We start from the raw sequence: 105,293 nt of genomic DNA on the forward strand, positions 1-105,293 counted from the left end.
CGCGAGGGCGGCCGCACCGTCGGCGCCGGCGTCGTCGCCAAGATCACCAAGTAACAGCGTTCGGCTCCCCGCGGGCAGCGATCCTGCCCGCGGGGGCGGCCGTCAGGCGATGGCCGTGCGCGCCTCGTAGAGTTCCGGGAAGAAGCGCTTTTCCACTGCGCCTTTCAGATAGGACACGCCGGCCGAGCCGCCGGTGCCGCGGCGGTGGCCGATGATCCGCTCCACCGTCCGCATGTGGCGGAAGCGCCAGGTTCCGAAGCCGTCCTCCAGGTCGACGAGTTCTTCGGCCAGTTCGTACAGCTCCATCTCCTTCTCGCCGGCGCCGTAGATGGCGGCCCAGGCGGCGACCACGGCCGGGTGCGACTCGTGCGGCTTCGACAGGTCGCGTTCCAGCACCTCGGCGGGGATCGGGTGACCGCGGCGCGCCAGCAGCCGCAGCGCCTCGTCGTAGATGGAGGGCGCCTCCAGCGCCGCTCGCAGCGCCGCGTGCGCTTCCGGCCGGTGGGCGTGCGGCTTCATTATGAACGGGTCCTTGGCGCCCATCCGGAATTCCAGCAGCCGGTACTGGAGGGACTGGAAGCCGGAGGAGGCGCCGAGCGACTCGCGGAAGGCCAGGTAGTCGTGCGGCGTCATCGTGGTCAGCACGTCCCAGGCCTCGATCATCTGGCGCTGGATGCGGCCGATCCGCGCGGTGGCCTTGAAGGCCGGGCGCAACTCGTCGCGGCGGATGCAGTCCATCGCCAGGTCCATCTCGTGCAGCATCAGCTTGAGCCACAGCTCCTGCACCTGGTGGATGGTGATGAACAGCAGCTCGTCGTGCTGGCCGGTCAAGGGGTTTTGCGCGGAGAGGAGCCGGTCGAGCCCCAGGTAGTCGGCGTAGGACATGCGCCGGCTGAAATCGGTGGTGATGCCCTCGCCCATCGCCCGGATCGCTCCATACTCGGGCCCATGTTGGACCTCCGCGCAGATTTTTCCCACTTCCTCGGGGCCGAGCCGGACCGGCTGCACTTCGCCGCCCACAGCCACCACCCCTGGCCGGACGCCACGCGGGCGGCGCAGGCGGAGGCCTGGGACGCGGCGGCCCGCTTGCAGGACGGCAAGTGGGAGCTGGTGCTCGGCCCCTTGTGGGACGAGGCGCGGCGGCGCGTGGCGGGCGTGCTGGGCCTGCCCGACCCGGCGACGCTGTGCTTCGCGCCGAACACCCACGAGTTCGCGCTCCGCATCCTTTCCGCGCTGCCGGAGCGGCCGCGCATCCTGACCACCACCGGCGAATTCCACTCCTTCACCCGCCAGGTGGCGCGGTTGGAGGAGGAGGGGTTGGCGCGGGTGGTGCGCGTCCCTGCCGAGCTGGGCGCCGAGGTGCCGGCGCGGCTGGCGGAGGCGGCGCGGGCGGGGTTCGACCTGGTCTGGGTGTCGCAGGTCTTCTTCAACTCGGGTTTCGCGGTCGGGGTGGATGACCTCGCGGCCGCGGCGGGCGACGGCGCCGCTCTGGTGATCGACGGCTACCACGGCTTCATGGCGGTGCCGACGAGCCTGGCGACCGTGGCGGACCGGGCCTTCTACCTCGCGGGCGGGTACAAGTACGCCATGGCGGGCGAGGGCGCCTGCTTCCTGCACGCGCCGCCCGGGTGGCTGCCGCGCCCGCGGAACACCGGCTGGTTCGCGGCCTTCGGTGACCTTTCGGGGCCGCAATCCGGCGTGCCCTTCGCGCGGGACGGGATGCGCTTCATGGGCGCGACCTTCGACCCTTCCGGCCTGTTCCGGCTGGTGGCGGCGCTGCGTTGGCTGGAAGGGCGAGGCGTGTCCGTTCCGGACATCCACGCGCACGCGCACGCCTTGCAGGCGCACTTCGTTGCGGGGCTGGCGGGCACGGGGCTGGACCCGGCGCGCTTGGTCGTGCCGCTCGCGGAGCCGCGGCGCGGCAATTTCCTCTGCTTCGACCTGCCGGACGCCGAAGCCTGGTCGGCGAAGCTGGAGGCGCAGAGGGTGGTGACGGACCGGCGCGGGTCGCGGCTGCGCTTCGGCTTCGGCCCTTACCAGACGGCGGCGGAGGTGGGCGCGCTGCTCCGGCGGTTGCGGTGAGGCCGGCCGGTTGGCGGAGCCCTCGACTTCCCCCGCCCGCTGACCTATACGCCGCTACCCACGCGCCCCGTGTCGGGCCGCGGAGGGGCGTAGCTCAATTGGCTAGAGCGCCGGTCTCCAAAACCGGAGGTTGGGGGTTCGAGACCCTCCGCCCCTGCCAATCCACCGCCGCCCGGCGGCTCAGCAGGGCGGCAGAGGTTCCATCGGGGCGGCATCCCGGGAGGGTGCTGCCCATTCGTCGTGTTCGGGAAGTCGAGGTTAGCTGAGGTGGCCAAGCTGGATCCGGCGCAGTTCGTCCGGGACGTTCGGACCGAGGTGTCGAGGGTCACGTGGCCGTCGCGCCGCGAGACGCTGATCACCACGGGGCTGGTGCTGGCGATGTCGGCGCTGGCGGCGGTGTTCTTCCTGATCACCGACCAGGTGATCGCGTTCGCCATGCGCCGCTTCCTCGGCTTGGGTTGAGGGAGGAACGCGGCTGATGGCCGAGAAGCGCTGGTACGTCGTCCACGTCTACTCCGGGTTCGAGAAGAAGATCGCGCAGCAGATCCGCGAGCAGGCGGAGCAAAAGGGCCTCGCCGACGCGTTCGACGAGATCCTGGTGCCCTCCGAGGAGGTCACGGAGGTGCGGCGCGGGCAGAAGATCAACTCGGAGCGCAAGTTCTTCCCCGGCTACGTGCTGGTGAAGATGGCGATGAGCGACGAGGCGTGGCACCTCGTCAAAGACACGCCCAAGGTCACGGGCTTCCTCGGCGCGCGCAACAAGCCCGCGCCGATCACCGAGGCCGAGGCGCAGCGTATCGTCAACCAGGTGCAGGAAGGCGTGGACAAGCCGCGCCGTCCTTCGATCACCTTCGAGGTGGGCGAGCAGGTGCGCGTGGCGGACGGGCCGTTCACCTCGTTCAACGGCACCGTCGAGGAGGTGGACGAGGAGCGCGGCCGGGTGAAGGTCTCGGTCAGCATCTTCGGCCGCTCCACGCCGGTGGAGTTGGAGTACGGGCAGGTCGAGAAGGCCTGACGCGGCGCGGGCGGCGGTGGACGGAGCCCCCGAGCCGCCGCGCGTGCCCGAGGCCGGGCTGGTCCATCCCACGGCCAAGCTGCGCGAGAGCCGCATCGGGCGCTGGTGCGAGTTGTCCGAGGGTTCGGGCCTCGCCTACAGCACGCTTGGCGATTGGTCCTACCTGATGGAGGGCGCGCAGGCGGCGCACGCGGCGATCGGCAAGTTCTGCGCAATCGCCGCCGGGGCGCGGATCAACGCGCCCAACCACCCGATGGAGCGCGCGAGCCTACACCGCTTCACCTACGTGCCGGAGTACTACTTCGCCGGCGAAGAGCGCGACCGCGGCTTCTTCGCGGCGCGGGCGACGGCGCGCGTCGCGGTCGGCAACGACGTGTGGATCGGGCACGGCGTGACGGTGCTGCCCGGCGTTTCGGTCGGCGACGGGGCGGTGCTCGCGGCCGGGGCGGTGGTGACGCGCGACGTGGCGCCCTACGCGGTGGTGGCCGGCGTGCCGGCGCGCTTCCTGCGCTGGCGCTTCCCGCCGGAGGTGGCGGGGCGGCTGGCGGCTTTGGCGTGGTGGGACTGGCCGGAGGAGCGGCTGCGCTCGGCGTTGGGCGACTTCCGCGATCTGCCGGTGGAGGCGTTCCTGGCTCGGCACGGGGGTTAGGGCCGGGAGGCCACGGCGGGGGCGGGCTTTGATCCTCCCGCCTCACCAAATTTGCGATCTTGTTTTCTTGCCGACGTCGCGCGGGCTTATCGGACGAGTCGGTCGCTTCCAGGGCTTCCGCTCCGCGGGCACCGGGCGCACCACGTCTATTGACGAGCGACTTGTGCTTTTTGTTCCTGGGCGGCAAGTGTTTTCGCGCCCCATCCAAGCGCGGCCGCGCCGCTCCTGTCGCTGCGCGGGACAGCCGGCAAAGGGCGTGTGCGAGCGCCGCGGCTTACCGAAATGTCACAAGCGCGTCATATGCGCTTTGCAAGCATGTCTCTCGCCCGTAGCAACAAACCCTGGCGGTCTCGCGCGCTTTTCTCCCGCGGTGACGGTCGCGCGCACGGTGCGCGTTGGGGGTGGCCGCGATGGACGTGTTGCTGGTCGAGGACGAACCGCTGATCCGCGAGACGCTGGTGGAGGACTTGACGGGCGCGGGATTGGACGTGACCGAGGCGCCCGACGCCGAGACCGCGTTGGGCGCCGCCGGAGAAGCGCCCCAGCCGCCCTATGTCCTCGTGACCGATGTCAACCTGGGCGGCGGGATGGACGGGTTCGCGTTGGTCGAGGAGGTGCGGCGGCGCTGGCCCGGTGTGGGCGTCGTCGTCATCACGGGCAAGCCGTCCAACCTGGGCGGACGCCGCCACGACCCGCGCGAGATCTGCCTGCTCAAACCCTTCGGGACGCCGCGGCTGGCTGCGGCCGTGCATGAGTTGATGGGCTGGTCCCGCCGCTGAAGCAGTTTGGCCGGGACTTGTAGGGGAAGGCCCCTCAGCTCGCGGCGAGGTCCGGCAAGGCCGCCTTCAACTCCTCCAACCTAGCCAGCGTCCACCCGGCCAACGCATCGGCCATCGCCTCCGCCTCGGCGGGGAGTTCGCGCAACGGGAGCGCCGCCGCGAGGAAGGCCGCTTCGCCTTCCAGCGCGGACCAGCCGGGGAGGAGGCCGCGCCGCGCGTGCGGCAGCGCGCGGGGCCTGCGCCTCGGTTCGCCCGCGGCCCCGGCTGCGACGACGGCGTGCGGGCCGCGCGGCAGCGGCGGCTCGGCGCCATCCCAGCCGGCGCCGCCGTCCGGGAAGCGGAGGCCCCAGGCCACGAACCATTCGGCCTCCGCCGGCGCGTAGGGCGGCCGCAGGAAGGCGTGGCCCCACACCGCGCCGTGCTCCGGGTCCGTAGCGTAGGTGGTGCGGCCCGTCGCCCGCATGGCGCGCAGCAGCGGCGCGACCGCTTCTTCGACGCGGCCGAAGGTGCCGGCGAGGCGCGCTTCGGCGGCCAGGAAGCGCTCTGCCGCGAGGAGGTCGTGGATGTCCGCGGTCGTGCGCCGCATGGTGGGTGGCCTCCGGGTGACGTGGTCCGTCGCGCGCGGCGCGGGCGGGCGGCGCGGCTGGCTGGAAGGGATCGGGTTCTCGACCGCTCCTTTAGCAAGCGGGGGCGTGCCGGCCAAAGGCGGCCGGGGCGCAGACGGGGAGTCGGGCCGCCGCCGATCGCCCACGCCGGTGCGCTGCGTTCGGCACGGCGGGCCGCGTTGGCCATCCCTCGCGCGGTCTCGCCCACACCGGCGCCCTCCGCGCCGCTCCGGGGTGTGGAGGCGGCGGTGGCGGCCTCCGCGGCGCCGGTTATCGTGCCGTTCCGGGCCGCCGCGCCGGCCTCAACCGCGGCTTGATGGAGCAGCGACACCATGGCCCAGCCCGAACCCGGCTCCACCCTGATCCGCGGCGCGCTCCTGGCCGACCCCGCGAAGCGCCGGGCGGAACCGGCGGACGTGCTGGTGGAGGACGGCGTCGTCCGCGGGGTGGGTCGCGGACTTTCCGCGCCGGAGGGCGCGCGCGTGGTGGAGGCGGCGGGCCACCTGATCCACCCCGGGCTCATCAACGCCCACATGCACGGCCAGGGCGGCCTGTCGCGCGGGCAGGGCGACAAATGGACGCTGGAGCTGCTGCTGGCTGCCTCGCCCTGGATCGGCGGCGGGCGGTCCTTGCAGGACAAGAAGCTCACCACGCTGATCTGCGCGGCGGAGATGGCCCTGAAAGGCTGCACCGCCGCTTACGACCTTTACGCGGAGTTCCCGCTGCCGACGCGCGACGGCTTGGACGCGGTCGCCGAGGCCTATGCGGAAATCGGGATGCGCGCGGTGGTCGCGCCCATGGTCGCCGACCGGACGGTGTACGAGGCCATCCCCGGCCTGCGCGACGCCTTGCCGGACGACCTGCAAGCGGCGGTGGAGCGCACGCGCCTGCGGCCCGGGGAGGAGACGCTGGCCGCCATCGCCGAGGCGCTGCGGCATTGGCGTTGGGACTCGCACGACATCCGTGCGGCGGTCGCGCCCACCATCCCGCACCACTGCGCCGACGCCTTCCTGTGCGGCTGCGCCCGCCTCGCGCGCGAGCACGGCGTGGCGCTGCACAGCCATGTCGGCGAGAGCAAGGTGCAGGCGGTGGCCGGCCTCAAGCTCTACGGCAAGACGCTGCTGGCGCACATGGACGGCCTCGGGCTGGTGGGGCCGGACTTCACCGCGGCCCACGCCATCTGGATGGACGACGACGACCTGCGGCGGATGGCGGATCGCGGGGCGTCCATCGCCCACAACCCGGGCAGCAACATGAAGCTCGGCAACGGGATGTTCCCGTTGCGGCGGGCGCTCGACCTCGGCGTGAACGTCGGCCTGGGCACGGACGGCGCCAGCTCCTCCGACAACCAGAACATGTACGAGGCGATGCGCTACGCCTCCCTGGTCTCCAAGGTGCAGACGCCCGACCCGCGCGACTGGGCCGGCGTGGAGGAGGTGTACCGCGCCGCCACGGTGGGCTCCGCCAAGGCGCTCGGCTTCCGCGACATCGGGGCGATCGCGCCGGGGATGAAGGCGGACATCGTGTTCCTGGACCTCTCGGCCATCAATTGGGTGCCGCACAACTGGTCGGTGAACCAGCTCGTCCACGTGGAGGACGGTACCTCGGTGCGGCACGTGATGGTGGGCGGGCGCTTCATCGTGCGGGACAGGCAGCTGTTGACGCTCGACGTGGCGAAGCTGGCGGTCGAGGCGGAGGCGGCGCGGGACCGGCTGGAGGCGCTGAACGCGGAGTGGAAGGGGCTGTACGAGCGCCTGGAGCCGGTGGTCGCATCCTTCTGCCCGGCCTTGGCCGCGCGGCCCTATCACGTCCGGCGATACCTCTGCGACGCGCCGGGGTGAGAAGCCCTTGCGGGCGCCGTGCCGCGGCGCGAGGCTGGCATGCGGTTTGCAAACCGGGAGCATCGCTAGGGCAACGACACGGCGCCGATCCGCTCCCAGGGCGGATCGGGGGCGCCGGCAACGGCGGGAGACCGAGATGGCCACCGAACGACGCCGCCTCCTCAAGCTCGCACCCGCCACCGCGCTGGCGGCCCCCGTCGTCATGGCACGGGCGGCGCTCGGCAACGACCCGATCAAGGTGGTCGGCATCCACGACACCTCGGGCGGCCTCGACATCTACGGGCAGCCGATGGTCGCCTGCCTGGACTACGCCGTTGCCGAACTGAACGAGGCCGGCGGGTTGCTCGGGCGCCCGGTGCAGCTCATCAACTACGACCCGCAGAGCAACATCCAACTCTACACCCAATTCGCCACGCAGGCGGCGACGCGGGACCGGGCGGCGGTGGTCCACGCCGGCATCACCTCGGCCTCGCGCGAGGCGATCCGCCCGGTGCTGCGGCGGTACAACACGCTCTATTTCTACAACACGCAGTACGAGGGCGGGGTGTGCGACCGCAACGCCTTCTGCACCGGCTCCACGCCGGCGCAGAACGTGAACAAGCTGGTGCCGCACGTGCTCTCCACCTGGGGCAAGCGGCTCTACGTCGTCGCGGCGGACTACAATTACGGCCAGATCACCAGCAAGTGGATCACGAAGTACGCCCGCGAGGGCGGCGGCGAGGTGCTGGCCGTGGACTTCTTCCCGCTCGACGTCACCGACTTCGGCGCGGCGATCAAGAAGATCCAGGCGGCGCGGCCGGACGCGGTGGTCTCCGCACTCGTCGGCGGCAACCACGTGGGCTTCTACCGGCAATGGGCGGCGGCGGGGCTCAAGTCGGCCATCCCGATGGCCTCCACGACGCTCGGCGGCGGCAACGAGAGCCTGCTGCTGACGCCGGAGGAGGGCAACGGCATCGTCTGCGCCTTCTCCTACTTCCAGGAGGTGGACACGCCCGCCAACAAGGCGTTCCTCCAGCGCTTCCGCGCCAAGTTCGGCGCCCGGACGCCGTACCTCGGCGGGGAGTTGGCCATGCGGACCTACACCGGGTTCCAGCTCTGGGCCGAGGGCGTCCGCCGCGCCAGGACGACCGACCGCATGAAGGTCATCGAGGCCCTGGAAAGCGGCGTTTCCCACGACGGGCCCGCCGGGCGCACCGTCCTCGACCCGAAGACGCACCACGCGACCGTCGACGTGCACCTGGCGCAGGTGGCCGACCGCGGCTTCAAGGTGCTCCAGACCTTCCCGCAGCAACCGCCCAGCGACACGGCATCGGTGTGCGACCTTGCCGCCAATCCGGGCAGCAACACGCAGCACGTGGTGGACGTCAGGATCTAGCGCCGTGGACCTCGCGCTCGCCGTCGGGCTTCAGGTGCTCACCGGCGTCGCCATGCTCGTCATCGTTTCGCTCGGCTTGGCCGTGGTGTTCGGGATGATGCGGGTCATCAACCTGGCGCATGGCGAGTTCATGATGCTGGGCGCCTTCGCGGCGGTGCTGGCCTCGGGCGCGGGGCTCTCCCTGTGGGTGGCGATGCTGGTGGTGGCGCCGGTCGCGGTGGGGCTGTTCGGGCTGGTGGTGGAGCGGCTGCTGATCCGCCGGCTCTACGGCCGCATGGTGGACACCATGCTGGCGACCTGGGGGCTGTCGCTGGCGCTGGTCGGCGGCATGACCATGCTGGTGGGCAACTCCGTGTCCGGCGTCTCGGCGCCGCTGGGCAGCGTGGCCATCGGCGGCTTCCGCACCTCGGGGTACGACCTGTTCCTGATCGGCGCCGCCGTGGCGCTGTCGCTGGGCGTGTGGGCGGCGCTGCGCTTCACGCGCTGGGGCTTGGTGGCGCGGGGCACGATGCAGGACGCCGAGACCGCTTCGGCGTTAGGCGTGGCGCCGGACCGGGTCTACGCGGCGACCTTCGTGGCCGGCGCGGCGCTGTCGGGGCTCGCGGGAGCGCTGCTCGCGCCGCTCTCCGGCGTGGTGCCGACGATGGGCGCGGCCTACATCGCGCGGGCCTTCATCACCGTCATCACCGGGGGCGCCGCCATCCTGGCGGGGACGCTCTCGGCCTCCGGGCTGCTCGGCACGGTGAGCACCCTGGGCACCTTCCTCAGCACGCCGGTGCTGGGCGAGGTGGCGATGCTGGCGGTCGCCATCGTGCTGCTGCGGCTGCTGCCGCGCGGCATCACCGGCCGCGTCTTCCGGCGGGCGCTGTGACGGCGGCGGGGCGCGCAGCGTTGCACATCGGCGCGGCGGCGGCGCTGGCAGCGGCGGCGGTCACGGTGCTGCCCGGGGCGCTGGAGCTGTTCGCGCTCATCAACGCCACGGTCTGGGCGGCGATGGCGCTGCTGGCGCTGTCCTTGGCCTTCGCCTGGGGCGCGGGCGGCATCCTGTGCTTCGGGCAGACGGCGTTCTTCGGCCTGGGCGGCTACGCCTACGCGGTGGCGGGCATCAATTTCGGCGACGGCGCGCTGGCGGTGCCGGTGGCGCTGGCGGTGGCGACGCTGGCGGCGGCGGCGCTGGGATGGCTGATGTTCTACGGGCGGGTAGGCGACGTCTACATGGGCGTCATCACCCTCACCGTGACGCTGATCCTGTTCAAGTTCGCCAACTCCACCGCGGGGGAGCAGTGGCGCATCGGCGCCGCGCCGCTCGGCGGGTTCAACGGCATCCCGCAGACGCCGCCGCTGAACTGGCCGGGCGAGCCGGACAACGCGCTGACGCCGGAGCAGGTCTTCGTCTTCGCCGTGCTCTGCCTCTTCGGGTGCTATGCCGCGGTGAAGCTGGTGCTGTTGACCCGCTTCGGCCGCGTCGCCGTCGCCATCAAGGAGAATGAGCTGCGGGCGGAGCTGCTGGGTTACGACGTGCGGGCGCACCGCCTGGGGGTGTTCACCATCGGCGGGGCGATGGCCGGGCTGGCGGGCGTGCTGTTCGCCAACTGCGTGTTCGTCAGCCCGACCATGTTCTCGCTGGCCTATGCCGGGCAGGTGGTGATCTGGGTGCTTGTCGGCGGGGTCGGCACCTTTGCCGGGCCCATGGCGGCCTGCGTGGCCTTGCAGGCGTTGACGGCCTGGGCGGGCACCGTGCCGGGCTTCGATCCCAACCTGTTGCTGGGCGGCGTGCTGCTGCTGGCGGTGGTCGCCGTGCCGCGGGGGCTGCTGCCGACGGCGCAGAGCCTGCTCGTCCGTCTCCGTCCACGGCCGCGGCGGCGCGGGGCCGAAGAACGGCCGATGGCGCCCGCCGAATGACCGCGCCGCCCCCTCTGCTCGCCACTGAGGAGCTGACCATGCGCTTCGGCGGCGTGGTCGCGGTGGACCGGGTCAGCGTCTCCATCGCCGAAGGCGAGCTGCGCTGCCTCATCGGGCCGAACGGCGCGGGCAAGAGCACCTTCTTCCGCTGCCTCACCGGCCAGTACCGGCCCACATCGGGGCGCGTGCTGTGGCGCGGGCGGGACGTGACCGGCTTCGACCCGTTCCGGATGGCGCGCTTGGGCATCGGCATCAAGACGCAGGTGCCGGCGCTGTTCGACGGGCTGCCGGTGGTGGAGGGCGTGCGCCTCGCCGCGCGGCGGCTGCACGGGGAGCGCGAATCCCGGCGCTTGGCCGACGCGGCGCTGGACCGCCTCGGCATCGCCCACCTCGCGGACCGGCCGGCGGGGCTGCTCGCGCACGGGCAGCGGCAGCTCGCGGAGCTGGCGACGGTGGTGGCGCCGGGGCCGGACCTCGTCATCCTGGACGAGCCGACGGCGGGCATGGGCGCGGAGGAGACGGCGCGCACCGCCGGGCTGATCCGCGAGCTGAACCGGGACCACGCCGTGGTGGTGGTGGAACACGACATGCAGTTCATCCGCGCCATCGCGCGCACGGTCACGGTGTTCCACCAGGGCCGGGTGCTGGTGCAGGACAGCGCCGACCGCGTTTTGACCGACCCGCGGGTGCGCGACGTCTACCTGGGGCGCGCCGCCGCATGATGGAGGCGGAGGGCCTCTACGCCGGCTACGGGCGCATCGGCGTGCTCGACGGGGTTTCGCTCCGGGTGGGCGCGGGCGAGTGCGTCGGCATCCTCGGGCACAACGGCACCGGCAAGACGACCTTGCTCAAGACGCTCATGGGCTTGCTGCCGGCGGCGCGCGGCTCCATCCGGCTGGACGGCGAGGCGATCGAGCGCCTGCCCGCGCACCGCCGCGCCCGCGCCGGGCTGGGCTACGTGCCGCAGGGCCGGCGCATCTTCCCGGCGCTGTCCGTGCGGGACAACCTGCGCTTCGCGGCGGCCGCCGCAGGACTGGGCGAGGAGGCAGCGGAGGCCGTGCTGGCCGACTTCCCGGAGCTGCTGCGGCTGCTCGACCGGCTTGGCGGCGCGCTTTCGGGCGGCGAGCAGCAGATTCTCGCACTCGCCCGCGCGCTGGTGGCGCGGCCGCGCCTGCTGCTGCTCGACGAGCCGACGGAGGGCATCCAGCCCAGCATCGTGCAGGCGATGGCCGAGCGCATCGGGGGCCTGCGTGCCGCGCGGGGCCTTTCCGTGCTGCTGGTGGAGCAGAACCTCGACTTCATCCGCGCCCTGTCCGACCGCGTGCTGCTGATCCACCGCGGCCGGATCGTGCGCGAGCTGCCCGCCGCCGGGATGGAAGACCCGGCGCTGGAACACGAGTTCATCGGCTGACCCCGGGAGGAACCGCCATGTCGCTGTTCACGGTCAAGACCCCCACCCTGGAGACGATGCGCGAGGTCGCGCAGGAGCTGGGCTTCGACAACATGGGCGACGACGACCTGCGCCTGCACATGAAGATGCTGGAAGGCAACTTCGCGGCCTACAACATCGTGGACCAGATGCCGGACGAGGTGCCGGAGGTGCGCTACCCGCGCACGCCCGGCCGCAGGCCGGCGCCGGATGAGAACCCGCACAACGCCTGGTACGTGAAGACCAGGGTGGAGGGCGCCGCCTCCGGCAAGCTCAAGGGCAAGGAGGTCGCGCTCAAGGACAACATCTGCCTCGCCGGCGTGCCGATGATGAACGGCGCCTCGACGCTGGAGGGCTACGTGCCGGACGTGGACGCGACGGTGGCGACGCGCATCCTGGACGCTGGCGGCACCATCGTCGGCAAGACGGTGTGCGAGTACTTCTGCTTCTCCGGCGGCAGCCACACCAGCAGCACGGGGCCGGTGCACAACCCGCACCGGCGCGGGTACTCCGCCGGCGGCTCGTCGTCGGGCAGCGGCGCCGTGGTGGCGGCGGGCGAGGTGCCGATGGCGCTCGGCGGCGACCAGGGCGGCTCCATCCGGATGCCGGCCTCCTTCTGCGGCATCTACGGCATGAAGCCGACGCACGGGCTGGTACCCTACACCGGGATCATGCCGATCGAGCTGACCATCGACCACACCGGGCCGATGACGGCGACCGTCGAGGACAACGCGCTGCTCCTGGAGGTGCTGGCCGGGCCGGACGGGCTGGACCCGAGGCAGTACGGCGCCGCGTCGAAGCCCTACCGCGACGCCATGGGCCGCGGCGCCGGGGGCTTGCGCATCGGCGTGGTGAAGGAGGGCTTTGGCTGGCCGCAAAGCATGGAGAAGTCGGACGCGGTGGTGCGCGAGGCCGCCGACCGCTTCCGCGGCCTCGGCGCCACGGTGGAGGAAGTGGAACTGCCGATGCACCGCAACGGAAGCGCGATCTGGCTGCCCGTGGCGGCCGAGGGCGCCACCATGCAGATGATGCACGGCAACGGTTTCGGCTTCAATTGGCAGGGGCTGTACGTCACCAGCCTGCTGGACGCCCACAGCAACTGGCGCGAGCGGGCGGACGAGCTGTCAGACTCGCTCAAGAACACGATGCTGATCGGCCACTACATGCTGACGCGCCACCGCGGCCGGTACTACGCCAAGGCGCAGAACCTGGTCCGGCGGCTGCGCGCGGCCTACGACGCGGCGCTCGCGCGGTACGACCTGCTGCTGATGCCGACCCTGCCGATGACCGCCAGCAAGCTGCCGGCGGCGGACGCGCCGGTGGACGAGGTCGTCGCGCGCGCCTTCGAGATCCTGCCGAACACCGCGCCCTTCGACTGCACCCACCACCCCGCCATGAGCCTGCCCTGCGGCACGGCGGACGGCCTGCCGGTGGGGATGATGCTCGTGGGGCGCATGTTCGACGAGGAGACGATCTACCGGGGCGCGGCGGCGTTCGAGAAGGGGGTGGATTGGAAGTCGATCAAGGCGTGACCGCGGCTTGGCCCACTTGCGCCTCCGATGAAGGGCAGTAACGTTCGCCCGCGAATGGCGGGCCGGCAGGACGGCTCGTAAGGAGGCCGAGGCATGAGCATCCGGAACCCTTCCCGCCGCGCCTTGGTGGGCGGGCTCGCGGCGGCGCCCTTGGCCCTCGCCGGAGCCTCCGGTACCCGCGCACAGGGCGCCGGGCCGATCCGGATCGGCGAGCTCAACTCCTACAGCCGCATGGCGGCGTTCGCGGTGCCGTACCGCAACGCCATGCAGATGGGGGTGGAAGAGATCAACAAGGCCGGCGGCGTCCGGGCCATGGGTGGGCGCCCCTTGGAGATGGTCTTCCGCGACGACGGCTCGACGCCGGGCGACGCGGTGCGGGTGGCCGAGGAGCTGCTCACCCGCGAGAACGTCTCCTTCCTGGCCGGCACCTTCCTGTCGAACGTCGGCCTCGCGGTCTCCGACTTCGCCAACCAGCGCAAGGTGCTGTTCCTGGCGACCGAGCCGCTGACCGACGCACTGACCATGGCAAACGGCAACCGCTACACCTTCCGCGTGCGGCCGAACACCTACATGCAGACCAGGATGCTGGTCGAAGCCGTGAAGGCGAAGGGCGTCAAGCGCTGGGCGATCGTGGCGCCGAACTACGAGTACGGCCAGTCGGCGGCGGCGAACTTCAAGAAGCTCATGGCCGCGGCGGTGCCGGGCTTCGAGGTGGTGGTCGAGCAGTTCCCGGCGCTGGGGCGGATCGACGCCGGCGCCACGGTCGGCGCGCTCGGCCGGGCGCGGCCGGACGGCATCTTCAACGTGCTCTTCGGCGCCGACCTGACGACCTTCGTGCGCGAGGGCAACACGCGCGGCCTGTTCGAGCGGCGGCTGGTGGCGAGCCTGCTGACCGGGGAGCCCGAGTACATGATCCCGCTCGGCGAGGAGACGCCGGAGGGCTGGATCACCACCGGCTACCCTTGGGACAAGATCGAGGAGCCGAAGCACAAGGCTTTCGTGCAGGCGTACCGCGCCGCGTTCAACGACACGCCGCGGCTCGGCTCTTTCCTCGGCTACGTGGTCGCCTACCTCATGCGCGACATGCTGGAAAAGGCGAAGTCCGCGGACACGGAGGCGATGGTCGCCGCGCTGGAGGACCTGCGTTTCGACACCATCGTCGGGCCGGCGGTGATGCGCGGCATCGACAACCAAGCGACGCTCGGCGCCTGGGTCGGCGAGACGGCGCTGAACGGACGCCAGGGCACCATGCGGAACTTCCGCTACGAGGACGGCGCCAACCACATGCACCCGGAGGAGGAGGCGCGCGCGGCGCGCAAGGATTGAGGCCCTTCTCCTGAGATGGATTTCTCCTTCGCCGCGACGCAGGCGCTCTCTGGGCTCGCCAGCGCGTCCTCGCTGTTCCTGATCGCCTCCGGGCTCACCATCGTCTTCGGCGTCACCCGCATCGTGAACTTCGCCCACGGCTCCCTCTACATGCTGGGGGCCTACCTGGCGGTGACGATCGTGCCGCGGCTCCTCGACGCGGCGTACTCGCCTTGGATGTTCTTCCTCGGCGTGCTCGCTTCGGCCGTGGCGGTCGGGCTGATCGGCGTGGCGATCGAGGTCCTGCTTCTGCGGCGCATCTACAAGGCGCCGGAGTTGTTCCAGCTCCTCGCCACTTTCGGCGTAGTGCTCATCGTCCAGGATTTGGTGCTGAAGGTCTGGGGGCCGGTGGACCTGCCGGGGCCGCGCGCACCTGGCCTCCGCCACGGCGTCGAAATCCTGGGCCAGCGCTTCCCGGCCTACGAGCTGTTCCTGATCGCCGTCGGGCCGGCGGTGCTGGGGCTGCTCTGGCTGCTGATGCAGCGTACGCGCTTCGGGGTGCTGATCCGCGCCGCGACGCAGGACCGCGAGATGGTGGGCGCGCTCGGCGTGAACCAGGCGCTGCTGTTCACGGGGACGCTCTTCCTCGGCGCGTTCCTGGCGGGGCTGGGCGGCGCGTTGCAGATCCCGCGCGTGCCGGCGAGCGCGCAGATGGACACCTCCGTCATCACCGAGGCCTTCGTGGTCACGGTGGTCGGCGGAATGGGGTCGGTGCCGGGGGCGTTCCTGGCGGCGCTCATCATCGGGCAGCTCCAGGCCTTCGGCATCCTGGTGTTCCCGAAGATCACGCTGGTGCTCGTTTTCCTGCTGATGGCGGCGGTGCTGGTGGTGAAACCCTGGGGCCTGCTCGGCAGGCCGGCCGCCGCTGGGCAGTCCGGCACGCCGGAGGGCATCCTCTCGCTCTCGCGCCCGGGGCGGTCCGAAACGCTGCTGGCCGCCTTCGCGGCCGTGGCGCTGCTGGCTGTCCCGCTGGTGGGCGACGCCTACACCACCAAGGTCGCCATCGAGGTGATGGTGTTCGCGCTGGCGGCCTTCTCGCTCCAGTTCCTGATGGGCGTGGGCGGGCTCGTCTCCTTCGGGCACGCCGCCTATTTCGGGATGGGCGCCTACGCGGCCGGGCTGCTGGCGACTGGGCCGTTGAAACTGCCGATGGAGGCGGCGCTGCCGCTGGCGCCGATCTTCGCGGGCGCGGGCGCGGCCTTGTTCGGCTTCTTCGTTGTGCGCCTGTCGGGCATCTACCTCGCCATGCTCACCCTGGCCTTCGCGCAGATCGTCTATGCGGTCTGCTTCCAGTGGGTGGAGGTGACGGGGGGAGACAACGGCGTCGTGGGCGTCTGGCCCTCGGCTTGGGCCGGCAGCCGGGAGGTGTACTTCTACGTGGTGGCGGTCCTGACCCTCGCGGCCATCCTGGCGCTGCGGCGGGCGATCCACGCGCCGTTCGGCTACACGCTCCGCGCCGCCCGCGATTCTGAAATGCGCGCCGACGCCATCGGCATCGACGTGCGGACGCACCGCTGGCTCGGCTTCGTGCTGGCCGGCGCGGCGGCGGGGTTGGCCGGGGGACTCTACGCCTTCTCCAAGGGCTCGATAGACCCGACCATGATCTCCATCCCGATGTCGGTGGACTTCCTCGTCATGGTCCTGGTCGGCGGCATCCGCACGGTGGCGGGGCCGCTCGTGGGCGCGGCGTCCTTCCACGCGCTGAGGGACTTCTTCATGCCGCTCACCGATTTCTGGCGGCTGTTCCTGGGCGCCTCCATCATCGCCCTGGTGCTGCTGTTCCCGCGCGGCATCGTGGGGGCGGCCGAGGGGCTGCGGGGCTTCCTGGCGCGCCGGCGAACGGTGGAGGCGCGGCCGGCGTGAGCCTGCTCGTCGTCGATCGGCTCAACAAGCGCTTCGGCGGCGTTTCGGCCGCCAAGGACGTCTCGTTCTCGCTGGCAGCGGGCGAGTTGCTCGCCGTCATCGGCCCGAACGGGGCCGGCAAGTCCACCACCTTCGGCATGGTCGGGGGGCAGTTGGCGCCGGACTCCGGGACGGTGGCGCTGGCGGGCGAGGCGATCACCGGGCTGCCGCCGCGGGAGATCTGGCGGAAGGGCGTCGGGCGGACCTTCCAGGTCGCGCAGACCTTCGTCTCGATGACGGTGGCCGAGAACGTGCAGATGGCGCTGGTGTCCCGCAACGGGCGCACCCGGAACCTCGTCGCGGACACGCGGGCGCTCCACCGCGAGGAGGCGCTGGCGCTGCTCGACGGCGTCGGGATGCGCGCCGACGCGGACCGGCCGGTGTCGGAGCTGGCCTATGGCGACGTGAAGCGCGTCGAACTCGCCATAGCGCTGGCCGCCGAGCCGAAGCTCCTGCTCATGGACGAGCCCACCGCCGGCATGGCCCCGAAGGAGCGCGCGGGCTTGATGGGGCTGGCGGCCCGCTTGGCCCGCGAGCGCGGGATCGGCGTGCTGTTCACGGAGCACGACATGGACGCGGTGTTCGCCCACGCGGACCGCATCCTGGTGCTGGTGCGGGGCGAGGTCATCGCGGCCGGGACGCCGGAGGAGGTGCGCGGCGACGAACGGGTGAAGCGGGTCTATCTCGGCGAAACCGGCGTCAAGGCGGCGCTGCGCGCCCGCAGGGAAGCGGTGGCGCCTTGAGCGCGGGGGGCGGTGCCGTCGTCCTGTCGGTGGAGGGCCTCCGCGCCGCCTACGGCCGGGCGCAGATCCTGTTCGGCGTGGACCTCGCCTTGCGCCGGGGCGAGGTCGCGGCGCTGATGGGCCGCAACGGCGCCGGCAAGACCACGACGCTGAAGGCCGTCATGGGCCTCGTCCCCCCGACGGGCGGCACGGTGGTGTTCGAGGGTCGGGACGTCACGGGGTGGGAGCCGTTCCGCATCGCCCGCCTGGGCCTCGGCTACGTGCCGGAGGAACGGCGCATCTTCACCGACCTGACCGTCTTCGAGAACCTGGAGGTGGGGCGCCGGCCCCTGGCCGACGGGCAGGCGCCGTGGACGCCGGAGCGGCTGTTCTCGATCTTCCCGAACCTCGCCGAAATGAGGGCGCGGCGCGCTTCGGCCATGTCTGGCGGCGAGCAGCAGATGCTGACCATCGCGCGCACCCTGATGGGCAACCCGCGTGCCGTGCTGCTGGACGAGCCCTCCGAGGGCTTGGCCCCGGTGATCGTGGAGCAGATGGCGGAGGCGGTGCTGCGGATGAAAGGGGAGGGCATCGCGGTGCTGCTGTCCGAGCAGAATCTGAGTTTCGCCTCCGCCGTAGCCGACCGGGCCTACGTGATCGAAAAGGGCGCGGTCCGCTACGAGGGCACGACCGCCGAGTTGGAGGTGCGGAGCGAGGTGCGGGAAGCGTACCTGACGGTCTGACGGCACCACCCTTGGCAAAGGGGCGGTTCCCGGGAAGACTGTTCGTTGGCGAACGAAAGGGGTCCTGCGTGCGGCGGCTGGCCGGCATCGACGTGGGCGGCACCTTCACCGACCTGATCCTGGCGGAGACGGGCGCGGATGGCGGCGTTTCCGTGCGGCTGGCGAAGGTGCCGACCACCGAGAACCAGGCCGACGGCGTGCTCGCGGCGGTGGAAGCGGCGGGGATCGATCCGGCCGGGCTAGACCTCGTCGTCCACGGCACCACCGCCACCACCAACGCGGTGCTGGAGCGCAAGACGGCGCGCGTCGGGCTCATCACCACAGAGGGGTTCCGGGACGTCCTGGAACTGGGCCGGCGCACGCGGCCCAAGCCCTACGGGCTGTTCGGCTCCTTCGAGCCGCTGATCCCGCGCGAGCTGCGCCGCGAGGTGCCGGAGCGCGTCATGGCGGACGGGCGTGTGCGCACGCCCCTCGACGAGGGCGCGGTGCGGGCGGCGGCGCGGGCGCTGGTGGAGGCCGGGTGCGAGGCCCTCGTCATCCACTTCCTTCACGCCTACGCCAACCCCGAGCACGAGCTGCGCGCCGGCGCGATCGCTCGCGGGGTGTGGCCCAACGAGTACGTCACGCTCGGGCACGAGCTGCTGTCCGAGTTCCGCGAGTACGAGCGCGGCACCACCGCTTCGGTGAACGCCGCCGTGCAGCCGATCCTCGGCCGCTACCTGGGTCGCCTGCGGGAGGAGTTGCGCGCCAGGGGCTTCGCCAGGGACCTGCTGGTGATGAGCGGCAACGGCGGCATGGTGTCGGCGGCCCGCGCCGCGGAGGAGGCGGCGAAGACCGTCATGTCCGGCCCGGCCTCCGGGGTGATGGCGGCGGCGGCGACCTTGGCGCAATCGGGCCTCACGGACGCCATCACCTACGACATGGGCGGCACCTCCACCGACGTCGCGCTGATCGCGGGCGGCGTGCCGGAGGTCTCGGCCGAACTGACGCTGGACTACGGCCTGCCCATCCACCTGCCGATGGTGGACGTGCGGACGGTGGGCGCCGGCGGCGGCTCCATCGCCAGCGTCAACCGGGCGGGCATGCTCCAGGTGGGTCCGGAGAGCGCGGGGTCGCAACCGGGGCCGATCGGCTACGGGCGGGGTGGCGAGCGCCCGACCATCACCGACGCCAACCTCATCCTCGGGCGACTCGACCCGGGCCGCCTCACCGCCGTGCGCTCGGGCGTCGCGCTCGGCGACATACGCGCGGCCTTCGCGCGGGAGCTGGCGGGGCCGCTCGGGATGGGCGTCGAGGAAACGGCCGAAGCGGTGATACGGCTCGGCAACGTGCATATGACGGGGGCGATCCGCATGGTATCGCTGTCGCGCGGCCACGACCCGCGCGGCTTCGTGCTGTTCGCCTTCGGCGGCGCGGGGCCGCTCCACGCGGTCGCGCTCGCCCGGGAGCTCGGCATCCCGGAAGTGGTGGTGCCGGCGCGGCCGGGCCTCACCAACGCGCTCGGCTGTCTGGTGGCGGATTTGCGCCAGGACCGGGTGAACACGCTCAACCGGCCGCTGGACTGGCTCGACATGGCGGAGGTGCAGGCGGTCCTCGAAGCGCAGCGGGACGGCGCGATCGACGCCATCGCCGCCGAGGGGACCGAGGTGGAGGGGGTGGCGGCGCTGCACGGGGCCGACATGCAGTTCCGCGGTCAAACCCACCTCATCCGCGTGCCGCTGCCGCGCACCGACGTGTCCAGGGAGGAAGTGCAGGCGCTGTTCGAGGCGGCGTACTTCAAGCGTTTCCAGGTGCGGTTGCCGGAGATCCGGGCCGTGGTCGTCAACCTCGTCACCTCCGCCATCGGGCGCCGCAAACCCTTCCCGCTCTCCTCGCTCCTCGACCGCTCGGCCCGCCGCGCCACCTTGGACGAGGCCCGCATCGGCCGGCGCCCCTTCTACGCCGAAGGGGGCTGGCGCGAGGCCACGGTGTACGCGCGGGACGCCTTGCCGGCCGAGGCGCGCATCGACGGGCCGGCGGTGGTCCAGCAGATGGACGCCACGACCGTCATCGAACCCGGCGCGGTCGCAATCGTGGACCACATCGGCAACTTGAGGATCAGGGCATGAGCGCGTTGGACGCCCTGACCCTCGCGGTGGTGCAGGCGGGCTTGCAGCAGGTCTGCAACGAGATGGATGTCGCCTTCTCGCGTTCGGCCTTCTCGCCCGTGATCGCCGAAGCGGACGACCGGTCGGACGGCATCTACGCGGCCGACACCGGCGCGCTCATCGCGCAGGGGGAATACGGCCTGCCGGTCTTCGTCGGCACCATGCAGCACTCCGCGGAGGAGCTGATCCGGCTCATCAAGGAGGGCGAGGCGGGCGCGCCGGAGCCGGGCGACATCTACGTCGTCAACGACCCGTACCTCGGCGGCACGCACCTGATGGACGTGCGCTTCGCCAAGCCCGTCTTCGTGGACGGGGAGCTGTTCTGCTGGCTCCAGAACACCGGGCACTGGCCGGACATCGGCGGCATGGTGCCAGGCGGCTTCTCGGCCCACGCGACGGAGGTGGAGCAGGAGGGCCTGCGCCTGCCGCCGGTGAAGCTGTTCAAGCGCGGGCAGATGGACCGCGAGATCTTCGCCATCATCTCCTCCAACATCCGCGTGGCGGACCAGCGCATCGGCGACATCAAGGCGCAGGAGGCGGCGCTCATGGTGGGCGAGGCCCAGCTCATGGACCTCGTCGCCAAGCACGGGCGCGCCACGTTGGAGGAGGCGATCGCAGAGATCCGGGCGCGCTCGGCCGAGCGGATGAGCGCGGAGATACGGCGCATCCCGGACGGCGTCTACCGCAGCGAAGCCTTCGTCGATTCGGACGGCGTGGTGGACGAGCCGCTCAGGATCGCGCTTGCCGTCACCAAGGCGGGCGACGGCCTCCTCTTCGACTTCTCCGGCTCGTCGCCGCCCTGCCGCGGGCCGATGAACTCGGTGATCGCCACCACCCGCTCGGCGGTCTATCTGGCGGTCAAGCACGTCTTCCCCGACGTGCCGATCAACGCCGGCACCTTCGAGCCGCTCACGGTGCTCCGCCCCGAGGGCACCTTCCTCGATGCGCGCTACCCGCGCCCCGTCTCCGGCTGCGCGGCGGAGGTGAGCCAGCGCATCGCCGAAGCCGTGTTCCTGGCGCTGGTCCAAGCGATCCCTAACCGGGTGACGGCGGCGCCGGCAGGCACCTCGGGCAACTTCGCGCTCGGCGGCTTCGACCCGGTGAAGGGGGCAGGGTACGTGATGTACCAGATCACCGGCGGCGGCTACGGCGGCAACGCGGAGCACGACGGGCTGACCAACGGCTGCTCGACCATCGGCATCTCGAAGACCGCGCCCGTGGAGGTCATGGAGCAGTACTACCCCGTGCTGTTCCGCCGCTTCGCGCTGCGCGAGGGCTCGGGCGGCGCGGGCGAGCACCGGGGCGGGTTCGGCGTGCATTACGAGGTGGAACTGCTGCGCGGCGAGGCGCGGGCTTCCTTCGTGATGGACCACGGGCGTTTCGGCCCGCCCGGCGTGCTGGGCGGCCGCGACGGGGCGCCGAACGTGGTGCGGATACACCGGGGCGGCGAGAGCTTCACCCCGCTGCATCTTTCCAAGGACCAGGACATCGCCATCCGGCCCGGCGACCGCGTCGAGGTGATGACGCCGGGCGGCGGCGGCTACGGCGACCCGGCGCGCCGCGACCCGGCCCTCATCCGCCGCGACGTCCGGCGGGGCTACTACACGCCAGAGCAGGCCGAGGCCTTGTGGGGCAGGAGCGGCTGATGCGCTATTTCCGGCCGGCCACGCTCACGGAAGCGCTCGACATCCGCCGCAGCGAGGACGTGGCCATCATCGCCGGCGGCACCGACATCTATCCCGCGCACGCCACCCGCCGCGCCTGGGGCGACCCTGGCCACAAGGACCTGCTCGACATCTCCGGCATCGCCGAGCTGCGCGGCATCGAGGACCGGGGCGACCACGTCCGCATCGGCGCGCTGGCGGCCTGGACCGATCTGGTCCGCGCCGACCGCCTGCCGCCGCTGTTCGACGGCATGAAGGAGGCGGCGCGCCAAATCGGCGGGATGCAGGTGCAGAACCGCGGCACGGTCGTCGGCAACGCCTGCACCGCCTCGCCCGCGGGCGACGGAATCCCGAACCTGCTGGCGCTCGACGCCGTTTTCGAGATCGCGGGCCAGGAGCCGTTCCGCGTGCCGGCGAGCGCTTTTTTCACCGGCTACCGCGCGACGGCTTGCGCCCCGCGGTGCATCGTGACCGGCATCCTGGTGCCGAAGCTGGGCGGCCGCGGGCGCTTCGTGAAGCTCGGCGCCCGGCGTCACCTCGTGATCTCGATCGCCATGGTCGCGGCCGTCGTCGAGGCCGATGGCGCCGGCCGCATCGTGGCGGCCAGGGTCGCGGTGGGCGCCTGTTCCGCGGTCGCGCGGCGCCTTCCCGAGCTTGAAGCGGAGCTCGCGGGCGTCCCGGTCGCGGACGCCGCCCGCTTGGCCGAGCCCCGGCATCTGGCGGGGCTTTCGCCGATCGACGACGTGCGGGCCAGCGCCGCCTACCGGATGACGGCGGCGCGGGCGCTCGTGGCCGATTGCCTGGCCGGCTTCGCCCATCCCGCCGCCCAGCGGAGGGCCGCTTGACGGCCGGGACCTTCACCTTCGTCGTCAACGGCGAGGGCCGCACGGTGCAGGCGCTGCCCTTCGCCTCGCTCGCCGACACCCTGCGCGAGCGCCTCGGCCTGACGGGCACCAAGGTCGGCTGCGAGGCGGGCGATTGCGGCGCCTGCACCGTGCTCCTCGACGGGGAGCAGGTCTGCGCCTGCTTGGTGCCGACGGCACAGGCGGAGGGCCGCGCCGTCACCACCATCGAGGGCTCTTCGGCGCTGGTGGAACGCCTGCGCGACGCGTTCCTCGCCCACGGCGCCGCCCAATGCGGCATCTGCACCCCCGGCATGATCATGGCCGCGGCCGACGCGCTGGCCCGCGACCCGCAGGCCGGCCGCGCCGCCGTGGAGGACGCGCTCGGCGGCGTGCTGTGCCGCTGCACGGGGTACGCGAAGATCGTGGAAGCGGTGATGGACGTGGCGCGCGGCGCCAACGCCCTCGTCCCCGCCGCGCCCGTTCCCGGCGGGGCGGTGGGCGCGCGCATCGCGCGCGTGGACGGGCGGCCGAAGGTGGACGGGACGGACCGGTTCGGCGCCGACCACCAACCGCCGGACGCCTTGTGGCTCCGCTTGGTCCGTTCGCCCCACGCGAGCGCGCGCTTCGCAATCGGCGACCTCGCGCCCGTGCTGGCCCGCCACCCCGGGCTGGCGCGCATCCTGACCGCTGGGGATGTCCCTGGCGCGAACTCTTTCGGCGTCTTCCCCGACACCAAGGATCAACCGGTGCTCGCGGACGGGGTCGTCCGGATGCGCGGCGACCCCGTGGCCGCCCTCATCGGCAGCCGCGACGCCGTGGAGGGCGTTCCCGATGCCGACCTGCCCGTAGCCTACGAGGTCTTGCCGGCGCTTTCCGGCCTGGCGGCGGCCCTGGCCGGAGGCGCGCCGGCCGTCCACGCCGGCATCCCGGATAACGTGCTGACGCGTGGCAACCTGGAGCGCGGCGACGTCGCGGAGGGCCACGCCCGTGCCGCCTCCACCGCGTCCGGCGCCTTCAGGACGTCCTTCGTCGAGCACGCTTACATAGAGCCCGAAGCGGGCTTCGCCCGGCGCGTGGGCGACCGAATCGAAGTGACCGCCTGCACGCAAGCCCCGGTGATGGACCAGGAGGAGGTCGCGCGGGTGCTCGGGCTGCCCATGGAAGCGGTGCGGATCGTCCCCACTGCTTGCGGCGGCGGCTTTGGCGGCAAGCTCGACGTTTCGGTGCAGCCGATCCTCGCGGTGGGCGCTTGGGTGACGGGACGTCCAGTGCGCGTCGTGTACTCGCGTACCGAGAGCATGGTGTCCTCCACGAAGCGCCACCCGGCCTCCATCCGCGCGCGCATGTCGGCGGACGCGGGAGGCCGCTTCACAGCCTTCGAGATGGACGCCGATTTCAACACCGGCGCTTACGCCTCCTGGGGGCCGACGGTGGCGAACCGCGTCCCGGTCCACGCCACCGGCCCCTACAAGGTCCCGCACGTCAGGAACCGCACCCGCGCCGTCCACACCAACGACCCGACCGCGGGTGCCTTCCGCGGCTTCGGCGTGCCGCAAGCGGCGATCGCGGGCGAGGCGCTGGTGGACGACCTCGCCGCGGCGCTCGGGATCGACCGTTGGACCATCCGGCGCCGCAACGCGCTCGGCCGGGGCGACGAAACGCCGTCCGGGCAGGTCTTGCGCGCCTCGGCCGGCCTGCCCGAATGCCTGGACGCGGTGCGGGAAGACTTCTTCGCCCTGGTGGCCCAGGCCGAGGCGGCCAACGCCCGGGGCCCGCGGGTGAAGCGCGGCGTCGGCATCGCCTGCATGTGGTACGGCTGCGGCAACACCTCGCTGCCCAATCCGTCCCGCATGCGGATCGCGCTCTCGGCCGAGGGCGGACTCACCTTCTTCAACGGCGCCGTGGACATAGGCCAGGGCTCGACCACGGTGCTGCTCCAGATCGCGGCGGACGCGCTGGGCCTGCCGCCGGACCGGTTCCGCAGCGTCGTCGGCGACACCGACATGACCCTCGACGCCGGCAAGACCTCCGCCTCGCGCCAGACCTTCGTGTCGGGCAACGCCGCGCGGCTCGCGGGCGAGGACCTGCGCCGCCGCGTCCTCGCGCTCGCCAACGCCGGGCCGGACGCCCGCCTTTCCCTGGACGGCGCGCGGCTCCGCATCGAGGACGGGCCGGCGAGCCGCGTCGTAGACCTGGCGTCGCTCGCCCCGGACGACACCGGCGCCGTGCTCGCCGGCGAGGGCCGCTACGACCCGCCGACCACCGCGCTCGACGCCAAGGGGCAGGGCGTCCCCTACGCGACCTACGGCTTCGCCGCCCAGGTCGCGGAAGTGGAGGTGGACACCGTCCTCGGCACGGTGAAGGTCCGCCGTGTCGTGGCCGCGCACGACGTCGGGCGCGCGGTGAACCCGACGCTGGTCGAAGGCCAGATCCACGGCGGCATAGCGCAGGGCCTGGGCTTGGCGCTGATGGAGGAGTACGTGCCCGGCCGCACGGAGAACCTGCACGACTACCTGATCCCCACCGTCGGCGACATGCCCGAGATCGCCGTGAAGCTGATCGAGGACCGCGAGCCGGAGGGGCCGTTCGGCGCCAAGGGCGTCGGCGAACCCGCGCTGGTCGCCACCGCGCCCGCCATCCTCGGCGCGATCCGCCACGCCACGGGCGTGCGCGTCACCCGCGTCCCCGTGCTGCCGCACCGGCTGCACGAAGCGCTCCAGACGCGGGTGGCGGCGGAATGAGCGCCGGTCCCCTTTCCCCGGAAGCGCGCTCAGACAAGTTCGGCGCGGCTGAAGAGGGTGGCATCGTCCGCTGCGACGCCTGCCCCGTTCTCTGCCGCATCCGCCCCGGTCGCGCCGGCGCGTGCTCCCGCTACGCCAACGAGGACGGGCGGCTCGTCCGCACCGATCCCGTCGTGCTGCTGCACAAGGCGGTCGACGAGGGCGGCAAGCTCGTGGCGTTCGAAACCGGCGAGTGGGACGGCGCGCCTCTCGACCCGGCGCGCACCTTCGTCACCGGCATCGGCTCCGGCACCACCTACCCGGACTACAAGCCCGCGCCCTTCATCGTCTCCGCCGAGCACGAGGGCGTGGACACCGTCACCGTGGTGACGGAGGGCATCTTCAGCTACTGCGGCGTCAAGGTGAAGATCGACACCGACCGGCACCTCGGCCCGGAGCGCGCGGCGGTGCGCGTCGGGGGCGAGGAGGTCGGGCACGTCACCACCGCCGAGTACGGCTCGCAGATGCTCTCGGTCGGCGGCGTGCGCCACCTCACCGGCGGCTCCAAGAAGGAAGGCAACACGACCTGCGATGCGCTGCTCCGCCTCTGCTCCGGCGAGGCGGTCGCCATGTCCATCGACGGCGGCCACGAGGTCGTGGTGCAGGCGGGCCGGGCCCCCGTCGTGGACGGCAAGCCGGAGAGCCGGATGCGCGTCGGTTGCGGCTCGGCGACGGTCGGCATCTTCGCCAAGCAGTGGCTCGGCCAAGCCGACGAGGTGGTCGTGGTGGACGACCACATCACCGGCGTCCTCACCGAGCACCAGGCCGGCCGCGTGCTCGGGATGCGCCCCGCCGGCGTCCGCGTGCGCGGGCGGAGGTCCACGCCCGGCCGCTACTTCCAGGTGGCGAACCCCGGCGTCGGCTGGGGCGGCACGGACATCGAGGACCCGCTCTCGGTCATCGAGAGGATCGACCCGGCGGTGGCCTGGCCCGGCCTCCGCCTGCTGATGACCTCCACCACCGGCGAGCACGCGCTGTGGTGCGTCCTCGACGAGGCGCTCCGGCCCGTCCCGGCCGGGATGCCCGAAGCGGTGCGCAAGGTGGTGGAGCGCATCGGCGAGAACTGCGAACCGTCGCTCTGCACCGTGCTGTTCATGGCCGGCGCAGGCGGCAGCCTCCGCGCTGGCGTGACGGAGAACCCCGTGCTGCTGACCCGCTCGGTCGCCGCGGGCGAAACGCGCGTCACCATGGGCGGGGCGCCGGTGTATCTCTGGCCGGGCGGCGGCATCACCGTCATGGCGGACGTGCTGCGCCTGCCGAAGAACGCCTTCGGCTCCGTGCCGACGCCGGCCATCGTCGCCCCCATCGAGTTCACCATGCCCCGCGGCCTCTACGCCCGCCTCGGCGGCCACATGGAGGACGTGGTGGCGATCGGCGACATCCTGCGCGACGTCGCGCCCGGTGCGCGGGTCGGCGCCTGGAACGCGGACAACCCCTGGCCGATGGGGCGGCCGCGCCCGCCCGCCGGCTAGATGCCCGAAGGGCCTTCCGTGCAGGCCCTCGGCGGCGGCCGGTTGCACCTCCAGCACGGGCCGATCGACGTGGTGCTGCGCGCTTGGGGCGCGCGGGATGCCGTCGCCGGGGCTTACGAAGCGGCCGTGGTGCGGTTCCGCACGGTGCTGCGCGAACTGGTCGAGGAACTGCCGGAGCTGCGGAAGGCCATGGACGACGGTCCGCGCGTCGAAGGCGCGGTGGCCAAGCGCATGGTCGCCGCCTGCCTCCCGCACGGCGGCGTGTTCGTCACGCCCATGGCGGCGGTCGCGGGCGCCGTCGCGGACGAGGTCCTGGCCGCCATGACCGGCGCCGCGACGCTCGACAAGGCCTTCGTCAACGACGGCGGCGACGTGGCCGTCCACTTGGCCGCGGGCGAAAAGATGGCGGTCGGATTGGCGGCGGACTTTTCGGAAGGGCCGGTGCCGGCCATCGATGGGCGGGCGTTGCTGCGCTCCGGGGACGGCATCGGCGGCGTCGCCACGTCCGGCCGGCAGGGCCGTTCCTTCTCCTTCGGCATCGCCGATTCCGTCACCGTGCTGGCCCGCGACGCCGCGGGCGCGGACGCCGCCGCGACGCTGGTGGCCAATGCGGTCGATCTGCCGGGCCACTTGGCGGTCCGCAGGGCTCCGGCCCGCGCGCTCGATCCCGACTCGGACCTGGGCGACAGGCCCGTCACCGTCGCCATCGGCCCGCTGGCGCGGGACGAGGTCGCCGCCGCCCTCGCCGGCGGGCGCTGCCGGGCCGAAGCCATGCGCGCCAGCGGGCTGATCCGCGGCGCGGCGCTGACCCTCCGCGGCGAAACCGTCGTCATCGGCGACGGCCGGTGTCTTTCGCCGCGCCGGGCGGAGCGCGGGCTCACGCGATGAGGACGACGCGCCGACCATCGAAAGGCGACGCCCCGGAGGCGCCTTCGGGGCTTTGAAGGGGTGGGTGCCCGCACGGGGCCGCCGCCCTGCGACCGGCGCCCTCAGCGCGCCCCTTCTCCTCAGCCCGGTCACGGGCAGGCTGGAAACGGGCCAAGGATCGCATGCCCGCCCCCGGCCGGCCCGCGTCGGTGGCCGCATCGGCGGCCTTGCTCGTGGCGTGCTGTTGGGCGGGGCGCCGCCCCGGCCGGCGACGAGCGGGTGGCCGCCCTCGGCGCCTCCACCCTCGCGCGGGCGCCTCTCCTGGACGACCCCTGATCCTTGGCGGCCGGCCGCCCCTACACGCAACCGGATGGCGAGCAGCGAATATACAACTATAAGTTTACATTTCGTGTCGAATGCCGTACTAAAAGTTTAGTGGATGGTTCGCGACGGACGCCGCGAGCGGGGGAGGTGACCGAGCCAGGCCTCGCCCCCTCGTGCGCCAACGGCACAGGGGCAATGGCATGAGCGGCACGAACGGCGACGACAACATCACCGGTACCTCCCGGGCCGACACCATCAACGCCCTCGGCGGCGACGACACCATCAGGGGCATCGGCGGCAACGACACGATCAACGGTGGCGCCGGCAGCGACACGGCGGTCTTTGGCGGCAACCGCAACCAGTACGTCCTCTCGCGCAACGCCGACGGTTCCGTCACCGTGGCCGACGTCCGCGGGGGCAACGCGAACGACGGCGTGGACACCCTGCGGAACGTCGAGTTCGCGCGGTTCGGCAACAACGGCAGGGACGTCGTCGACCTTTCGACCGTCGCACCCTGCTTCGCCGCCGGCACGCGCATCTGCACCGCGCGCGGCGAGGTCGCGGTGGAAGACCTGCGGCCGGGCGACCTCGTCGCGCTCGCGGACGGCGCCGGCTTCGAACGCGCGGTCTGGATCGGCCGCCGCACGGTGGACGTGGACCTCCACGCTTGGCCGGACCTGGTCCGCCCGGTGCGCGTCCGGGCCGGCGCCCTCGCCGAGGGTGTGCCCTCGCGCGACCTGCTGGTCTCCCCGGAGCACGCCTTCCTGATCGACGGCGCGCTGGTGCCCGCGGGGCTGCTGGCGAACGGCCGCAGCATCCTGTCGGAGCGGGGCATCCGCCGGCTGACCTATTTCCACGTCGAACTGCCGGCCCACGGCGTGATCCTGGCCGAAGGGGCGCCGGCCGAGTCCTACCTCGACGTCGGGAACCGCTCGATGTTCGAGGGCGGGAGCGTCGTCGCCTTGAACCCGCGCTTCGACGCGCCCGCTGGCACGACCGACGCCGCTTGGTGCGCGCCGCGCGTCGAAGGCGGCGAGGCGCTGGCGCGCATCCGGTCGCGCCTGCTCGAACGCGCCGAGGCCTTCGGCTGCGAGCAGACCGCCGAGCCGGACTTGCGCTTGGTGGTCGACGGCCGCGAGATCAGGGCGCGCCGCGCCGGGGGTGGCTTGCACCTTTTCGACCTCCCGGCCGGCACCGCCGAGGTGCGCATCGTTTCGCGGGCGGCCTGTCCGGCCGCCGAAACCGCCTCCTGGGGCGGCGACCGCCGTCTGCTCGGCGTGGCGCTCACCGGCCTCGCCCTGCGCGGCGCGGACGGCTTCGCGGTCGAGGTGCCGATCGGGGACGCCGCGCTCGTGCGGGGCTTCCACCCCGTCGAGCGGCAGGCGGACGGCCGCGCGCACCGCTGGACCGACGGCGATGCCGCGCTGCCCGCGCGGTGGTTCGCGCCCGCCCTCGGCGCGGGGCCCGTGACGCTGGAGGTCCGCGTCGGCGGTGCCGCGCGCTACTGGTTGCCGCGGACGCCGGCCGGGCGCGCCGACACCGCCGCGGCCTAGCCTCGGACGACGGGCCCGCGCCGGCGACAACCCGCGGGCCCGCCGATCCGCACCCACCCGGCGCCCGGTGGCCGCAGACCTCATTCCGTGGGCGGCGCCGGGCCCGCTTCGTGCTGATTTGCGCGCGCATTGGATTTGAGGCGTATCCGTGGACGGATTTGACCGAATCGGCTCGGTGGCGGCCGCCGGCCCGCTCGACGCGGGGGCGGGGGGCTCGGCAGCGGCGGCACCGGGCACCGCCATCCTCGGCGCCGCGCGCCGCACCGGCCACGTGGAGCACGTGAGCGCGGACCGGGTCACGGGCTGGGCTTGGGACCCCTCCGATCCGTTCGCCGCCGTCGAACTCGACGTGTTCCTGGGGGACCAGAGGGTGGCGCGCCTCACCGCGGACCGCGCCCGCAGGGACGTGCGGGACGCGGGCCACGGGACGGGCGACTACGGCTTCTCGCTGAGCGGGCTCTCCGGCCTTTTGTCCGAGTCCCGCGAGCGCCTGAGCGTCCGCTTCGCCGATGGCGGCTGCGACCTGCACGGCTCGCCGCGCTGGGTCGAGCGGCCCGACGCCGGCCTCGACGACCGTGCCGTGGATTTTGTCCGAAACGCGGTGGAAGCCGCGGTGCGCGCCGCCCGCAGCCCGGAGGACCTCGCAGGGCCGCTGGAACTGCTCGGGCGCTTGTTCGCCGGCGTCGTGGACGCGCGCATCGCGCTGGGCGCCGACGGTTCGCCGAAGGACGGGCCGCGCGCCCGGCTCGACGACTTGGCCTCCTGCGAGGCCGATGCGGGGCCGTTCGCCGACCTCGTGCGCGCCGCGCGCGCCCAGTACGCCCCGATCGAGCTGCCGCCGGTGCCGGAAACGCCGCGCGTTTCGGTCGTGATCTGCGCCCACAACCAGTTCGAGCACACCCGCCGCTGCCTCCTGTCGATCTCCGAGCAGGGCGCCCGCGCCGGCTTCGAGGTGGTCCTGGTGGACGACGCCTCGACGGACGCGACGCTGCTGGCCGAATTCGTGGTCACGGGCGGCGTCCGCGTCCTGCGCAACCCCCGCAACCTGGGCTTCCTCCGCTCCGCCAACCTCGGCGCGCGGGCGGCGCGGGGCGAGTTCCTGCTGTTCCTCAACAACGACACGGAGGTCGGCGAAGGCTGGCTCGACGAGCTCGTGCGGACCTTCGAGCTGATGCCCGAGGTCGGGGTCGCGGGTTCCAAGCTCGTCTACCCCGACGGCCGCCTCCAAGAGGCGGGCGGCATCGTCCGGCGGCTCGGTGACGCGGCGAACTGGGGCAACGGCCGCGACCCGGACGAGCCGCGCTTCTGCTACCTGCGCGATGCGGACTACGTGTCCGGCGCCGCGCTCATGGTCCCCCGCGCCCTGTTCGAGGAGCTCGGCGGCTTCGACGAGGAATTCGCGCCGGCTTACTACGAGGACACCGACCTCTGCTTCCGGGCGCGCCGGGCCGGGCGGCGCGTCGTGGTGCAGCCGCTGTCGCGCGTGGTGCACCACGAAGGGGCGAGCTGCGGCCGCGACCCGGCTTCCTGGGGGCACAAGCGCTTCCAGGCCGTCAACCAACGCAAATTCCTCCGCCGCTGGGAAGGCGTGCTGGCGCGCCTCGCCCCGGCCGGGCACGACCCGCGGCTGGAAGCGGAGCGGGCCGTCACGCGCCGCGCCGTGTTCATCGACGAAACTGTGCCGACGCCCGACCGCGACGCCGGCTCCAACGCGGCCTTCGAGCACATCCGGCTGTTGCAGGCTTCCGGCCACAAAGTGACGTTCCTGCCCGCCGGCAACATGGCGCGGATCGAGCCCTACACGGCCGATTTGCAGCGTTTGGGCGTCGAGTGCCTCCACGCCCCGCACGTCCGCTCGGTGGAGGAGGCGTTCCGGGACATGGCCGTGGCGCCCGACGTGGTCTACCTGCACCGCCACGGCAACGCCGCGAAGTACGCCGGCTTGGTCCGCGAGCACTTTCCCCTGGCGCGGTTGGTCTATTCCGTCGCCGATCTGCATTTCCTGCGCTTGCGACGGCAAGCCGGGATCGAGGGGGACGCGGACCTGGAGGCGCGGGCGGCGCGGCTGGAGCGCTCGGAACTCGGTGCGGCGCTCGAAGCAGACGCCGTCATCGTCCACTCGCACGTGGAAGCCGAATTGCTGAGCCGCGCCGCGCCGGGCGCCGCCGTTCACGTCGTGCCCTGGACGGTCCGGACCCGGCCGGCGGCCGCGCCCGCGTCGGCGCGGTCAGGCGTGGCCTTCATCGGCGGCTATGCCCACCCGCCGAACGTGGACGCCGCGCGCCACCTGTTGCGAGCCGTGCTGCCGCGGGCGCGCGAAGCGATGCCCGGCCTGCGCGCCCTGCTGGTCGGCGACGGCCTTCCGCGTGACGTGGCGGCCCTCGCAGGCCCGGGCGCCGAGGTCCTGGGCCACGTGCCCGACCTGGGGGAGGTGTTCGACCGGGTCCGCTGCACCGTTGCCCCATTGCGCTACGGCGCCGGCATCAAGGGCAAGGTGCTCACGAGCATGGCCCACGGCGTCCCCTGCGTGATGTCGCCGGTCGCCGCCGAGGGGATCGCCTTGCCGGAACCCCTGGGTTGGCTCATCGCGGGCTCCGACGCCGAGGCGGCGGCGAAGATCGTCGCGCTGCACCGGGACGACCCGCTCGCCGAGCGGCTGGGGGAAGCGTGCCTCGCCTTCGTGCGGGAGGAGTTCGGGGCCGAGTCCGTGGGGCGCAAGCTGGCGGCCGCCGTGACCGGGTGCCCGGAGGAGGGCCGCTCGGCGCCACGCTGACCGTCGCTGCGCGTTCCGGCGGCTTCACCCCGGCGCGCGGCGCGCGCATGCTGCGGCTTGGCACCCACGGACCGGGGAGGCGCGCATGGCGAGGCTGGAACGGATCGAGGCGGGCTTCTACCGCATCCCGTTACCCGAGGTGCTGACCGACAGCACCCACGGCGCCATGCGCGCCTTCGAGATCGTCACCGCCCGCGTCCGCGACGCCGACGGCGCGGAGGGCGTCGGCTACACCTTCACCGTCGGCCGCAACGGCGGCGCGGTCCACGATACCCTGGCGCGGGAGATCGCCGAGCTGGTTGTGGGCGAGGACGCGGACCTGATCGAGGCGCTGTGGCGCCGCGTCTGGTGGGCGCTGCACTACGGCGGCCGCGGCGGGCCGACCGTGCTGGCGCTGTCGGCCTTCGACACCGCGTTGTGGGACTTGAAGGCCAAGCGCGCGGGCACCGCGCTGTGGCGCCTGCTGGGCGGCCACGACCCGCGCGTGCCCTGCTACGCCGGCGGCATCGACCTGGACCTGCCGCTGGACGCCCTGCTGCGGCAGACGGACGCGAACCTCGCCCGCGGCTTCCGCGCCATCAAGATGAAGGTCGGTCGCCCGGACCTGCGCGAGGACGTGGAGCGCTTGGCAGCCATGCGCGCGCACCTGGGCGGGAACTTCCCGCTGATGGTGGACGCCAACATGGCCTGGACCGCGGACCAAGCCATCCGCGCCGCCCGCGCCTTCGCCCCCCACGACCCTCTATGGTTGGAAGAGCCGACCATCCCCGAGGACGTGGCCGGCCATGCCCGCATCCTGCGCGAGGGCGGCCTGCCGATCGCCGCGGGCGAGAACCTGCGCAGCGTGTGGGAATTCCAGGCGCTGATCTCCGCCGGCGGCGTGGCCTATCCGGAGCCGGACGTGACCAATTGCGGCGGCGTCACCGCCTTCATGAAGGTCGCGCGGCTGGCGGAGGCGTTCAACCTGCCCGTCACCAGCCACGGCGCGCACGACATCACGGTGCAACTCCTCGCCGCCTGCCCGAACCGCTCCTTCCTGGAAGCGCACGGCTTCGGCCTGGACCGCTTCGTGGGGCACCCGCTGCGGATCGAGGAAGGCCGCGCCGTGGCGCCGGACCGCCCGGGCCATGGCGTTTCCTTCGACTGGAACGCGCTGGAACCGCTGCGCGCGACCTAACGGTAGATCAGCGTCGGCAGCCACATGACCAGCCCTTCCCAGTAGGTGACGAGCGCGAGGCAGAGGAAGAGCGGGATGAGGAAGGGCGCGCAGGCGCGCGTGGTCTGCTCGAAGGTGAGGCCGGACACGCGGGACAGGATATAGAGCACCATTCCGACAGGCGGCGTCACGAGGCCGATCATGAGGTTCAGGACCATGATCAGGCCGAAGTGCACCGGGTCCACGCCGATGGCCGCCATCAGCGGCAGCAGCACCGGCACCAGGATGGTGATGGCCGCGACGGTTTCCAGGAAGCAGCCGACGAGCAGCAGGAAGACGTTCACCAGGAGCAGCACCGCCCAGCGCTCGCTGGTGATCGACAGGACGAGGCCTGCGACCTCGTCGGTGATGCGCGTGGTGGTGACGATCCAGCCGAAGATGCTGGCGCCTGCCACGATCAGCAGCACCACCGCCGTGGTTTCGATGGTCTCCATGGAGACGCGGAGGAAGCTCCGCCACGTCAAGGTGCGGTACACCGCGGCGCCGAGGAACAGGGCGTAGGCCGTGGCGGCGATAGCGGCCTCGGTCGGTGTGAAGGCGCCGGAGGTCATGCCGCCCACCAGCAGCACCGGCGTCATCAGCGGCAGGAAGGCGCGAGCGGCGGCGTGGCGCAGCCGATCCCAGCGGAACTCGGCGTCGCGGTCGAAACCGCGGCGGTGGGCGGTCACGGCGACGGCGCCCATCAGGGTGCCCGCCATCAGCAGGCCCGGGATCAAGCCGGCCGCGAAGAGCTGGCCGACGGAGGCGTTGGCCATCACGCCGTAGATCACCATGGGCAGGGAGGGCGGGATGATCGGCCCGATGGTGGCAGAGGCGCCCGTCAGCCCCACCGCGAAGGGCAGCGGGTAGCCGTGGTCGCGCATCGCCTTGATCTCGATGGTGCCCAGGCCCCCGGCGTCGGCGACAGCGGTGCCGGACATGCCGGCGAAGATCACGCTGCCCACCACGTTCACGTGGCCGAGCCCGCCGCGCAGCCAGCCCACGAGCGCGGTGGCGAAGGAGTAGATGCGCTCCGTGATGCCGGCGCTGTTCATCAGGCTGCCGGACATGATGAAGAAGGGCACGGCGAGCAGCGGGAAGCTGTCCACCCCGGCCGCCATGCGGTGCAGGACCACGAGCGGCGGTGTCGCGCCCTCCGCCAGCACGTAGAGCAGCGACGACCCGCCGAGCGCGACCGCCACCGGCACGCCGAGCAGCAGCAGGCCGAGGAAGGAGGCGAAGAGGAGCGCCGTCACAGCTTCACGCCCCCCGCGCCCGGTTCGGGCGCGACCTCCGGCTCGCCCTCCCGCCAGCGGCGCAAACCGTGCAGGGCGGAGCGGACCGTGGTGAGCACGAGGCCGAACAGGATGCCGTAGTAGACGATCGCCAAGGGGTACTCGACCGCGATCATCGGCTGGAACCGCATCGCTTCGCTGACCTGCCAGCAGAGGAAGGCGGAGACGGCGAAGAACGCCGTCGCAACCGCCGCGACGAGCGCGTGCGCGACCCGGCGCGCGCCCCGGGGCAGCTTGTTGAGCAGGAACTCCACGGCGATGTGCGCCCCCCGCCGCGCCGCCATCGCGCTGCCGGCGAAGGTGACCACCATCAGCAGGTACTGGGCGATCTCCTCCGTCCAGGTCAGGCTGTCGTTGAGCACGTAACGGGTGAAGAATTGCAGGAACACCACGCCCGCCAGCGTCCAGAAGAGGAGGAAGGTGATCCAGTCCTCCGGCGCGATGTCCAGCGGCGGTTCGGGGTGGGCCGCGGCCTCCTCTTCGGCCAGCTTGGCGAAGAGCGTCTCGGCGTCGTCCTTCGTCGCCATGGCTCAGCCCGGACGGCTGGCGATGGCCTGCAAACGGTCGTACTGCTCGCGCGTCCAGCCGGCGCCCGCCTGCGCGTCGTTGTGCAGGGGCGCGGCGGCGGCGCGGAAGGCGGCGCGGTCGGGGCGCAGCACGGTCTTGCCCTGCCCCTCGAACCAGGCCGGCAGCTCCAGCTCCTGCTTGCGGATCTCGGCCGAGGCGCGGTCGGAGGCTTCGCGCAGCACCTGCTGGAACGTGCCCTTGTCCGCGTCGTTCAGCCGACGCCAGGTGCCGCCGCTCACGATGGTCAGCAGGCTTTCCGTTATGTGGCCGGTGAGCGAGATGTGGCTCTGCACCTCGTAGAACTTCTTGGCCTGGATGGTCGGCAGCGGGTTCTCCTGCCCGTCCACCGTGCCTTGCTGGAGCGCCAGGTAGACCTCCGCGAAGGCGATGGGGGTGGCGTTGGCGCCGACGCTGCGGGTGAACATCAGGAAAAGCGGCGCCTGGGGCACGCGCAGCTTCATGCCGCGCATGTCCTCCGGCCGCGTGATCGGCTTGTTCGCCGTGACGTGCCGCTCGCCGTAGTAGGTGAGGGCGAGCGCTTGGTGGTTGGTCTGGCGGCTGTAGCCGGCCATCAGCTCGCGCAGGAGATCGCTGCCGCGGTAGGCGCTGAAGTGTTCGTAGTCGCGGAACACGTAGGGCGCGTTGCCGACGGAGATCGGGCGGAAGGTGGAGCCGGCGAAGGCGACGCCCGTGTAGATCATGTCCACGGTGCCGAGCGCGAGGCCCTGGTTGATGGTGGGCTCGTTCCCCAGCGCGCTGGCCGGGAACACCTCGACCGTCCAGCGCCCGCCGGTGCGGTCACGGATCTGCTCGGCTGCCCAGAGGGCCTGGGTGTGGTAGGGCTCGTTGGTTTCGTACACATGCGCCCAGCGCAGACGCGACTGCGCGCCGGCCCGGGACGCGGCCAAAGCGGGCACGGCCAAGGCCGCCGCGACGAACTTCCTGCGGAGCATGCGTTTCTCCCTCGCGGTCCTTGGCGCCGTGGCCGGCCGCCGTTCGCGCCACCATGCCGGACGGCGGCGCTGCGCGGCAAGCCCGGCGCCTTGGAAACAGGGCTCGCGCCCGTGCGGGGCGCTTCTGTTCCGCACGCGCGGACAGCACGCCGCCTCGCTCGTCGGCGCCGCGCCTCCGAGCATCGAGCGAAGGATTCGAGCGATGGAAAACGTCTGGAACTACCCGAGGCCGCCCGCCCTGGAACCGGTCGCCCTGCGCGTGCGCATCGACTTCGCGGGCCGCACGATCGCTGCGACCGATGCGGCCTACCGCGTGCTGGAGACGTCGCACCCGCCGGTCTACTACCTGCCCTGGGCCGCGTTCACCGGTTGCGCGCTCGAGCCGGCGCCGGGCCGCAGCTTTTGCGAGTGGAAGGGCGAGGCGCGCTACTGGACCATCCGTGCCGGCGACCGCGCGGCGGAGCGGGCGGCCTGGGGTTACCCGGACCCGGCGCCCGCCTTCGCCGACATCCGCGACCACTTGGCGGTGTACGCCGGTGCGATGGACCGTTGCTTCGTCGGCGACGAAGCGGTCACGCCGCAGCCCGGCGGCTTCTACGGCGGTTGGATCACGCGCGATCTCAAAGGCCCGTTCAAGGGCGGGCCAGGCACCATGGACTGGTGAACCGTGCGGCCCCGGTTTCCGCAAAGGGCTCCATGCGGCGGGCGCGCCGCCGCGGCCGCCAGCGGAACCGTCTTCCCCGTCAGGCGAGTTCCGCAGCGGCCGGGATGAAGGGCAGGCCGGGACCGGCGACGCCCTTGGCGTTGAGCACGGCGCGCAACACCGCCGCCGCGGTCACACGCGCCGCGAGCACCGAGAGCGCCATCATGTTGCCCGGAAGGCCGCTCTTGCCGGTCGCCAGCGCGAACATGGCGTCGCCGTCCCACATGGTGTGGACGGGCTCGATCGTGCGCGCCAGCCCGTCGTGCGACACCTGGGCGAGCCGCCGCGCCTGGGCCTTGGTCAAGGCGGCGTCCGTCGCAACCACGCCGATGGTCGTGGCCATGCCCGGTTGCAAGGCGGGCGGCAGCTCGCCGCGCAGGATCGCGTCCGCCGCGCCCAGCCTGCGCCGCCCGTCCTCGGTCCGCGACCCGGCGAGCACGGCGCCGGTCGCCGGGTCCACCACGTCGCCCACCGCGTTCACGGCGACGATCGCGCCCACCGTCACCCGGCCCGCCCGCACCGCCGCGGTGCCGATGCCGCCTTTCATGGCGCGGGAAAGGCCGAACAGCTTGCCCACCGTGGCGCCCGCGCCCGCGCCGACGGAGCCCTCGGCCGGCGCCTCGGCCGACGCCGCCTCGCAGGCGCGGTGGCCGGCGGCGGCGTCGGGGCGGACGCGGTGGTCGCCGACGCCGAGGTCGAACAGGATGGCGGCGGGGACGATCGGCACCCGGGCGGGACCGGCGGGAAAGCCGATCCCGCGCTCCTCCAGCCAGCGCACGACGCCCGCCGCGGCGTCCAGCCCGAAGGCGCTGCCGCCGGACAGGAGCACGGCATGCACCTTGTCCACCAGGTTGGACGGGTCGAGCAGGTCCGTTTCCCGCGTGCCCGGGGCCGCGCCGCGCACGTCGACGCCGCCGGTCGCGCCCTCCTCGGCGAGGACCACGGTGCAGCCCGTCGGCCGCCGGTGGTCCGTGAAGTGGCCGACCTTCACGCCCGGCACGTCGGTGATGGCGCCGCCGAGGAGGCGCGGCCCCGCGGCTTGGCCTTGCGCGTGGGCCAGGAGGCCGCCGTCGCCGGGCAGGGCCGCCGCGCCCAGCCCGAGCGCGGACCCTGCCGCGAGCTTCCTGCGGTTCATGCTCCCTCCTCGCCGCTCCCCCGTTTCGTCGAGCGACCCCGGCGCGCGGTCACTCGGCCGCGGTCGCGTAGGGGATGTTGCGGCCGCCGTAGCGGCGGACGCGCACGTTGGCCTGCTCGGCGTGGTCGGCGAAGCCCTCCAGCATGCACAGCCGCGAGCAGTACTCGCCTACCATCGCTGAGGCCGCGTCGGTCAGCACGCGCTGGTAGGTGCAGGTCTTGAGGAACTTGCCGACCCAGAGCCCGCCGGTGTACCGCGCCGCCTTGCGCGTGGGCAGGGTGTGGTTGGTGCCGATCACCTTGTCGCTGTAAGCGACCTTGGTGCGCGGGCCGAGGAAGAGCGCGCCGTAGTTGGTCATGTTTCTCAGGAGATAGCCCAGGTCGCGCGTCATCACCTGGACGTGCTCCAAAGCGATGCGGTCGGCTTCGCGCACCATCTCCTCGTCGGAGTCGCAGACGATTACCTCGCCGAAGTCGTCCCATGCCTTCCGCGCCGTCGCCGCCGTGGGCAGGATCGAAAGCAGGCGCTCCACCTCCGCCATCGTCTCCTTGGCGAGCCGCTTGGAGGTGGTGAGCAGCACGGCGGGGCTGTCCGGGCCGTGCTCGGCTTGCCCGAGCAGGTCCGTGGCGCAGAGTTCGGCGTCCACCATCTCGTCGGCGATCACCAGCGTCTCCGTAGGGCCGGCGAACAGGTCGATTCCGACGCGTCCGAAGAGCTGCCGCTTCGCCTCGGCCAAACGCGCTGTCGGGGCCGACCAGCATGTCCACCGGCGCGACCGCGCGGGTGCCAAGCGCCATGGCGCCGACGGCTTGCACGCCGCCGAGGCAGAAGATCCCGTCGGCCCCGGCCAAGTGTTGGGCGGCGACGATGGCGGGCGCGGGCCGCCCCTGGAAAGGCGGTGCGCAGGTCACCACACGGGGCACGCCGGCGACCTTTGCAGTGATGACCGACATGTGCGCGGAGGCGAGGAGCGGGTACTTGCCGCCGGGCACGTAGCAGCCGACGGAGTTGACCGGGATGTTCTTGTGCCCGAGCACGACGCCCGGCAGCGTTTCGATCTCGATGTCCCGGAGGGCGGCCCTCTGCTGCTCGGCGAAGTTGCGCACCTGTTCCTGGGCGAAGCGGATGTCCTCGATGTCACGGGCCGAGAGCTCCGAGAGGCACGTGCGGACCTCCGCGTCGGTCAGCCGGTAATCGGCGCGGTCCCATTTGTCGAAACGGACCGACAACTCGCGCACGGCGTCGTCGCCGCGGTCGGCGATGTCGGCCAGTATGCGTTCGACCGTCGCCCGCACCTTCGCGTTGTCTTCGGCCGCGGCGCTCGCGTCACGACCCCGCTTCAGATAACGCGCCATGCCTCCCTCCCTGCATAAGCGTCCGCAAGGGCCACTGGCCCCCGGACGCGTCAACCGATGTGTTGTCCGCTCAATCGCCGTCGAGCATCGGCAGGTCCAGGCCCTCCTCTCGCGCGCAGGCGATGGCGTCGTCGTAGCCGGCGTCGGCGTGGCGCATGACCCCGGTGCCGGGGTCGTTGCGCAGCACGCGGGCGAGGCGGCGGTCCGCGTCCGGCGTGCCGTCGCAGACGACCACCATGCCGGCGTGCTGGCTGAACCCCATGCCGACCCCGCCGCCGTGGTGCAACGACACCCAGGTCGCGCCCGAAGCGGTGTTCAGCAACGCGTTGAGCAGCGGCCAATCGGACACGGCGTCCGAGCCGTCGCGCATCGCCTCCGTTTCGCGGTTGGGCGACGCCACCGAGCCGCTGTCTAGGTGGTCGCGGCCGATGACGATCGGCGCCTTCAATTCGCCGCTGGCCACCATGGCGTTGAAGGCACGGCCGAGGCGGGCGCGGTCCTTCAGCCCGACCCAGCAGATGCGTGCCGGCAAGCCTTGGAAGGCGATCCGCTCGCGCGCCATGTCGAGCCAGGTGTGGAGGTGCAGGTCGTCTGGGATCAGCTCCTTCACCTTGGCGTCGGTCCGGTGGATGTCCTGCGGGTCGCCGGAGAGCGCGGCCCAGCGGAAGGGGCCGACGCCGCGGCAGAACAGCGGGCGGATGTAGGCGGGCACGAAGCCCGGGAAGCCGAAAGCGTCCGAAACGCCTCGCTCCTTGGCCATCTGGCGGATGTTGTTGCCGTAATCGAGCACGGCGGAGCCTTGGCGCTGGAACTCCAGCATGGCCCGCACCTGCGCCGCCATCGAATCCTTCGCGGCCTCCACAACGGAGGCGGGGTCGCGCTCCCGGCGCTCCCGCCACTCCGCCATGCCCCACCCCGCGGGCAGGTAGCCGTTGAGCGGATCGTGCGCCGAGGTCTGGTCGGTGACGCAGTCCGGCACGACGCCGCGCTCCAGCAGCGCCGGGTAGACCTCGGCGGCGTTGCCGAGCAGCGCGATCGAGCGGGGCCGGTTGCCGCCGCGCGCCTCGTCGAGCAGGCGGAGCGCCTCGTCCAGCGAGGCCGCCTTGGCGTCGCAGTAGCGGGTGCGGATGCGGAAATCGATGCGGCTCTCGTCGCACTCGACGCAGACGGTCGAGAAGCCCGCCATGGTGGCGGCCAGCGGCTGCGCCCCGCCCATGCCGCCGAGTCCGCCCGTGAGGATCCAGCGGCCCTGCGCCCGGCCGCCGAAGTGTTTCTCTGCCACCGCGCAGAACGTCTCGTAGGTGCCTTGGACGATGCCTTGGCTGCCGATGTAGATCCAGGAGCCGGCCGTCATCTGGCCGTACATCATCAGCCCCTTGCGGTCCAACTCGTTGAAGTGCTCCCAGGTCGCCCAATGCGGCACCAGGTTGGAGTTGGCGAGCAGCACGCGCGGCGCGTCGACGTGGGTTTCGAACACGCCCACTGGCTTGCCGGACTGCACCAGAAGGGTCTGGTCGTCCTCCAACCGGCGCAGCGTCTCCAGGATGCGGTCGAAGCTTCCCCAGTCGCGCGCGGCCCGGCCGATGCCGCCGTAGACGACCAGCGCCTCCGGGTGCTCCGCCACTTCGGGGTCGAGGTTGTTCTGCGCCATGCGGTACGCGGCTTCCGTGAGCCAGCTCTTGCAGGCGCGCTCGGTTCCGCGCGGCGCGCGCACGACCCTGTTGGACAGACGGTTGCCGGTCATCGGACGCCTCCTCGGTCCAAGGTTCGCCCGGCCGGCCGTGCCCGCTGCGGCACGGCGCCGGGGACGGCCCTCACGCCACGATCTCACCTCCCAGCACGCGCTGCCAGAGGCGCGGCGCCATGGGTTCGTAGACGAGGGCGTTGGGGTGCGGCACCGACCACAAGGCGAGGTCGGCGTCCGCGCCCCCGGCCAGCACTCCCCGCCGGCCGGCGAGGCCGAGCGCGCGCGCCGCCTCCCGCGTGATAGCGGCGAACGCCTCCTCCACCGTCAGCCCGAACAGCACGCACGCCATGTTGGCCGCCAATCGGAGCGATGCGAAGGGCGAGGTGCCGGGGTTCAGGTCGGTGGCGACCGCCATCGGCACGCCGGCCCGGCGCAGCGCTTCGACGGGCGGGCGTTGCGTTTCGCGCAGGAAGTAGAAGGCGCCGGGCAGCAGCACCGCGCAGGTGCCGGCGTGCGCGAGCGCCTCGACACCCGCCTCGTCGAGGTACTCGACGTGGTCCGCGGAGAGCGCGCCGTGGGACGCGGCCAAGCGGCTGCCGCCGAGGTTCGAGAGCTGCTCCATGTGGCCCTTGACCGGCAGGCCGAGCTCGCGGGCGCGGCCGAACACGCGCGCGCACTGTTCCGGCGAGAAGGCGATGCGCTCGCAGAACACGTCCACCGCGTCCGCCAGCCCTTCGGCCGCGGCGGCGGGCAGGATGGCGTCGCAGACGTGCGACACGTAGTCGTCGGCGCGGCCCTCGAACTCGGGCGGCACGGCGTGGGCCGCGAGCAGTGTGGTTGTGGCCCGGACCGTTACCAGCGAAGCCACGCGCCGCGCTGCGCGGAGCTGCTTCAATTCGTCGGCGAGGGTGAGGCCGTAGCCGGACTTGATCTCCACCGTGGTCAGCCCTTCGGCGAGAAGAGGCGCGAGCCGCTCCGCCGCCGTCCGCGCCAACTCCTCCTCCGAAGTCGCGCGCGTGGCCCGGACGGTCGCGCGGATGCCGCCGCCGCCGGCCGCGATCTCCGCGTAAGAGGCGCCGGCGAGCCGCCTTTCGAATTCGCCCGCCCGGTCGCCGCCCCAGACGAGGTGCGTGTGGCAGTCGACGAGGCCCGGCGTCATCCAGCGCCCGGCAGCGTCCACCGCCTCCTCGCCCGATGCCGGCCGCCAATCCCGCATCGGCATTACGGCCTCGATCCGCCCGTGCCTGGTGCGCAACGCGTGCGGACCCTCGAGCGCGCCGTACGGGTGGCCGGATGACGGGTCCATCGTCGCCAGCCGCGCGTTGATCCAGCTACGCGCCCGCGCCTCGGTGGTGCCCATTCGGCCGTCCCCTCGGAAACCGGACCTGCGACAGCGCCGCCGCGACGGTCCATGCCGATGCGTCCGAACATTCCGCCGGCCCGTGCGATGGCCGGGATTGCGGCCCCCGGCCGGCCGCGGCCGGACCGCGCGCCTCGGCTCCGTCGCGCCCGAGCGTCTGTTTCATGGCACTGCGGGCGAAGCGTATGCGGCGCCGCCGGCTCCATCAAGGAGCCGTCTTGCCGCGCGGCGCCCCTTCACGAACACCGGGGCCGGGCCGGGCCGGGCCGGGCCGGCGCTGCCGGCTGCGCGCCGGCAAGGCGCCTCAAGCGCCCGAAACGCCGGCTTCCCGGGTGAGCCCCGGGAAGTCCCGGCGGAGCGCCTCTTCGCTTGGCATGTCGTCGCCCGCGAAGCGCGCCAACGCCCGCGCGAGGTCGGCCGGTTGCAGCGGCGGTTCCGCGCCGGTGTCCGCGCGTGCGAAGCGCATCAATTCCAGCACCATCGCCCGCTCCGGCAAGGCCAGGAGCCGGGCCACCTCCGCCCCGCTCGCGTCCTGCAAGCGGGCCTGCTCGCTGTCCAATGCCTCTATCGGCAGCCAGCCGCTCTCAGGTTCTTTCGCCATGCACGGTCAACGCACGGCCGGCGCCGGAGTGCCGGCGCCGTCACACGTGCTGGCCGCCGTTGATGTGGATCTCGGCCCCGTTGATGTAGGACGACGGCCCCGTGCAAAGGAAATGGATGGTCTCGGCCACCTCGCGCGCGTCGCCGAGGCGGCGCATCGGCACGTCGTGCTTGATGATCTCCTCGGTGCCGGGGGAGAGGATCGCCGTGTCGATCTCGCCCGGCGCTATGGCGTTCACCCGGACGCCGTGCGGGGCGAACTCGTGCGCCATTTCCCGCGTCAGCGCCGCCAGCGCCGCCTTCGATGCGGCGTAGGCGGTGCCCGCGAAGGGGTGTACGCGTGACCCCGCGATGGAGGTGACGTTCACGATCGAGCCGCGCACCCGCCGCAACTCCGGGAACAGGGCGCGGGCGAGCAGCGCGGTCGAGACGATGTTGACGTTGAGCACGGTCGTCCACAGGGCGGCGTCGCTCGCCCGGACCCCCAAACGCGCGCCGTTCTCGCCCTTGGGCGATATCCCCGCATTGTTCACGAGCGCGTGCAGCGCCCCGTCGGGCAAGCGCCGCCGCACCTCCGCGGCCAGCGCCTCGATCCCGTCGAGGTCCGCCAAGTCGGCCTGGAGGTGGCTTTCGCGCGCCATGGGCCAGCGGCACTCCTCGGAGAAGGGCTGCCGCGAGACGGTGAGGATGCGCCAGCCCCGTTCCTGAAACAGCTTCACCGTGGCGTGGCCGATGCCGCGGCTGGCGCCCGTGAGCAGCATGTAAGGCTGCGCTTGCGGCATGGGTCCATCCTCCTGCGAGACGCTCTCAACAGCGAGGCTAGCACGCGCCCGGGGCCGCCGCTCTAGCCTTGCTCCGGCCGGGGCAGGCGGAAGACGCCGCTCGCCCGCAACGCCGCCTCCCCGCGCACCCTGAACACGCCTTGGACGAACATGGTCGTGCGGGTCCGGCGCAGGAGGTCCACCTCCGCCTCCAGCCAGGACCCGAGCGGCACCGGTGCCAGGAAATCCTGCGCTAAACTGATCGTAATAAAGAATCCTCTCACCCCGGCCTGCTCCAGCCCGCCGATGCCGAGCACCACGTCGGTCAGCGCCGCCAGCATCCCGCCGTGACACATGTCCTTAGCGTTGCAATGCCGGGGCTCGACCAGAAGGCCGAAGGTGGCGCGCCCGGCGGCGTCGCGCCGCACGTAGATCGGCCCGGCCGCCTCCATGAAGCCGCCGCCGACGGGCCTTGGCACGAAGCCGTGAGGAATTCCGTCCGACGATGGCGTCGGGTGTGGCCGTTCGATCATGTGGATGGTGTTCACCTTGAGGGACGCCGTGGTCGGCACCCGGGCTTACACGACGGCCTGCCTCCCGGCGATGCCGGGCGCTTGACGCCGGCACCCGGGCCGACCCTGAATGGTGGTAACAGGAATGGATTGGCGCCTGTCTAGCCGCCGGCGGGTGGGCTGGATCACCGCGGAACGGCGGAACCGGCGTTCAAAACTCAGCCGCCACCGGCCGGCTCAAAGGCCGGCCGGCCGGGCAGGCGCCGCGCAGCGAAGGGAGAGGACATGCCGCAGGTCACCTACATCGAGCACGACGGCACCGAGCACCGGGTCGCGGTGGAGGAGGGGCTCTCCGTCATGCGCGGCGCGGTGGACAACGGCGTGCCCGGCATAGACGCCGATTGCGGCGGCCAGTGCGCCTGCGCCACCTGCCACGTCTTCGTGGACGAGGCGTGGTTCGCCAAGACGGGCGACAGGGGCGAGCAGGAGGAGAGCATGCTCAGCTTCGCCGCGGCCACGCAGCCGAATTCGCGCCTGTCGTGCCAGATCGAGATGACGGCGGAACTCGACGGCTTGGTGGTCCGGCTCCCCGAGGCGCAGCACTGACCGCGCCGCCGAGAAACGCAGGGAAGGGACGGAATCGATGAACGCTCCGGTCAACGTGGACCACGAGGCGCTGGCGCGGAGCCTGCCCCTCGACAAGCTCGACGTCAGCGACCCGGCCCTGTTCCGGGACGACGTCTGGATGCCCTACTTCCGCCGTCTGCGGCAGGAGGACCCGGTGCACCACACGGCCGAGAGCCTGTTCGGCCCGCACTGGTCCATCACCAAGTACAACGACATCATGAAGGCCGAGCTGGCGCACAAGACGCTGTCCTCGGACTCGTCCTACGGCGGCATCACCATCCGCGACCGGCCGGCGGACCTGCGCCTGCCCATGTTCATCGCCATGGACCCGCCGCAGCACGACGAGCAGCGCAAGGCGGTGCAGCCCATCGTGGCGCCGGGCAACCTGGCGAAGCTCGAGGGCGTCATCCGCGAGCGCGTCTGCCGCATCCTGGACGGGTTGCCGCGCGGAGAAACCTTCAACTGGGTCGACCACGTCTCCATCGAACTGACGGTGCAGATGCTGGCGACCCTGTTCGACTTCCCCTTCGAGGACCGCCGCAAGCTCTCCTACTGGTCCGACCGCGCCACGGCCTTCCCGATGCCGGGCGGCATTATCGAGACCGAGGAGCAGCGCGAGGAAGTCTTCGCCGAGTGCCTCGCCTACTTCACGAACCTCTGGAACGAGCGGGTGAACGCGGAGCCGCGCCCGGACCTGGTCTCCATGCTCGCGCACGCCGAGGCGACGCGGAACATGACGCCGCGCGAGTTCCTCGGGAACCTGATCCTGCTGATCGTCGGCGGCAACGACACCACGCGCAATTCCATCAGCGGCGGCGTGCTGTTCCTCGACCAGAACCCGGGCGAGTTCGCCAAGCTGCGGGCGAACCCGGGGCTGATCGAGACCATGGTGCCGGAAATCATCCGCTACCAGACGCCGCTGTCGCACATGCGCCGCACCGCGGTCGCGGACACCGAGATCGGCGGCAAGCTCATCCGCAAGGGCGAGAAGGTCGTCATGTGGTACATTTCGGGCAACCGCGACGAGGAGGCGATCGAGGAGCCGGACCACTTCATCATCGACCGCAAGCGCCCGCGCCAGCATCTGTCCTTCGGCTTCGGCATCCACCGGTGCGTCGGCAACCGGCTGGCCGAGATGCAGCTCAAGATACTCTGGGAAGAGATCCTCGCGCGCTTCCCGCGCATCGAGGTGGTGGGCGAGCCGCAGCGGATCTACTCGTCTTTCGTCCACGGCATCACCGACCTGCCGGTCCGCATCCCGGCGAACTGAGGCGGCGGTTCAGCCGGAGCGCGCCGCGCCGGAACGGACGACGAGGTCTCGCGCCTTCGGGATCTCGTCGGCGAGGAAGCGCCCGAGGGCCTCGGCGCCCATGTCGTCCCACAGGACGGTGCCGGTGCCCTCGAAGTACTCCCGCACAGCCGGGTCTTTCAGCGCCGCCTTCGCGGCGGCTTCGAGCCTGGCGACGGCCGCGGGCGGCGTGCGCGCCGGGACGAAGAGGGCCGCCCAGGGCACCAGCTCCACGCCCGGCACGCCCGCGGCGGCGAGGGACGGGACGCCCGGCGCGATCGGCACAGGGTCCCCGGACGACAGGCCGAGGGCGCGGAGCCGGCCCTCCCGCACGTGCGGCATGGAGGTGAGCGGGAAGTCGAACATCGCGTCCACCCGCCCCGCGATCACGTCCTGCAACGCCCCGGCGGGGTTGGCGTAGGGCACGTGCGTCATGCCGATTCCCGCCGCCCCTTGCAGCATCACCGCCAGGAGGTGCGAACTCGTGCCCACCCCGGTGGAGGCGTAGCTCAGCGCGTCCGGCCGCCGCCGCGCCTCCTCGACCAACTCCAGCACCGTGCGCCACGGCCGGGCGGCGCCGGTCACGAGCAGATTGGGCGACGCGCCGAGGCCGTGCACCGGCGCGAAGTCCCGTTGCGGGTCGTAGCGCAGGCCCGGCTGCATGGCCGGCGCCACCGCGTGGGTGTTCTGCGAGCCGTAGAGCATGGTGTGCCCGTCCGGCGCGGCGCGGGCGACGGACTCGGTCCCGACGATGCCGCCCGCGCCGGGCCGGTTCTCCACCACCACCGGCTGCCCGAGCAGGGCGCCCAGCTTCGGCGCCGCGATCCGCGCCCCCGTGTCGGTGATGCCGCCCGGCCCGGCGGGCACCACCCAGACGACCGGCCGCGTCGGGAAGCCCTGCGCCTCCGCGCCGCGCCCGGCGAGGACGAAAGGCGCCGAGAGGGCGGCCCGGCGCGGAAGCGCGGTAGCCATCAGTTGGCCCGCACCCCGCCGCCGCCGCCCGAGCGGGCGATCAGCTCCCGCGCGCGCGGGACCTCCTCGGCCAGCACGCGCCGCATGTCCTCGCCGCTCTTGTCGGCCCAGCGGATGGTGCCGGTCCGGTCGAACATCTCCACCACCGCCGGGTCGCGCATCGCGGCGGCCACCGCCTCCGCCAACCGTGCCACGACCGGCGCCGGGGTGCGCGCGGGCGCGTAGACGCCGGCCCAGCCCATCATCTCGGCGCCCGGCAGGCCGGCCTCGCCGATGGTCGGCACCTCCGGCGCGACCGCCAGGCGCTCCGTCGCCGTCACCGCCAGGGCGCGCAGCCGCCCCTCCCGCGCGTGCGGCAAGGAGGTGAAAGCGTAGTCGAACATGACGTCCATGCGGCCGGTGGTCAGGTCGTTCAACGCCTGCTGGAAGCCGGCGTAGGGCACGTGGGTCATCCGCACGCCGGCCACCACCTGGAACAGCTCGCCCGCCATGTGCTGCCCGGTGCCGATGCCGGTGGAGGCGTAGTTGATCCGGTCCGGATGCGCCTTCGCGTGCGCGACGAGGTCGGCGACGCTGCGGACGGGGAGCGCCGGATTGGCCACCAGCAGGTTCACCGCCGCGCCCAGGCCCCAGACGGGCACGAAGTCGCGCTCCGGGTCGTAGCGCAGGCTGGGGTAGAGCAGCGGCGCGACGGCGTGCGTGTTCTGCGTGCCGTAGAGCAGGGTGTAGCCGTCGGCCGGCGCGCGCGAGGCCTGCTCCGTGCCGATGGTGCCTCCGGCGCCCGGCCGGTTGTCCACCACCACGGGCTGGCCGAGGTTGGCGCCCATCTTCTGCGCGATCAGCCGCGCGGTGGCGTCGGTGATGCCGCCGGCGGCGAAGGGCACGACCCAGGTGACGGGCCGCGCCGGGAAGGCTGCGGCCTGCGCCAGGGCGGGCGAGGGCAGGGCGAGCACGGCGGGCAGCGGCACGGCGCCGAACAACAGGCGACGCCGCGTGGTGGCAGTGGTCGTCATCCGTGGACTCTCCGGTCCGTTTCCCGCCGCCGCTGCTCGGAGCGGCGGTCCGGAGAGAGTAGCCCCGTTCCGGTCAGCGCGCGAGTTCGCGCGTCATCGCCTCCACGCCGGCCAGCGTCAGGGGGAACATCCGGCGCTCCATCAACTGCCGCACCATGCCGGTGGAGTGGTACCGGCCCCAAACCTCCTCCGGCATCGGGTTCAGCCACGCCGAACGCCGGAAATGCCCGAGGAGGCGCCCCATCCAGACGCTCCCCGGCTCCTCGTTCCAGTGTTCGACGCTGCCGCCGGGCTGGGCGATCTCGTAGGGGCTCATGGCGGCGTCGCCCACGAAGATCAGCTTGTAATCCGGGCCGTAGGTCCGCAGCACGTCCCAGGTGGAGACCGTGCTGCCCTGCCGGCGGCGGTTGTCGCGCCACAGGCGCTCGTAGGGGCAGTTGTGGAAGTAGAAGTGCTCCATGTGCTTGAACTCCGCCCGCGCGGCGGAGAACAGCTCGGCGCACTCGCGCACGTGGTCGTCCATGGAGCCGCCGATGTCGAGCAGCAGCAGCACCTTCACCCGGTTGTGCCGCTCCGGCACCATCTTCAGGTCGAGCGAGCCGGCGTTGTTGGCGGTGGCGCGGATGGTGTCGGGCAGGTCCAGCTCCGTCGCCGCGCCCTGCCGCGCGAAGCGCCGCAGCCGGCGCAGCGCGACCTTCATGTTGCGGGTGCCGATCTCCACGTCGCCGTCGAGGTCGCGGAACTCGCGCTTGTCCCAGACCTTCACCGCGCGCCGGTGCCGGCTCTCCTCCTGGCCGATCCGCACGCCCTCGGGGTTGTAGCCGTAGGCGCCGAAGGGCGAGGTGCCGCCGGTGCCGATCCACTTGCTGCCGCCCTGGTGCCGGCCCTTCTGCTCGGCCAGGCGCTGCTTCAGCAACTCCATGAGCTTCTCGAAGCCGCCGGCGGCCTCGATCGCAGCCTTCTCCTCCTCCGTCAGCAGCTTCTCCGCCACCTTGCGGAGCCACTCCTCCGGGATCTCCTGCCGCGGATCACCCTCCGGCGGCTCCAGCCCCTTGAACACCTCGCCGAACACGCGGTCGAAGCGGTCGAGGTGGCGCTCGTCCTTCACCAGCGCGGCCCGACTCAGGTGGTAGAAGTCCTCCACGCTGTAGTCCGCGACGCCCTCCTTCATCGCCCGCAGGAGCGCCAGGTACTCGGTGATGGAGGCCGGCAGCCCGGCCTGCCGCAGCGCGAGGATGAAGGTGGCGAACACGGCGGGCGCTAGCCCCTTTGGCGCCGGGACAGGAAGGCCAGCCGCTCGAACAGGTGGACGTCCTGCTCGTTCTTCAGCAACGCGCCGTAGAGCGGCGGGATCGCCACCTTCTGGTCCTGGGTGCGCAGCGCCTCCACCGGCATGTCCTCGATCATCAGCAGCTTGAGCCAGTCCAGCAGCTCGGAGGTCGCGGGCTTCTTCTTCAGCTCGTTTACGCCGCGGACTTGGAAGAAGACGTTCAGCGCCTCCCGCGCGAGGTCGCGCCGGATGTCGGGGAAGTGCGCCTGGACGATGCGCTCCATCGTCTCGCAGTCGGGGAAGCGGATGTAGTGGAAGAAGCAGCGGCGCAGGAAGGCGTCCGGCAGCTCCTTCTCGTTGTTCGACGTGATGACGACGATCGGGCGGTGCTTGGCCTTCACCTGCCGCCGCGTCTCGTAGACGAAGAACTCCATCCGGTCGAGTTCGAGCAGCAGGTCGTTTGGGAACTCGATGTCGGCCTTGTCGATCTCGTCGATCAGCAGCACCACCGGCTCAGGCGCCTCGAACGCCTCCCACAGCTTGCCGCGGACGATGTAGTTGCCGATGTCGTGGACGCGCTCGTCGCCGAGCTGGCCGTCCCGCAGGCGGGACACCGCGTCGTATTCGTAGAGGCCCTGCTGCGCTTTGGTGGTGGACTTGATGTGCCACTCGATCAGCGGGTGGCCCAGCGCCCGCGCCACCTCCTGCGCCAGCACGGTCTTGCCCGTGCCGGGCTCGCCCTTCACCAGCAGCGGCCGTTGCAGCGCCACGGCGGCGTTCACCGCCACCTCCAAGTCGCGCGACGCTATGTAGGTCTCGGTGCCCTTGAACCCGGCCACGCCCTTCTCCCCGCCTCGGTCCCGGCCGAAGGTGAGGCCCCGGCCGGGATCGGGCAAGGTCAGGCCTTGGCCAGCCCCGCGGCCTTCATCGCGTCCCCGAGCGACTTGTCGGCCGCCTCCAGGTGCCGCGCGAAGCCCGCCGCGTCGGCGTAGGTGAGTCCGAAGCCGCGGGCGTTCATGAACTCCTTGTACTCGTTCGAGTTGAACACCTTGCCGAGCGCCGGCTCCATCGCCGCCTTCACCTCCGCCGGCAGCCCGTTGGGCCCGGCGATGCCGCGCCACGCGCCGTTCTGGTAATCGATGCCTATCGCCTCCTTCAGCGTCGGCACGTTCGGGAAGGCGGACAGGCGCTCCGGCCCCATCACCGCCAGGCTGCGCGCGCGCCCGGCGTCCAGCATGGCCCGCGCCTCCGGCACCGAGCAGGTGGTGAAGTCGATGCCGCCCGCCGCCAAGTCCTGCATCGCGGGCGCCGCGCCGTTGGAGGGCACCCAGCGCACGTGGTCGGCCTTGAGGCCCATGGCGCCTAGCCACCCCGCGAGGCACAGGTGCCAGATGCCGCCCTGGCCGGTGCCGGACGCCTTGAGCTGCCCCGGCCGGCTCGCCTTGATGGCGTCGGCCAGCGCCTTGACGTCGCGGTGCGGCGAGCCGTTGTTCACCTGCACGCCCGCCGGGTCGTTGTTCATCAGCGAGAGCGGCGTGTAGTTGCGGTAGGTGATCTCCGTCAGCCCCTGCCAATGGAGCATGCAGATCTCGGAGGTGAGCATGCCGAGCGTGTACCCGTCCGGTGCCGCTTGGGCGATCGCGGCGTGGCCGACCACGCCGGAGCCGCCGGTGCGGTTCACCACGTTGAAGGGCTGCCCGAGTTCGCGCTCTAGCAGCTGCCCGACGATCCGCACCACCGCGTCCGTGCCGCCGCCGGCGGCCCAGGGGCAGATGAGCTGCACCGGCCGGTTCGGCCACCGCGCCTGCGCCAGCGCCGGGCGGGCGAGGGGCGCGACGGCGGCTGCGCCGAGCAGCGTGCGGCGCGGGATGCGGGTCATGGGCGAGTCCTCCGGTCTTTTCGTTGCTTCTCTAGCTATCCCGCGGCCTTGGCCGTCGGCAAGCCCGGCCCGCGCGCCTTCCGCCACAGCCAAACGCCGAGCGGCCAGAGCAGCGCGCCGAAGGTCATGGCCGCCAGCACCCCCGCGACCGGCCGTTCGAAGAAGGGCAGCACATCGCCATCGGACTTGATGAGCGAGGTGACGAGGTTCTGCTCCACCATGGTCCCCATGACGATGCCGAGCACCATGGCCGCCACCGGGTAGCCGTTGCGCTCCATGACGAAGCCCAAGCACCCGAAGACGGCCACCAGCAGCACCGCGAACAGGTTGTTCCCCGTGGCGAAGGCCCCCACGGCGCAGAGCAGCAGGATCACCGGCATGATCCCCGCCAGCGGCGCCCGCAGCACCCGCGTGGCGATGCGGATCATCAGAATGCCGAGTGGGATCATGATGATGTTGGCCAGGATGAAGATGATGTAGAGCGCGTACATGCTGCTCGCCCGCTCGGTGAACAGCGTCGGCCCGGGGTTCAGCCCCTTCATGTAGAGCACGCCGATGGCGATGGCGGTGATGGTGTCGCCGGGGATGCCGAACAGCAGCGACGGCACCCAGCCGGAGGCCAACGAGGCGTTGTTGGACGCGCCCGCCTCCACCAGCCCCTCCGGATGGCCGGTGCCGAACTTCTCCGGCTCCTTGGAGAACTTCTTGGCCATGGCGTAGCTGACCCAGGCCGCCATGTCCGCCCCCGCGCCGGGCAGCACGCCGATGATGACGCCGATCAGGTTCCCTCGCCACATCGGCAACTGGTACTTCTTGGTCAGCGCCCACTGGCCCTTCAGGATGCTGCCGAAGCGCCGCTCCGGCACCGGCGGCGCGGGCGGCCGGGTCAACGCCCGCATCACCTCCGCGAGCGCGAAAACTCCCACCAGCGCCGGCACCGCCTCGATCCCGCCCAGGAGGTCCGGCACGCCGAAGGTGAAGCGCGGCGTGCCCGCCGGGTTCTCCATGCCGATGCAGGACACCAAGAGGCCGAGCAGCATGGCGGCGATGGCCTTCACCGGCGAGGAGCGCGCCACCAGCGTCGCGCACATCAGCCCGAGCAGCGCCAGCCAGAAGTACTCGTAAGTGGAGAAGGACAGCGCCATCTCCGCCAGGATCGGCGCCATCAGCACGAGCGAGAGCGTGCCCACGATGCCGCCTATGGCGCTGAACCATAGCCCTGCGCCGAGCGCCACCTCCGGCTGGCCCTTGCGCGTCATGGCGTAGGCCTCGTCCGTGTAGGCGGCGGAGGCCGGCGTTCCGGGGATGCGGAGCAGGCACCCGGGTATGTCGCCCGAGAAGATCGCCATGGCGGAGGCGGTGATGATGGTCGCCACCGCCGCGATGGGCGAAAGGTGGAAGGTGACGGGCACCAGCAGCGCCGTCGCCATGGTGGCGGAGAGGCCGGGGAGGGAGCCCACCACCAGCCCGTAGACGGCCGAGGCGGCGATCGCCACCAGCACGTCCGGCGCCGCGACCAGCCGCAGCGCTTCCAGCATCTCGCTCATGCCGCCGCCCATGGCGCCGGCAGCAGGCCAGCCGGGAGGGGCACCCGCAAGAGCTTGTAGAAGACGAGATGCACCAGCAGCGGCGCCAGGATCGCCAGGGGCAACGCCAACCGCCAGCGCGCCCCGAAAGCCAGGGCGGTGGCCAGCACCATCGCCGCCGCCGTGGGCAGGAAGCCCAGCCGGTCCACCGCGAGCACGTAGAACACCAGCAGCAACGGCGGCAGCAACGCCCGCAGCCCGGCGAAGCGGGGCGCCCCGGCCGCGTCCTCATCGGGCGCCTCGAATCCGCGCCCGATCCCTAGCGCGATCAGCGCGCCGCACAGCACGAGCCCGCCGCCGATCAGCATGGGGAAGGCCGCCGGGCCGACGTCCTGCCCCGGCACCGCCGGCAGGCGCGAACCCGCGTAGGCCGCGGCGGCGCCGAGCAGCACCAGCACCCCGCCGGACACCCTGTCGGGCAGCCGCATCCGCCCCGCTCCCTTTCCCGTGCGGCTTCCGCCGCTCGCGGGCAGCATGTATCCCTTCAGCCCGCCGCTCAATGGCAAGGAACCGCACCATGGCGACAGCGCCCGATCCCGTGAGCTGCTTCCCCGTCCCCGCCTTGTCCGACGTGCCGGACGACATCCGCGGCCGGATGCTCGCGGTGCAGGAGAAGGCCGGCTTCGTCCCGAACGTCTTCCTGCTGCTCGCCCGCCGCCCGGCCGAGTTCCGCGCCTTCGTCGCCTACCACGATGCGTTGATGGACAAGCGCGAAGGGCTGACCCTGGCCGAGCGCGAGATGATCGTGGTCGCCATCAGCGCCGCCAACCAGTGCCAGTACTGCGTGGTGGCGCACGGCGCGATCCTCCGCATCCGCGCCAAGGACCCGACCATCTCCGAATTGGTCGGCGCCAACTGGCGCAAGGCGGACAACGTCACGCCGAAGCAGAAGGCCATGCTGGCTTTCGCCCTCAAGGTGGCGCAGGAGGCGCACCTGGTCTCGGAAGCGGACCGGCAGGCGCTCCGCGACGCCGGCTTCGGCGAGGAGGAGATCTGGGACATCGCCGCCATCGCCGCCTTCTTCTCCATGTCCAACCGCCTCGCCAACGCGACGGAGCTGCGTCCGAACCGCGAATTCCACCCCATGGGCCGCGGCTGAATGGACCAGGCGGCGCCGCGGTTCCACGCCCTGCTGGGTTCGATCGAGGGCACCGAAGCGGGGCTGGAAGGCGTCGGTTACGTCGCCAACCGGCGGGCCGCGACGGCCCTCTACCTCGCCCACCACCTGCGCAAGCCGATCCTGGTGGAAGGCCCGGCCGGCGTGGGGAAGACCGAGCTGGCGAAGAGCGCCGCCGCCTGGCTCGGCCTGCCGCTGGTGCGGATGCAGTGCTACGAGGGGCTCGATGAGAGCAAGGCGCTGTACGAGTGGAAGTACGGCAAGCAACTCCTCTACACGCAGATCCTCAAGGACAAGCTGGGCGCCGCGCTCGGCGAGGAACCCGGCCTGGATGCCGCGTTGGAGAAGCTGCACGGCTTCGGCGACTTGTTCTTCTCCGAACGCTTCCTCGAACCGCGCCCGCTGCTCCGCGCCCTCCGCGAGCCGGGAGGCGCCGTGCTGCTGGTGGACGAGGTGGACAAGGCCGACCAGGAATTCGAGGCCTTCCTGCTGGAGATCCTGGCCGACTACCAAGTCAGCGTCCCCGAGATCGGCACCGTGCGCGCCGCCGTGCCGCCGCTCGTGGTCCTCACCTCCAACAGCACGCGCGACCTCGGCGACGCCCTGAAGCGCCGCTGCCTCCACCTCCACATCGGCCTGCCCGACGCCAAGCTGGAGGGCCGCATCCTGGCCGCGCGCGTGCCCGGCATCGAGGCGTCGTTGCGGCGCCAGGTGGTGCGCTTCGTCCAGGAGCTGCGGACCCTCGACCTCCGCAAGCTGCCTTCGGTGAGCGAAACCATAGACTGGGCGCGGACCGTGGTTCTGCTGCACGCCCGCGAGCTGGACCCGGAGATGGTCCGCGGCACGCTCAACGTGCTGCTGAAGTTCGAGGCCGACATCGAGGCGGCCGAAGTCCGTCTCGGCGACCTGCTCCGGGCCGCGCGGCGGGAAGCGGAGATCCGCCCGGCCGCCCGATGACCGCGCCGCTGCTGGATTTCGTCCGGGCCGCCCGGAGCGCCGGCCTGCGCGTCTCGCCGGCGGAGAGCATCGACGCGGCGCGCGCCCTGGAGCTGGTCGGGCTCGCAGACCGCGAATGCCTGCGCGACACGCTCTCCCTCGTCCTGGCCAAGACGACGGACGAAAAGGCGCGCTTCGACATCTGCTTCGACCGATTTTTCAGCCGCGGAAGCTTCGCGGACGTCGCGCCCGCCCCGCCGGACGCCACCGCCCCGGCCGAAGGGCTCCAGCCCGAAGGCGGTTTCGGCGAGGGCATGGGAGGGGGCCTCGCCGCCATGCTCCGCGACGGCGACCGCGCCGGCCTGGCGGCGGCGATGGAGGAAGCCGCGGCGGAAGCGGGCCTGTCCGAGATCGCGGTCTTCACCCAGGTCAACCTGTACACGCGCCGCATCCTGGAACGCATGGGCCTGGACGCACTGGAGCGCGAGATCGCCCGGCTAGGCGAAACCCCGCAAGGCGACGCCCTCCGCCGTCGGCGCGACTGGCTGCGCGGCGAGGTGCGGGGCTTCGCGCAGCAGAACCTGCGCCTCTTCGCTGAGGGCGAGGCCGAGCGGCAGCGCGAGCGCCGCTTGGCGGCCACGCGCCTCTCCGCCATAGACCCCCGCGACAGGCAGCGGATGCGGGCGCTGGTCCGCGCCATGGCCCGCCGCCTCGCCGCTCGGTACGGCCGCAAGCGCTGGCGCTCCCGCCGCGGCCAGCTCGACGCCCGCCGCACGCTCCGGCGCAACATGGGCTGGGGCGGGGTGCCGTTCCGGCCGGTGTGGAAGCGCCGCCGCGTCGAGAAGCCGCGTCTGGTCGTCCTCTGCGATGTCAGCGGCTCCGTCGCGGCCGTGGCGGAGTTCCTGCTCCTGTTCCTGCACTCGCTGAACGAGGCGCTGTCGGGCCTGCGCTCCTTCGCCTTCTCCGGCGACCTCGTGGAGGTGGGCGCCATCCTGGAACGCCACCCCATCGAGCGCGCCATCCCCGAGATCATGGACCTGGTCGGCTTCGGCTCCTCCAACTACGGCCGATCGCTCGCGGCCTTCGAGGCGGGCTTCGCGCGGACGCTGGACCGCCGGACAACCGTCATCGTCTTGGGCGACGGCCGCGGTAACCGCACCGATCCGCGGGTGGACGTGCTCCAACGCATCGCCGAGCGTTCGAAGCAGGTCATCTGGCTGAACCCGGAGCCCCGCACGGTCTGGGGCACCGGCGACTCCGACATGCTCCGCTACGCGCCCCACTGCCGGGTGGCCGCCACCTGCGCCACCCTCGGCCAGCTCGAACGCATCGTCGCCGGCCTGCTCCGCGACGGCGCCTGACGGCTACTCCGCCGCCTTCCGGGCGTAGATGCCCATGGTGTTGTAGGGCGCGTAGGGCGGGAAGGCGCCGATCGCCGCCATGTCCACCTCCACCAGCGAGGGCCCCGGAGTCGCCACCGCCCGCGCCACCGTTTCCGCGAGGTCCGCCGCGGCGCCGACGCGGAACGCCGGCAGCCCCGCCACCGCCGCCAGCTTGCCGAAGTCCGGCCCCAGCAGGTCGCCGAAGAACATCCGCCCGTCCTGCAACGCGCCCTGGATGTGCTTGATGACGCCGTAGCCCCGGTCGTTCATCACCATGACCACCAATTCCGCGCGCTCCTGCACCGCGGTCCAGAGTTCCGTCTGGTTCACCGCGAAGCCGCCGTCGCCCACCATGGCGATCGCCTTCCGGCCCCCGCCCGCGAGCGCCGCACCGATGCCCATCGGCAGCCCCGGCCCGATCGCCGCGCTGACCGGATGCACCGCGTCGCGCGGCCCGTACACCGGGAACACGCGGTTTCCCCAGGAGCTGTTGCTGATGGTCACGTCCCGCACCCACAGCGCGTCGCGGGGCAGGGCGCCGCGTAAGGCAGCCGGGAACTCCGCGTAGGGGCCGAGCGTCTCCAGGTACTCCGCCGTGGCCCGCCGCTTCGTCTCTTGGAAATCGGCCGCGAAGCCCGGGTCCACGGCGATGCGGCCCCGCAAGCGCTCGGCCAGGCCCTCCATCGCCAGCCCCGCGTCGCCGCAGACGAAGGCGGCGCTAGGATAGGTCCTGCCGTTCGCCGCCGGGTCCACGTCCATCTGCACCAGCGGCTGCGGCAGCTTCAGCGCGAACTCCATCGTCTCGTGCCCGCGCAGCTTCGACCCCGCCACCAGCACCGCGTCGCAAGAGCGATAGAACTCCTGCACGCTCGGCGAGCCGTTGCCGTGCAGCCCGCCGAGCGTCATCGGGTGGTCCTCGGGCACGATGCCGCGCCCGTTCCAGGAACTCACCGCGCCGAAGCCCAGGTCGAGCAGCCGCAGGGCCGCCGTCCCCGCCGCCTTGGCGCCGTTGCCGAGCCAGAGCATGGGCCGCCGCACCTTGACCAACACCTCCGCCGCCGCGTCCAGTGCCGCCTCGGCCGGCGGCAACGGTGGCGGCACCGGCAGCACGAGCGTGTCGAGCGCGTCGGGCCGGGCGATGGCGGTGCGCTGGATGTCGATCGGCACCTCCACGCTCACCGGCCCCATGGGCGGCGTGAGCGCTAGGGCGGCCGCGCGCGTCAGCACCCCCAGCGCCTCGGGCGCCGAGCGGACCCGCAGCGCCGCCTTGCACACCGCGCCGAGCATCGCCGTCTGCCCCGGCAGGTCGTGGACGGTGCCCATGTCGCGGTCGATGAACCTGGTCGGCGTCTGCCCGGTGATGTGCAGCACCGGGCTGCCCGCGAACGCCGCCTCCGCCAGCCCAGGCATGGCGTTGGCCGCCCCCGGCCCGGTGGAGGAGAACACCACGCCGAGGTGCCCGGACACCCGCGCGTAGGCGTCCGCCATGTGTGCCCCGCCCATCTCGCCGCGCACCATCACGTAGCGGATGGCGTTGCGCCGGCCGATGCCGTCCAGCATCGGGATGTTGTGGACCGACACGATGCCGAAGCAGGTGGAGACGCCGACCCGCGCCAGGAACTCCGCGACCAAATCGCCGATGTTGTAGCCGCCCTCAGCCATTGCCCCGCGCTCCTTTCACGGACGGCCCAGCACCTGCCCGTTGTGCTCGCCCAGCTTCGGCGCCCGTCGGGCGGAGAGCGGGCGCTTGCGGTCGAAGGAGATCGGCAGCCCCACCACGCGCGGCCCGCCTTCCGGCAGTTCCTGCACGATGCCCACCGCCGAAAGCTGCTCCGTCGCCGCCAGCTCGGCGATGTCGTTCACCGGCCCGCTCGGCACGCCCGCCGTGGCCAGCGCGTCCAGCCACTCCGCCCGCGTCCGTTCCCGAAGCGTCGCCTGGATGAGTGGGATCAGCTCGCCCTTGTTCCGCACCCGCTGCGGCCCCGTGGCGAAGCGCGGGTCCGTGCCCCATTCCGGATGCCCGAGCACCCGCGCGCACCGCGCCCAAAGCCGGTCGTTCCCCGCCGCCAGGCAGAGCGGCCGGTCCGCCGTGTCGAACACTTGGTAGGGCACGATCACCGCGCCGCCCGTGCCGTGCCGCTTCGGCACCTGCCCGTCGGCGAGAAAGGCGTTCAGCGGCCCCTCCACCCAATGCACCGCCGTCTCGAACAAGGAGGTGTCCACCAAGCACCCGCGCCCGGTCCGATCACGTTGGCGAAGCGCCGCCAGCGCGCCGATGACGCAGAACATGCCGGTCGCCTTGTCGTTGATGGAAGCGCCGCAGAAGGTCGGCGGGTCCTCCGGCCGCCCCGTCAGCGACATCATCGCGCCGTAGGCTTGCAACAGCGGATCGAAGCCCGGCGCGAGGCGCATCGGCCCCTCGTACCCGAAGGCCCAGATGGAGCAGTAAACGAGGCGCGGGTGCCGCTCCAGCATCGCCTCCGGCCCGATGCCAAGCTCGTCCACCACGCCCGGCCGCAGATTCTGGATTAGGATGTCCGCCGTTTCGCAAAGCCGGTGCAGCGCCTCCACGTCCCCGGCCGCCTTCAGGTCCAGCGTGACGCCGAGCTTGTTCCGGTTCTGCCCGTGGAAGTAGAGCGAGGTGTCGCCGCCGAGCGGAGGCCCCCAGGGCGGCCCCCAGCCGCGCGCGTCGTCGCCGCCCTCCGGCTTCTCGACCTTGACGACTTCGGCGCCCATGTCGGCCAGGATCGCGCCGGCGAGCGGCCCCGCGAGCGCCTGTCCGACCTCGACGACGCGGAGCCCTTCCAGCGGCCCTGTCACGCCCCAGCGCCCCCCTTCAGCGGCGCCAGGGGGGGCGGCAGCCCGTCCGGCAAGGGCACGCGCGCCACGTTGAGCGTCATCGCCACCGCGACGTAGTAGCCGCAGGCCGCCACCAGATCGACCAAGCCCCGCTCGCCGAAGCGCTCCACCACGGCCGCGTAGGTCGCGTCCGAGACGGAGCGCTCGCGGTGCAGTTCCGTGGCGAACTCGTAGACGACGCGCTGGTCCGCATCCATGTTCCCCGGCCGCTCGCCGCGCGCGATGGCCTCGGCGATGGCGGGCGGGAGCCCGGCTTTCATCGCCAGCGCGTGGTGCGCGTGCCATTCGAACTGCGCCGTCCACTCCCGCGCCGTGACGAGGATGGCCAGCTCGTTCAGCGCCGCCGGGATGGAGCTGTTGAACCGCACGTACTCGCCCACGCGCTGGAAGCGGTCCGCCACCTCCGGGCTCCGCAGCCAAGCCTGGAACGGCCCGCGCAAGCCCCCGCGCGGCCCGCCGGCGATGGCCTCGGCCACCTCCCGCTGCCGCGGGGTCATGCGCTCGGGCGCGAGGGGCGGCAGCCGCTCCGGTCCGGTCGCACCACCCATGGCCGTCCTCCCTGTGCTTTCCGCCGATCATCGCCGCTGCCGGCCGGCGCGGCAACGCCCTTGGGCAATGTCCCCTTCGCAAGCGGCCTTTGCTGCCCTAGCGTCCCCGGCGCAGGGAAAAGGCCGTCGGGAGAAACCCTTGGCGTACGCGTTGCAGCAGCTGATCAACGGGATCAGCCTGGGGATGATCTACGGCCTGATCGCCGTGGGCTACACCATGGTCTACGGCATCATCGGCATGATCAACTTCGCGCACGGCGACATCTTCATGATCGGCGCCTTCGTGGCGCTCATCGCCCTGCTGCTGCTCCAACTCGGCGGCGTCATGGACGGGGCGGCCGCCATCCTCCTCGTGCTGCTGTTCTCCATCGCCGTCACCGGCCTCTACGGCTGGACCACCGAGCGCATCGCCTACCGCCCGCTGCGCGGCTCCTTCCGCCTGGCGCCGCTAATCTCCGCCATCGGGCTGTCCATCGTCCTGCAGAACTTCGTGCAGGTGAGCCAGGGCGCCCGCGTCAAGCCGGTCGAGGCGGTGGTGCGCGGCGGCGTCGAGGTGTTCCGCGAGGGCGACTTCGCCGTCCAGCTCTCCTACATGCAGATGCTCATCATCGGCACCACGCTCGCGGCGCTGGCGGCCTTCACCATACTGGTGACGCGGACGCCCCTCGGCCGCGCCATGCGCGCCTGCGAGCAGGACCGGAAGATGGCGGCGCTGCTCGGCATCGACACCGACCGCACCATCTCCCTCACCTTCGTCATCGGCGCGGCGCTGGCGGCGGTGGCCGGCACCATGTACCTGCTGCGCTACGGCGTCATCGACTTCTACATCGGCTTCCTCGCCGGGGTGAAGGCGTTCACCGCCGCCGTGCTGGGCGGCATCGGCTCGCTCCCGGGCGCGGTGCTCGGCGGCCTGCTGATCGGGCTGATCGAGACCTTCTGGAGCGCCTACTTCAGCGTGCAGTACAAGGACGTCGCCGCCTTCTCCATCCTGGTGCTGACGCTGATCTTCCTGCCGACCGGGCTGCTCGGCCGGCAGGAGGTCGAGAAGGTATGAACCCCGCCGCCGCGCTGCGGGACGCCGGCCTCGCGGCGCTCGTCGCCTTCGGGCTCTTCGCGCCCCTGGTCGGCCTGCGGACGGACGTGTCGCCCACCGGCGGGCTGTTCCTGCGCACGCGCTGGGCCGACGTCGCCATCCTTTGCGGCATCGTCTTCGCCGGCCGGCTGCTCCTCTCGTTCTGGCTCGGCCGGCGCGGCTTCCGCCCCACCGCCGGCCCCACGCCCTGGACGGCGCGGCTGGAGCGCATCGGCGCCTTCGTCGCGCCGGTCCTGCTCGGCGCCGCCCTGGTGCTGCCCTTCATCCCCGGCGTCGGCCGCTACGAGCTCGACATCGGCATCCTGGTGCTGACCTACGTGATGCTCGGCTGGGGGCTGAACATCGTGGTCGGCCTCGCCGGGCTGCTCGACCTCGGCTACGTCGCCTTCTACGCCATCGGCGCCTACTCCTACGCGCTGCTGGCGACGTATTTCGGCCTGTCCTTCTGGATCTGCCTGCCGCTCGCCGGCATCCTCGCCGCCTTCTGGGGCATCCTGCTCGGCTTCCCGGTGCTGCGGCTGCGGGGCGATTACCTCGCCATCGTCACGCTCGCCTTCGGCGAAATCATCCGGGTGGTGCTCCTCAACTGGGTGAGCCTGACCGGCGGCCCCAACGGCATCGGCGGCATCCCGCGCCCGACCTTCTTCGGCCTGCCCTTCTCCATGGACGGCGGCCCCGGCACCTTCGCCGGCTTCTTCGGGCTGGAGCCCTCGCCGACGCACCGCGTGGTGTTCCTCTACTACCTCATCCTCGGGCTGGCGCTCCTGACCAATTGGGTGACGATCCGCCTCCGCCGCCAGCCCCTCGGCCGCGCCTGGGAGGCGCTGCGCGAGGACGAGATCGCCTGCCGGGCGCTCGGCATCAACGTGACGACGACCAAGCTCTCCGCCTTCGCCCTCGGCGCCATGTTCGGCGGCTTCGCCGGTGCCTTCTTCGCCACCCGCCAAGCCTTCATCAGCCCCGAAAGCTTCACCTTCATCGAGAGCGCCATCATCCTCGCCATCGTCGTGCTCGGGGGGCTCGGCAGCCAGGTCGGCGTGGCGATCGCGGCGCTGGTGATGATCGGCGGCTTCGAACTGTTCCGCGACCTCGAAGAATGGCGGATGCTGGTCTTCGGCGGCGCCATGGTGGTCATCATGGTGCTGCGCCCGCGCGGCCTGGTCGGCACCCGCACGCCCACCGTCGCCCTCGGCCAGAAGCGCGCCATCAGCGGCGACCTGGTGAGCGAGGGCCACGGATGAGGGGCGACGGCGGCCGCCCCGGCGGGAGCGGCACGATCCTGGAGGTCGCCGGCCTCACCATGCGCTTCGGCGGGCTGGTGGCGGTGGACAGCGTGTCCTTCGACGCCCGGCGCGGCGACATCACCGCCCTGATCGGCCCGAACGGCGCCGGCAAGACCACCGTGTTCAACTGCATCACCGGCTTCTACCGCCCGAGCGAGGGCGCCATCCGGCTGCACGTCCGGGACGGCGCCCCCCCGGTCGAGCTGCACGCCCTGGCCGGGCACAACATCGCCCGCGCCGGCGTGGCGCGCTCCTTCCAGAACATCCGCCTGTTCCCCGGCATGACCGCGCTGGAGAACCTGCTGATCGCCCAGCACAACACCCTCATGGCGGCCTCGGGCTGGGGCATAGGCGCCGTGCTCGGCCTTTCGCGCTACCCGCGCGCCGAGCGCGAGGCCATCGCAAAGGCGCGCCGCTGGCTGGACGCCACGCGCCTGATCGAGCGCGCGGACGACCCCGCCGGCGCGCTTCCCTACGGCGCGCAGCGGCGGCTGGAGATAGCCCGCGCCATGTGCACCGACCCGTCGCTGCTCTGCCTGGACGAGCCGGCCGCCGGCCTCAACCCGCGCGAGTCGGACGAGTTGGCGCGCCTCCTGCTGAGCATCCGCGCCGACGGCACCTCCATCCTGCTGATCGAGCACGACATGGGCGTGGTGATGCGGATCAGCGACAAGGTGGTGGTGCTCGACCACGGCAAGCTGATCGCGGCCGACGCGCCGGCCGCCGTGCGTGCCGACCCGCGCGTCATCGCCGCATACCTTGGCGTGGACGACCCCGAGGAGACCGCGGCGTGAGCGCCGCCGCGGTCCCCACGGGCCGGCCGATGCTGGAACTGGACGGCGTTTCCGCCGGCTACGGCCCGGTGCAGGCCCTTTCCGCCGTGTCCGTCCGGGTGATGCCGGGCGAGATCGTCACCCTCATCGGCGCCAACGGCGCCGGCAAGTCCACCCTGCTGATGACCATCTGCGGCGACCCGAAGCCGCGCGCCGGGCGGATCGTCCTCGAAGGCAAGGACATCGCCGGCCTCCCCACCCACGCCATCATGCGCCTCGGGCTCGCGCAGTCGCCGGAAGGCCGTCGCGTCTTCCCGCGCATGACCGTCAACGAGAACCTCGTGATGGGCGCGGAAACCCTCGGCAGCGGCGGCGACCGCTCGGCGGTGCTCGGGGAGGTTTTCGCCCTGTTCCCCAGGCTGCGCGAGCGCCTGTCCCAGCGCGCTGGCACCCTGTCCGGCGGCGAGCAGCAGATGCTGGCCATCGGCCGCGCCCTCATGTCCCGCCCGCGCCTCTTGCTGCTGGACGAGCCCTCGCTCGGCCTCGCGCCGCTGATCGTGCGGCAGATCTTCGCGGCGATCCGCGACCTCAACGCCAGGACCGGACTGACGGTGCTGATCGTGGAGCAGAACGCCAATCTCGCCCTGCGGCTGGCGCACCGGGGCTACGTGCTGGTCAACGGCCGCATCGCCATGGAAGGCACCGGCGCCGAGCTGCTGGCCCGGCCGGAGGTGCGCGACGCCTACCTCGGCGGCGGCGCCCCGTTGCCCCTGGGGGCCGCGGAAGCGCCGAACCCCCTCTGAAGCCCGTGCGCCGGCTGGTGCAAAAACGCCCGGCCTCGCCTACCTTCGTTCCGGGCGGGCAAACGCCGCATCCAGATCTGGGGAGACGAACGATGCTGCAAAGACGAGTGGTTCTCGGTTCCGCGCTGGCCCTGGCCGGCGCCGCCCGCAGCACCTGGGCGCAAGGGCAAAGCGGCCCCATCCGCATCGGCTGCGTCGGCCCGATGACCGGGCAGTACGCCGCCTTCGGCACGCAGATGAAGGCCGGGTCCGAGCAGGCGGTGGCCGACCTCAACGGCCGCGGCGGCGTCATGGGCCGCCAGCTCGCCTTGGAGATCGGCGACGACGCCTGCGACCCGCGGCAGGCGGTCAGCGTGGCGAACCAGATCGCCGGGCGCGGCGTGCGCTTCGTCGCCGGCCACTTCTGCTCCGGCTCCTCCATCCCGGCCTCCAAGGCCTACGCGGAGGAGGGCGTGCTCCAGATCAGCCCGGCCTCCACCAACCCGCGCTTCACGGACGAGGGCGGCTGGAACACCTTCCGCGTCTGCGGCCGCGACGACCAGCAGGGGCAGGTGGCGGGTGCCTACATCGCCAAGGAGTTCCGCGGCAAGAAGGTTGCCATCCTCCACGACAACTCCGCCTACGGCAAAGGCTTGGCGGACGAGACCAAGAAGTCGCTGAACGCCGCCGGCCAGCAGGAAGCGCTCTTCGCCGCCTACACCCCCGGCGAGCGCGACTACAACGCCATCGTCTCCCGCATGAAGGGCGCAGGGATCGATGTGGTCTACATCGGCGGCTACCACACGGAAGCCGGCCTCATCCTCCGCCAGGCCAAGGAGCAGGGGATGAACGTCACCCTGATCGGCGGCGACGCGCTGGTGACGAACGAGTTCTGGCAGATCTCCGGCGCCGCGGGCGAGGGCACGCTGATGACCTTCAGCTCCGATCCCCGCCGCCGCCCGCAGGCGGCCGAGGTGGTGCAGCGCTTCCGGGCGAAGAACATCGATCCGGAGGGCTACGTCCTCTACACCTACGCCGCCATCCAGATCTGGGCGCAGGCCGCCGAGAAGCTCAAGAACCTCGACCCGCGCCAGATCGCCAACGCCTTGAAGGCGCAGGGGCCGTGGCAAACGGTGCTCGGCGAGATCAGCTTCGACCGCAAGGGCGACGTCACCGTGCCGGACTACGTCTTCTACGTCTGGAAGAACGGCAGCTACAGCCAGATGTAGGCCTTGCGAATCGGCGGACGGGCATCCATCTTGGCCGCAGTCGCAACACAACTGAAAGGAGGTGATCCAGTGTCTCATTGTTTGAAGGCGGGTGCCGCGGTCGCGGTCTGGATCATCGCCCCGGCCACTGCGGGGGCGGCTTCCTAGCCGCTGGCGGCTTGATCGCCGTCACTCAATGGGGAGGCCCCGGCGGGAAACCGCCGGGGCCTTCCGCATTTCGGGGATTACTCCAAGCGCATCCCGGCGGCGCGGACGACCTCGCCCCAGCGCTCGCGCCCGGCGCGCACCCAGGCCGCCGCCGCTGCGGCGTCGCCGCCCTCCGCTTGCGCCCCCCACTCTGCGAGGCGTGCCGCCGTCGCGGCGTCGTCGAGGACCGCGCGCACCAGCGCCGCCCATCCCGCCGCCTCCGCCTCCGGCGTGCCGCGCGGCGCCAGCAGCAGCAGCCCGATCCGCACGTCGAAGCCGGGCAGGCCGCTCTCCGCCACGGTCGGCACCTCCGGCAGCGCGGGATCGCGCCGCGGGCTGGATACGGCGAGCGCCCGCAACCGGCCGGACCGCACGAGGTCTGGCCCGCCGCCCATCGCCAAAAAGCCTGCCTGCGCCGACCCCGACAGCACGGCGGTGAGCGCTTCCGTGTTGCCGCGCAGCGGCACGTGCTCCAGGGCGCCAGACGCCAAGCCCGACCTCTGGCGCAGGTGCTCCATCGCCAAGTGCCCGGGCGAACCGACACCGGCCGAGGCGTAGAACAATGGCTGACGCTTCGCCGCCGCAAGAAAGCCAGCCAAGTCGGACAACCCGGCGCCAGGGTGCGCCACGAGCACCAGCGGGAAGGAGCTGACGAGCGTGAGCGGAACCAAATCCCGCACGGGATCGAAGCCCATGTCGCGGTAGAGGTGCGGGTTGACTGTGAACGGCGTGTCTATGCTGGCCAGCACGGTGCGCCCGTCCGGCCGGGCCTGCGCTGCCGCCGCCGCGCCGATGTTGCCGCCCGCGCCCGGCCGGTTCTCTACGACGACCGGCCCGCGCCCGTCACGCTGCACGCGGTCGGCGAGCAGCCGCGCGACGCCGTCCAACTGCCCGCCCGGCGGGAAGTTCACAACGATGCGCCGCGGCTCGGGGCCCTGCTGAGCCCGCGCCGGCCGCGTCGTGGCGCCGAGCGCGAAGCCCGAGCCGCACAGCGCCCGTCTCGTCCAACGGCCCTCGCGCGCGAGGTCCAGGCCACCACCCATCCTTCCCTCCCGTCGCTGGCAAGCCGCGGCGTTGCGGCTAGGCTACGCGCGCGACCGTCCGGGAAGCCAGCGCCGATGACCGCCATCCGCAACGTGCTCTTCGTGATGTGCGACCAGCTCCGCTGGGACCACCTGTCCTGCGCCGGCCACCCCTTCCTGCGAACACCCAGCATTGACGCGCTGGCCGCGCGCGGCGTGCGTTTCAGCGAAGCCTTCGTGCAGAGCGGCATCTGCGGCCCGTCCCGCATGTCCTTCTACACCGGCCGCTACGTCTCGACGCACGGCGCCACCCACAACCGCGTCCCGCTCTCGGTGGGCGAGGTGACGCTCGGCTGGCACCTGCGCGAGAGCGGCCGGACCCTCGCCCTCGCCGGCAAGACGCACGTCCTGCCGGACGCGCGCGGGATGCGGCGCCTCCAACTCGACGGCCAGGACGATCTCGCGGCGCTGCTGCGGGAAGGCTACTTCTCGGTGGTGGACCGCCACGACGGCCACCACGCCGAGCCGGCCTCGGCCTACGCCCGCTGGCTCCGCGCCAAGGGCTACGACAGCGCCGACCCCTGGACGGACTTCGTCATCGGCGTCGAGGACGCGGAAGGCCGGGTCCTCTCGGGCTGGAAGATGCGCCACGCCGGCCTGCCCGCGCGGGTGCGGGAGGAGCACAGCGAGACCGCCTACACCACCGACGTCGCCCTGGACTTCATGCGCCGCCAGGGCGACGACCCTTGGGTGCTGCACCTTTCCTACGTGAAGCCGCACTGGCCCTACATCGCCCCTGCGCCCTACCACGCGATGTTCAAGCCCGAGCAATGCCTGCCGGTGAGCCGCCACCCCGCCGAGCGGACCGAGGCGGCGCACCCGGTTTTCCGCGCCTTCCAGGACGAGGAGGTGGCGCGGAGCTTCCAGCACGACGCGTGCATTCGCACCGTCCGTCCGGCCTACCAGGGCCTGATCCGGCAAGTGGACGACCACTTGGGCCGCGTATGGGACGAGATGGAGCGGCTGGGGCGCTGGCGCGACACGCTCGTGATCTTCACCTCGGACCACGGCGACTACCTCGGCGACCACTGGCTCGGTGAGAAGGAGCTGTTCCACGACTGCATCCAGCGGGTGCCCTTCCTGCTCTACGACCCGTCGCCCGCCGCGGATTCCACCCGCGGCACAACGGACGCCCGGCCGGTGGAAGCGATAGACGCGGTGCCGACGATCCTTGACGCCCTCGGCCTCGACCCGGCGCGCCACCTCGTCGAAGGGCGCTCGCTGCTGCCGGCCGTGCGCGGCGAGGCCGGGGGCGAATGGCGGGACGCGGTGTTCAGCGAACTCGATTGGACGCTGCGCGGCGCCCGCCGGCGCCTCGGCCACCCGTCCGGCCAGCACCACGCCTGGATGGTCCGCACCGCGCGATGGAAGTACGTCCATTGGACGAGCGGCCACCGCCCGCAGCTCTTCGACCTGGACGCCGATCCGGAGGAGTTCCACGACCTGGGCGCCGACGCGTCGCACGAGGCCACGCGGCGGGCGATGCGCGAACGGCTGCTGCGCTGGTTCACCGGCCTGAAGCGCCGCACCACCATCACCTGGGAAGAGGCGGAAGCCCGCACGGACAACCACAAGCGCGCCGGCGTCTTCTACGGCGAGTGGTGAGGCGGGCCGCCCGCTACCCCTCCAGGCCGACCGGATAGTAGTCCCGGCCGAAGTAGATCAGACCGCCCTCGTTCGGGCTGCCCTGCCGGATGGCCTCGATCTCGGCGAAGACCACGATGTGCGTACCCTTCTCGACCATGTCGGAGACGCGGCAGTCGAACGCCACCATCGCGTCCACCAGCACCGGCGCGCCAGTGGCCAACCCGGTCCAGGTGCCCGCATCGAAGCGCTCCTCCATGGTGCACTTGGTCGAGCCCGCGAAGACGCGGGACACCTCCGCCTGGTGGGCCGCGAGGGTGTTGACGCAGAACACCCCGTTCTCCCTCAGCCTCGGCGCCGCCGTCGCGCCGCGGTTCATGCAGAGGAGCAGGGTGGGCGGGTCGTCCGTCACGCTGCACACCGCGCTCGCGGTGAAGCCGCCGCGCCCGGCCGGTCCCCCCGTGGTTATCACGTTCACCGCCGCGCCCAGCCGGGCCATGGCGTCGCGGAACTCCTGCCGATCCACGGCCATGCCCGACCCGTCCCATCCAGTCCAACCCGGCGCCGATATAAGCACGCGGCGCCGGCCTTACAGCCGCCCCCGGCGCGGAGCGCTCAGCGCGCCACGGCCGACAGCGGTGCCGCCACCTCCTCCAACGGCTTGCCCTCGGCCGCGAAGCCGATCTTCCATTCCGTCGCCGCCGCCACCAGCATCAGGGCGGCCGCGGCCATGTAGCCCCACATGATCGCCTCCCGGTTCCCGGTCTCGATCAGCGCGCCGAAGATGGTCGGGCCGGACACGCCGCCCACCAGCGTGCCGATGGCGAAGAACAGCGCGATGGCCATGGCCCGCATCTCCAGCGGGAAGCTCTCGCCCACCGTCAGGTACGCGGCGGAGGCGGCAGCGGAGGCGAAGAAGAAGATGACCGTCCAAGCCATCGTCTGCTGCCACGCGGACAGCCAGCCCTCCACGAAGGCCCAGCCCGTGAACGCCATCAGCACGCCGGAGATGGCGTAGGTGGCCGTGATCATCGGCCGCCGGCCTATGCTGTCGAAGAACGGCCCGAGGATCAGCGGCCCGGCCAGGTTGCCGAGCGCGAAGGGCAGCATGTACCAACCGACGCTCCCCGACGGGATGCCGTAGAACTTGGTAAGCACCAGCGCGTAGGTGAAGCCGAGCGCGTTGTAGCAGAAGGCCTGGCACGACATCAGCGTCAGGCCGAGCACCGTGCGCTGCTTGTGCGTGCCGATCATGGTCCGCCACACCTCCGCGATCTGGGTGTGGCCGCGCCGGCGGAAGCGCACCGGCCCGTATTGCAAGGGCGGGAGCTTGCCCCCGTGCTGCGCCGCGACCTCGCGCTCGATGCCGCCGACGATCTCCTCCGCCTCGTCGTTGCGGCCCTTGATCATCAGCCAGCGGGGGCTCTCGGGCAGGAAGCGGCGCAGGAACAGCACGACGACGCACAGCGCGCCGCCCACCACGAAGGCCACGCGCCAGCCGAGGTTCGGGTCCACCACGGCGGGGTTGAGCACCACCAGCGCGATGATCGAGCCCAGCGCCGCGCCGCCCCAGAAGGTACCGTTCACCGCGAGGTCCGTGGTGCCGCGCTTGCGTGCCGGGATCAGCTCCTGGATCGCCGAGTTCACCGCCGCGTACTCGCCGCCGATCCCCGCGCCCGTCAGCGCGCGGAAGAAGGCGAATGACCAGAAGTCCCACGAGAACCCGCTGGCGATGCTGGCCAGCATGTAGACGGTCAGGGTGATGAAGAAGAGCTTGGACCGCCCGATGCGGTCGGCCATCCAGCCGAAGCCCACCGCGCCCACCACGGCGCCGATCAGGTAGGCCGACGCCGCGAGGCCGATCTGCGTCTCGCTGAGGCCGAGGCTCTCGTGGATCGCCGGGGCGAGGCTGCCCACCAGCGTCACCTCCAACCCGTCCAGCACCCAGGTGATGCCGAGGGCCGTCACCACCCGCCAGTGGAACCCGCTCCAGGGCAGGCGGTCCAGCCGCGCCGGCACGTCGGTTTCGAACTGACCGCCGTCCGCGGCTCCCGGAGTGTCTCTCATGCGGGCTGTTCCTTTCCCCCCTGCCGAGGGGTGAACGCCGCCAGAGAAGAAGGTGTTCCCCTCAGCCGCAGGGCGCCAGGGCGGGCGCTTCCACCGCCGCGTCCACCCGGCTGGCGGTGTCGTCCACGTCCGTTCCGACCGCGATCTCCTCCACCGGGGGCGGCTCGCCGCCGAAGGCCGCGCGCCAGTCGGCGGCGAGGTCCACCCGCTCCGGGAACCAGCGGCCGCGCGGCGCGTCGGCCGGGCGCAGCACCCGCATCCGGCCGAGGCCCGCCAGATAAGGCGTGGCGAAGAAGGCCGGCTCCCGCCCGGTGCCGCCCCAAACGTACATCAGCACGCTACGCGGCAACGTGCGGCCGTTGCCCACGCGCGCCTGCGCCAAGCGGTGCTGCGTGCGCTGCCAGACGCTCGCGTCCGGTGGCCAGCCGGCGAAGCCGACCGCGATCGACAGCGCCTTGTCGTCGCCGCCCCGGCGGGTGAGGTCGGTCGGCGGCGGCCCGACGTCCACGCGCCAGCGCCAGGACAAGCACACCGGCGGACCCTCCACCCGCCGCCACACGAAGCTCGCCTGCCCCTCGCCCTGCACGGAAACGCCGCCGCCGGGCAAGGACCTGAACCGGGCCGGCGGCAGGCCCGGCCATTCGGCGTGGTGCCAACCGGCCGCCTCCAACGACCCGGCTGCGGGCCGAACGCCGCCGCTGGTCGCCCACGCGGCCGGCGGGGCGGCCAGGAGCAGGAGCGCCGCGGCGCCGGGCGCGGCGGTGGCGAGCCTGGGCATCCCGGTCTAGATGTCCCGCCCAGGACCGACGACAAGGAGAGGGGGACGACATGCCCGAAACGAGGATCGCCGCACGCGACGGCGCCGGCGATTTCGCCGCCTACGTCGCCAAGCCCAAGGCCACGCCGTCCGGCGGCCCCGCTGGCGCGGTGGTGATGATCCAGGAGATCTTCGGCGTGAACGGCGCCATGCGCGCCTTGTCCGATTGGGTCGCCGAGATGGGCTTCGTCGCCGTCGCACCCGACCTGTTCTGGCGCCAGAAGCCGGGCGTGGACCTCGACCCCGACAAGGGCCAATCCGAGTGGGACCAAGCCTTCGCGTTCATGAACGGCATGGACCAGGACAAGGCCGTGCAAGACCTCCAGGCGACGGTGGACGCCGCGCGCAAGATGGAAGGCGCCAACGGCAAGGTCGCCACCATGGGCTTCTGCCTCGGCGGCCGGCTCGCCTACATGATGGCCGCGCGCTCGGACTCGGATTGCAACATCAGCTACTACGGCGTCGGCCTCGACGGCCTCTTGGGCGAGGCCGGCAACATCAAGAACCCGCTGATGCTGCACATCGCCGGCAAGGACAAGTTCGTGCCGCCGGAAGCGCAGAAGAAGATCGTGGAGGGCCTGCGCGGCAACGCCAAGGTCGAATGCCACGTCTATCCCTGGGCCGATCACGCCTTCTCCCGCCGCGGCGGCCACTCCTACGACGCCCGCGCCGCCACCATCGCCGACGGCCGCTCGGCGGAGCTGCTGTCGCGCGTGCTCGGCTGAACCGGAACGCGGGCCCGCCGTCGCACAAGCCCTCGTGCGGCGGCGGGGGTCTTCCGCCCGTGCGCGGCCGCCGCTATCTGTGCCAGCCGAAACGAATAATCGCCCCAGGAGGACGTCCATGCCCGGCCCGACCCGCCGCGCCGCCCTGACCTTTGGCGCGGCAGCCCTCGCCGCGCCCGCGTTGTCCGGCTTCGCCCGCGCCCAAGGCGCGACGCAGCTCGCCATCGCCACCGGCACCACCGGAGGCGTCTATTACCCCCTCGGCGGCGGCCTCGCGAACATCCTGTCCCGCTCCATCCCCGGCCTGTCCGCCACGGTGGAGGTGACGGGCGGCTCCGTCGCCAACAACCAGCTCCTCGGCGCCGGCCGCGTCGGCATGATCTTCACCCAGGTAGACGCCAGCGTGGACGCGGTTCGTGGCGTCGAGCGCTTCCGCGGCCGGCCGGTGAACGTGCGCGCCGTCGCCGTGCTCTACACCAACCGGATGCAGGTGGTGACCACCGCCGCCACCGGCATCGCCTCCATGGCCGACATGAAGGGCAAGCGCATCTCCACCGGCGCTCCCGGCTCCGCCACGGAACTGATGGCGCTCCGCCTGATCGAAGGCGCCGGCCTGGACCCCGCCAAGGACTTCCGCGCCCGCGAGCGCCTGTCGCCGGCCGAGAGCACCAACGCCATCAAGGACGGCAAGCTCGACGCCTACTTCTTCGTCTCCGGCGTCCCCACCAGCGCCATCACCGACCTCGGCGCCAGCCCCGGCATCCAGCTCCGCTTGGTGGACCACGCCGAGTTCGTGCCCCAGATAGTCGAGAAGCACGGCCCGGTTTACTTCCCCGAGGTCATCCCAGCCGGGACCTACCCGGGGCAGACCACGGACAACAAGCAGATGTCCGTCGCCAACATCCTCGCCGTGCTGGACACCATGCCGAACGAGCAGGTCACGCAGATCCTGGAAGTGGCCTGGAAGGGCCGCGACGAACTCGCCCAGGTCCATTCCGAGGCCCGCGGCTTCACCCTGGAGCGGCAGAAGAGCAGCGCTGCCGGCGTGCCCTGGCACCCGGCCGCCGAGGCGTTCTGGAAGGCCCAGGGCGCCCAACTTGCCTGAGGCGGCCGCCGCCGCCACCGCCCGCGGCGGCCCCCCTGGCGGCCCGCTGCCGCCGGAGGTCGCGCCCGGCGCGCTCGACGAGGCGACGGCGGCCCGCCTCGAGAAGCTGATCGAGGAAGAGGAAGGCGCGCAGAACCGCTTTTCCGGCGCGCTGGGCTGGGCGGCGAGCGGCCTCGCCCTGGCGATGGCGCTGTTCCACCTCTGGGCTGCGTGGGATATCGTGCCCACCACCACGCTCCGCTTCGTCCACGTCGGCTTCGCCCTGGCGCTCGGCTTCCTGCTGTTCCCGGTGGCGCGGCGCTTCCGCCACCGGCTGATGCCCTGGGATTGGCTGCTGATCGCGGCTTCCCTGGTCGTCACCTGGTACATGCTGTTCGGCGGCGACATGCTCGGCGTCGAGCCGCTGATCGACCGCTACGTCTTCCCCGAGTGGCAAGACCTCGCCATCGGATGGGTGCTGCTGCTATTGGTGCTGGAGGTCACGCGCCGCGCCACCGGCCCGGTGATGCCGGTCGTGGCCGGCCTGTTCCTGCTCTACGGCTTCTTCGGCAACCTCCTGCCCGCGCCCTGGCAGCACCAGGGCTACACCACCGAACGGCTGATCCCGCACCTCACCATCACGCTCGACGGCATCTTCGGCACCGCGGTCGACGTGTCGGCCAGCCTCATCATCCTGTTCACCATCTACGGCGCCATCCTGCAAACCAGCGGCGCCGGCAAGTTCTTCGTGGACTTCTCCTTCGCGCTGACGGGCGGCCGCGCCACCAGCGCGGGCCGAACGGTGGTGCTCTCCTCCTTCCTGCTCGGCGGCCCTTCGGGCTCCGGCGTCGCCACCACCGTCACGCTGGGCACCGTGGCCTGGCCGATGATGCGCCGCGTCGGCTACAGGCCGGACGACGCCGGCGGCCTTCTCGCGGCCGGGGGACTGGGCGCCATCATCTCGCCGCCCGTGCTGGGCGCGGCGGCCTTCCTGATCGCCGAGTACCTCAAGATCGGCTACCTCGAAGTGCTCCGCATGGCGATCGTGCCGACGGTGCTCTACTACGCCTCGCTCCTCTTCATGGTGGAGCTGGACCAGCGCCGCATCGGCGCCGCCGGCAAGGATGTGGAGGCGGTGCGGACCGAAGGCGCCGGCGCGCTCGCCCGCCGCTATTGGTTCCACTTCTCGTCCCTGTTGGCGATCGTGGTGTTCATGGTGCTGGGCTACTCGCCCACCATGTCCGTGCTCTACGCCATGGGCGTCGCCGTGCTGCTCTCCTTCCTGCGCCCCGAGAGCGCGCTCTGGCCCCGCAAGCTGCTCGGCGCGCTGGCCTCCGGCGCGGTGCAGGCGGTGGGCATCGCCGCGACCTGCGCCTGCGCCGGCGTCATCGTGGGCGTCATCACGCTGACGGGCCTCGGCCTGAAGTTCAGCGACATCGCCATCCAGGCCGCCGGCGGCGACCTCGTGGTCACCGCGCTCTACACCGCGCTGATCGTCTGGGTGGTGGGGTTGGCCGTGCCGGTCACGGCCTCCTACATCATCTGCGCCGTGGTGGCCGCGCCGGCGCTGATCAAGCTCGGCGTGCCGGACTACGCGGCGCACATGTTCGTCTTCTACTACGCCGTGCTGTCCGAGGTCTCGCCGCCCACCGCGCTGAGCCCCTTCGCCGCTGCCGCCATCACTGGCGCCGGGCCGTACCGCACCACGCTCAAGGCGTGGAAGTACACCCTGCCGGCCTTCGTGCTGCCCTTCGTCTTCGTCACCGACCCGGACGGGGTCGGGCTGCTGCTGGCCTTCAAGCCGGGCATGGGTTGGCTGGACGTCGCATGGCAGATCGCGCTCGCCACCGGCGGCTTGGCGCTGTTGGCCGCCGCCTGCCAGGGCTTCGCGCGCGGGCCGATGCGGGGCTGGGAGCGCGCGGGCTTCGTCGCGGCGGGGTTGCTGATGGTGTTCCCGGCGCTGGTCGAAGCGGCCTCCGGCGGCGCCGTGCCGGCGCCGCACCTGGTCGGGCTGGGGTTGGGCGCCCTGCTGTTCCTGCTGCATTGGCGGCGCGAGGGGGCAGGGGGTGTGCGGGCCGCCGCCTAGGCCCCGTTCCGGCCCGACCGCGGTCGGGCCGGCGCCCCACGCCCCGGGTGCTTGCACCCAAGCCGGTCGCTGGCTAGCGCCGGGGCAGCCGCTGCGCCATGCGCAGGTGTTCTTGCAAGAGCGGCACGTGGCGCGCGGCGAACGCCTTCACGTCGGGGTCGGTGCCGTTCGCCGCCTCTTCCTGGTACAGGCGCAGATCCTCCTGGTGGTCCTGGACCATGGCCTGGGCGTAGGCGCGGTCGAAGGCGCCGCCGCGCAGCTTGGAAAGGTCGTCGTAGATCCGCTGCTGCTCGGCGCCCATCGTGCCCGGCGGCGTGATCTGCTTCTGCTGCGCCAGCGCCGCCATCTCCTGGTTCGATCGGCCGTGGTGCTCGACCATGTGGCGGCCGAAGCGCTTCACCGCCTCGGACCGGCCGTTCCGCTGGGCGAGCTGGCCCATCTGGACCTCCGCCAAGCCGCCGCGCGCGGCCGTGGTCATGAAGGTGGCGTCGGTGGTGGACAGAGTGGGGTTCACCTGCGCTTTCGCCGCGGCGAGCGTGGTGTCGGCCGCCCTCTGCGTCTGCGCGCAACCGGCCGCAAAGACGAGGGCGAAAGCCGCGCCCCAGAAAACCCGGTTCATCGTGTTCCTCCGTCGTCGCGTGCCGGCAGGAGCCCTCGGGAGTCCTCCGCTACCGGACACGGCCACCGTAGGGGAGGGTCTAACACCGGCCCGCCCCCGGCACCAGTTCGAGCCGGATGCGTCGTTCGGCGCGTCGGCGCGGGCCTTGGGGGACACGGGCGAGGCCGCGCGGCCTCACCGGCCGGGTCCGTTCCCGCTACCCGCGGTTCCGTTCACCGACGCCCCGCGATCAGCGGCGGCTCGGAGGGGAGGTCCGGGGGTGGGGAGAAGTGGTCCGGAACCCGGCCCGTCAGCGACTCCTGGAAGGCGACCAACTCGTCCAGCGCCGCTTCGCCGAGGTCGCGGCCGAGCTGCACCCGGGCCATGATCTGGGTCGCGCGCCGCAACTCCGGCACCGAGCCGTCGTGGAAGTACGGTTGGGTCTTGGCGGCGTTGCGCAAGCTGGGCACCCGGAAGACGAACCGGTCCTCCTCCCGCTTCGTCAGCGCCATGAGCCCGGAGTCGATGTCCGCCGAACCCGTGTGCTTCCAGTAATCCTCGGCGATGCCGAAGCGCTGCTTCGTCCGCCCGCCGAGGAGGGGGCCGTCGTGGCAGCCGGCGCAGCCGGCCTCGACGAAGCGACGCAGGCCGCGCACCTGGCGTTCGTCCAGGGCGCCGTCCTCGCCCGCGAGCCAGCGGTCGAAGGGCGCGGGCGTGCGCAGCGTGGCTTGGTAGGCTTGCAAGGCGACGCCGTAATTGGCCGGGGTGACAGGATCGGCTTGGTCCGGGAAGGCGACGCGGAACATCGCCTCGTGGCCGTGCCGCTCCAGCACCGGGGCGATGGCGTCGCGGGCGGCGAAGCCCATTGAGCCGGTGATGGACCCTTCGGCCTGGGCGGCGCCCGAGGCGCGGTCGCCGAGCCAGCGCAGGCCGGACGCACCCATGGCGTTGAACACGCTTTGGGACTGCCGCCCGCCTTGGCGTCCCCTGGCATCGACGGACTTCGGCCGGCTGTCCGAACCCCAGTCGGCCCAGGTGTGGCAACTCGCGCAAGCGACCTGCCCGTTGGCCGAAAGGCGCGCGTCCCAGAACAGCGCGCGGCCGAGGCGGGCCTGCGGCGCGTCGATCTCGTCGTCTGGCGCCGCCGAAACGGCCCCGAACAGACCGTTCGCCGCTTCTCGCAGTTCTTCGTCAGCCATCGGCGCCACGCCGTCCCAGGCGAGCACGACCGAAGCCGCGAGCATGGCGAAGGTGGTGACGACGACGGTCGCGGACGCTCTTCTGGCCGTCGGCTCCCCGGCCGTCCCGCCGCGCCCGGCAGTTCCGGTCCCCGGGTCCGCCGTCCTGGTCCCGCCGGCTCCCGTCGCCGCGGTGGGAACCTCAAGGTTGCCGCCGATCGCGCGCGGCTTTTCCGGCTTTTTCCGCAGCAAGGCATCGACCGGCGCCGCGGTTCGGCCTCTACGAAACCGGGGCATACGATCCTCCGAGTTGCTAAACCGGCATTCAATTTTCCTCTCAAAGTTGATATAATTTTGGATCAAACAACCGTAAATGGACGAAGGAGAACGTTTTCGCGAGTTTGATACGATATCGCACAAATAGCGCTCGGGCCCGGTGCCGCCACCGAGCGGCACAGCGCCATCCAGGCGTAAAGCCCTTCTTCGTCGAACGGGAGCGGTACACTGCGGGAGCCAATGGCCCGTCCACGTCCTTCGTTCGAACAGGCCATGCGCCTCTCGGTGAGGCAGCGGGATGGCAACGAGGCGAGGCGGTGCTCGCCCCGGCCGGCCCGGGGCGCTATTCTCCACCTATGCGCGCTTGGTTCCTGCTGTTCTTGTCGTTATGCGGGTGCGGCGACACGCCCCTCCGCTCCGCCTGGGCTGGCCTGTCGCACCGCCTGCCGGCCGGAGATCCCATTCCGGCCGAGGCCGCCACCGAAGGTTTGTCCGAAACCGACGGCCCGGCGCTCCGCCTCCGCGTCGGCGGCCGAACCGCTCAAGCCGTGCTGGTGTCCGAGCAGGGCGACCGGCGCTTGTGGCGGGCCGGCGCCGGCATCGTCGTCGCCACCGACGGCGGCCGGGTGGTGGCCACCTCCGGCTTGCGCGAGGTGCTGGTCGCCACCCGCTTCGACGGCCCGGACCCGCTTTCCAACCCCGTCGAGCTGCTGGACCGCCCGGCCGAGACCCGCCGCTTGGTGGACCTGATGCGCTCCGACCGCCAACCGCAAGGGATGCGCTTCGGCATCCCCGTCCGCTGCCGCCTCCGCTCCGAGCTGCTCGCGGAGGACCCCGCGGTGCTGGTGGTGGAGGAACGCTGCCGCGCCGGCGGGGCCGGGGGCGGCGCCCACACCAACCGCTTCTGGTCGGAGGCCGCGACCGGCGCCGTGCTGCGCGGCGAGCAGTGGATCGGCCCCAACATGCCGCCGATGACGGTGGAGTTCCTGCCACCGGCGGCCGGGGAAGCGCCGGCCGCCGCCGCGCGCCCCTGACCCCCTACGGCGTCAGAAGAACCACTGCCCCGTCGCCTCGAAGTTGGCCAGCACCCGCGCCGCCACCGCGTCCCAGTCCACCTCGCCGGGCGCCGCCGTCCACTGCGCGCGGAGTTCGCCGCCCGGGAAGGTCGTGGTGTGGACGTTGGAGTAGAGCGGCACCTCCAACCCGGCGAAGGCCGAGTCCAGCGTGTCGGCGAACTCCTCGATCGAGACGTTGGCCGGGTCGGTCGCCTCCCAAACGCCGCTGACCGTCCAGGAGCCGTCGTCGTTCAGCACGATGTCCAGGTCGTCGCCGTCCTGCGCCGGGCCGATTTGTCCGAAGACCACCGGCCCGTTCGCGCCGCGGGGCGCGTTGTGGACGTGCATGATCGTCACGTCGTCGGCCGTCGTTTCCGTTTGCGGGTCCAGGCCGAGCACTGGCCCGAAGTCCACGCCGCTTACGGTGAACTCGTAAGCCGCCGTCTTGGCGTGGCCGTCCCAGGACACGGTACCCGAGCCGCTCGCTGCGGTGCCGTTGGGCGGGACCTCTTGGTCCCCGGTGAAGGTCAGGGTGAATTCGTCCGCCATCGGCTTTTCCTCCCGTGTCCGGAGCCGGCCCGCCGCCGTTGGCACCGCGGAGGTTCCAGCCGGGGCCATCACGCCCCCTTCTCCCGGGCGTGTCCAGCATCGGACCGAACCAGCACCGAACCGCCGCCGCCCGACCGCCAGCCGAGCCCCGCCCGCCGTGCCCGCCGCGCGACGAACAGCAGCCAAAGGAGCTGCACCAGCAGCGCCGGCAGCACGGCCAAGGGCTTCGCCCAGGACGCCAGGTGCAGGAACAGCCACGCCAGCCCGGCGTGGAACAGCGCGAAGCCCCAATGCGCCGCGGCCACCGCCCGCGTGCCCACCCCGGCGCGCTGCGCCATCTGGTAAAGGTGGGTCCGGTGCGCCTCGCCCAGCCGCTCACCCATCAGCGCGCGGCGGATCAGGGTGAAGCCGGCGTCGAACAAGAGGCCGAACAGCAGCAGCGGCACGAGCAGGAAGCTCACCTGCGACGCGTCCAGCCGCGACGCCGCCACGGCCAGCACCGCGAGCACGAAGCCCGCGAACTGGCTGCCCACGTCGCCCATGAAGATACGCGCCGGGTGGAGGTTGAACGGCAGGAAGCCCGCGAAGCCGGCCGCGAGAAACAGCGCCGCCGCGTACAGGAACCACGCCTCCTGGGACGCGGCGACGGCGGCCAGCGCGGCGGAGGCGACCAGCGCCGTGCCGCCAACCAGCCCGTCCAGACCGTCCATGAAGTTCACCGCGTTGGTGCAGCCCAGTATCCAGAACAGCGTCAGCGCCGGTCCCGCGAGCCCGAGGTCCACCACGCCGACCCAGGGCAGCGCGAGCCGCGTCAGCACCAGCCCGCTGCCCAATGCCACCAGCGCCGCGGCGAGCTGCGCGGCGAAGCGCAGCCGGGCTGACAAGGGCCGCGCGTCGTCCACCAGCGCGACGCCCGCGATCGCCGCCGCGGCGCCGATCACGCCCAGGAATTGCTCGTCCGCGATGCGGGCGAAATCCGCGGCCCGGTAGAGCGCCAGCATCCCCGCGAGGAAGGCGAGCACCACGCCGACGCCGCCGCCCCGCGGCGTGGGGTGCGCGTGCGCGCTCCGGGCGTTCGGGTGGTCGAGGATCGGCCAAGCGATCATGGCCCGCACCGCCGCCGCCGACAGCGCGGCGAGGGCCAGGGCGAAACCCATGTGCTGGAGGAAGGCGGGGAAGGTCATCCGGCCGCGGGTGTGGCCGAACCCCGGGCGCGCGGCAAGGCGGAACGTTCCCCGCGCGGCGGCGGCGATGGCGCCCGGTTACCGGAGCAGCACCGGCAGCATCGCGTCCAACCGCAACCGGCCTGCCGCCGTGGCGCGGAGGCGCCCGCCGCCGGGCGCCCATTCGAGGTAGCCTTCTTCCTCGCAGGCGCGGAGCATGGCCGGGTCCATCGCGTCGCCGAAAGGCATGGCGCAGCGCGCTTCCAAGCGCGCCGTGTCCACGCCTTCCGCCAGCCGTAGCCCCATCAAGAGGGCCTCGCGCATCCGCTCCGGCGGCGCCAGCGCCTCCTCGTCCGTCACCGCGTGCCCGTCGCGCTCCACCCGCGCCAACCACGCCTCCGGCGCGCGGTGCCGCCGCGACGCGAGCAGTCCGACGTCCTCGACCATGAGCCGCTGGTGCGCGCCCGGGCCGATGCCGAGGTAATCGCCGTAGCGCCAGTATTGCAGGTTGTGCCGGCTCTCCGCCCCCGGCCGCGCATAGTTCGACACCTCGTAGGGCAGCAACCCGAACCGCCCCGCTTCCTCCGCGGTGGCCTCGTAAAGCCGGGCCGCCGCGTCGCCGTCCGGCAAGGCGAAGGCGCCGCGCGCGTGCTCGGTGGCGAAGCGCGTGCCCGGTTCGACCGTGAGCTGGTAGAGCGAGAGGTGGTCCGCCGCCAACGCCAGCGCGCGACGCAATTCGTCCCGCCACGCCGCCTCGGCTTGGCCGGGCCGGGCGTAGATCAGGTCGAAGGACAAGCGCGGGAACAGCGCCCGCGCCGCCTCCAACGCCGCCACCGCCTCCGCCGCGTCGTGCCGCCGGCCGAGGAAGCGCAGCGCCTCCGCGTCGAGCGACTGCACCCCGAGCGACAGGCGGTTCACCCCGGCCTCCCGGAACGCCGCCAGCCGGCCGCGCTCAACGCTGGTCGGGTTGGCCTCCAGAGTCACTTCCAGGTCGCCTGCGGCGTCGAACAGCGCCCGCGCCTCCGCCACCAGCGCCGCGGCGGTCTCCGGCTCCATCAGGCTGGGCGTGCCGCCGCCGAAGAAGACCGAGGCCAGCGGCCGCCGCCCCGCGCGCCCCGCCTCGCGCCGCAGCTCGCGCCGCAAGGCCTCGCGCCAACGCCCGTGGTCCACGCGTTCCCGCACGTGGCTGTTGAAGTCGCAATAGGGGCACTTGGACAGGCAGAAAGGCCAGTGGACGTAGAGGGCGAGCGGTTCCATGGCCTGGGATATAGGTCCTGTGGACGCCGCCCTATACGGTGACACGCGAGGCGGAGAACCGGATCGCGCCCTGCGGATGCCGCTTTTCCCGCGTTGTCTCGCGACGGCGTGACACCCGCGGCGGCTGCATCCGGCACACAAAGGAACCCGCATTGCAACTTTGCGGAGAATCCGCGTGAGCGGCACATCCGTCGAGCGGGTGCGCGCGGCGCTGTTGGCCGCGGGCCACCCCGACACCATCCGGGCCTTCCCGGAAGGCACGCGCTCCGCGGTCGAAGCGGCCGCAGCCGTCGGCTGCGCCGTGGCGCAGATCGCCAAGTCGATCGTGTTCCGCGGCGTGCCGGACCCCGCCGACCCGTCGCGGGACCGCGCGGTGCTGGTGGTGGCGAGCGGCGCCAACCGGGTGAACCCGGCCAAGGCCGCCTGCGCCGGCCGCATGGCGCTGCGCCGGGCCGACGCCGCCTGGGTCCGGGAGGCGACGGGCTTCGCCATCGGCGGCGTCGCGCCCCTCGGCCATCTCGCGCCGCCCGTGGTGCTGGTGGACCGCGACCTCGCCGCCTTCGACAGCCTCTGGGCGGCGGCGGGATCGCCCACCCACGTCTTCGCCACCACGCCCGACGAGCTGCTGCGCATCAGCGGCGGCGCCTGGGCGGTGGTGCGGGAGGGCTGACGGCGCCGGCTTCGGCGGCGTAGAAAGGGCGGCCCTGAAAGGAAGAGGAGGGACCGCGATGCCCAAGACGTCGAAGGATATGGTCGCCGAGGCCGACGCCACGGTGCCCCGCATCTCCGGCGCCGAAGCCAAGGCGATGCTCGGCAAGCCCGGCGTGGTGTTCGTGGACCTGCGCGAGCCGGCGGAGATCGCCGCCTCCGGCAAGGTGCCCGGCGCGCTCGCCATCCCGCGCGGCCTGCTGGAGTTCCGCGCCGACCGCGAAGCCGCGACGCCGGACCCCGCGCTGACCGGCGCGAAGACCGTGGTGCTCTACTGCGCCTCCGGCGGCCGCGCCGCGCTCGCCGGTAAGACCCTGCAGGAGTTGGGCTACGGGGACGTCAAGAACCTCGCCCGGTTCCAGGATTGGGTGGAGGCGGGCGGCGAAGCCGAGAAGGGCTGAGCGCCGCCGTCACTGGGGTTGGGTCACTGGGGCTGGATACCGGCCTTGCGCGCGGCGTCCCCCCACTTCCGCATCTCCGCCTCGCAAAAGCGCCGCGCTTCTCCCGGCGCGCTCGTCACCACCTCGGCGCCGAGCGTGCGGTGGCGCTCCACGACCTCGGGGCGCCTCAGCGCCGCCGCGCAATCCGCGTTGAGCTTCGCCAGCACCGGCGCCGGCAGGTTCGCGGGCGCGATCACCATGCCCCAGGTCGAAGCCTCGAAATCCGGCATGAAGGCTTCGGCGACCGTCGGCGTGTCCGGCAGTTGCGGCGCCCGCTTGGCGCCCGTGGTCGCCAGCGCCTTCAGCGCGCCCGATTGGAGGTGCGGCAGCGCCGCCGGCACGGTGTCGAACATGACGTCCACGCGTCCGGCCATCAGGTCCGGGTGGGCCTGGGTGCTGCCGCGGTAAGGCACGTAGGTCATCTCCACCCCCGCGCGCTGGGCGAAGAGCACGGGCGCCAGCCGCACCACGCCGCTGGTGCCGGCGAAGGTCACGCCCGGGTTGCGCTTTGCGTGCGCCACCAGCTCGGCCGGCGTGGAGGCCGCGAAACCCTTCGCGGCGCAGAGCACCAGCGGCGTCGAGGTGGTCTGCGTGACGAAGGAGAAGTCGCGCATAGTGTCGAAGGGCAGGCGGTAGAACGCGGCGTTCACCGGATGCCCGACCGAGACGAGGCCGAGGACGTGCCCGTCGGGAGGGCTCTTGGCGATCGCCTCCGTGCCGATCACGCCGTCCGCCCCGGCGCGGTTCTCCACCGGCACCGGCTGGCCCCAGGCCGCGGCGAGCGGCTCGGCGATAAGGCGCGCGGTGATGTCGGACACGCCGCCCGGCGTGTAGGGCACGATGATCCGCACCGCCCGGTTCGGGAACGCCGCCGTTTGGGCGCCGGCGTCGCTGCGGCCCGCCGCGAGCACAAAGGGCGCGGCCAAGGCCGCGCGTCGGTTGATGGTCATGTCGCCCTCCCGTCCGTCGTTGCGCCCGACGTTGCCCCCGGCGGGCACGGGAGGGAAGATGCGGGCACCGAACGGGTTCTCGCGCGTTGGCGGCCCCGTCCCGCAAGAGGAGGAAGTGCGACGATGAGCAATCCGACCACACCAGGCTCCCTGGGCCGCCGCGCCGCCCTCGGCACCGTGGCCGCCGCCGCTGCGGGCCTCGCCGCCCCCGGCATCCTGCGCGCCCAGGGCCAGCAGTACCCGACGCGCCCGGTCAACATGGTGGTGGGCTTCCCGCCGGGCGGGCAGACCGACTTCGCCGCGCGCATCGTCGCGCCGGGGCTCGGCCAAGCGCTCGGGCAGACGGTGGTGGTGGACAACAAGGGCGGCGCCGGCGGCAACCTCGGCACCGACGCGGTGCTGCGCGCCCGGCCGGACGGCTACACGCTGCTCGCCGGCAACGCCAACCCGCTCACCATCAACCCGCACACCTTCCAGAACATGACCATCGACCCGCTGAAGCTCACGCCGATCGGGATGATGCTGCAATCCTCGCTGATCCTCTGCCTCCACCCCTCCGTGCCGGCGAAGACGGTGCCGGAGTTCGTCGAATGGGCGAAGAAGCAGGGCAGGGGCGGGCCGGACTACGGCTCGGCCAGCGCCGGCAGCCTCTCCCACGTGGCGATGGAGATGTTCAGGAACCGCGCCGGCAACCCGCCGATGGAGCACGTCCCCTACCGCGGCAGCGGCCCCGCCATGCAGGACTTCATCGCCGGCCGCTTCTCCGCGATGTTCGACGGCGCTTCCGTGGTCGCGCCCTTCGTCAAGGCGGGCCAGCTCCGCGGCTTCCTCTCGACCGGCGAGAAGCGCATCCCGGCCTTCCCCGACATCCCGACGGCGGCCGAGATGGGCTTGCGGGACTTCGTGTTCACCGCCTGGATCGGCCTGTTCGGCCCGCCCGGCCTGCCGCCCGAGATCGTGCAGAAGCTGAACGCTTCGCTGAACCAGGCGCTCCAGGACGAGACCGTGCGCAAGCGCATCACCGACCAGGGCGACGAGCCCGGCGGCGGCACCGCGGAAGCGTTGGGCGAAACCATGCGCCGCGACCACGCGCGCTGGGGCGAGGTGGTGAAGGCCAACAACATCCGCGCCGACAGCTAGCGGCGGGACGGGGGGCTCAGAGGTCGAGGTCCACCCAGAGCGCCGCGTGGTCCGAGGCCGCGTGGCGCTTCTCTCCGCCTTGCCGGGGGTCCACCTCCGGATAGGTCTCCCACTTCACCGGCCGCACGCCCGGCCACATGCCGCGGCGGAACACGCCCGACGCGCCGGCGCGCTCGCGGAGCGCCGGCGAGAGCAGGATGTAGTCGATCTTGTTGGACGCGGTGGAGCCGCCGTAGGTGCCGGGATGCCCGCCGTCGTCGTGGCCATCCAGCTCCGAGATGTCGGCGAGGTCGGTGTCGCGCAGCAGCGGCGCGAGCGGGTCGTCCGCGTTCTCCGGCGGCGTGTCGTTCAGGTCGCCCACCACCGCCACCAACCCGTTCCCCGCCTCGCGCAGCCGGCCGTAGATGCGCGCCACGGCCGCCGCCTGCCGCCGCCGTTTCCGGTCCGAGGAGGCTTGGCTCCCGCCGGACTTGCTTTTGAAGTGGTTCACCAGCACCACGAGCCGGCCCCCGCGCGTGTCCAAGCGGTACTCCGGGCAGTCGCGGCTGAAGACGAGGCCGGCGTCGTCCGTGTCGTCCACGTGCGAGAGCATGGAGGCTATGGGGAAGCCTGCCCGCGTCATCAGCGCGCAGTCGATGCCGCGCGGGTCGTTGCCGTCGATCAGCATCACCTGCGCATAGGGCTCGCCGTCCGCCAACGGCAGGATGGTGTCGGAGAAGCCCTTCAACGCCGGGCGGTTCTCCGCCTCCACGATGCCGAACACGTCGGCGCCGACGTCGCGCACGACCCGCGCCGTCATGCGCATGGCGGTGTCGTCCACCGGCTCGCGCTCCAGCTCCAGCCAGCCGGTCCAGTCGCCGCGGCCGCGCGCCACGATGTCCAGCACGCCGCTCCGGCGCCGCACCAGGAACTCGCCGCGGTTCTGCCGCAGCCGGACGAACTCGCCGTCGTCGGACCGCTCCAGCCCGAGCGTCTCCAAGAGCCCGTGCATCCGGTCCTTGTCGGCTTCGCCGTACTCGGCCTCGGCGATCAGCGCGTTGAGGGCCGCAAAGGCTTCGAGCGCCTTGCGGGCCGCCGCGCCGTCCTCCGCGTCGAAGGCCTTGGCGCGGGAGAACAGGTTCTCGACGTTGAAGCTCGCAAGGCGCATGGCGCCGCCTCCGCTCCCATAGGGCCAGTCTACGCCCCACGATCCGGCGCGGGTGTGCGGGGCATCACCCCGCCGCCGGCAACGGCAAGCAGCCCTCGGCGAGCAGCGCGAAGGCGCGCGCCCGGTGGTTGATGGAATGCTTCAGCGCCGGTTCCATCTCACCGAAGGTTTGCGAATGGCCGTCGGGGACGAACATCGGGTCGTAGCCGAAGCCCCGGTCCCCGCGCGGCGGCCACACCCAACGGCCGGGCGCCTTGCCTTCGAAGCCCTCCGTGTGGCCGTCCGGCCAAGCGAGCACCAGCGCGCAGGTGAACCACGCCCGGCGGTCGGCGTCGGCGGTGCCCCGCGCGCGCTCCTCGACCTTGCGCATCCCGGCCATGTAGTCGCGGGTGCCGTCCGGCAGGGTGGCCCAATCGGCGGTGCGGACGCCGGGGGCGCCGCCCAGCGCCGCCACGGAGAAGCCGCTGTCGTCGGCCAGCGCTGGCAACCCGGTGGCGCGCGACGCGGCGAGCGCCTTGATCGCCGCGTTGCCGAGGAAGCTGTTTTCCGTCTCCGCCGGCCCGGGCAGGCCCACCTCCTTGGCCGAGACCACCTCCAGGCCGTGGGGCGCGAGCATGGCCGCCACCTCCCGCAGCTTGCCGGCGTTGTGGCTGGCCAGGACCAGCCGATTCCCCCGCTCCAGCTTGCGCCGCCCCGTCATTCCAGCCCGACCGCCTGCCGCTGCCGCGCGAAGAGTTGCGCCGTGCCGGCCCGCGCCAGCCGCAGCAGCTCCAGCAACTGCGCCTCCGAGAACGGGGCGCCCTCCGCCGTGCCCTGCACCTCCACCAAGCCCCCGCCGCCGGTGAGCACGAAATTCGCGTCCGCCTGCGCCTTGCTGTCCTCCGCGTAGTCGAGGTCGAGCACCGGCCGGCCGGCCCACAGGCCGCAGCTCACCGCCGCCACCTGGTCGCGCAGCGGCATGGCGGACATGATGTTCATCCGCAGGCAGTGGCGGAAGGCGAGGTGCAGTGCCACCCAGGCGCCGGTGACGGCGGCGCAGCGCGTGCCGCCGTCGGCCGAAAGCACGTCGCAATCCAGCGTCACCGTCATCTCGCCCATCGCCGCGCGGTCCGTCACCGCGCGGAGCGAACGCCCGATCAGCCGTTGTATCTCCTGGGTGCGGCCGGACTGCTTGCCGCGTGCCGCCTCGCGGTCGCCGCGGGTGTGGGTGGCGCGGGGCAACATCCCGTACTCGGCCGTGACCCAGCCCTCGCCCTTGCCGCGCAGGAAGGGCGGCACGCGGCCCTCGACGCTGGCGGTGCAGAGCACCTCCGTCGCGCCCATGCGCACCAGGCAGGAGCCCTCGGCGTGGCGGGAGAAGCCCGGCTCCAGGGACACGGGCCGCAGCGCGTCGGCGGTACGGCCAGAGGGGCGCGCATCGGGGCGCGCGGAAGGGGGCGCGTCGGTGGCGGGCATGGCGGTCTCCAGAAGGGCGGCGAGGTATAGGGCCGGCAGGGGCCGCGTCCAGGCGGGGAGGGCCGGGACGCTTGACCCCCCGGCGGCGCGTTCCTAGCTCTTTGCCCCGGTGCCACGAGGATTCCCGACCAGCATGTCGCCGCCGCCGAAGCTGCCCTTGGGCCTGGCCGCGGCCTCCTTCGCCGGCCTCGACACGCGCAGCGCCTCCATCCTGCGCGAACTGGTCGAGGTCTACGTCCAGACCGGGGAGCCGGTCGGCTCGCGCACCCTGTCCCGCCGGCTGCCGCTCGGCCTCTCGCCCGCCTCCATCCGCAACGTCATGTCGGATCTGGAAGAAGCGGGCTTCCTTTACGCGCCCCACACCTCCGCCGGCCGGTTGCCGACCGACCGGGGCCTGCGCCTGTTCGTGGACGGGCTGCTGGAGTTCGGCGACCTCGCCGAGGAGGAGCGCGACGCCATCGCCGCCCGCTGCGCCGCCAGCGGCCGCTCCATGCACGACACGCTGGCCGAGGCCGGGCAGATGCTCTCCGGCCTCGCCGGCGCCGCCGGCCTGGTCGTCGCGCCCAAGACCGAAGGCCGCATCCGCCACATCGAATTCGTGGCCCTCGGCCCCGGCCGCGCCCTGGTGGTGCTGGTGATGGCGGACGGGCAGGTGGAGAACCGCGTGGTGGAGGTGCCGCCCGGCCTGCCGCCCGGCGCGCTCCAGCAGGCGGGCAACTACCTCAACGCCCGGCTGGCCGGCGCCACCCTGGAAGAAACGCGCGCGCGCGTGGCCGAGGAGATCGCCGCCAACCGCACCGCGCTCGACGCGCTGACGCGCGAGGTGGTGGAGGCGGGCGTCGCCACCTGGGCGGGCGGCGGCGGCGCAGGCTCGCTGATCCTGCGCGGGCAGGCGAAGCTGTTGCAGAACCTCGACCAAGCCGCGCGCGTGCAGGAGATCCAGGCGCTGTTCGAGCGCCTGGAAGCGCAGGAAACGGTGCTGCGCCTGCTCGAACTCGCGCAGCGCGGCGAGGGCGTGCAGATCTTCATCGGCGCCGAGAGCGGCCTGTTCGACAGCGCCGGCCTCGCCATGGTGGTGGCCCCCTTCCGCAGCCGCGAGGCCGGCGACCAACGCCTGCTCGGCGCCATCGGCGTGATCGGCCCGACCCGCATCAACTACGGCAAGGTCATCCCGGTGGTGGACTACACCGCCCGGGTGATCGGGCGGATGCTGGGGTAGGGCCAAAGAATGGATCGGTGACGGGACGGGGCCGTGATGGACCTGCCCGGCCCGAAGCCGGGACTCAACCGGCCTCGCCGCAGCACCGCCTCACGGCCATCGCCCGCGTATCAGAAACGCCGCCCCACTACGACCGCGCCTGCCATCTAGAACCCGAAGTAACGCCGTTGATTTTCTATCTTTAGTCATGTTTTGCCTTTGGGCATGCCTCATGCTGCAGCACAAGCCTTAGCCGCGGAAGTGCCGGCTGATGCGCTGCTCGGTTTCGAGCGTGCGCCCGCCGCTAAGTATGGCGCCTCGGTTTGCGCTGTGGCGCCGCTGGCCGCACTGGCCTTCGTCCGGAACATCGGCGCCGGGCTGGTGGTTTTCACGGGTTGGTCGAACTACGCCATTGGGGTCGCTGTGTTGTGAGCCTCGGGTGCCTTCTGGTCGTTCGTGGTGAGCAGGCCGCGCTTTGCCGAAGCCGCCTTCTTCATCGCCACGTAGACGCCGTTCAACATCGCCGGCTGCACCTTGTCGTATCTCGCCGCGACAACCGCCTTGCCGCTCATGGACACCGCCTTGAGCCGGTTCGATGAAGCGGTAGGCTTCGATTGGGTCGCTTGGGTGAGCTTTGTCCGGAGCCACCCGACGTTGAATTCGGTGCTCCGCACGGCCTACGACAGCCTCGTGGCCCAGCTCCTGTCTTCGACAATCGTGTTCGCCGCCCTGCGCGTGCACGGCAGAAACGATGAGCTGATGCTGCTCGCCTGCGCGGCGGCGATCCTCACGACAGTGATGGTCGCTTTGCTGCCTGCGCCGGGCCGTGGGTCCACTTCGGCCAAGGCGCCCTGCTCCCGTCGGATACCGCCTACGTTGCGCACGCCTTGGCCTTGCGCGACGATCTGGCTGGAACTGCCCCCGCTTCGCCCGGACAGGCGGCGCAGCCGTGGGGGCCTGGGTGGAAGCCTGGGCGTGGGCCTGTGTCGAAGCCCGTCGGACGCGTCGGATCGCCGCCGGCCGGGGGCGCCGGGGGCGGCACGGCGCCGGGGGGAAGGTCCGGCCGGCCGAGGAGACCGCGCGGCCCGGCACGACGGCCTCGGCCGCCGCCCGGCTGCGCGGCGCCCCCCCGCCTCCCCTTCGGGTGGAGGCGGCGCACGGCCCAGGGGGGCCTGGAGGCGGTCGGGGCCGACGGGGGCGTGGCGGCCGCGGGCCGCGCCCGCGAGCTCGGGGCGAAGGCGCGCGGGCCCGGACGCCTCCTCGGCCGGGAGGCCGTGGAGGCCGGGATCCTCCGCGGGGCCCCGGAAGAGGCCCCGGGACGGGCGCGCCCGGAAGGACGCGCGTCGCGCCCGCCGCCGCCGCCGCCGGCCCCCCCCCCCGGTTCGGGGGGCGCAACGCCGTCCATCCCCGCCCCGGCTCGCGCATGCGCCCGCCGCGCGAGTTCATCGCCCGGCAGCCAGCCGACCAAGCCGCATGTCCGGTTTGATGCGGGCCGCTCCAGCAGGTGCCGGGCAGCGCGCCTCCGTGAAGCCGTTGCGCGGTCACCGCGGCCGAGCCGGCGCCGAGAGGGCCGCGACGGTCTAGGCGGCACCCGGCGGGACAGGACGCCCGCGACGCGCCCGCCTCTGGGGAGGCCAGCCCGTTCCGGCTGGCCGACCGGGAGCCGCCCCCTTTCGCTTGCTTCGCCGCGAGGCGTTGCGGGCCGCAGGCATGGTCACGCCTGCGGCCCGCGAGCGGGAACGCTCAGTGCCAAACGGCGTCCAGGGCCACGTTCGAGGCGGACTGAAATGCCGTGTTGGACTGGAGGACGTTGTCGATCATCAGGCTGATCCCGATGTCGCGGTAGTCGCCCTTGTAGGCCGGGTCGAACCTGATGACGACATCCACGTCGCCGTTCGCGTCGACCACGTTGGTCTGCGTGATGAACTGCTCGATCGACTGGCTGCCTGAGTGGCGGCCGGCGCTTACGTTCATACCGACCTGGACGGCGGTGTTGGTCTGGTTGACGTCCCCGGTCACGACGCCGATCGTGATGTCGCGCACCTGGCCTTTGAAGTCGCCCTCGAAGACGAGCGTGATGTCCACGTCGCCCACAACTGCGAGGACGTTGGCTTGTCCCGCCCCCTGGACGATCGTTTGCGTCCCGCCGCTCCCACCGATGGCGATGTTGGCCGCGCCCTGGACGGCGTGGTTCGCCTGGGTGACGTCGGCGGTGATCAGTCCGACTTCCAGGTCGCGGACCTTGCCCTGGAACGAGCCGCTGAACACCATGTCCACTTCGACGCTGCCGATGGCCGACACATGGTTGATCTGCTCGACGATCTGCGTGTTCGCCTGAGCCCCGGCACCGCCGCCCCCGACCGAGAGGTTCCCGGCCGCTTGCCAAGCGGTGTTGGACTGGGTCACGTCGCCGGTGATCAGGCCGACCTCAACGTCGCGGATCTCGCCTTTGAACTTGCCTTGGATGGTGATGTCGAGGTCGGCGTCGCCCTCGGCGACCACCGTGTTGGTTTGCAAGACGAACTGGCCGTTCGTTTGCGACCCGCCGCCGCCGCCGACCGAGGTGTTGTTCGCGCTCTGGGCAGATGAGTTGGTCTGAGTCACGTCGCCGGTGATCAGGCCGACCTCAACGTCGCGGATCTTGCCGTCTATGGTACCGGTGACCACCACGCCGCCGTCGTACTGCGCACCGGAAGCCTCGCTTTGTTTGCCGCTCCCGTCCTGGCTTTTGGAACCTTTGGATTTCCCTGACTTCGCCATGTCGTCTCCTTGGTCCTTCAAGAGGAGATCGACGAACCGACCTCATGCCTTCCCGTGGCGCAGGCAAGGCCTGCTGCCCCACTTACAAACGACGCGTCGGCCGATCGCCATCCTCGCAGAACATTAGGACGGCAGCATTGATTCTACGCAAGATCATAACGGGCTTAAAAAGGATCGGTCGAGTCACGTCATGTGGTTGAGGTCGTGGCGCTTCTGGCGCCCGGCGCATGCAACGGCGCGCCCACGATCAGGGAGGAATGGGGCGGTTTTTCCAGGAGGCGTCTCAACCCTTCGAGGCGTCACGGGGGCCGGCCGCATCCAGCATTGGTTTTCGCTCGCGGCAAAGGCTTGGCTTCTTCTGCAAGGTGGGCGCAATATCCTTTTCGGTTCAGCCGGGGCCACACAAACAAAAACCCACCCTGGGAGGATCAGCCGTGACGCGAATTGCGATTTTTGATTTTCCATTGATTGGGCATTTTCATTTACCTGTTTTTGACTTTGGCTACGCCGTTCCGACCATGCCGCTTCCCGCGCCAGCACAACCGGTGCCCGACGCGCGCGCGCAAACGCTCGCCCCCGCCCAGCCTTCGGCGAGCCCTGGTGCGGCGTCGAGCGGCGCGTCCCTGGCGGACGCGTCCGCGGGTTGGTCCATCCAGTCCTTCTCGTTCGTCGACGCCAACGGCGCCAGCAGCAAATGGACGGTGGTCGGAGGCCGCCCCGGGCAGGATCCCCGGAACGACCTCGGCCCGGTGACGCATCCCGGGACGCCCGGGAACGACGCCATCGTCGGCGGACCGGGTCCCGACACTATCGCGGGCGGGTTGGGCGACGACACGTTGAGCGGCGGCGGCGACGCGGACACCTTCCTCTACACGGTCGGCGACGGCAGCGACACGATCGCCGACTTCGAGCGCGGGCTCGATCGACTCGTCATCCTGGGCGCGTCGGCGGTGAGCCTCGCCTCCAACGGCGGCGTGGCGATTGTGACGTTGGACGACGGCAGCCAGATCACCCTGCACAGCGCCACCCCGGCAGCAAGCGCGGACGGCGCCCCGTTCGGATGAGGGATCTCGGCGACTGGGCCGTGGCCCGCGCTGCGCGGCCGGCATACCCGTCCCTTTCCGGGGGATCAGGGCGGCCGTCGGGTAAGGATGGAACAGCGCCGTAGCGGCGCCCAAGGAAAACCCTCGCAGGATCGGCGACCTGCGAGGGTTCCAAACATCCCGGACTGGTCGGAGCGAGAGGATTCGAACCTCCGGCCCCTGCGTCCCGAACACAGTGCTCTACCAGGCTGAGCTACGCTCCGTCGGCCGGGAAGGCGCGCCGGTGCCGGCATTGACCGGCCCGGCGGGTGCGCGGCTATAGACCTTGCGCGGCGGCGGGGCAAGGCCGCTCCCGCCCTCGTAACCGACGCGCGCCGTGCCTACCTTGCCGCGGCATGTCGTCCCTGCCCCGCCAAGCCATCGAATTGGACGCCGCCCGCCGTCCGGACACGGTTTCCTCCGCGAGCGGCACCGGCGCCGCGGGGCCGCCCGACCCCGAAGCGCCGCTCCGCGCCGCGCTGGCCCGGCACCGCGCCATCGCCACCGGGCTGCTGGTGTTCATGGCGGCGGTGATGCTGGGCTCCTACTGGCTGCCGCCGGGCTACTGGACCGACCTGCTCCAGGCCGCTGCCAAGGCCGGCGTGGTGGGCGGCCTCGCCGATTGGTTCGCGGTGACGGCGCTGTTCCGCCGGCCGCTCGGCCTGCCCATCCCGCACACCGCCATCATCCCCATGCAGAAGGAGCGGCTGGGCCAGGGACTCGGCCGCTTCGTCGCCAACCACGTCTTCACCGAGGACGAGGTGCGGCGCGTGCTGGGGCGGCTCGACCTCGCCGGCATCCTGCGCGGCTTCCTGTCCGACCCGGCCGCTTCGCGCCCGGCCGCGCAGGCGCTCGCGGCCACGCTGCCCAAGGTGCTCGCCAGCCTGGAGGACGGGCGGGCGCGGCGCCTGCTGGCGCGGCTGCTGCCGCGGCTCGCCGGCGGCCCCGGCGGGGCGCGCGTGCTGGCGCGGGCGCTCAAGGCGCTGATCGACGGCGGGCGGCACCAGGAGGTGTTCGACCTCGCCATCAACCAGATGCGCGGCGTGCTGTCCGCCAAGGAGGACCAGCTCCGCCGGGCCATCGAGGCGCGCGTGCGGGCGGAGGGCGGCGCGCTGATCGGCTGGCTGGCCGGCGCCACCGTGGCGCGGCGGCTGCTCGGCGCGATCAACGGCGAGCTGGCGCGGGTGGAGCCCACGGACAGCGACCTCCGCGCCGCCTTCGAAGCGTGGCTCCGGGCCGAGATCGACAAGCTGGAGAACGACCCGGAGCGCGCCGCGGCCGTCGGCGCGGCGCTGCGGCGCGCGGTGGCCCACCCGGCCGTGGCCGCCTGGATCGGCGACGCCTGGGCGCGGCTGCGGGCGGCGCTGGAGGCCGACGCCGCCAACCCGGAAGGCCGCGCCGTGGCGCTGCTGGAGGGCGCCTTCGCCAACATCGGCACGCTGCTCGCCGAAGACCCGAAGGCGCGGGAGCGGCTGAACCGCGCGGCGGAAGGCGTTCTGGCTGCGATGCTGCCCAACGCGCGCGTCCGGCTGGCGGAGTTCATCGCAGGCGTCGTCGCCGGCTGGGACACCAAGCAGGTGACGGAGAAGATCGAGCTGCGCGTGGGCCGCGACCTGCAATACGTGCGCATGAACGGCACGCTGGTGGGCTTCCTGGCCGGCGGCGCGCTGTTCGCCCTGCTGACCGCGGTGTTCGGCCGGGTGGCCTTCTAGGCGGCAGGCCGGACCGGCCGGGCCGCGGGACGACCCGGCCAGACTGGCCCCGCGGGCCTCAACCCGCGGCCACGCCCCGCGTCCACCCCGTGTCGTGGCAGAGCACGAGGTCGTCCACGCAACCGTGCTCGACGAGGTTGCGGTGCAGGAAGCCCAACATGCCGTGCTGGCCGCTGACCGGCTCCAGTTCTCCCTTCGGCCCGAAGGCCAGCACGTGCGGGAAGCGCCGGACGAGGTCTTCCAGGAATCCGCGCGGGTTGAGGTTGCGGTACGCGATCAGCGTCCAGGAATTGAACTCCATGTAGACGACCGGCCGGAAACGTTCGATCGCGCCAGCGCCGCCCGCCAGCACGTCGGGCTCGAAGCCTTCGACGTCGATCTTGACGAAGTCGAGGCGTTCCAAACCGCGCGAGGAAACGACGCGGTCCAACGTCTCCACGGGCACCTCCACCGCCGGCATTGAGCCGTCCGCGAGGTGGTGGCCCGAGACGAGGTGGCTCCCGGCGCCGTACCCCGCTTCGTGGAAGGCCATGCCCCCCGGCTCCGCGCCGGCTGCGGCGGCGACCACCTCCACCCGCTCCAGCCCGTTCGCGGCGAGGTTGCGGCGCAGATGCGCCAGGTTGCGCGGGGAAGGCTCGACCGACAACAGCCGGGTCTGCCCCGGCGCCGTCGCGGCCATCGCCATGGTCGCCAGGCCGATGTTCGCGCCGACGTCGAGCACCACCGGCGCCCCTTCGCGCGGCAAGCACGCGCGCAGCACCGAGCAGACGCGGCCTTGGGCCGCCATCTGGGCCGGCGCCGACGCGTAGTACGGATCGTCGGCATCGCCGAAGATCCGCAGCGCGGTCCCGCCGAAGGAGACCAAGAGGCCGTCGTTCGGGGCAGCGACGGACGGCCGCCACGCCGCCGCGGCGCGCAGCCTGTCGATCGCGGGGACGGCCTTGCGCAATGTCTTGTAAGTCCGCCGGAGCACGACCGCCCTTTCCGAGCCTCCAGCCGCGCGGGGTCGCGGGCTGGCCGGGTCGGGTTCTAACCATCGCGCGCGGCTTTGGAACGGGCGAACCGCGGATCGGCGCGCGGCGACGCCAGGAAAGCGGGGCGCCGCCCCGGCGCTACGCCACCTCGGGGATGCGACCCCTCCAGCCGTCGGCGGCCCCTCCCCCGGCGCGGGAAGGCCGGCTCGCGGCCGTCCATGCGCGCGGGAACCCGTTTCTCGCGGATCTTCTCCGGCCCTTCATCCGGCTCCGCGAAGCCGGCCGGCAGGATGCCCCAGCCGTTGGAGCCCATTGCACCCGCCGTCCTTGCCCCGGCACCGCTTGCAAGTAGGCTCCCCACGCTGCCGCCGCCGCTCGACCATGGAACACCGGATGCCCGCACCGCTTCCGACCGCCCTCGACCGGCGGCGAGTCCTCCGCGAAGCCGCCCTGCTCGCCGCCGCGTCGCTCGTCGTCCCGGGCGGTTCGCGGCGCGTGCTCGGCCAGCCGAAGTTCGGCGACTACCCCTTCAAGCTGGGCGTCGCCTCGGGCGACCCGCTGGCCGACGGCTTCGTCGCTTGGACGCGGCTCGCGCCCGACCCGCTCGACGAAGGCGGGGACGGCGGGATGCCCGCCGAGGCGGTGGCGGTGCGCTGGGAGGTGGCGCGCGACCCGGCGTTCTTCCACGTCGTGCGCCGCGGCACCGCGGCGGCGCTGCCCGAGCGCGGCCACGCCGTGCATGTGGAGGTAGGGGGCCTGGAGCCTGACCGGTGGTACTGGTACCGCTTCGCCGCCGGCGGCGAGGCGAGCCCCATCGGCCGCGCGCGGACCTTCCCGGTGCTGGGCTCGCCCAAGGAACGGCTGCGCTTCGCCTTCGCGTCCTGCCAGCACCACGGCCAGGGCTACTTCAACGCTTACGCCGCCATGCTGGAAGACGGCCTCGACTTCGTCCTGCACCTCGGCGACTACATCTACGAGAGCGATTGGGGCGCGCGCGTCCGGCCGCACCTGCCCGAGCCGGTGACGCTCGACGACTACCGCCGCCACCACGCGCTCTACAAGCTCGACCGCGACCTCCAGGCGGCGCACGCCGCCTACCCGTTCCTCGTGACCTGGGACGACCACGAGGTGGAGAACGACTACGCCAACGGGCAGAGCGAGAACGGCGATCCCGTCGACGACTTCCTCCGGCGCCGGGCGGCCGCGTACCAAGCCTACTACGAGAACATGCCGCTGCGCCGCACGGCGCGGCCTGTCGGGCCGGACATGCGGCTCTTCACCAGCACGGGTTTCGGCGACCTCGCCCACTTCGTCCTGCTCGACAACCGGCAGCACCGCTCCGACCAGCCCTGCGGCGTGCCGGGCGCGCTGGGCGGCCGCCTCGCGCCCGCAGATTGCGCGGAGCGGACGGCGGAGGAGCGCACGATGCTCGGGGCGGAGCAGGAGCGTTGGGCGCTGCGCCACCTCGGCGGCGCGCAGGCCGCGTGGAAGGTGCTGGCGCAGCAGCAGTTGATGGCGCAGCTACGGCAGAAGGCGCCGGGCGGCGGCGCGGCGTGGTGGTCGGACGGCTGGGACGGCTACCCGGCGGCGCGGCGGCGGCTCCTGGGCTTCATCGGCCAGCGCCGGTTGCGCGACGTGGTCGCGGTGGGCGGCGACATCCACAGCTTCTGGGTGACGGACCTCAAGGCCGACTTCGACGACCCGTCCTCGGCCACGGTGGCGACGGAGTTCGTCGGCACCTCCGTCACTTCGGCCAGCCCGCCCGTCGAAGCCATCGCCGCGGCGCTGCCGGACAACCCGCACGTCCGCTTCTTCGAGGGGCGCGAGCGCGGCTACGCACGGGTGGAGGCGACGCCGGCGCTATGGCGGACCGACTTCCGCGCGGTCCGCACCGTGGCGCGACCCGACGCGCAGGCGCGCACGCTCAACAGTTGGGTCGTCGAACGCGGCCAAGCCGGCGCGAAGCCGGCGTGACCGCCGCCCTTCCCTACCGCTTCACGAACTTGAAAAAGCGGCTCTCCTTGCCGTCGGCGGTCTTGTCCTGGTGGAGGAAGGCCAGCTTGCGGTCTTCGAAGGTCTCGAAGAACTCCTCCCAGGGGATCGGCTTCAGCTTGTCGTCGGGCTCCGCGAAGTCGATCCGCAGGATGCCCTCGCCGTCCTTACCTTCCGTGCCCTCGACCACGGTGGGCCTGCCGCCGCGCTTCTCCACCCACTTGCGGATCTCGTCGTGGTTCGTCGTCGTGGTCCCTGAAGACATCCCGTTCTCCCTCGCAGGACGGCACCGCGCCGCTCGCCGGGCTCAACTCATCCGCCCCCGTCCCTGTTCCTTGCGGAGTCAGGTCCAGTAGAGGACGCGGGCCATTGGCAGGCGGCGGGCGACGGCGGCTTCCAGCGCGGCGCGCATCGCCCTCATGGCATCGCGCGGGAACACCCATTTGACGCTGCCGAACTTGGTCGTTTTGCGCGTGCGCGAGGCCTCGTCCATGTCGAGGCGGCTGCCGGGGTACCAGTCCTGCAACACCTTCTTTGAGCCTTCCGTGAAGCGGTGGGTGATGAGTTCCACCGTGAGGTCCGGGTCGGCGGCGCCGTCCAGCGCGGCGGCGCAGTCGGCGAGCAGGCGGTCGTACTCCGCCTCCCAGTCCGGCAGCGGCATGATGGGCGCCACCGTGAGGCCGATGCGGTAGCCCGCCAGCGCCGCCTTGCGCATCGCCGCCAAGCGCAGCGGCATCCGCGGGGCGCCGCCCTCGAAGCGCTCGGCGGCGCGGGAGTTGACCCAGAAGCGGATGCGCGTGCGGCGGTTGTGGGCCAAGCCGAGCAACGGCTCCACCGCGTCGTACTTGGTGGTGAAGCGGAGCTGAACGGCCGCTTCCCACGCGCCGAAGAAGCGGATCGCCTCCGCCAGCGCGCCGGTGACGTGCTCGATCCCCAGCGGGTCGGTGTAGCAGGACGCCTCGAAGGTGGTGCCCTCGGCGGCGCGCGCCGGGTCGGTGGAGGTCACGGCGCCCTTGCCGAGCAGCGGGGGCAGTTCGGACAAAATCTCGGGCAGGTTGGCGTAGGCGCGGATGATGGGCGGGCCGCCCAGGGAACCGGCGAGGTAGCAGTACTGGCAGTGGGCCGGGCAGCCTTCCGCCAGGTCGAAGCGCCAGTCGGCGCTTGGCGGGATGGGCTGCGGCCGGCGACGGCTGGGCGAGGCGGCGACGACCGCGAGGGTGGTCTTGGCGTCGCGGTAGGTGTCGGGCAGGCCGGACAAGCGGTCGGCCTTGAGGCGCACGACCTCCGAACCGAGCGCGGCGGCGCGCTCCGTCATTGCCTCGCCCTGCGGCCAGGACAGGGCGGCGGGCGTGACGAGGACGCGGCGCGGCACCCAGGGCGGGTGCGGCCGGGGCGGCTTCGGCGTCTGCGCCGCCGGGAGGAGGTCGGCCGTCGTGGGGAGCGGGTGGTCCATGGCGGTGCAACGCGGCGGCGGGCGTCTCTTTTCTTCCCCGCCGCGAGCGCCACACTTGGGGGCGAAACCGGCACGGAACACCCTCATGCCGTCGACGCTCGGCCTATCGATCCTCGACCAGTCCACCGTCGCCTCCGGGCGCGGGCCGGGCGACGCCATCCGGGAAACCTTGGAGTTGGCGCGGCTGACGGACGGGTGGGGCTACGGGCGTTACTGGCTGGCGGAGCACCACAACAGCGAGTCCCACGCGGGGTCGGCGCCGGAAATGCTGGTGGCGGCGATCGCGGCCACCACGAAGCGCATCCGCGTCGGCACCGCGGGGGTGATGCTGCCGCATTACTCCTCCTTGAAGGTGGCGGAGCAGTTCCGGGTGGCGGAAGCGGTCGCGCCGGGGCGGATCGACCTCGGCCTCGGGCGGGCGCCGGGGAGCGACGGGCGGACGGCCTTCGCGCTGAACCCGAACGCCCGGGAGGCGGCCGACCGCTTCCCGGCGCAGGTGCAGGAGGTGCTGGGCTGGCTCGGCGACGGTTTGCCGGAGGGGCACCCGTTCCGGAGCGTGACGGCCTCGCCCGCCGTGCCGACGCGGCCGGAGGTTTGGATACTCGGCTCGTCGGACTACGGCGCGCAGGTCGCGGCGTTCTTCGGCCTGCCCTACTGCTTCGCGCACTTCATCTCCGACCGCGGCAGCGAGGAGGCGGTGGCGGCCTACCGCGAGGGCTTCCGCGCGCATCCGGGCGTGCCGGGCCGGCTGGGGGCGCCGCGGTCGGCGTTGGGCGTCTTCGCGCTCACCGCCGAGACCGAAGCGGAGGCTTGGCGGCTCTACAAGTCGCGCGAGTTGTGGCGCTTGTTCCGCGACACCGGGCGTTACCCGCCATTGCCTTCCGTGGAGGAGGCGGAGGCCTACCCGTTCTCGGAAGCGGAGCGGGCGCACCTCGACCGGCTGCGGGCGGGGGCGATCGTGGGGGCGCCGGAGCAGGTGCGGGCGAAGCTGGAAACGCTGGCCGAGCGGCACGGGGCGGCGGAGGTGGCGGTGCTGACGCCCTGCCATGACCCGGCGGCGCGGCGGCTGAGCTACCGGTTGCTGGCGGAGGCGTTCGGATTGGCCGACGGCGGCCGGTTGGCGGCGGCTTAGGCGCCCGCCCGCTTCCGCGGCATCCCGCTATCTTCACCTTGGCGGCGGCGCGCACCCGTGGGGCGCAACCCCGAGCACGGGAGGAAGAACGGCTTTCGGTTGCCGGCGACCGGGGCGGCCCTTATTCCGCCGATTTGCCGGTGTGGAGCTTGAGCCGCATGTGGTCCGGCACCTCCTGGCCGGCGTCGGTGAACGCCTTGCGCAGGGCGCCGATGTGCGGGCCGAAGATGCCGGTGCGGTTCTCGCTGCACCATTCGCGGGAGGCGAGCGTCGTCTCCACCGAACCCTGGAACCGCGGCATCACCCAGCGGGCGAACAGCTCGTAGCTCCGCAGCGTGTCCTCGCGGCCGGCCCATTCGTGGGAGCGGAACAGGACCGCGCCGCAGCCGCCCTCGGTGTACTCGAGCAGGTTCGAGATGCCCCTGATGAGCGTGTCCGGCGAGCCGACGAAGGTGGTGCCGGCGCGCAGGCCCTCGCCCAGCGGGTCTTCGCTGCGCATCGGCGGGCGGCCGAGGGTGTCGCTGAAGTAGCTCAGCGTCTCCAGCCGCTCGCCGTGCGCCACCTCGCGCATGGCGCGCTCGTCCTCCTCGGCGCAGTGCATGTTGACCACCAAGCGCCAGTTCTTCCGGTCCAGCGCCTTGCCGTGCTTGGCCGCTTCCTTTTCGCCCAGGCGCCAGTGCTCCGCGAGCTTGGCGTTGCCGCCCGGCAGGCCGGCGCCGAGGGACAGGAGACCGACGCCGTATTTGCCGGCGGCCAGCACGCCGGAGGGGGTGGTGGCGGAGGCGACGGCGATGGGGAAGCGCGGGTGGGTGTAAGGCGCGAGGTGGAGGCGGGCCTCGCGCAGCTCGAACCAGTCCGTCTTCATCGTCACCGGCTCGTCGCAGGCGAGCAGGCGGGTGATGGCGTCGAGCGCTTGGTCCATCATCGGCCGCTGCTTCTCGGCCTCGATGCCCATCATGTAGGCGTCGGAGACCAGGGCGCCGGGGCCGCAGCCGAGCATGGTGCGCCCGCGCGTCATGTGGTCGAGCTGCACGAAGCGCTGCGCCACCAGGAACGGGTGGTGGTAGGGCAGGCTGGTGACGCCGGAGCCCAGCTTGATGTGCTTGGTGCGTTCGGCGGCGGCGGCGATGAAGATCTCCGGGCTGGCGATCAGTTCCCAGCCCGCCGAATGGTGCTCGCCGATCCAGGCCTCGTCGTAGCCGAGGTGGTCCAGCCAGGAGACCAGTTCCAGGTCGCGTGCCAGGGCGAGCGTCGGGTTGTCCCCCGCGCGGTGGAAAGGCGCGAGGAAGATGCCGAAGCGCAAGCCTCGATGGGACATAAGGCCGTGTGCCTCCGCCGATGCGTCGGCGGCGAGGCTAGGGACCCATGGTGCCGCCGGTCAATCCGGCCGCGCCCTCGCCGCCCCGCGGCCCCGCCGCGCCGCGCCGCCCGGCGCCCGCCAAGCCGTATTCCCCCACCGTCCGCAGCGCCGCCGAGCCGCCGGCCACGGCGATGCGGGCGCCGGTGTCGGTCAGCTTGCCCTCTTCCGAGACGCGCAGCACCTGCACCTCGCGGTCTGCCGTGTTGCCGACGAGGAGGGTGCGCCCGTCCGGCGAAAAGGCGACGCCCTGCGCCCAGGCGCCGACGCGCGCCTCGGACACGATGGACAGGCGCCCGTCGGCGATCCGGAGCATCCGCACCAAGCCGTACCCGTGGAACGGCGAGCCGGGCGGCTTGTTGGAGCCGTTCATCACCGTGACCGCGGCGAAGCGGCTGTCGGGGCTGGTCTGGATGCCTTCGGGCGTCTGGCCGACGCTGGCCGTGTCCACGATGCGCCACGGCTCGCGGCCGAGGTCGATCAGGCTCACCGTGTCCGCGTCGCCGGTGCCGCGGCCGATGTTGGCCACAACCGCCCAGCGGCCGTCAGGCGTGACGGAAAGGCCGTAGGGCCGGACGCCGGTGGTGATCTCGCGGTTGGTTTTCGTGACCTTCTCGTTATCAATGCTAAGCACGTTGACCATGTGGTCGCCGTAACGGGTGACGAGGGCGTGGCGGCCGTCCGGGGTGAAGGCGACGTGGCTGACCTCGGACGAGACGGGGCCGATCTCGACCTTGTTTACGGGCGTGACCGCGGTGCCGTTCGCGATGCGGTAGACGCTGACGGTGCCCTCGGCGCGGTTGGCCACCAGCGCCAGGGTGCCGGCGCGGTTGATGGAAACGCCGGCGGGGCCGCTGCCGGTGTTGAGCGTGGCGGCGATGCGCGGCGGGTTGGAGGACAGGTCCACCACCGCCATGCCGTTGCCCGGGACGAGCTTGGACGGGTCGGTCGGGTCGTGCCGCTGGTTGGCGGTGACGAGGGCAAAGCGCTCGTTCGGCGAGATGGCGACGGAGGTGGGCGGACCGACCAAGCTGGCCGGCACCTGGATCTCCGCCCGGAGCCGGGGCGGGTTGGCGGACAGGTCGATGATGGAAAGCGTGTCGGGCGACGGGTCGCGGGCGGGCCGGACCACGCCGTTGTCCAACACGAGCTTGTTGTCGTTGGCCGACAAGGCGATCTGGGCGCGCGCGGCCACCGGGGCGGCCAGCGCCAACGCCACCGCGGCCGGCAACAGGCGTTTCATGCTTGGATACCTCCCGGGCGGCGTCCCTTTGCCGCGCCGCAGTCTTGGAGAATGGAACGGATTCGGCAAATCAACGAAGCGCGGCTTGAGGCGGGCGCGGCTCCGGCTGACACTCATCTGAAGGCGGAGGAGGAGCGGGCATGGACTTCGGCCAGTTCAACCTGATGGGCTACCGCGCGCCGGGCACCCCGACGCACCGCCTCTACGACGACGCGGTGGAGCAGGTGCGGGCGGCGGAAGCGGTCGGGTTCGGCGTGTCCTGGTTCGCCGAGCACCACTTCTCCAACTATTGCGTCTGCCCTTCGCCCTTGATGATGGTGGCGCGGCTGGCCGGCGAGACCTCGCGCATCCGCCTCGGCAGCGGCGTGGTGGTGGTGCCGCTCTACAACCCGGCGCGGCTCCTGGCCGAGATCGGCATGGCGGACGCGATGACGCGCGGGCGCTTGGTGCTCGGCGTGGGCAGCGGCTACCAGCCCTACGAGTTCGAGCGCTTCGGCGAGGACCTGGCGGACGCGCCGGCGAAGCTGCTCGAATTCATGGAGATGCTTGACCTCGCCTTCGGGGCCGAGACCTTCCGCTACGAGGGGCGGCATTTCCGGATGCCCGAGACGCACATCGCGCCGCGGCCGGTAGGCGGGCCGCCGGAGGTCTGGGTGGCGGGGGACAACCAAGCGCTGCACCGCATGGCGGCGCGGCGGGGCTGCACGGTGATGGTGACGCCGCGCCACTTCACCCCGGCCATGCTGGAAGCGGCGCGCCGCAAGCTGGAGGACGTGTACCGCGCGGAAGGCGTGCCGCCCTCGCGGCTGCGGCTCGGCGTGCTGCGGCACGTCTGCGTCACGGAGAGCCGGGTCCAGGCGGCGGCGTTCCTGGACGACGTGCGCCACCAGATCAGGCTGTCGCAGAGCCTGCGCCGGCGCGAGCAGGCGATGGACGGCGCGATGCTGGTGGAGCGGCCTTGGGACGGGGAAATGAGCCTGGAGGACATGGCGGCGCACATGCTCGTGGGCCCGCCGGAGGCCATCGCGGAGCGGATGGTTGCCGAGGTCCGCCGCGCTTCGCCTTGCCACTACCTGCTGCAATTCCAGGCCGGCGGGTCGCCTCTCGCCCTGGCGCTGCGCTCCATCGAACGCTTCGCGGCGGAGGTGCGGCCGCTGCTGGAGCGCGGATTGGGGCCGCTGGACCGAATCGGGCTGGCCGCCGCGGAGGCGGCCTGAGCGGAACGGCGGATGCGCCCGCCGCGCCCGCCTGCTACCCGTAGCTTTCATGATCGGAGTCGATTGGGGCACCACCAGCCTGCGCGCCTACCGGCTGGACGGGGCCGGCGCGGTGCTGGACCGGCGCGAAAGCGCGCAAGGCATCCTTTCGGTGCCCCAGGGCGGCTTCCCCGCGGTGCTGGACGGCGCCATCCGGCCTTGGCTGGACGCCGGCGAGGAGTTGGTGCTGCTGTGCGGCATGGTCGGCAGCCGGCAAGGTTGGCGGGAGGCGCCCTACCTCCCTTGCCCGGCCGGCCCGGCGGAGATCGCCGCCGCGGCCGTGCCCTTGGCCTTTCCCGGCGCGCAGCGCTGCTTCCTCGTGCCGGGCCTCTCTGCCCGCGGGCCGGAGGGCGTGCCGGACGTGATGCGCGGCGAGGAAACCAAGATGATCGGGCTGCTGTCGGAGCTGGGCGACGGCGCGGCGTCGAGGGCGACGCTCTGCCTGCCCGGCACGCACAGCAAATGGGCGCGGCTGGAAGGCGGGCGCGTCGCGGGCTTTGCCACGCGCATGACGGGCGAAACGCGCGCGGTGCTGCTGGGGCACAGCATCCTCGGCCGCCTTTCGGCGCCGGCGCGGGACCAGGGGAGTTCGGACGAGGCGTTCCGGCGCGGCGTGCGGCGCTCGCGCGACCGGGGCGGCCTGCTGCACCACCTCTTCGGCACGCGCGCGCTCGGCCTGATGGGCGAGTTGGCGGCGGAGGAAACGGACGACTACCTTTCCGGCCTGCTGGTCGGCCACGAGGTGCGGGCCGCCGTGGAGGATGGCGGCACCACCGGCGGCGGCACCGTTCACTTGGCGGGCTCGGCCACGCTCTGCCGGCTGTACGCGTTGGCCTTCGCCGAGTACGGCGTGGCGCACCGGCTGCACGACCCCGACATCGCGGCGCGCGGGTTGCACCGCATCGGCGCGACGCTGCCGTGACCACCGCCCGCCGGGAGGCAGCGCTTCCCAGAACCCATGAACGGATTCGGCGTTACAGCTTGGTTGGGCCGGTTCGCGCCGCCAGGGACCGGTTCGGCGCGGTCCGCTCCGGCGTGGCGGGCCGGCCCCCGCTGGTCGGCGAAACCGGACGGAGCGACACCCACCATGCGCCTCATCCTGCCTGCCTTGATGCTGCTCGCGGTCGCGGGCTGCAACCGCGTGGACCCCTGGACCAGGTCGGACAGGCCCGCGACCCGCGCGCTGCCCGGCCCCGATTCGGCCGGCGCCGCGCAGCGCTACGAAGACCCGGGCATCCGCCCACAGCCCCGGCCCCTCACCCCGCGGTAGCCGCTGGCGCTGCCCCCGCCGCGGCCGGCCCCGAGCCAGCGGCGCGGGAGGAACGCGCATGACCCTCGCGGGATGGCTCGCCCGCTGCCCCTTCGTCGCCATCCTGCGCGGCCTCCGGCCCGAAGACTCGGAGGCGGTCGGCGACGCGCTGGTCGACGCCGGCGTGACCGTCCTGGAGGTGCCGCTGAACTCGCCGGAGCCGTTGGAGAGCATACGGCGCCTTTCCGCCCGCTTCGGCGACCGGGCGCTGGTCGGCGCCGGGACGGTCATGACGGAGGCGCAGGTGGCGCAGGTGGCGGAGGCGGGCGGCAGGCTGCTGGTGACGCCGCACGCCGATCCGGCGCTGGTGCGCGCGGCCAAGGCGCGGGGTATGCTGGCCGCGCCGGGCTTCTTCACGCCGGCGGAGGCGTTCTCCTTGCTCGCCGCCGGCGCGGACGCGCTGAAGCTGTTCCCGGCCGAGGCCGCCTCACCGGCCGTGGTGAAGGCGCTGCTAGCGGTGCTGCCGCCAGGAACGGCGCTGCTGCCGGTGGGCGGCATGTCGGCGGAGACGATCGGGCCGTGGCACGCGGCCGGCGCCGTCGGATTCGGCGTCGGCGGGTCGCTCTACAAGCCCGGCGACGCGCCCGGCGTGGTGGGGGAACGGGCCCGCGCGCTGCGCGCCGCACTGGCCGGGGCGCGCGCCGCGTGATCGGGCGGCTGGTGCGCGCCGCCGTCCGCCGCCGGGAGGAGGCGCTGCCCGCTGCGCCTCCGCCTGCCGCGCCGCCCGTCGTTGCGGCGCCCACCGAAATGCCGCCGCTGACGGCCCCCGAACTCCTGGCCGAGATCAACGCGGAGGTGCCGCCGGGCGTGGACTGGCGCGGCGGGGCGTTGCGCTACGTCGCGGCGGAGTTCCGTAAGCACGGCGCCGAGGCGATGGCGCGCTACTTGCTGGCCAAGCCGCTGGCGCCGGTGCCCCCGGGCGGCCTGGGCGGCGGGCCGGCCCTGGTGGAGGACGTCGAGTACCTCCTGAACTTCGTCAACCTCGTCGCGCTGCTGGACCTCCCGGGCCGGGCGCGGGTGCTGGACGTTGCGTGCGGCAGCGGCTGGGTGTCGCACTTCCTGGCGCGCATGAACTACGACGCCCACGGCTTCGACATCTGCCCCGACATGGTGGAACTCGCCGAACGGCGCTTCCGCGAAGACCCGCTGCTC

Annotated in this window: 97 protein-coding genes, 2 tRNA genes and 1 pseudogene; 56 read left to right on the forward strand and 44 right to left on the reverse strand. The window is 72.3% G+C overall.

The features are described 5' to 3' along the window. Positions 1–102: 102 nt before the first annotated feature. Entirely contained in the window at positions 103–921 is an 819-nt protein-coding gene (locus ABD067_RS14575; protein WP_343896050.1) for a tryptophan 2,3-dioxygenase, read from the reverse strand. Between the two features lie 27 nt (positions 922–948). On the opposite strand from ABD067_RS14575, the gene ABD067_RS14580 reads away from it, so the two are divergent. From ABD067_RS14580 to ABD067_RS14605, 6 genes are all read left to right on the forward strand, one after another. Further along, positions 949–2,082 carry an aminotransferase class V-fold PLP-dependent enzyme gene (locus ABD067_RS14580; protein WP_343896052.1) on the forward strand — a complete coding sequence of 378 codons (1,134 nt, stop codon included), beginning with the start codon at positions 949–951 and terminating at the stop codon, positions 2,080–2,082. Between the two features lie 83 nt (positions 2,083–2,165). Continuing rightward, positions 2,166–2,242, forward strand: a tRNA-Trp gene (locus ABD067_RS14585). A 107-nt stretch (positions 2,243–2,349) separates the two neighbouring features. Then, the gene (gene secE, locus ABD067_RS14590; RefSeq protein ID WP_343896054.1) at positions 2,350–2,544 is read left to right on the forward strand and encodes a preprotein translocase subunit SecE; all 195 of its coding nucleotides are present in this window, start codon (positions 2,350–2,352) and stop codon (positions 2,542–2,544) included. A 16-nt stretch (positions 2,545–2,560) separates the two neighbouring features. After that, complete coding sequence (gene nusG / locus ABD067_RS14595; protein WP_343896056.1) at positions 2,561–3,097, forward strand: transcription termination/antitermination protein NusG; 537 nt, start codon at positions 2,561–2,563, stop codon at positions 3,095–3,097. A 16-nt stretch (positions 3,098–3,113) separates the two neighbouring features. Next, positions 3,114–3,746 (forward strand): DapH/DapD/GlmU-related protein, encoded by a 633-nt coding sequence (locus tag ABD067_RS14600; protein ID WP_343896058.1) that lies wholly within the window; start codon positions 3,114–3,116, stop codon positions 3,744–3,746. Positions 3,747–4,156: 410 nt separating this feature from the next. Further along, positions 4,157–4,525 carry a response regulator transcription factor gene (locus ABD067_RS14605; protein ID WP_343896060.1) on the forward strand — a complete coding sequence of 123 codons (369 nt, stop codon included), beginning with the start codon at positions 4,157–4,159 and terminating at the stop codon, positions 4,523–4,525. A 34-nt stretch (positions 4,526–4,559) separates the two neighbouring features. On the opposite strand, the gene ABD067_RS14610 is transcribed toward ABD067_RS14605, so the two are convergent. After that, entirely contained in the window at positions 4,560–5,111 is a 552-nt protein-coding gene (locus tag ABD067_RS14610; RefSeq protein ID WP_343896062.1) for a hypothetical protein, read from the reverse strand. Between the two features lie 351 nt (positions 5,112–5,462). Between ABD067_RS14610 and ABD067_RS14615 the strand changes: the two genes are divergently transcribed. From ABD067_RS14615 to ABD067_RS14710, 20 genes are all read left to right on the forward strand, one after another. Beyond that, positions 5,463–6,971, forward strand: coding sequence for an amidohydrolase family protein (locus ABD067_RS14615; protein ID WP_343896064.1), 1,509 nt, complete (start codon positions 5,463–5,465; stop codon positions 6,969–6,971). Between the two features lie 136 nt (positions 6,972–7,107). Continuing rightward, positions 7,108–8,346, forward strand: a complete 1,239-nt coding sequence (locus tag ABD067_RS14620; protein WP_343896066.1) for an urea ABC transporter substrate-binding protein — start codon at positions 7,108–7,110, stop codon at positions 8,344–8,346. A 4-nt stretch (positions 8,347–8,350) separates the two neighbouring features. Next, the gene (locus tag ABD067_RS14625; RefSeq protein ID WP_343896068.1) at positions 8,351–9,217 is read left to right on the forward strand and encodes an ABC transporter permease subunit; all 867 of its coding nucleotides are present in this window, start codon (positions 8,351–8,353) and stop codon (positions 9,215–9,217) included. Then, entirely contained in the window at positions 9,214–10,248 is a 1,035-nt protein-coding gene (locus ABD067_RS14630) for a branched-chain amino acid ABC transporter permease (protein WP_343896070.1), read from the forward strand. Before ABD067_RS14625 ends, ABD067_RS14630 begins: the two co-directional genes overlap by 4 nt. Next, positions 10,245–10,970, forward strand: a complete 726-nt coding sequence (locus tag ABD067_RS14635; protein ID WP_343896072.1) for an ABC transporter ATP-binding protein — start codon at positions 10,245–10,247, stop codon at positions 10,968–10,970. Before ABD067_RS14630 ends, ABD067_RS14635 begins: the two co-directional genes overlap by 4 nt. Beyond that, on the forward strand, positions 10,967–11,659 hold the full coding sequence (locus ABD067_RS14640; protein ID WP_343896074.1) for an ABC transporter ATP-binding protein: 693 nt from the start codon (positions 10,967–10,969) through the stop codon (positions 11,657–11,659). The genes ABD067_RS14635 and ABD067_RS14640 overlap by 4 nt, the downstream gene beginning before the upstream one ends. A gap of 17 nt (positions 11,660–11,676) precedes the next feature. Continuing rightward, positions 11,677–13,209: an amidase gene (locus tag ABD067_RS14645; protein ID WP_343896076.1), complete on the forward strand. Its 1,533-nt coding sequence runs from the start codon at positions 11,677–11,679 to the stop codon at positions 13,207–13,209. Positions 13,210–13,302: 93 nt separating this feature from the next. Continuing rightward, entirely contained in the window at positions 13,303–14,535 is a 1,233-nt protein-coding gene (locus tag ABD067_RS14650) for an ABC transporter substrate-binding protein (protein WP_343896078.1), read from the forward strand. 15 nt (positions 14,536–14,550) lie between these two features. Beyond that, complete coding sequence (locus tag ABD067_RS14655; protein WP_343896080.1) at positions 14,551–16,437, forward strand: ABC transporter permease; 1,887 nt, start codon at positions 14,551–14,553, stop codon at positions 16,435–16,437. Beyond that, positions 16,434–17,219, forward strand: coding sequence for an ABC transporter ATP-binding protein (locus ABD067_RS14660; RefSeq protein ID WP_343896082.1), 786 nt, complete (start codon positions 16,434–16,436; stop codon positions 17,217–17,219). The genes ABD067_RS14655 and ABD067_RS14660 overlap by 4 nt, the downstream gene beginning before the upstream one ends. Beyond that, positions 17,216–17,941, forward strand: a complete 726-nt coding sequence (locus ABD067_RS14665; protein WP_343896084.1) for an ABC transporter ATP-binding protein — start codon at positions 17,216–17,218, stop codon at positions 17,939–17,941. Before ABD067_RS14660 ends, ABD067_RS14665 begins: the two co-directional genes overlap by 4 nt. A gap of 68 nt (positions 17,942–18,009) precedes the next feature. Then, on the forward strand, positions 18,010–20,049 hold the full coding sequence (locus ABD067_RS14670) for a hydantoinase/oxoprolinase family protein (RefSeq protein WP_343896086.1): 2,040 nt from the start codon (positions 18,010–18,012) through the stop codon (positions 20,047–20,049). Continuing rightward, positions 20,046–21,734, forward strand: coding sequence for a hydantoinase B/oxoprolinase family protein (locus ABD067_RS14675; RefSeq protein WP_343896088.1), 1,689 nt, complete (start codon positions 20,046–20,048; stop codon positions 21,732–21,734). Before ABD067_RS14670 ends, ABD067_RS14675 begins: the two co-directional genes overlap by 4 nt. Further along, entirely contained in the window at positions 21,734–22,597 is an 864-nt protein-coding gene (locus ABD067_RS14680; protein ID WP_343896090.1) for an FAD binding domain-containing protein, read from the forward strand. Before ABD067_RS14675 ends, ABD067_RS14680 begins: the two co-directional genes overlap by 1 nt. Beyond that, positions 22,594–25,338: a molybdopterin-dependent oxidoreductase gene (locus ABD067_RS14685; RefSeq protein ID WP_343896091.1), complete on the forward strand. Its 2,745-nt coding sequence runs from the start codon at positions 22,594–22,596 to the stop codon at positions 25,336–25,338. The genes ABD067_RS14680 and ABD067_RS14685 overlap by 4 nt, the downstream gene beginning before the upstream one ends. Next, a complete protein-coding gene (locus ABD067_RS14690; protein WP_343896092.1) occupies positions 25,335–26,849 on the forward strand; it encodes a 6-hydroxynicotinate reductase in 1,515 nt (504 codons plus the stop codon). Before ABD067_RS14685 ends, ABD067_RS14690 begins: the two co-directional genes overlap by 4 nt. An 18-nt stretch (positions 26,850–26,867) precedes the next feature. After that, the gene (locus tag ABD067_RS14695) at positions 26,868–27,737 is read left to right on the forward strand and encodes a UPF0280 family protein (RefSeq protein ID WP_343896093.1); all 870 of its coding nucleotides are present in this window, start codon (positions 26,868–26,870) and stop codon (positions 27,735–27,737) included. Between the two features lie 503 nt (positions 27,738–28,240). After that, positions 28,241–29,593: a Hint domain-containing protein gene (locus tag ABD067_RS14700; RefSeq protein ID WP_343896094.1), complete on the forward strand. Its 1,353-nt coding sequence runs from the start codon at positions 28,241–28,243 to the stop codon at positions 29,591–29,593. A 148-nt stretch (positions 29,594–29,741) separates the two neighbouring features. Then, entirely contained in the window at positions 29,742–32,366 is a 2,625-nt protein-coding gene (locus ABD067_RS14705; protein ID WP_343896095.1) for a glycosyltransferase, read from the forward strand. 85 nt (positions 32,367–32,451) lie between these two features. After that, positions 32,452–33,543, forward strand: a complete 1,092-nt coding sequence (locus ABD067_RS14710; RefSeq protein WP_343896096.1) for a mandelate racemase/muconate lactonizing enzyme family protein — start codon at positions 32,452–32,454, stop codon at positions 33,541–33,543. Here the strand turns inward: ABD067_RS14710 and ABD067_RS14715 are convergent. Genes ABD067_RS14715 through ABD067_RS14725 form a run of 3 tightly spaced genes read right to left on the reverse strand, consistent with a single transcriptional unit; the run spans position 33,540 to position 36,376 of the window. Further along, positions 33,540–34,817, reverse strand: coding sequence for a TRAP transporter large permease (locus ABD067_RS14715; RefSeq protein WP_343896097.1), 1,278 nt, complete (start codon positions 34,815–34,817; stop codon positions 33,540–33,542). The two genes, ABD067_RS14710 and ABD067_RS14715, sit on opposite strands and share 4 nt — an antisense overlap. Further along, positions 34,814–35,383 carry a TRAP transporter small permease gene (locus tag ABD067_RS14720; RefSeq protein WP_343896098.1) on the reverse strand — a complete coding sequence of 190 codons (570 nt, stop codon included), beginning with the start codon at positions 35,381–35,383 and terminating at the stop codon, positions 34,814–34,816. The genes ABD067_RS14715 and ABD067_RS14720 overlap by 4 nt, the downstream gene beginning before the upstream one ends. Positions 35,384–35,386: 3 nt before the next feature. Continuing rightward, positions 35,387–36,376 (reverse strand): sialic acid TRAP transporter substrate-binding protein SiaP, encoded by a 990-nt coding sequence (locus tag ABD067_RS14725; RefSeq protein WP_343896099.1) that lies wholly within the window; start codon positions 36,374–36,376, stop codon positions 35,387–35,389. Positions 36,377–36,578: 202 nt separating this feature from the next. Between ABD067_RS14725 and ABD067_RS14730 the strand changes: the two genes are divergently transcribed. Continuing rightward, positions 36,579–37,040: a DUF427 domain-containing protein gene (locus ABD067_RS14730; RefSeq protein WP_343896100.1), complete on the forward strand. Its 462-nt coding sequence runs from the start codon at positions 36,579–36,581 to the stop codon at positions 37,038–37,040. Between the two features lie 79 nt (positions 37,041–37,119). On the opposite strand, the gene ABD067_RS14735 is transcribed toward ABD067_RS14730, so the two are convergent. From ABD067_RS14735 to ABD067_RS14770, 8 genes and pseudogenes are all read right to left on the reverse strand, one after another. After that, positions 37,120–38,214 (reverse strand): P1 family peptidase, encoded by a 1,095-nt coding sequence (locus ABD067_RS14735; protein ID WP_343896101.1) that lies wholly within the window; start codon positions 38,212–38,214, stop codon positions 37,120–37,122. 49 nt (positions 38,215–38,263) lie between these two features. Then, positions 38,264–38,950: a histidinol dehydrogenase gene (locus ABD067_RS14740; protein WP_343896102.1), complete on the reverse strand. Its 687-nt coding sequence runs from the start codon at positions 38,948–38,950 to the stop codon at positions 38,264–38,266. A 58-nt stretch (positions 38,951–39,008) separates the two neighbouring features. Beyond that, a pseudogene (locus tag ABD067_RS14745) lies at positions 39,009–39,569 on the reverse strand (histidinol dehydrogenase); the annotation flags it as partial. A gap of 70 nt (positions 39,570–39,639) precedes the next feature. After that, entirely contained in the window at positions 39,640–41,313 is a 1,674-nt protein-coding gene (gene hutU, locus ABD067_RS14750; RefSeq protein WP_343896103.1) for a urocanate hydratase, read from the reverse strand. 70 nt (positions 41,314–41,383) lie between these two features. Further along, positions 41,384–42,616, reverse strand: a complete 1,233-nt coding sequence (gene hutI, locus ABD067_RS14755; protein WP_343896104.1) for an imidazolonepropionase — start codon at positions 42,614–42,616, stop codon at positions 41,384–41,386. Positions 42,617–42,920: 304 nt separating this feature from the next. Beyond that, positions 42,921–43,217, reverse strand: a complete 297-nt coding sequence (locus tag ABD067_RS14760) for a hypothetical protein (RefSeq protein WP_343896105.1) — start codon at positions 43,215–43,217, stop codon at positions 42,921–42,923. A 40-nt stretch (positions 43,218–43,257) separates the two neighbouring features. Continuing rightward, a complete protein-coding gene (locus ABD067_RS14765; protein ID WP_343896106.1) occupies positions 43,258–43,998 on the reverse strand; it encodes an SDR family NAD(P)-dependent oxidoreductase in 741 nt (246 codons plus the stop codon). Positions 43,999–44,060: 62 nt separating this feature from the next. Then, entirely contained in the window at positions 44,061–44,549 is a 489-nt protein-coding gene (locus ABD067_RS14770; protein WP_343896107.1) for a PaaI family thioesterase, read from the reverse strand. A 225-nt stretch (positions 44,550–44,774) separates the two neighbouring features. Between ABD067_RS14770 and ABD067_RS14775 the strand changes: the two genes are divergently transcribed. Together ABD067_RS14775 and ABD067_RS14780 are read left to right on the forward strand one after the other, a co-directional pair. Then, positions 44,775–45,095, forward strand: a complete 321-nt coding sequence (locus ABD067_RS14775) for a 2Fe-2S iron-sulfur cluster-binding protein (RefSeq protein WP_343896108.1) — start codon at positions 44,775–44,777, stop codon at positions 45,093–45,095. A gap of 37 nt (positions 45,096–45,132) precedes the next feature. Continuing rightward, entirely contained in the window at positions 45,133–46,386 is a 1,254-nt protein-coding gene (locus tag ABD067_RS14780) for a cytochrome P450 (RefSeq protein WP_343896109.1), read from the forward strand. Between the two features lie 9 nt (positions 46,387–46,395). Here the strand turns inward: ABD067_RS14780 and ABD067_RS14785 are convergent, their stop codons facing one another. The 7 genes from ABD067_RS14785 to ABD067_RS14815 all read right to left on the reverse strand — a co-directional run bounded on the left by ABD067_RS14785 (position 46,396) and on the right by ABD067_RS14815 (position 53,552). Beyond that, a complete protein-coding gene (locus tag ABD067_RS14785) occupies positions 46,396–47,376 on the reverse strand; it encodes a Bug family tripartite tricarboxylate transporter substrate binding protein (RefSeq protein ID WP_343896110.1) in 981 nt (326 codons plus the stop codon). Further along, complete coding sequence (locus tag ABD067_RS14790; protein ID WP_343896111.1) at positions 47,376–48,389, reverse strand: Bug family tripartite tricarboxylate transporter substrate binding protein; 1,014 nt, start codon at positions 48,387–48,389, stop codon at positions 47,376–47,378. The genes ABD067_RS14785 and ABD067_RS14790 overlap by 1 nt, the downstream gene beginning before the upstream one ends. Positions 48,390–48,462: 73 nt before the next feature. Further along, a complete protein-coding gene (locus ABD067_RS14795; RefSeq protein ID WP_343896112.1) occupies positions 48,463–49,641 on the reverse strand; it encodes a vWA domain-containing protein in 1,179 nt (392 codons plus the stop codon). 8 nt (positions 49,642–49,649) lie between these two features. Next, positions 49,650–50,498: an AAA family ATPase gene (locus ABD067_RS14800; protein ID WP_343896113.1), complete on the reverse strand. Its 849-nt coding sequence runs from the start codon at positions 50,496–50,498 to the stop codon at positions 49,650–49,652. Positions 50,499–50,557: 59 nt separating this feature from the next. Beyond that, positions 50,558–51,538 (reverse strand): Bug family tripartite tricarboxylate transporter substrate binding protein, encoded by a 981-nt coding sequence (locus ABD067_RS14805; RefSeq protein ID WP_343896114.1) that lies wholly within the window; start codon positions 51,536–51,538, stop codon positions 50,558–50,560. Positions 51,539–51,573: 35 nt separating this feature from the next. Beyond that, on the reverse strand, positions 51,574–53,085 hold the full coding sequence (locus ABD067_RS14810) for a tripartite tricarboxylate transporter permease (RefSeq protein WP_343896115.1): 1,512 nt from the start codon (positions 53,083–53,085) through the stop codon (positions 51,574–51,576). After that, positions 53,082–53,552, reverse strand: a complete 471-nt coding sequence (locus tag ABD067_RS14815) for a tripartite tricarboxylate transporter TctB family protein (RefSeq protein ID WP_343896116.1) — start codon at positions 53,550–53,552, stop codon at positions 53,082–53,084. The genes ABD067_RS14810 and ABD067_RS14815 overlap by 4 nt, the downstream gene beginning before the upstream one ends. Before the next feature lie 89 nt (positions 53,553–53,641). On the opposite strand from ABD067_RS14815, the gene ABD067_RS14820 reads away from it, so the two are divergent. Genes ABD067_RS14820 through ABD067_RS14830 form a run of 3 tightly spaced genes read left to right on the forward strand, consistent with a single transcriptional unit; the run spans position 53,642 to position 56,538 of the window. Then, the gene (locus ABD067_RS14820; protein ID WP_343896117.1) at positions 53,642–54,223 is read left to right on the forward strand and encodes a peroxidase-related enzyme; all 582 of its coding nucleotides are present in this window, start codon (positions 53,642–53,644) and stop codon (positions 54,221–54,223) included. Next, the gene (locus tag ABD067_RS14825) at positions 54,224–55,198 is read left to right on the forward strand and encodes an AAA family ATPase (RefSeq protein ID WP_343896118.1); all 975 of its coding nucleotides are present in this window, start codon (positions 54,224–54,226) and stop codon (positions 55,196–55,198) included. Next, entirely contained in the window at positions 55,195–56,538 is a 1,344-nt protein-coding gene (locus ABD067_RS14830; protein ID WP_343896119.1) for a VWA domain-containing protein, read from the forward strand. The genes ABD067_RS14825 and ABD067_RS14830 overlap by 4 nt, the downstream gene beginning before the upstream one ends. 3 nt (positions 56,539–56,541) lie before the next feature. Here ABD067_RS14830 and ABD067_RS14835 read toward each other — a convergent pair whose 3' ends face one another. From ABD067_RS14835 to ABD067_RS14845, 3 genes are read right to left on the reverse strand one after another with little or no spacing between them, the layout of a single operon-like run. Continuing rightward, complete coding sequence (locus tag ABD067_RS14835) at positions 56,542–58,221, reverse strand: thiamine pyrophosphate-binding protein (protein ID WP_343896120.1); 1,680 nt, start codon at positions 58,219–58,221, stop codon at positions 56,542–56,544. 15 nt (positions 58,222–58,236) lie between these two features. Next, on the reverse strand, positions 58,237–59,379 hold the full coding sequence (locus ABD067_RS14840; RefSeq protein WP_343896121.1) for a CaiB/BaiF CoA transferase family protein: 1,143 nt from the start codon (positions 59,377–59,379) through the stop codon (positions 58,237–58,239). Then, the gene (locus ABD067_RS14845; RefSeq protein ID WP_343896122.1) at positions 59,376–59,966 is read right to left on the reverse strand and encodes a carboxymuconolactone decarboxylase family protein; all 591 of its coding nucleotides are present in this window, start codon (positions 59,964–59,966) and stop codon (positions 59,376–59,378) included. Before ABD067_RS14845 ends, ABD067_RS14840 begins: the two co-directional genes overlap by 4 nt. Positions 59,967–60,105: 139 nt before the next feature. Between ABD067_RS14845 and ABD067_RS14850 the strand changes: the two genes are divergently transcribed. The 5 genes from ABD067_RS14850 to ABD067_RS14870 all read left to right on the forward strand — a co-directional run bounded on the left by ABD067_RS14850 (position 60,106) and on the right by ABD067_RS14870 (position 65,126). Then, positions 60,106–61,020: an ABC transporter permease subunit gene (locus ABD067_RS14850; RefSeq protein WP_343896123.1), complete on the forward strand. Its 915-nt coding sequence runs from the start codon at positions 60,106–60,108 to the stop codon at positions 61,018–61,020. Beyond that, positions 61,017–62,300 carry a high-affinity branched-chain amino acid ABC transporter permease LivM gene (gene livM / locus ABD067_RS14855; RefSeq protein ID WP_343896124.1) on the forward strand — a complete coding sequence of 428 codons (1,284 nt, stop codon included), beginning with the start codon at positions 61,017–61,019 and terminating at the stop codon, positions 62,298–62,300. The genes ABD067_RS14850 and livM overlap by 4 nt, the downstream gene beginning before the upstream one ends. Next, positions 62,297–63,136: an ABC transporter ATP-binding protein gene (locus ABD067_RS14860; protein WP_343896125.1), complete on the forward strand. Its 840-nt coding sequence runs from the start codon at positions 62,297–62,299 to the stop codon at positions 63,134–63,136. Before livM ends, ABD067_RS14860 begins: the two co-directional genes overlap by 4 nt. Positions 63,137–63,165: 29 nt before the next feature. Next, the gene (locus ABD067_RS14865) at positions 63,166–63,918 is read left to right on the forward strand and encodes an ABC transporter ATP-binding protein (RefSeq protein WP_343896196.1); all 753 of its coding nucleotides are present in this window, start codon (positions 63,166–63,168) and stop codon (positions 63,916–63,918) included. Positions 63,919–64,010: 92 nt separating this feature from the next. Continuing rightward, positions 64,011–65,126 carry a branched-chain amino acid ABC transporter substrate-binding protein gene (locus tag ABD067_RS14870; protein ID WP_343896126.1) on the forward strand — a complete coding sequence of 372 codons (1,116 nt, stop codon included), beginning with the start codon at positions 64,011–64,013 and terminating at the stop codon, positions 65,124–65,126. A gap of 224 nt (positions 65,127–65,350) precedes the next feature. Here ABD067_RS14870 and ABD067_RS14875 read toward each other — a convergent pair whose 3' ends face one another. After that, the gene (locus tag ABD067_RS14875) at positions 65,351–66,355 is read right to left on the reverse strand and encodes a Bug family tripartite tricarboxylate transporter substrate binding protein (RefSeq protein WP_343896127.1); all 1,005 of its coding nucleotides are present in this window, start codon (positions 66,353–66,355) and stop codon (positions 65,351–65,353) included. Positions 66,356–66,430: 75 nt separating this feature from the next. On the opposite strand from ABD067_RS14875, the gene ABD067_RS14880 reads away from it, so the two are divergent. Beyond that, the gene (locus ABD067_RS14880) at positions 66,431–67,999 is read left to right on the forward strand and encodes a sulfatase-like hydrolase/transferase (protein WP_343896128.1); all 1,569 of its coding nucleotides are present in this window, start codon (positions 66,431–66,433) and stop codon (positions 67,997–67,999) included. A gap of 13 nt (positions 68,000–68,012) precedes the next feature. Here ABD067_RS14880 and ABD067_RS14885 read toward each other — a convergent pair whose 3' ends face one another. From ABD067_RS14885 to ABD067_RS14895, 3 genes are all read right to left on the reverse strand, one after another. Continuing rightward, the gene (locus ABD067_RS14885; RefSeq protein ID WP_343896129.1) at positions 68,013–68,510 is read right to left on the reverse strand and encodes a flavin reductase; all 498 of its coding nucleotides are present in this window, start codon (positions 68,508–68,510) and stop codon (positions 68,013–68,015) included. A gap of 83 nt (positions 68,511–68,593) precedes the next feature. After that, complete coding sequence (locus ABD067_RS14890) at positions 68,594–70,045, reverse strand: MFS transporter (protein WP_343896130.1); 1,452 nt, start codon at positions 70,043–70,045, stop codon at positions 68,594–68,596. Positions 70,046–70,106: 61 nt separating this feature from the next. Beyond that, entirely contained in the window at positions 70,107–70,823 is a 717-nt protein-coding gene (locus tag ABD067_RS14895; protein WP_343896131.1) for a DUF3047 domain-containing protein, read from the reverse strand. A gap of 50 nt (positions 70,824–70,873) precedes the next feature. On the opposite strand from ABD067_RS14895, the gene ABD067_RS14900 reads away from it, so the two are divergent. The 3 genes from ABD067_RS14900 to ABD067_RS14910 all read left to right on the forward strand — a co-directional run bounded on the left by ABD067_RS14900 (position 70,874) and on the right by ABD067_RS14910 (position 74,757). After that, positions 70,874–71,587: a dienelactone hydrolase family protein gene (locus ABD067_RS14900; RefSeq protein WP_343896132.1), complete on the forward strand. Its 714-nt coding sequence runs from the start codon at positions 70,874–70,876 to the stop codon at positions 71,585–71,587. A gap of 118 nt (positions 71,588–71,705) precedes the next feature. Continuing rightward, entirely contained in the window at positions 71,706–72,692 is a 987-nt protein-coding gene (locus ABD067_RS14905) for a TAXI family TRAP transporter solute-binding subunit (RefSeq protein ID WP_343896133.1), read from the forward strand. Continuing rightward, a complete protein-coding gene (locus ABD067_RS14910; RefSeq protein ID WP_343896134.1) occupies positions 72,685–74,757 on the forward strand; it encodes a TRAP transporter permease in 2,073 nt (690 codons plus the stop codon). The genes ABD067_RS14905 and ABD067_RS14910 overlap by 8 nt, the downstream gene beginning before the upstream one ends. 73 nt (positions 74,758–74,830) lie before the next feature. Here ABD067_RS14910 and ABD067_RS14915 read toward each other — a convergent pair whose 3' ends face one another. Both ABD067_RS14915 and ABD067_RS14920 read right to left on the reverse strand, forming a co-directional pair. After that, positions 74,831–75,376, reverse strand: a complete 546-nt coding sequence (locus ABD067_RS14915) for a DUF4142 domain-containing protein (RefSeq protein WP_343896136.1) — start codon at positions 75,374–75,376, stop codon at positions 74,831–74,833. 212 nt (positions 75,377–75,588) lie between these two features. Further along, the gene (locus ABD067_RS14920; RefSeq protein WP_343896137.1) at positions 75,589–76,554 is read right to left on the reverse strand and encodes a cytochrome-c peroxidase; all 966 of its coding nucleotides are present in this window, start codon (positions 76,552–76,554) and stop codon (positions 75,589–75,591) included. 572 nt (positions 76,555–77,126) lie between these two features. On the opposite strand from ABD067_RS14920, the gene ABD067_RS14925 reads away from it, so the two are divergent. Then, positions 77,127–77,843: a YjbF family lipoprotein gene (locus ABD067_RS14925; RefSeq protein WP_343896138.1), complete on the forward strand. Its 717-nt coding sequence runs from the start codon at positions 77,127–77,129 to the stop codon at positions 77,841–77,843. A gap of 12 nt (positions 77,844–77,855) precedes the next feature. On the opposite strand, the gene ABD067_RS14930 is transcribed toward ABD067_RS14925, so the two are convergent. The 3 genes from ABD067_RS14930 to hemW form a co-directional block, all read right to left on the reverse strand. After that, positions 77,856–78,413 carry a CHRD domain-containing protein gene (locus ABD067_RS14930; RefSeq protein WP_343896139.1) on the reverse strand — a complete coding sequence of 186 codons (558 nt, stop codon included), beginning with the start codon at positions 78,411–78,413 and terminating at the stop codon, positions 77,856–77,858. 68 nt (positions 78,414–78,481) lie between these two features. Beyond that, complete coding sequence (locus ABD067_RS14935) at positions 78,482–79,597, reverse strand: glycosyltransferase family 4 protein (protein ID WP_343896140.1); 1,116 nt, start codon at positions 79,595–79,597, stop codon at positions 78,482–78,484. A 78-nt stretch (positions 79,598–79,675) separates the two neighbouring features. Continuing rightward, on the reverse strand, positions 79,676–80,833 hold the full coding sequence (hemW, locus tag ABD067_RS14940; RefSeq protein WP_343896141.1) for a radical SAM family heme chaperone HemW: 1,158 nt from the start codon (positions 80,831–80,833) through the stop codon (positions 79,676–79,678). Between the two features lie 175 nt (positions 80,834–81,008). Here hemW and ABD067_RS14945 point away from each other — a divergent pair, with 175 nt between their 5' ends. Next, on the forward strand, positions 81,009–81,503 hold the full coding sequence (locus ABD067_RS14945; protein ID WP_343896142.1) for a YbaK/EbsC family protein: 495 nt from the start codon (positions 81,009–81,011) through the stop codon (positions 81,501–81,503). A gap of 58 nt (positions 81,504–81,561) precedes the next feature. Further along, on the forward strand, positions 81,562–81,942 hold the full coding sequence (locus tag ABD067_RS14950; RefSeq protein ID WP_343896143.1) for a rhodanese-like domain-containing protein: 381 nt from the start codon (positions 81,562–81,564) through the stop codon (positions 81,940–81,942). Positions 81,943–81,965: 23 nt separating this feature from the next. On the opposite strand, the gene ABD067_RS14955 is transcribed toward ABD067_RS14950, so the two are convergent. Further along, positions 81,966–82,931, reverse strand: coding sequence for a Bug family tripartite tricarboxylate transporter substrate binding protein (locus tag ABD067_RS14955; protein ID WP_343896144.1), 966 nt, complete (start codon positions 82,929–82,931; stop codon positions 81,966–81,968). A gap of 123 nt (positions 82,932–83,054) precedes the next feature. On the opposite strand from ABD067_RS14955, the gene ABD067_RS14960 reads away from it, so the two are divergent. Then, the gene (locus tag ABD067_RS14960) at positions 83,055–84,071 is read left to right on the forward strand and encodes a Bug family tripartite tricarboxylate transporter substrate binding protein (RefSeq protein ID WP_343896145.1); all 1,017 of its coding nucleotides are present in this window, start codon (positions 83,055–83,057) and stop codon (positions 84,069–84,071) included. A 16-nt stretch (positions 84,072–84,087) separates the two neighbouring features. Here the strand turns inward: ABD067_RS14960 and ABD067_RS14965 are convergent, their stop codons facing one another. The 3 genes from ABD067_RS14965 to rph all read right to left on the reverse strand — a co-directional run bounded on the left by ABD067_RS14965 (position 84,088) and on the right by rph (position 86,673). Next, positions 84,088–85,218: an endonuclease/exonuclease/phosphatase family protein gene (locus ABD067_RS14965; RefSeq protein ID WP_343896146.1), complete on the reverse strand. Its 1,131-nt coding sequence runs from the start codon at positions 85,216–85,218 to the stop codon at positions 84,088–84,090. 64 nt (positions 85,219–85,282) lie between these two features. After that, the gene (locus ABD067_RS14970) at positions 85,283–85,918 is read right to left on the reverse strand and encodes a non-canonical purine NTP pyrophosphatase (RefSeq protein WP_343896147.1); all 636 of its coding nucleotides are present in this window, start codon (positions 85,916–85,918) and stop codon (positions 85,283–85,285) included. Beyond that, the gene (rph, locus tag ABD067_RS14975) at positions 85,915–86,673 is read right to left on the reverse strand and encodes a ribonuclease PH (protein WP_343896148.1); all 759 of its coding nucleotides are present in this window, start codon (positions 86,671–86,673) and stop codon (positions 85,915–85,917) included. Before rph ends, ABD067_RS14970 begins: the two co-directional genes overlap by 4 nt. A gap of 133 nt (positions 86,674–86,806) precedes the next feature. On the opposite strand from rph, the gene hrcA reads away from it, so the two are divergent. After that, positions 86,807–87,892 (forward strand): heat-inducible transcriptional repressor HrcA, encoded by a 1,086-nt coding sequence (hrcA, locus tag ABD067_RS14980; RefSeq protein ID WP_343896149.1) that lies wholly within the window; start codon positions 86,807–86,809, stop codon positions 87,890–87,892. Between the two features lie 383 nt (positions 87,893–88,275). Here hrcA and ABD067_RS14985 read toward each other — a convergent pair whose 3' ends face one another. Further along, positions 88,276–88,443 (reverse strand): hypothetical protein, encoded by a 168-nt coding sequence (locus ABD067_RS14985; RefSeq protein WP_343896150.1) that lies wholly within the window; start codon positions 88,441–88,443, stop codon positions 88,276–88,278. Between ABD067_RS14985 and ABD067_RS26450 the strand changes: the two genes are divergently transcribed. Continuing rightward, entirely contained in the window at positions 88,442–89,455 is a 1,014-nt protein-coding gene (locus ABD067_RS26450) for a phosphatase PAP2 family protein (RefSeq protein ID WP_408871561.1), read from the forward strand. The genes ABD067_RS14985 and ABD067_RS26450 overlap by 2 nt on opposite strands. A gap of 159 nt (positions 89,456–89,614) precedes the next feature. Here the strand turns inward: ABD067_RS26450 and ABD067_RS14990 are convergent, their stop codons facing one another. Further along, the gene (locus ABD067_RS14990) at positions 89,615–90,631 is read right to left on the reverse strand and encodes a hypothetical protein (protein ID WP_343896151.1); all 1,017 of its coding nucleotides are present in this window, start codon (positions 90,629–90,631) and stop codon (positions 89,615–89,617) included. Positions 90,632–91,065: 434 nt separating this feature from the next. Here ABD067_RS14990 and ABD067_RS14995 point away from each other — a divergent pair, with 434 nt between their 5' ends. Continuing rightward, complete coding sequence (locus ABD067_RS14995) at positions 91,066–91,695, forward strand: calcium-binding protein (RefSeq protein ID WP_343896152.1); 630 nt, start codon at positions 91,066–91,068, stop codon at positions 91,693–91,695. 165 nt (positions 91,696–91,860) lie between these two features. Here ABD067_RS14995 and ABD067_RS15000 read toward each other — a convergent pair. Then, positions 91,861–91,937: transfer RNA gene (locus tag ABD067_RS15000), tRNA-Pro, on the reverse strand. Between the two features lie 132 nt (positions 91,938–92,069). Between ABD067_RS15000 and ABD067_RS15005 the strand changes: the two genes are divergently transcribed. After that, positions 92,070–93,425, forward strand: coding sequence for a DUF445 domain-containing protein (locus ABD067_RS15005; RefSeq protein ID WP_343896153.1), 1,356 nt, complete (start codon positions 92,070–92,072; stop codon positions 93,423–93,425). A 58-nt stretch (positions 93,426–93,483) separates the two neighbouring features. Here the strand turns inward: ABD067_RS15005 and ABD067_RS15010 are convergent, their stop codons facing one another. Then, positions 93,484–94,398 (reverse strand): FkbM family methyltransferase, encoded by a 915-nt coding sequence (locus ABD067_RS15010; RefSeq protein ID WP_343896154.1) that lies wholly within the window; start codon positions 94,396–94,398, stop codon positions 93,484–93,486. Between the two features lie 394 nt (positions 94,399–94,792). On the opposite strand from ABD067_RS15010, the gene ABD067_RS15015 reads away from it, so the two are divergent. Continuing rightward, on the forward strand, positions 94,793–96,373 hold the full coding sequence (locus tag ABD067_RS15015; RefSeq protein ID WP_343896155.1) for an alkaline phosphatase D family protein: 1,581 nt from the start codon (positions 94,793–94,795) through the stop codon (positions 96,371–96,373). A 13-nt stretch (positions 96,374–96,386) separates the two neighbouring features. Here the strand turns inward: ABD067_RS15015 and ABD067_RS15020 are convergent, their stop codons facing one another. Then, positions 96,387–96,656 (reverse strand): hypothetical protein, encoded by a 270-nt coding sequence (locus ABD067_RS15020; protein ID WP_343896156.1) that lies wholly within the window; start codon positions 96,654–96,656, stop codon positions 96,387–96,389. A 78-nt stretch (positions 96,657–96,734) separates the two neighbouring features. Next, a complete protein-coding gene (locus ABD067_RS15025) occupies positions 96,735–97,844 on the reverse strand; it encodes an SPL family radical SAM protein (RefSeq protein WP_343896157.1) in 1,110 nt (369 codons plus the stop codon). 85 nt (positions 97,845–97,929) lie between these two features. On the opposite strand from ABD067_RS15025, the gene ABD067_RS15030 reads away from it, so the two are divergent. Then, positions 97,930–98,976 carry an LLM class flavin-dependent oxidoreductase gene (locus ABD067_RS15030; protein ID WP_343896158.1) on the forward strand — a complete coding sequence of 349 codons (1,047 nt, stop codon included), beginning with the start codon at positions 97,930–97,932 and terminating at the stop codon, positions 98,974–98,976. Positions 98,977–99,097: 121 nt separating this feature from the next. Here ABD067_RS15030 and ABD067_RS15035 read toward each other — a convergent pair whose 3' ends face one another. Further along, on the reverse strand, positions 99,098–100,294 hold the full coding sequence (locus tag ABD067_RS15035; RefSeq protein ID WP_343896159.1) for an LLM class flavin-dependent oxidoreductase: 1,197 nt from the start codon (positions 100,292–100,294) through the stop codon (positions 99,098–99,100). Between the two features lie 37 nt (positions 100,295–100,331). After that, positions 100,332–101,576 (reverse strand): lactonase family protein, encoded by a 1,245-nt coding sequence (locus tag ABD067_RS15040; protein WP_343896160.1) that lies wholly within the window; start codon positions 101,574–101,576, stop codon positions 100,332–100,334. Between the two features lie 140 nt (positions 101,577–101,716). Between ABD067_RS15040 and ABD067_RS15045 the strand changes: the two genes are divergently transcribed. The 5 genes from ABD067_RS15045 to ABD067_RS15065 form a co-directional block, all read left to right on the forward strand. Continuing rightward, on the forward strand, positions 101,717–102,793 hold the full coding sequence (locus ABD067_RS15045; RefSeq protein ID WP_343896161.1) for an LLM class flavin-dependent oxidoreductase: 1,077 nt from the start codon (positions 101,717–101,719) through the stop codon (positions 102,791–102,793). A 49-nt stretch (positions 102,794–102,842) separates the two neighbouring features. Further along, on the forward strand, positions 102,843–103,754 hold the full coding sequence (locus ABD067_RS15050; protein WP_343896162.1) for a 2-dehydro-3-deoxygalactonokinase: 912 nt from the start codon (positions 102,843–102,845) through the stop codon (positions 103,752–103,754). Positions 103,755–103,919: 165 nt separating this feature from the next. After that, complete coding sequence (locus ABD067_RS15055; RefSeq protein WP_343896163.1) at positions 103,920–104,102, forward strand: hypothetical protein; 183 nt, start codon at positions 103,920–103,922, stop codon at positions 104,100–104,102. Between the two features lie 58 nt (positions 104,103–104,160). Beyond that, entirely contained in the window at positions 104,161–104,790 is a 630-nt protein-coding gene (locus ABD067_RS15060) for a 2-dehydro-3-deoxy-6-phosphogalactonate aldolase (protein ID WP_343896164.1), read from the forward strand. After that, the coding region (locus ABD067_RS15065; protein WP_343896165.1) for a class I SAM-dependent methyltransferase at positions 104,787–105,293 on the forward strand (507 nt) is incomplete at its 3' end. The genes ABD067_RS15060 and ABD067_RS15065, both read left to right, overlap by 4 nt.

The sequence above is a fragment of the Craurococcus roseus genome, from assembly GCF_039523795.1.
GTDB lineage: Bacteria > Pseudomonadota > Alphaproteobacteria > Acetobacterales > Acetobacteraceae > Craurococcus > Craurococcus roseus.

What these genes read in the sequence shown, in the direction of transcription:
- ABD067_RS14575 (WP_343896050.1), bottom strand. Translation starts at nt 921, where the DNA reads ATGGGCGAGGGCATCACCACCGATTTCAGCCGGCGCATGTCCTACGCC.
- ABD067_RS14580 (WP_343896052.1), top strand. Translation starts at nt 949, where the DNA reads ATGTTGGACCTCCGCGCAGATTTTTCCCACTTCCTCGGGGCCGAGCCG.
- nusG (WP_343896056.1), top strand. Translation starts at nt 2,561, where the DNA reads ATGGCCGAGAAGCGCTGGTACGTCGTCCACGTCTACTCCGGGTTCGAG.
- ABD067_RS14605 (WP_343896060.1), top strand. Translation starts at nt 4,157, where the DNA reads ATGGACGTGTTGCTGGTCGAGGACGAACCGCTGATCCGCGAGACGCTG.
- ABD067_RS14610 (WP_343896062.1), bottom strand. Translation starts at nt 5,111, where the DNA reads ATGCGGCGCACGACCGCGGACATCCACGACCTCCTCGCGGCAGAGCGC.
- ABD067_RS14615 (WP_343896064.1), top strand. Translation starts at nt 5,463, where the DNA reads ATGGCCCAGCCCGAACCCGGCTCCACCCTGATCCGCGGCGCGCTCCTG.
- ABD067_RS14620 (WP_343896066.1), top strand. Translation starts at nt 7,108, where the DNA reads ATGGCCACCGAACGACGCCGCCTCCTCAAGCTCGCACCCGCCACCGCG.
- ABD067_RS14635 (WP_343896072.1), top strand. Translation starts at nt 10,245, where the DNA reads ATGACCGCGCCGCCCCCTCTGCTCGCCACTGAGGAGCTGACCATGCGC.
- ABD067_RS14640 (WP_343896074.1), top strand. Translation starts at nt 10,967, where the DNA reads ATGATGGAGGCGGAGGGCCTCTACGCCGGCTACGGGCGCATCGGCGTG.
- ABD067_RS14645 (WP_343896076.1), top strand. Translation starts at nt 11,677, where the DNA reads ATGTCGCTGTTCACGGTCAAGACCCCCACCCTGGAGACGATGCGCGAG.
- ABD067_RS14650 (WP_343896078.1), top strand. Translation starts at nt 13,303, where the DNA reads ATGAGCATCCGGAACCCTTCCCGCCGCGCCTTGGTGGGCGGGCTCGCG.
- ABD067_RS14655 (WP_343896080.1), top strand. Translation starts at nt 14,551, where the DNA reads ATGGATTTCTCCTTCGCCGCGACGCAGGCGCTCTCTGGGCTCGCCAGC.
- ABD067_RS14675 (WP_343896088.1), top strand. Translation starts at nt 20,046, where the DNA reads ATGAGCGCGTTGGACGCCCTGACCCTCGCGGTGGTGCAGGCGGGCTTG.
- ABD067_RS14680 (WP_343896090.1), top strand. Translation starts at nt 21,734, where the DNA reads ATGCGCTATTTCCGGCCGGCCACGCTCACGGAAGCGCTCGACATCCGC.
- ABD067_RS14690 (WP_343896092.1), top strand. Translation starts at nt 25,335, where the DNA reads ATGAGCGCCGGTCCCCTTTCCCCGGAAGCGCGCTCAGACAAGTTCGGC.
- ABD067_RS14700 (WP_343896094.1), top strand. Translation starts at nt 28,241, where the DNA reads ATGAGCGGCACGAACGGCGACGACAACATCACCGGTACCTCCCGGGCC.
- ABD067_RS14710 (WP_343896096.1), top strand. Translation starts at nt 32,452, where the DNA reads ATGGCGAGGCTGGAACGGATCGAGGCGGGCTTCTACCGCATCCCGTTA.
- ABD067_RS14720 (WP_343896098.1), bottom strand. Translation starts at nt 35,383, where the DNA reads ATGGCGACGAAGGACGACGCCGAGACGCTCTTCGCCAAGCTGGCCGAA.
- ABD067_RS14725 (WP_343896099.1), bottom strand. Translation starts at nt 36,376, where the DNA reads ATGCTCCGCAGGAAGTTCGTCGCGGCGGCCTTGGCCGTGCCCGCTTTG.
- ABD067_RS14730 (WP_343896100.1), top strand. Translation starts at nt 36,579, where the DNA reads ATGGAAAACGTCTGGAACTACCCGAGGCCGCCCGCCCTGGAACCGGTC.
- ABD067_RS14735 (WP_343896101.1), bottom strand. Translation starts at nt 38,214, where the DNA reads ATGAACCGCAGGAAGCTCGCGGCAGGGTCCGCGCTCGGGCTGGGCGCG.
- hutU (WP_343896103.1), bottom strand. Translation starts at nt 41,313, where the DNA reads ATGACCGGCAACCGTCTGTCCAACAGGGTCGTGCGCGCGCCGCGCGGA.
- hutI (WP_343896104.1), bottom strand. Translation starts at nt 42,616, where the DNA reads ATGGGCACCACCGAGGCGCGGGCGCGTAGCTGGATCAACGCGCGGCTG.
- ABD067_RS14760 (WP_343896105.1), bottom strand. Translation starts at nt 43,217, where the DNA reads ATGGCGAAAGAACCTGAGAGCGGCTGGCTGCCGATAGAGGCATTGGAC.
- ABD067_RS14765 (WP_343896106.1), bottom strand. Translation starts at nt 43,998, where the DNA reads ATGCCGCAAGCGCAGCCTTACATGCTGCTCACGGGCGCCAGCCGCGGC.
- ABD067_RS14775 (WP_343896108.1), top strand. Translation starts at nt 44,775, where the DNA reads ATGCCGCAGGTCACCTACATCGAGCACGACGGCACCGAGCACCGGGTC.
- ABD067_RS14780 (WP_343896109.1), top strand. Translation starts at nt 45,133, where the DNA reads ATGAACGCTCCGGTCAACGTGGACCACGAGGCGCTGGCGCGGAGCCTG.
- ABD067_RS14785 (WP_343896110.1), bottom strand. Translation starts at nt 47,376, where the DNA reads ATGGCTACCGCGCTTCCGCGCCGGGCCGCCCTCTCGGCGCCTTTCGTC.
- ABD067_RS14790 (WP_343896111.1), bottom strand. Translation starts at nt 48,389, where the DNA reads ATGACGACCACTGCCACCACGCGGCGTCGCCTGTTGTTCGGCGCCGTG.
- ABD067_RS14805 (WP_343896114.1), bottom strand. Translation starts at nt 51,538, where the DNA reads ATGACCCGCATCCCGCGCCGCACGCTGCTCGGCGCAGCCGCCGTCGCG.
- ABD067_RS14810 (WP_343896115.1), bottom strand. Translation starts at nt 53,085, where the DNA reads ATGAGCGAGATGCTGGAAGCGCTGCGGCTGGTCGCGGCGCCGGACGTG.
- ABD067_RS14815 (WP_343896116.1), bottom strand. Translation starts at nt 53,552, where the DNA reads ATGCGGCTGCCCGACAGGGTGTCCGGCGGGGTGCTGGTGCTGCTCGGC.
- ABD067_RS14820 (WP_343896117.1), top strand. Translation starts at nt 53,642, where the DNA reads ATGGCGACAGCGCCCGATCCCGTGAGCTGCTTCCCCGTCCCCGCCTTG.
- ABD067_RS14825 (WP_343896118.1), top strand. Translation starts at nt 54,224, where the DNA reads ATGGACCAGGCGGCGCCGCGGTTCCACGCCCTGCTGGGTTCGATCGAG.
- ABD067_RS14830 (WP_343896119.1), top strand. Translation starts at nt 55,195, where the DNA reads ATGACCGCGCCGCTGCTGGATTTCGTCCGGGCCGCCCGGAGCGCCGGC.
- ABD067_RS14835 (WP_343896120.1), bottom strand. Translation starts at nt 58,221, where the DNA reads ATGGCTGAGGGCGGCTACAACATCGGCGATTTGGTCGCGGAGTTCCTG.
- ABD067_RS14845 (WP_343896122.1), bottom strand. Translation starts at nt 59,966, where the DNA reads ATGGGTGGTGCGACCGGACCGGAGCGGCTGCCGCCCCTCGCGCCCGAG.
- livM (WP_343896124.1), top strand. Translation starts at nt 61,017, where the DNA reads ATGAACCCCGCCGCCGCGCTGCGGGACGCCGGCCTCGCGGCGCTCGTC.
- ABD067_RS14860 (WP_343896125.1), top strand. Translation starts at nt 62,297, where the DNA reads ATGAGGGGCGACGGCGGCCGCCCCGGCGGGAGCGGCACGATCCTGGAG.
- ABD067_RS14865 (WP_343896196.1), top strand. Translation starts at nt 63,166, where the DNA reads ATGCTGGAACTGGACGGCGTTTCCGCCGGCTACGGCCCGGTGCAGGCC.
- ABD067_RS14870 (WP_343896126.1), top strand. Translation starts at nt 64,011, where the DNA reads ATGCTGCAAAGACGAGTGGTTCTCGGTTCCGCGCTGGCCCTGGCCGGC.
- ABD067_RS14875 (WP_343896127.1), bottom strand. Translation starts at nt 66,355, where the DNA reads ATGGGTGGTGGCCTGGACCTCGCGCGCGAGGGCCGTTGGACGAGACGG.
- ABD067_RS14880 (WP_343896128.1), top strand. Translation starts at nt 66,431, where the DNA reads ATGACCGCCATCCGCAACGTGCTCTTCGTGATGTGCGACCAGCTCCGC.
- ABD067_RS14885 (WP_343896129.1), bottom strand. Translation starts at nt 68,510, where the DNA reads ATGGCCGTGGATCGGCAGGAGTTCCGCGACGCCATGGCCCGGCTGGGC.
- ABD067_RS14890 (WP_343896130.1), bottom strand. Translation starts at nt 70,045, where the DNA reads ATGAGAGACACTCCGGGAGCCGCGGACGGCGGTCAGTTCGAAACCGAC.
- ABD067_RS14895 (WP_343896131.1), bottom strand. Translation starts at nt 70,823, where the DNA reads ATGCCCAGGCTCGCCACCGCCGCGCCCGGCGCCGCGGCGCTCCTGCTC.
- ABD067_RS14900 (WP_343896132.1), top strand. Translation starts at nt 70,874, where the DNA reads ATGCCCGAAACGAGGATCGCCGCACGCGACGGCGCCGGCGATTTCGCC.
- ABD067_RS14905 (WP_343896133.1), top strand. Translation starts at nt 71,706, where the DNA reads ATGCCCGGCCCGACCCGCCGCGCCGCCCTGACCTTTGGCGCGGCAGCC.
- ABD067_RS14915 (WP_343896136.1), bottom strand. Translation starts at nt 75,376, where the DNA reads ATGAACCGGGTTTTCTGGGGCGCGGCTTTCGCCCTCGTCTTTGCGGCC.
- ABD067_RS14920 (WP_343896137.1), bottom strand. Translation starts at nt 76,554, where the DNA reads ATGGCTGACGAAGAACTGCGAGAAGCGGCGAACGGTCTGTTCGGGGCC.
- ABD067_RS14930 (WP_343896139.1), bottom strand. Translation starts at nt 78,413, where the DNA reads ATGGCGGACGAATTCACCCTGACCTTCACCGGGGACCAAGAGGTCCCG.
- ABD067_RS14935 (WP_343896140.1), bottom strand. Translation starts at nt 79,597, where the DNA reads ATGACCTTCCCCGCCTTCCTCCAGCACATGGGTTTCGCCCTGGCCCTC.
- hemW (WP_343896141.1), bottom strand. Translation starts at nt 80,833, where the DNA reads ATGGAACCGCTCGCCCTCTACGTCCACTGGCCTTTCTGCCTGTCCAAG.
- ABD067_RS14950 (WP_343896143.1), top strand. Translation starts at nt 81,562, where the DNA reads ATGCCCAAGACGTCGAAGGATATGGTCGCCGAGGCCGACGCCACGGTG.
- ABD067_RS14955 (WP_343896144.1), bottom strand. Translation starts at nt 82,931, where the DNA reads ATGACCATCAACCGACGCGCGGCCTTGGCCGCGCCCTTTGTGCTCGCG.
- ABD067_RS14960 (WP_343896145.1), top strand. Translation starts at nt 83,055, where the DNA reads ATGAGCAATCCGACCACACCAGGCTCCCTGGGCCGCCGCGCCGCCCTC.
- ABD067_RS14965 (WP_343896146.1), bottom strand. Translation starts at nt 85,218, where the DNA reads ATGCGCCTTGCGAGCTTCAACGTCGAGAACCTGTTCTCCCGCGCCAAG.
- ABD067_RS14970 (WP_343896147.1), bottom strand. Translation starts at nt 85,918, where the DNA reads ATGACGGGGCGGCGCAAGCTGGAGCGGGGGAATCGGCTGGTCCTGGCC.
- rph (WP_343896148.1), bottom strand. Translation starts at nt 86,673, where the DNA reads ATGCCCGCCACCGACGCGCCCCCTTCCGCGCGCCCCGATGCGCGCCCC.
- hrcA (WP_343896149.1), top strand. Translation starts at nt 86,807, where the DNA reads ATGTCGCCGCCGCCGAAGCTGCCCTTGGGCCTGGCCGCGGCCTCCTTC.
- ABD067_RS26450 (WP_408871561.1), top strand. Translation starts at nt 88,442, where the DNA reads ATGGACACCGCCTTGAGCCGGTTCGATGAAGCGGTAGGCTTCGATTGG.
- ABD067_RS14985 (WP_343896150.1), bottom strand. Translation starts at nt 88,443, where the DNA reads ATGAGCGGCAAGGCGGTTGTCGCGGCGAGATACGACAAGGTGCAGCCG.
- ABD067_RS14990 (WP_343896151.1), bottom strand. Translation starts at nt 90,631, where the DNA reads ATGGCGAAGTCAGGGAAATCCAAAGGTTCCAAAAGCCAGGACGGGAGC.
- ABD067_RS15005 (WP_343896153.1), top strand. Translation starts at nt 92,070, where the DNA reads ATGTCGTCCCTGCCCCGCCAAGCCATCGAATTGGACGCCGCCCGCCGT.
- ABD067_RS15015 (WP_343896155.1), top strand. Translation starts at nt 94,793, where the DNA reads ATGCCCGCACCGCTTCCGACCGCCCTCGACCGGCGGCGAGTCCTCCGC.
- ABD067_RS15020 (WP_343896156.1), bottom strand. Translation starts at nt 96,656, where the DNA reads ATGTCTTCAGGGACCACGACGACGAACCACGACGAGATCCGCAAGTGG.
- ABD067_RS15025 (WP_343896157.1), bottom strand. Translation starts at nt 97,844, where the DNA reads ATGGACCACCCGCTCCCCACGACGGCCGACCTCCTCCCGGCGGCGCAG.
- ABD067_RS15030 (WP_343896158.1), top strand. Translation starts at nt 97,930, where the DNA reads ATGCCGTCGACGCTCGGCCTATCGATCCTCGACCAGTCCACCGTCGCC.
- ABD067_RS15035 (WP_343896159.1), bottom strand. Translation starts at nt 100,294, where the DNA reads ATGTCCCATCGAGGCTTGCGCTTCGGCATCTTCCTCGCGCCTTTCCAC.
- ABD067_RS15040 (WP_343896160.1), bottom strand. Translation starts at nt 101,576, where the DNA reads ATGAAACGCCTGTTGCCGGCCGCGGTGGCGTTGGCGCTGGCCGCCCCG.
- ABD067_RS15045 (WP_343896161.1), top strand. Translation starts at nt 101,717, where the DNA reads ATGGACTTCGGCCAGTTCAACCTGATGGGCTACCGCGCGCCGGGCACC.
- ABD067_RS15050 (WP_343896162.1), top strand. Translation starts at nt 102,843, where the DNA reads ATGATCGGAGTCGATTGGGGCACCACCAGCCTGCGCGCCTACCGGCTG.
- ABD067_RS15055 (WP_343896163.1), top strand. Translation starts at nt 103,920, where the DNA reads ATGCGCCTCATCCTGCCTGCCTTGATGCTGCTCGCGGTCGCGGGCTGC.
- ABD067_RS15060 (WP_343896164.1), top strand. Translation starts at nt 104,161, where the DNA reads ATGACCCTCGCGGGATGGCTCGCCCGCTGCCCCTTCGTCGCCATCCTG.